This is a genomic window from Rathayibacter sp. VKM Ac-2804 (genome assembly GCF_009866655.1).
Classification (GTDB): domain Bacteria; phylum Actinomycetota; class Actinomycetes; order Actinomycetales; family Microbacteriaceae; genus Rathayibacter.
Genome location: NZ_CP047420.1, coordinates 2,362,458 through 2,473,196 on the forward strand (window position 1 = coordinate 2,362,458; position 110,739 = coordinate 2,473,196).

Here is a 110,739-nt window from a genome sequence, read left to right on the forward strand (position 1 = left end):
CGCCAGGGTCCGTCCGGTCCGGTGATCTCCGCCGCGACTCCCACGCCGATCTGAGCGGCCTGGGCCGCTGTCGCCGTGACGGAGAACGTCGGCGTCTTCGGCAGCGTCCTCGCGACGACCTCGCCGCCCGAGACCACTGCTCCTCGAGTGATGAGGGTCTCGTCGACGACCAGCCGGGTCGGCACCTCGGGCACGAAGACCAGGTCGCCCCGTCGGACGACGCCGTCCACCGGAAAGCCTGCAGCCTTCTGCCACTCCTTGATCGCCGCCGCGGTGCGCGGTCCGGGCGCACCGTCGACAGCGCCGCGGTAGTAGCCGAGGTCGCCCAGCAGCTCCTGCAGCTGCTCCACATCCTCGCCCTCGCTCGTCCCGTCGATGTCCCGGAACGCGGGGATCACGCCGCGCGCGAGAACCACGGGTCGAAGGTCCACGGTGTAGAGCTCCTCGCCCTGGTCGGCGACGTCGCCGGGGGTGTGACTCACCGTCGTCACCGTGCCCTGCGCCGAATTGGTCCCCGCGGGGGACTGGGTCCAGTGGGCGGTCGCCACCAGGTTCACCGCCGCGCCGACAGCACCGGCGCGAGCGACAGCGGTCGTGTAGTCGGTCCCCGCCACGACCTCCTCCGCGGGCGCGAAGATCACCGCTCCGGCCCAGACACCCGCCGCGGCGGCCAGCACCACCAGGCAGAAGGCGAGAGCCGCGACGGGGGAGAGAAGACCTCTCCGAGGCGATCGATCGGCTTTCACCAGCACAGTCCTTTCACCAGCACGGTCCTTTCACCAGCAGAGGCCTTTCGCACGGAGATCGGTCGGAGGACGACTGTCACCCTCCGACCGACCACGCCTGATCAGCGATTGCTGATCGAGGGCGAGAGCTCTCTTACTGGTAGCAACTCGCGCCCGAGCTGTTCAGGGTCGCCGTGCCGTTCGTTCCCACACTCCAGCTCGAAACGCCGCGGAACGCCGACTGGGAGAACGTGCTGTGCGTGCCCGGCGAGTTCTCGGACGAACTGAAGTCCTGGCCGTAGGTTCGGCCATCGGTTGACGTGTACCCGTGAAGAATTCCGCCGTCCCCGTCGTTCGACGTCGAATAGACCGCCGTGATTCCTACCGTCCGGATGCCGCCGCACGAGTAGGACGCAGCGCTGGCCGCCGTTGGGACCACCAGTGTCGCCGCGATTCCGCCTACCAGAGCCAGTGCCGCTGCAGGAAGCAGTCTTTTCATTGTGTTCTCCATTCTGTTGGTGTCACGACATGCGTGACGGTGGTGGAGGCGGTCGCAGTGTTCAAGCGTGTGGAGCAGCGAGGCGCTCATCACTCCCCGAAGTAGCCCGGAGGCGTTTGCGGGCAGTCCCTATTGACGGTCAGCCACTGCGTCTTGCCGGTCGGCTCGTAGCTGAGGTAGGGACTCCATGCGTCTCGCGAGTTGATGGTGTCGCGGAAGGTCTCATAGGTGGGCGCCTCCGGCACGTCGATGTCGTGACTCTTCAAGCACTCGATGAGGTCGTGTGCGTAGTAGTGGTAGAGGTACTCGTACTGCGCTTCGGTCGGTGGCGTGTCGAATCTCGGATCCATCGGGTACTGCGCTCTGCACGCGAACAGGGCGATGTCGTGAGTCTGCGTCTGCTCCGTGGGGAAGGAGCCGTAATCGAGGCCGCCGTCCGGACCAGCCTTGGTCTCCGGAAAGCCGACTGAGACCATGCAGTCCGCGATCGCCGACGTCGACTCCACGGGGTTCACGGTGCGGATCACGTCGACCTCGGGTCGGACCGCGTCCGGATACTTGACTACCAGCTCAGCCCAGTCTTGATCCTGCTTCTCGGCCAGTGCGCGCTCCACCTCAGCAGCCGGGAGCGGAGCGACAGTGGGCTTCGGCGGCGCGGCGTCTCCCGCTGTGCACCCGGAGAGCGAAGCGGCGATGGTGACGATCGAGACGACGGCGACAGCCCTCGTCGCCGATGATCGCAGCGAGTTCTCAGTACGGATCCTCATGTGTCTGCCTCCACTGAGGGACCATACTGGTCTGGTCGGCATCGCTGCCTGACTGGCGCGAGACGGAGCGACCTCGTCGCGGTCCGAACCCGATCGCGTCAGGAGACCGTTAGGTTTCCGAACAGGCCGCCGGGAATGCGGTAGAGATGCCCTGGGCTCGCGGCGACGCGGGGCGCCGACGGCGGAGACGCCGCAGCACGCTCGACGCTCCGAGACCCGTCCCCTAACGGAACCCTTGATGATCGGACCATCATGTCGACGACGACGACGATCCCCAGCAGCCTCCGCCGCTCCATCTCGAACACGTTGAAGGGCTCCGCGGGCAATCTCGTCGAGTGGTACGACGTCTACGTCTACTCCGTCTTCGCGTTCTACTTCGAATCGCAGTTCTTCGCTCCCGGCGAGAAGAACTCGACCCTCTACATCTGGGCCATCTTCGCGGTCACCTTCCTGATGCGGCCGATCGGCTCCTGGTTCTTCGGCCGGTTCGCCGACCGGCACGGGCGCCGCCTCGCGCTGACGATCTCGGTCTCCCTGATGGCCGCCTGCTCACTGATCGTCGCGTTCGCGCCGACGGCCGAGTCGATCGGCGGGGGAGCGGTGGTGATCCTGGTCCTGGCACGACTGCTGCAGGGCTTCGCCACCGGCGGAGAGTACGGGACGAGTGCCACCTACATGTCCGAGGCCGCCCTACCCGGTCGGCGCGGCTTCCTGTCGTCGTTCCACTACGTGACCCTCGTGGGCGGGCACGTCCTCGCCCAGCTGACCCTGCTGATCATGGTGGTCACCCTGCCGGACGACGCGATCTCCGCCTGGGGATGGCGGGTGGCCTTCGGCATCGGAGGCGTCGCAGCGGTCGTCGTGTTCTGGCTCCGGCGGACCATGGACGAGTCACTGGAGACCACGCAGATCGACGCGGTCAAGGCGGGCCGGTCCCGCCGGAACGGCTCGATGCGCGAGCTCCTGGTCCACCAGTGGCGGCCCCTCCTCCTGTGCTTCGCGGTGACGATGGGCGGCACGGTCGCGTTCTACACGTACTCGGTGACCGGTCCGAACATCATCAAGAGCGCGTTCGCCGGTGACGACGTCGTCACGGGCACCGTCATCAACCTGATCGCCCTGACGACACTGATGCTCCTCCAGCCGCTCGGCGGGTGGCTCTCGGACATCGTCGGACGCAAGACCCTCCTGGTGTTCTTCGGCATCGGGGGAGTGGCCTACACCTGGTTCCTCCTCACCGCTCTTCCGGAGCAGACCGACCCTCTCGCCGCCTTCGCGATCCTCGTGGTCGGCTTCGTGATCCTCACCGGCTACACCTCCATCAACGCCGTCGTGAAGGCGCAGCTGTTCCCGACGCACATCCGCGCCCTCGGGCTCGGCTTCGGCTACGCGCTCGCGAACTCGATCTTCGGCGGCACCGCGCCCTTGCTGTACGCGGGGGCGCTCAGCGCCGAGCAGGTGCCGGCCTTCATCGGCTACGTCACCGCCGTGATCGTCGTCTCGCTGGTGGTGTACGTGGTCTTCCTCAAGAACACCGGGGCGAACTGGCTCGACGACGAGGCCGGGATGCGCCTGCGGGAGGACGCGCGCCGAGCCTCCCGCTAGCTCGGGGTCGCACTCCGAGGGATGCGACGCCGCACACGGTGCACCCCTCAGTGGTCGACGACGGAGCCCGTCCCGCGGGCGATGGCGCGATCGCCGAGGGGCACCGTGTGGCCGGTGTCCTCGACCGCGCCAACCGGGCAGCGCGACGCGCCATCACCGCTCCCGCCGCGAAGGTGGTGGCCAGGGGGAACGAGCCGGGTGACCGCCGCACGCACCGGCTGCTCACGCAGGTCGTACTGCCGCAACGCTGACCACCCTCGCGGGCCGGCTCAGCCCAGCTGATGCACGTGGATGTCGCTGCTCATCGTCACGCCGTTGAACTCGACATACAGCTGCCCCTCGACGACCGACACGGTCAGCGTGTTGCGGCGCTCGAGTACCGCGACCGCGGCATCCAGGAACCCGTGGTCGAAGCTCTGCACGGTGATCTGCTCGAGCTGGTGGACTCGCTTGCCGGACCACGCCGCGATCACCTTCTCCGGGTTGCGATGCGTGTAGACCGTCGTGCGGTCGGCCAGCCTGCTCCCGAAGTGCAGTCGCTCGGCATCCGGCGCGCCCACCTCGATCCACGTGGTCAGCCTGCCGGTGAGATCGCGGACCAGCACCGCCGGCTCGGTCGCCGTCGACGAGATCCCCTCGCTGAAGGTGATCCCCTCCACGTATTCGAGGCAGTACGCGAGCACGCGCGTCATCATGTACGCGTCGGTCTCGGAAGGGTGCCGAGCGGCCCGCAGCGTGATGTCCTCGTAGACGCCGCGGTCCACATCAGCCAGCTGTATCGCGAAGTTGTACATCACTGCGCCGGCTGCCATGTGTGCGAGCTTATGTCCTGCCGCTCATCGAGGAGCGCGACGCTTCTCCGGCGCCGATGGGGGCGTCGTGTTCGCGCGTCTGCACGCAGGAACGGCCCGGCAGGAGGCATCCACTCCGTCGAGAGCGTCTCGGTCGCCGACTCGTCGCAGGGGAGCCCGTTCGTGCATCTTGCGCTCCCCACCGACTTGCGCTCACCGTACTGACATAATGTGCATTATCGGATATCGAGCCCGGCAGTCGCCGCGGGTGCTCGACGGGGTCCTCCAGCTCCCGGTGGACGATCCCGACGGAGAACGATCTCGACAGAAGTAGGAAGATCCCCGCCCGCCCTCTGCGGAGCGGACCGCCGCCGTTATCGTGAAACCACTCCGCCGCCCCTCCCGGGACAGCGGAACACTTCGGAGCCGATCCGGGATGAGCCCGCGAACGGCCTGACCAGGAGGGTGAATCATGCCGTTTGTGACCACGGACGATGGTGTGGAGATCTACTACAAGGACTGGGGCAGCACCGACGCGCAGCCCCTCGTCTTCCACCACGGCTGGCCGCTCTCCTCGGACGACTGGGACGCGCAGATGCTGTTCTTCCACGCCCGCGGCTACCGCGTGATCGCGAGCGACCGCCGCGGCCACGGACGCTCGACCCAGGTCGGCACCGGTCACGACATGGACCACTACGCCAGCGACGTCAGCGCGGTGGTCGAGCACCTCGACCTGCGCGACGCGGTGCACATCGGCCACTCCACGGGCGGCGGCCAGGTCGCCCGCTACGTCGCGAAGCACGGCCAGCCGCAGGGACGCGTCGCCAAGGCGGTCCTCGTCTCGGCCGTCCCCCCGCTGATGGTCCAGACGGAGGCGAACCCCGACGGAACGCCGATCTCCGTCTTCGACGGCTTCCGCGAGGCGCTCGCGGCCAACCGGGCCGAGTTCTTCCAGGCCGTCGCCTCAGGCCCGTTCTACGGCTTCAACCGTCCCGGCGCGACCGTCTCGCAGCCGGTGATCGACAACTGGTGGCGCCAGGGCATGACCGGCAGTGCGCTCGCGCACTACGAGGGCATCGCGGCGTTCTCCGAGACCGACCAGACCGAGGACCTCCGGGCGATCACCGTCCCGGTGCTCGTCCTGCAGGGGGACGACGATCAGGTCGTGCCCTACCGGGACGCCGCGCTCAAGCAGCACGAGCTGCTGCAGAACTCCACCCTGAAGATCTACGAGGGCTACCCGCACGGCATGCTGACGACCCACGCCGACGTCATCAACCCCGACCTGCTCGCGTTCATCCAGGAGTAGATCCGAAGGACGACATCGCCGGCCTCACCCCGGCGCTCGGATGCACCCCGGTCGATCCGGGGTGCATCTCCGCGTCACGCGCTCCCCCGCTCGATCCCGCTCGATCCGGCGCGACCGAGCCGTACTGGTCGTGACCCGGCGCCGTCCTCCTGCCGGTCGACGCTCGAGCGGAGAGCGCGATCACGGAGCCGTCGCCTCGGGCCGCCCCCGACCGACCGCCGCGGTCGACCACTTCGCCTCGCTGCGTCCCGCCGCCCGACCGGCGGAGGCCGACGTCGCAGAGGGCCGGGCCGGCAGCTGCGCTCTGCTCGGAGAGTCCTCCGACGCGGGCTCGGACGTCCTCGTCCGTGATGGACTGATCCCATGACTGATTCCCTGCACGAGACGCGTTCCGGCCACGCCACGAAGGTCGGCGTCTGATGGCCGAGGAGCGCGCGATCCTCGCGGGCGGCTGCTTCTGGGGGCTCCAGGAGCTCCTCCGCGACATGCCCGGTGTCTTCGGCACCCGGGCCGGCTACGCCGGCGGCAGCACCCCGAACGCCACCTACCGCCACCACGGCGATCACGCGGAGGCCGTCGAGATCGAGTTCGATCCCGAGCAGACCTCCTACCGCGATCTGCTGGAGTTCTTCTTCCAGGTGCACGACCCCACGACGAAGAACCGCCAGGGCAACGACATCGGCACCGCCTACCGCTCCGTGATCCTCTTCCTCTCCCCCGAGCAGGAGCGGGTCGCGCGCGAGACGATCGGCGAGATCGACGCGTCCGGCCGCTGGCCCGGACCGGTCGTGACCGAGGTCGAGCCCGCCGGCGAGTTCTGGGACGCCGAGGAGGAGCACCAGGACTACCTGCGCAAGCACCCCGGCGGCTACACCTGCCACTGGGTCCGCCCGCGGTGGTCGCTGGACGCCTGATCCGCTGATCCGGGCGGGGCGTCATGCTCCGCCCGGTCCCGGTCACCGCGCGGGACTCCCCCGGGCCCGCTCCGGCGCCGCCGTGCCTCCACCGTCGCCGGACGGGAGGTCGTCATCGACCGGACCGGTCTGCATGCGGCCTGAGGCGTGCGCGATCCTGCACATCCATCGCACCACGCTCTACTACCGGCTGGAGAACCTGCCGCCGGCGGTCCGGGCCGCCCTCGACGACGGCCTCCAGCGCTGCACCTCTGCCTGAAGCTGGTGCGGTTCCGCGGCGGCGTCGAGGGGCGGCGGGCCTCGTGATCGCGCCGGCGCCGGACCGGCCGACGCGCGGTCCCGGCGTCGCGCCCGCGCCCCGCAGCCCGGCCCGACGCCGCGCGGCGCGGCTCAGCGCTCGGTGAGGAGGGCCTGCCAGTCGCGGGGCACGCGGTCCGCCGGTCCGGGCGTCGTCTGATCCGCCGGGTGGCTCTGCGGGTCCGCGAGGCGCGGACCGTCGGTGTAGTCGTCGGTGCCGAAGTCCCAGAACCAGTCCTCGCCGGGCTCGAAGCTCTGCATCACCGTGTGGCCCGTCGCCCGCCAGTGCGCGGTCCCGTGCCTGTCGAGCGAGTCGTCGCAGCAGCCGATGTGGCCGCAGCGCGCGCAGCGGCGAAGATGCAGCCACCACGAGCCCGACTGCTCGCACTCGACGCAGCCGGGGCCGCTCGGAGGGACGGAGGGATCGATCATCGGCGAGGTCATGGGTCCAGAGTGCCGCGGGACGCCGTGCCTGCACCAGGTCCGACGACCGCGAGGTCACCGGACAGCCGACGACCCCGACCGGAGCGGCGCGTCCCTACCAGGCTGTTCGCGCTCGGAGCGGCGTGGGGCGCGGGGCGAGCGGGGAACGCGACGCAGCCCGGAAGCTGAGCAGTCCCGGAAGCGGTCCCGCGTCCTAGTGGGACGGCGGTACGGGCTGTCGCCCCGCCCGGACGCCCTGCTCCCGCAGGTACGTGCTCACCACCGCGTCCGCCACGCGCCCGGCCGCGCTCGTCCCGCCCGGCGGACCGCCGCGCAGACGCATGGCGAGCTCGCCGGTCACGACGAGCAGGAGCTCCTCCGCGAGCCGCGGCGCCTCCTCCCCCACCAGCGGCTCGGCGAGCTCGGTCAGCCGTCCGCGCAGGGACTCCGTGTCGGCGCGGACCGCGTCGGCGAGCTCGGCCGGCGGGTCGAGGTACTCGGCCGACGACGCCAGGAACGCGCACCAGCGGGCGCCGTGCGGCCGCTCCCGGAAGCGCTCGAGCGCGGGGAGCACGGCCAGCAGGCGCTCCCGGTCCGAGTCCGCCCGCGCGATCTCGGCCTCCCAGGCCTCGAGCCAGGCCGCCTGCCGACGGTCGAGGGCAGCGGCGACCAGCGCCTCCTTGCTGGAGTAGCCCCGGTACAGGGTGGCGGCCGAGACGCCGGCCAGTGCCAGCACCGCGTCGATCGGAGTCGCGGCGATCCCGCGGCTGAAGAAGAGCTCCTCGGCCGCGTCGAGCAGCTTGGCCTCGGTGCGGGGCCTGATCGAGGCGGCTCGGAGCGGCGTGGACATGGCCCCAGCCTAGACTCTCGATATGAAACGCACGTTTTCGTTCTCCCCGCCGGTCCCCCTCGTCGTCGCCGCCACCGGGCTCATCGCGGCGACCTACGGTCTCGTGCGCTTCGCCTACGGTCTCCTGCTGCCGGAGATGCGCGCCGAGCTGGGCTTCGACGCGGCCACGGCGGGCGGTGTCTCGGCCGGCGCCTCCCTCGCCTACTGCCTCGGCGCGGTCGCGGGCTTCCTGCTCGCCTCCCGCGCGGCCCGCGTCCTCGTGCTGGCCGCCGGGGCGACGGCGGGCGCCGGCGCGCTCGGGATGGCGCTCAGCTACGAGTTCGTCCCCTTCGCGATCGCCGCCGTCGTGAGCTCCGTCGGCGCGGGACTCGCCTCCCCCGCGCTGGTCGATGTGCTCCGACGGGGCGTAAGCCCGGGACTGCAGGCGCGGGCGCAGACGATCGTGAACTCCGGGACGGGCCCCGGACTGGTCGGAGCGGGTGTCCTCGCCCTGACGCTGCTCCCGGGCTGGCGCACGGTGTGGGTCGTCGCGGCGGTCGTCGTGGTCACGGCCGCCCTCGCGGTCGCCGTCCTCGACGGCGCCGCCCCCCGCCGCGAGACCCCGACCGCGCTCTCCGCGGCCTGGCTGGGCGCGCATCGCGGGCCTGTCCTGGCGGCGGCGCTGCTGGGCGCCGGATCCGCGGGAGTCTGGAACTTCGGCAGGACCCTGCTGGTCGAGGTCGGGAGCAGCACCACGGAGTCGGTCGTCGCGTGGATCGTCCTCGGGATCGGCGGCACCGTCGCGATCGCCACCGCCCGCTGGACCAGCGCCCTGCCGCCGCGCACGGCCTGGACGATCACCACGGCGACGGCCGCCGCAGGGACACTCGGCCTGGCGCTCACGGCCGCCTCGCCGTTCGCCCTCCTCGCGTGCCTCCTCTTCGGCTGGGGCTACACGGCCGGCACCGGAGCGCTCATCGCCTGGACCACCGCCCTCGACCCGGACCGCGCGGCGACCGGCACGGCCCTGCTCTTCGTGGTGCTCATCGCGGGCCAGGCCATGGGCGCCGTGGGCCTCGGAGCGCTTCTCGACGGGCCGGGCGCCACGGTCGCCTTCGCCGTCGCCGCGGTCGCGACGGCAGCCGCGGGAGTCGGCCGCCGAGCACCGGCGCGGAGGATCGAGGCGGTGAGCGGAGGCGGCGGCACCGGTAGCCTCGCGGCATGACCTTCGTGAACGTCGGCACCCTGGGGGCCGCACCCGGCAGACGCGACGAGCTCGTCGCCCTCCTCACGGAGCACAACGCCGCCCTCGTCGGCGCCGGCTGCCTGGCCTACGAGGTCGGCGTCGACGACGAGCAGCCGGACACCGTCTTCGTCGTCGAGCTCTGGGAGAGCGCCGAGGCGCACCGGTCCTCGCTGGCCCTCCCGCAGGTCCAGGCCGCGATCGCGCGGGCCCGTCCGCTGCTCAGCGGCGCCTTCGGCGGCCACCGCTTCGACGTCGTGGGCTCTCCTCTCCGCAGCTGACCTCCGGGGCCGGCCTCCGCCGAGCGCTCGATGCGGGCTGCGCGGACTGCTCCACCCTGCGTCGACGCCGTCGGTGATCGCGCATCCGTCCCTGCGCCCGCTGATTCCGATCCCGCCACCCCGCCACCCGAGAGCAGAGCGCCATGATCAGCACCTTCCTCGTCGAGCACGCCGCGCTCGTGCCGATCGGCTTCTGGACCGCGGTCGCGCTGGTCACGGCGCTCGCCTGGCTGCTGCACCGGCGCGGCGCGAGGAGGACCCTCCTCGTCCTCGCCCCACTGGCCTTCCTCGCGGGCATCGCGCTGACGATGTACCCGCCGGACGGCACGCCGCCGGTCTTCTGCACCGTGCAGTTCTCGGTGCCGTTCGAAGGCATCGACACCCTCGCGAACATCGCGCTCCTGCTCCCCGGGGCCCTGCTGCTCGCGGTCGCGGTCGGCCGCTCCGTGCTCGTCGCCGCCGCCGTCTCCGGCCTGTCCGCCGTGATCGAGCTGGTCCAGGCGAGCGTCCCGGCGATCGGCCGCTCCTGCGACACGAACGACTGGTTCATGAACACCATCGGCGCCGTCCTCGGCGCGCTCCTCGCCGCCGTGATCCTCGCGGTCGAGAACCGGCGGGCCGGTCGCCGCGTGTCGCGCTGACGCCGCCTCCTGTCGCGTCGCGCTCGACGTCTCGACGCCGGGTCAGTGCGGGGGGCGCAGCGACTCGGCCGGGCTCAGAGCCGTGTCGGCGGTGCAGCCGAGCTCGCCCGGCTGGAGCAGCACCGGCGCCACGACGACGGGGTGACGGCGCCCGCCTCGCGCTCGACGAGGACGCAGTCCTCGGCGTGCCCCATCGCCACTCCGACGTCCGTTCCCCGAAGCGCGACCGTCGGCTGCGCGGCCACCTCCCGAGGTTCCGTCGGAGTCGCCAGACGCTCGGTCTAGTGCGCTCGCGGCGGGAGCGCGACCGGGAGGGTCAACTCGCCCCGCTCGACGAGGCTCTCCAGGGCCTCGAGGACGGCGGCCTCCGGCTCGTACCGCGGTGCGTAGCCGAGGAGCGTCGTCGCCTTCTCGATCGAGAAGTACTGGCTGCGGTGCAGGTGGCCCCAGCTCGCGCCGGCGAGGTCCTCGCCCGCGCTCCGGCGGAACTCCTCCCAGCCGATGCTCTCCAGCGTCGCCTCCTGACCGAACCAGCCCGCGGCGATCTGCGCGAATCCGCGGACGGTCAGCGCCGAGGGGGCGACGATGTGGAAGTCCTCCCCCGCGGCCGCCTCGGGCCGGGCCACCGCCAGCTCGAACGCCTGGGCGACGTCGTCGGCGTGCACGTGGTGCAGGGACTCCGCACCCGAGCCCGGGATGCGCAGCGTGCCGCCGGTGGCCAGGGTGTCCCAGACGGAGGGGTCGAGGTTGCCCAGCGGCCCGATCGGCGCCCAGCCGGGCCCGCTGATGTGACCCGGATGCAGCGACGTGGTGCGCAGGCCGCCCGCCGCGGTCTCGGCCTGGAGGAGGAGGGCGATCGCCTCCTTCTGCCTGCCGTACTCGTCGATGGCGGGCGTCCCCTCGCCCTCGCGGATCGGGAGCTTCAGGGTGGGTCCGTAGCGCCAGACCGAACCGCAGCTGATCAGGTGGCCGACGTGCCCGCGGAGGCCCTCGACGAGCGCCCGCGCCGAGTCGAGGGTGAAGCAGACCAGATCGATCACCACGTCCGGACGCAGATCGCGGACCCGCGCGGCGAAGACGCCGTCCTCGTCCTCCTGCTGCCGATCGGCGACGACGCTCCGCACCTGCTCCCACTCGGGGCCGGCGGTGTAGGGGGTGCTGGTGCCGCGGGTGATGTTCGTGACCTCGTGCCCGGCGCGGACGAGCCGCGGGACGAGGAAGGAGCCGATGTGGCCGCTCCCGCCGATGACGACGACATGCATGGTGGCTCCTCGGGGTCGGGACGGGGGTGCGCTCCACTCCACCACACCCGGGACCGACAGCGGCGATCTCTATCCGGCGTCGGAGTCCGCTCCCCCGCGCGCGGCGGCGTCGAAGGCGCGCCGGTTGCCGAGGATGGTGCGCTGGTGCTCGCCGACCCAGTCCCCGAGGGTGAGCGCCACGGTCTTCAGCGACTCGCCGAGAGCGGTGAGCTCGTACTCCACCCGGGGCGGGACCTCGGCGTGGACGGTCCGGGCGACGAGGCCGTCCCGCTCGAGCGCGCGCAGGGTCACCGTGAGCATGCGACGCGAGATGCCGGGGATGATCTGCGAGAGCTCGGTGAACCTCCGCCGCTCGTCCCCGAGGACCCCGATCACCAGCAGTGTCCACTTGTCGCCGATGCGGGAGAGGAGCGACCGGAACAGGTCCGGGTCGTCGCTCGTGCAGAGCTCGGCCATCGTCGGCATCGACGCGCTGAGCCGCTCGTGCAGCGCGACATCGGTCTCGTGCCGGGGCATCCGTCCTCCTCCGGTTACCGCCGGGTAACGGGAGCTCGTTTGCGGTAACGGAGACCCGGCGAGCAGAGTTACCGATCGTAACCATAGCCCGGCCGCAGCGGTCGGACCGATCGAAGGAGCGCCATGACCCTCTTCCGCCTGGATGCCAGCATCCGCACCGAAGGCTCCACGAGCCGCGCCCTGGGCGACCTCGTCGAGGCCGAGTGGAGCGCCGCCCACCCCGACTCCGCCGTCGTCCGGCGGCACATCGGCGTCGAGCCGATGCCGGCCACCGCCTGGTCCGACGCCGTGACGGCGTCGATGACGCCCGAGTCCGAGCGCACGCCCGGCCAGCGGTCCGCCGTCGCGCTGGCCGCCGAGCTGACCGACGAGCTCGCCGGTGCCGATGCACTGCTGTTCGCCGTGCCGCTGTACAACTTCGGGGTCTCGCAGCACTTCAAGTCCTACGTCGATCTCGTGGTGACGGACCCGAGAATGGCGCCCGGTGCGGAGCCGGTGACCCGCGGCATCCCCGCCGTCCTGGTGACGGTGCAGGGCGGAAACTACGCCGCCGGCACCCCGCGGGAGGGCTGGGACCACGCGACCGCGTGGATGCGGCGCATCCTCGAGGACGTCTGGCAGCTCGACCTCGAGGTCGTGACCCGCGAGTTCACGCTCGTCGGCGTGAATCCGGCGCTCGACCGGTTCACCGAGATCGCCGACGACCTGAGGCGGCTCGCCGAGAGCCGCGCGACCGAGCACGGGCGCGCGCTCGCGGGGCTGCGGCGCGCGGCCTGAGCGAGGAGGGGCGGGGGCCGGGCGTTCGCGCTCGTCGCCCTCCCGCTCTCGCCGGACGGGCGGCTGGCGCGATCGTCCGCCCGCTGGCGGCGGTGGAGAGGAGCGCGACGACCACCGCCCGTTCGAGACGCCGCGGCTCGATGGATCCGGGTCGTGAGTGGAAGGCTCATGTCGCGCATCGCCGCTACCGTGGATCCATGGCCGTGAACGAGAATTCCACCGCGCCGCTCGCGGTCTGGTACTTCGTGGGGGCGACTTTCGTCGCCACGGCGTCTGGCCTCAATGGTGTGTCGATGGCGTCGAGACCGATCGCGTGAACGGCCGAGCACTATCGACTCGGTTCACCAGCGGAGGAGAACGCTCTGACTGACGACGCGGTGATCCTCGTTCCCGCTCACTACGACGTCGTCTGGGCCGTCTTCCCGATCCTCAGCGTCGCTCTGCTCATCGTCTCGATCGTGACCCTGGTCAGAACGAAGACCCTCACGGATGCTGCTCGGGTCGGCTGGACCGTCGTCGTCGTGCTGCTGCCGGTTCTGGGCTCGGCGGCCTGGCTCGTCACCCTCTGGGCGGGCCGCCGAAGTCGGCCGGCTGAGTAGCGGATACCTCGTCGGCGTCCACTCAACAATCTGCGTGTGCGATGCGGGCGGCCGTTCGGACGCCGATCGTCAGAGTGAGGACCGAGGACCGCGCAGCAGGCCCCATCCGAACGAGCTCTCCGCGATGAAGTCCTGCAGGTCGCTCTGCACCGCGCGTGCGAAGTCGGCGAGGTCGGTACCGGGCTGCAGAGCGCGTGCCGATCCGCTCTCGCCGAGGATCTGCCAGTGGACGCGGACGTCGCCGTCGTCCAGGCGTTCGTCCGCGCGAAGAGGACGCTCCGACCCGTCGATGAAGAGGCGCGTGAAGGAGACGCGCAACGAGGCGCATTCGCGCTCGGTCAGCATCTCCTCGAAGACAGGACTCAACGCCTGACGGAGGGCTGCGTCGGTGATCACTGGTTCCCTCCCGAGCCGGCCTCAGTCTGGCACCACAGCGAAAGGGTCGGGATGCGAGAGAGATCTCCTCCGCTGTCGAGGAGACCGGTCTGCGATCCCCGCAGGGGCTGAGAGCGACGACCGCGATCAAGAGGGGCATGATCACCTCATGGGACGGATCCGGTTCAGCAGTCCAGGCTGGGACGACGAGGCTGACGTGGACGCACCTGTCGATCCGGATCGGGCTCGGTACGCCCGTGACGACGGTGCACGGTTCACGGCCGTCACTCTCACCTGCCTGTCCGTCATTCCGGCGACCCTTCTCACCGCGGCGTTCTTCCTCACGCGGCTCCCGCCTCTGGATCGCGACGATCACCCCGGGTGGACAGCGCCGAGTGCTGCGGTTCTGGCGCCGTGGCTGCTGTTGTTCCTGCTCCCGCCCCTGGTCACGGGGGTCTTCAGCCGTCTCGTCGGTGGCCGGGGCTCCTTCTCCGGGTTCCGGCACTACGCCGCCATCTGCTTCCTGGTGATGGTTCCGTTCATCGGCCTGTCGGCGCTGTCCCTGCTCGGGTAGGCGCTACCCGCCGCACCGACGGCGATGCGAGCAGCGCCCCCGAAAGGGCGGATCGAGGCCGGGGAACTCACCGGCACAGCCTAGAAGGCAGAGCACTTCCTGAGGGGAGCGCGATCCGGCCTCAACCGATGACCAGAGCGGTCCTCAGCGCCAGCACCCAGCTCGTGATGGAGCCCACGAGAGCCGCGGCTGTCAGGATCCACGCCCACCGAGAACCCGAAAGTGCGCTCAGTCGCATCGTGACGAACACGAGAAGGAGGGTCGCCAGGGCGACGGGGAGAAGAGCCGGCCACACGACGTGGAACCCCGTGCACTGCGGCGGTGCGGACTCGTTGCACCTGACATCGAACCCGTCGAGAGCGAGGCCGGCGACGAGAGCGAGGAGAGTGCCGGCACCCGCGATCACCGCTGCGGTCCTGAGCGAGTTCGTCTGCACGCCGTCACTCTCGGGCCTGCGAGTGAACGGACGGGGCACCACCATCACTCTTGTCGACATCGCCGTTCACACGCGCCGCCGGAAAGCTCCGCCGGATGCGGGAAGGCGGCCCGAGGACTGACGGCACGGTCGCCGCTCTCGGAGTCGTCGCGCTCCGTTCCCTCACCGGAACGCCGATATCCGCGCTACGACGCTTCTCCGGCGTGACGGCCGGCGCCGCTGTCGGGGACCGTCAGCGGGTCCGAGGCGAGCTCGACGGCCTCGCAGGAGCGGGACTCGGCCCCGCGACGGCTCCGCCTCTCCCCGCTCGGTACGGTGGAGGCGTGCCCGCCCGCCGTCCTCTCAGCCCGCTGTTCTGGGCCCTCGCGAACGCAGGGTCGCGCGTTCGCGTCGGATCTCCGCGCGGACTCCCGGACCCGAGCACGCCGCTGCCCGCCCCGACGGACCTGCGGATCCCGACGCGGCACGGCTCGGTCCGCGCGGTGGTGCAGCGCCCCGCCGTCGACGACCCGGACGCTCCGGTCGTGCTGCAGCTGCACGGCGGCGGTTTCGTCAACCGGTACCCCGAGCAGGACCTGCACATCGCCCGAGCGCTGGCGGATCGGCTCGGCGCCGTCGTGGTGCTGCCGGACTACGACACCGGCCCGCGCGTGCAGTATCCGGTCGCCGAGGAGGAGGCCTACGACATCGCCCGGTGGCTGCAGGCGGAGACCGGAGCGGGGTGGTCCGGGGATCGTCTCCTGCTCAGTGGCGTCAGCGCCGGGGCGAAGCTGGCGATCAACGTCTGCCAGCAGCTGCACACCGCAGCGCTGCCGGCTCCCCTGGCCGTCGCGCTCGTCGTCCCGGTGACGGACGTGATCCGCACGGACCGGACATCGGGCGTCCGCCGCCCGGCCATCAGTCCCTTCGTGCAGCGCTTCGTCGGGTGGGCCTACTTCCCCGACACCGAGCGCCAGCGGGAACCGCTCGCGTCTCCGTCCCGTGACAGCGCGCTGGCCGCGGCCATGCCGCCGACGCTCGTGCTGACCGGAGGGGACGACACCCTCGCCCCCGAGGGCGCCGAGCTCGCCGCGCGGCTCCGGAGCGGGGGCGTGCCCACGGAGCACCACGTGTTCGTCGGGTCGGACCACGACTTCGTCGCCGGACGCGATCGCACGGTGATCCTCGAGACGCTCGAGCGGATCACCGACTTCTTCGCCGTGCACCTCACGCCTCCTCCTCCCGAGGGAAGAAGCGCCCGGTAGTCGACCGGCCCTCGGGCACGTCCTGTCGCAGCTCCGGGCGGCCCGCCCGCTGACGTCGCGGCGCGTCACGCGGTCCTGTCGGGGATCCCCTCCTCGGTGCCGGGAGTGACATCGGCGACCCGGGCTGCTCGGTCTCCTCCGCGGTCGTCGGCGCCGCACCGATCGCGACGCTCCCCAGCGGGCCGCACCGCTGTGGAACGTGATGGCCGCCGCCGCGCAGGACGACCCGGCCCTCGGCGAGGACCTCGCCCGGCAGAGCGCCGGACGCCTCGCCGATCAGCAGGCGTTCGCGCGACTCGTCCGCGGGCCGCTGCGGGACGGCATGGCCGCGGAGGAGGCGGGCGACATCCTCTACGCCCTCGCCAGCCCGCAGCTGTGGAACCTGCTCGCCCTCGACCGCGGCTGGAGCCCCGAGCAGCTCGAGCGGTTCCTCGGGAACGCCCTCACCCGCCTGCTCCTCCCGGAGGCACACTCCGGATCTCCCGAGAACCCCCCGCACTCCCCCGAGCACCACCCCGAACCGACCTGACCGAGGAGCCGACGTGGCCCCCCCCGTCCTCCACCGCGGTCGGGCGGCTGCGGAACCGCGCCCTGAACCTCCTCGTGGCCCGCCTGCTCTTCGCGAAGACCCAGAGGCTCGCGGCGCGGCTGGTCGAGGAGGCGGCGGGCGTGCCGCTGCGCACCTTCGTGCTCGACCTCACCGCGGCGTTCGACCGCTTCGTGCAGCTGGGCCCGGTGGAGTTCGAGTACCCGCGCACGGACCTCAGCCCGAACGTGGTCTTCGCCGGACCGATCCCGCAGGCTCCGGGGGCGACCGCTCTGCCCGACTGGTGGGCGGACCTGCACGACGGTCGCCCCGTCGTGCACGTCACCCAGGGGACCCTCGACAACCACGACCTCACGAAGGTCGTGCGCCCCACCCTCGAGGCGCTCGCGCACGAGGACGTGCTCGTCGTGGTGAGCACCGGCCGTGCACCGCTCTCCTCCCTCGGCCCGCTCCCGGCGAACGCTCGCGCCGCCGAGTTCCTGCCCTACGAGCAGCTGCTGCCCCTGACCTCCGTGATGGTGACCAACGGCGGCTTCGGCGGCACCCTCCTGGCCCTCAGCCACGGCGTGCCCCTCGTGGTCGCCGGCGCCGCGGAGGACAAGCCCGAGGTCGCCGCCCGGGTCGCGCACTTCGGCGTCGGCGTCGACCTGAAGACCGGGCGGCCGTCCGTCCCCGCGCTGCACACCGCGATCACCGCCGTCCTGCGCGACGCCTCGTACCGCGAGCGAGCGGTCGGGATGGCGGCGTCGATCTCCCGGTACTCCGCGCTGGACACGATCGTCGACGAGGTGGGCCGCCTCCTCCGCCCGGAGCGGAACGGCTGAGACGGGTCCGCGCGGACGTCCGGAGCGGGAGTCCGCCCGGCACCGGCCGCGACGGCCGGCCGTCCCGAGCCGGCGGAGGATCTCGCGCCGACGGGCCTCCTGTCAACCGACGTCCCTTCCGAGAACTGCGGTCGTAGCGTCGGGGCCGGAAGCTCCACCGGTCGCCCGTCCCGATCCCCCCGCGACTCGACCGGAGCTCCCGTCTCCGCACTCCGCTTCGGAAGAGAAGGACTCCCCCCATGATCGACAGCACTGACACCGACCGCCTCACCGGATCCACCGTCTACGACTCGGACGGCGACAAGATCGGCTCGGTCGAGCAGGTCTACGTCGCCGACGACTCCGGCACTCCCGTCTGGGCGACCGTGCGCACCGGCCTCTTCGGCACCTCCGAGTCGTTCGTCCCGCTCGAGGGCGCCTCGTTCGACACCGACCGCCTGACGGTCGCCTACGACAAGTCCTTCGTCAAGGACGCCCCGCGCATCGACGCGGACGGCTCTCTGAACGCCGACGAGGAGGCCGAGCTCTACCGCTACTACAACCTCAGCGGCGCGGCCGCGGCCCCCGAGACCGACAACGTGGACAGCGCCGCCGGCTTCGACGCAGCGGCCGCCGGCACCGGCACCACCACCGGCGTCGACACCTCGGTCGGGCACGACACCTCCGGCCCCACCACGGACGACGCGATGACCCGCTCGGAAGAGCAGCTGCGCGTCGGCACGGAGCGCGTCGAGGCGGGCCGGGCGCGCCTGCGCAAGCACATCGTCACCGAGCAGCAGAGCGTCACCGTTCCCGTCAGCCACGACGAGGTCCGCGTCGTCCGCGAGCCGATCACCGACGCGAACGTCGGCGCCGCGACCGCGGGCCCCGAGCTCAGCGAGGAGGAGCACGAGGTCGTGCTCGGCGAGGACCGGGTCGTCGCCGCCAAGGAGACCGTCCCCGTCGAGCGCGTGTCGCTCGGCACCGAGACGGTCACCGAGCAGCAGCAGGTCACCGAGGACGTCCGGCACGAGGAGATCGAGGTCGAGGACGACGGCGTCACCCCGCGCCGCGACCGCGACGGCCTCTGATCCACCCCGCCGGCAGCGGGAGGCTCAGCGCCCCCTGCTGCCGGCACCCCCTTTCCTTTCCCCCAGCGCTTCCCGCGTGAGCAGATCGAGGACGACCGTGGCCCAGACCAGCACCGAGCGCGACCGCACCGCACCGGACCCTGACGACACCCGCAAGCCCGACGACCCGACGGACGTCACCCAGCGCTCCTGGGGCTACGTCCTGAAGAAGACGCTGCGCGAGTTCGGCGCCGACCAGTGCACGGACATCGCCGCGGGACTCACCTACTACGCCGTCCTCGCCCTGTTCCCGGGCCTGCTCGCGATCGTGTCGATCCTCGGCCTGTTCGGCCAGGCCGAGACGACCACGGACACCGTGCTCGAGATCGCCGGCGGCTTCGTCTCGGCCGACGTGCTCGACACGATCCGCGGACCCCTGCAGGAGCTCACCTCCACCCCCGCCGCCGGTCTCGCGTTCGTCACCGGTGTCCTCGGTGCGCTGTGGTCCGCCTCCGGCTACGTCGGCGCGTTCGGCCGCGGGATGAACCGCGTCTACGAGATCGACGAGGGCCGCCCGATCTGGAAGCTGCGCCCCACGATGCTCGGCGTCACCCTGGTGACCGTCGTCCTCCTCGTGGTCGCCGGCCTGATCCTCGTGCTCAGCGGTCCGATCGCGCAGACCATCGGCGACGCGATCGGCCTGGGCGACGTCGCCCTGACCGTGTGGAGCATCGTCAAGTGGCCCGTGCTGATCGCGATCATGGTCGTCATCGTCGCCGTCCTCTACCACTGGTCGCCGAACGTGCGGCAGCCGAAGTTCCGCTGGACCAGCCTCGGCTCGATCCTCGCCCTCGTCGTCTGGGCCCTCGCCTCCGTCGGCTTCGCGTTCTACGTCGCCAACTTCAGCAACTACAACAAGACCTACGGCGCGCTCGGCGGCGTCATCGTCTTCCTCCTCTGGCTCTGGATCACCAACCTCGCCCTGCTCTTCGGAGCGGAGTTCGACGCCGAGCTCGAGCGCGGCCGCCAGCTCCAGGCCGGCATCGAGGCGGAGGAGCACATCCAGCTCCCGCCACGCGACACCCGCCAGAGCGAGAAGAAGGCGAAGAAGCACGCCGAGGACGTCCAGGACGGTCGCGAGCTCCGCGAGACCGCCGGACATCCCGACCGATGAGCGACGCCGGACCCCGGACCTCCGGAGAGGACCCGATCACCGTCGTCCGCTCCGAGGAGCGCCTCGACGTCACGACCGTCTGGACCCCGACGGAGCGCCTGCGCGTCCGCAAGGTCGTCGTCACCGAGGAGCGGACGATCACCGTCACGCTCCGCCGCGAGGAGCTCGTGATCGAGCGGGAGCCCCTCGACGGCGAGCCGCTCGACGGCGCTCGCGAGGTCGAGCCCTCGCGGGACGGCCCCGAGCCGATCACCCTCGTCCTGCACGCCGAGGAGCCGGTCCTCAGCACCCGGGTCGTCCCCGTCGAGCGCGTGCACGTCGTGATCGACCGCATCCTCGCCCTGCAGACGGTGACCGAGCCGGTCCGCGCGGAGCGCGTCGACGTCGAGACGGTGCCGCCGCTCCCCGGCGACGACGCCGGATAGCTGCGTCGGGATCCGCACCCGGCGGTGCTCGCGCTCGTCCGTGCTCGCGCTCGCCCTGGCCGAGCAGGCCGACGAGGGCGGACGCGAGGGCGCGGTCGATCTGCTCGAGCACCGGGCCCGCTCAGCGCCACGGGACCTCGCGCCGGGAGATCGCGGCGAGGCTGTGCGCCTGGAGGGAGAGCTCGCGTCCGACCTGCTCGCGGCGGCCGCCTGTGCTCGCCTCAGGCGCGCCGGTCCACCCCGGAGTTGCGGCTGCCCCACGGCGCCGTCGTCGTCCCGGACTCCGGAGGCGTCTCGGGCACGTGGGCGAGCAGCCGGGACCTCAGCCGTTCGACGCTCCGAGTCCCCGCGGCCCGCAGCCCGAGCAGGCCCGGCTCCTCGACGGGACGCAGCAGGACCGACCGCAGCCGCTTGCCGCGCGTGAACGAGAGCACGAGCTCCCGCCGGCCGCGCGGACCGGCCGTCCGCCACTCCACGCGGCGGATCTCGTCCCACAGCACCTCGGCCTCGTCCGGGCCGGCGAGCAGGGTCAGGACGTCTGCGGAGGGAACCAGGACCACGTACGGGCGGAGCCCCGGATGAGCCAGCGTCGGATCGGCGAACACGAGCAGTCGGGCGAAGTCAGGCCCTCCGCGCACGACGACGCCGCCGGTCGCGCTCGCGGCGATCAGCGCCCGCGGCGCCGCCAGCTGGCGGGAGACGACCACGACGACCCCGAGCGCGACGGCCCCGATGAGCACGATCGGCACCGCGAGCAGCAGGGGGAAGTCGAACCCCGCCTCGAGGAAGCGGTCGAATCCGGACGGCGCTGGCACGCGATCACGCTACCGGCTCGGTGCCGGACGCTCGCGCCGCGGAGGGGAGCACAGCGGAGGGGGGCACCGCGGAGGGGGGCACCGCGGTCGGCCTCCCCTCCGGGGTCCCTCACTTCCTCCGCCGGCGCTCGCGCGGAGTGGTCCGGATCCCGGTCGTCCCGGTGACCGTGTTGACGCCCTCGGTGTCGATGTCCGTCGGACGCTCGCCGGGACGGTACGCGGTGTCGACGGCCGACTGCAGCGACTCGTCGACGACGGTCGCGGCGGCGATCGCGCGCTCCATCCGGTTCTGCCGAGAGCGCAGGAACAGCCCCAGTCCGATGATGACGATCAGCGCGAGGTAGCAGACGGCCGCGAACGGCCGGGTGACCAGCGCCGTCAGGTCGCCCTGCGACAGCTGCAGTGCCCGGCGCAGCTGCGCCTCCGCCATCGGGCCGAGGATCAGCCCGATGACCAGCGGCGCGACGGGGTAGCCGAAGCGGCGGAGGAAGTAGCCGACGACGCCGATGACGAGCAGGATCACGATGTCCACGGTCGAGAAGTTCACGGCGTACGCGCCGAGGACCGCGAAGGTCAGGATCCCCGCGTAGAGGTACGGACGCGGGATCTGCAGAAGCTTCACCCACATCCCCACCAGCGGCAGGTTCAGCACCAGCAGCATCACGTTGCCGATGTAGAGGCTCGCGATCAGCGCCCAGACCAGGCCGGGCTGGTTCGTGAACAGCTGCGGTCCCGGCTGGATGCCGTAGCTCTGGAAGGCCGAGAGGATGATCGCCGCGGTCGCCGTCGTCGGCAGGCCGAGCGTCAGCAGCGGGACGAGGACACCGGCGGCCGCCGCGTTGTTCGCCGACTCCGGACCCGCGACGCCCTCGATCGCCCCGCGACCGAACTCGTGCTTGTGCTTCGAGAGCTTGCGCTCGGTCGCGTAGGACAGGAACGTCGCCACATCCGCGCCGCCGGCGGGGATCGTGCCGATCGGGAAGCCGATCGCGGTCCCGCGCAGCCACGGCTTCCACGAGCGCTTCCAGTCCTCGCGGGTCATCCAGCTGCGCCAGCCCCGGGTGACGGGGATGACCTGGACACCGCCGTGCCGCATCCGGGACGCGACGTAGAGCGTCTCGCCCACGGCGAAGAGCCCGACGGCGACCAGGACGACATCGATGCCGTCCGCGAGCGGCAGCAGGCCGAAGGTGTAGCGCTGCTGGCCGGAGAGGATCTCGGTCCCGACGAGCCCGACGAACAGGCCCAGTCCGAGCGAGCTCAGTCCCCGCCAGACCGAGGAGCCGAGGAGCGCGCCGACGGTGATGAAGGCGATCACCATCAGGGCGACGTAGTCGGCCGGGGCCAGGTTGACCGCCCAGGCGGCGATGGTCGGCGCGAGGAGGGTGAGCAGCACGGTGGCGACGGTGCCGGCGACGAAGGAGCCGAGCGCCGCGGTCGCGAGCGCCGCGGCTCCGCGGCCGACCTTGGCCATCTTGTTGCCCTCGAGCGCGGTGACGATCGACGCCGACTCACCGGGGGTGTTCAGGAGGATGCTGGTGGTGGATCCGCCGTACATGCCGCCGTAGTAGATGCCCGCGAAGGTGATCAGCGCCGCGGTGGGATCGAGCGTGTAGGTGAGCGGGAGCAGCAGGGCGACGGTCATCGCCGGCCCGATGCCGGGGAGCACGCCGACGGCGGTCCCGACGAGGACGCCGAGGAAGGCGAAGACCAGGTACTGCGGCTGGGCGGCGGTCGCGAAGCCCTCGAGGAGGGCGCCGATGTTGTCCATGTCAGCGTCCGATCAGGTCGAGGAGGGGCTGCAGCCAGCCGAGCAGGGGGCCCAGGGGCAGGGAGAGGCCGAGCAGTCCGCCGAAGAGGATCTGCACGGTGAGCCCGAGCGCGAGTCCGACGAGCAGTGCGACCCACCACTTCTTCGCGCCGAGGGACCAGGCGACGCCGCCGAACAGCAGCGCCGCGGACAGGGCCCAGCCGATGACGTCGATCAGGGCGATGTGGGCGACGACGAAGGCGACGAGCTTGCCGAGGGTCACCCAGTCGGTCGGGGCGTGGGCGTCGATGTCCTCGCCCTCCTCCTGCGGCCCGAGGCGGCCTCGGAGGACGTCGACGAGGACCATGACGGCGGAGAGGGTGAGGATCCCGCTGACGAGGAAGGGGAACACCCGCGGGCCGACCTGGGTGCCGGCCCCGGGGACCCGGATGGAGAACGCTCCGACGAAGACGAACACGCCGAGGGCGACGGCGAGCACGACGAAGATCAGCTCGCCGATCCTCCGTGCCCGCTCGCCGTCCGCAGGAGGGGCGGCGACCGCCCCTGCCTGCGAGACGGGAGGTGCGGACCGGGACATCAGTCGACCAGGCCGATGTTCTTCAGCGTCGCGCCGACCTCCGTGATGTCGGTCTCGAGGAAGTCGCCGAACTCGTCGCCGGTGAGGAAGGCGTCGGTCCAGCCGCGCGTGTCGAGCTCGCTCGTCCACTGCTCGCTGGCGTGCAGCTCCGCGACGAGGTCGGTCAGCGCGGCGGTCTCCTCCTCGGACAGGCCGGACGGCGCGAGCACGCCGCGCCAGTTGGTGAGGGTCACGTCGTAGCCCGCGTCAGTCATCGTCTCGACGTCGGGAAGCGACTCGACCGGCTCGGCCGACGAGACCGCGAGGGCGCGCATGGTGCCCGCGTCGATGTGCTCGAGGAACTCGCCGACGCCGGAGATGCCCGCGCCGACGTTGTTCCCCAGGATCAGGGACACGGCCTCGCCGCCGCCGGAGTTCGGGATGTAGTTGAGCTTCTCCGAGATCTCGGTGCCGGAGAGGCCGGCGGCCTCGAGCAGGAGACCGGCGAGGATGTGGTCCGCGCCGCCGGCGGAGCCGCCGGTCACGGTGACGTCCTGGCCGTTCTCGACGATCGCCTCCGTGAGGTCCTGGAGTGTCTCGTACTCGGACTCGGCCGGGACCACGACGACGAGCGCCTCCTCGGTGAGGCGGGCGATCGGGGTCGTGTCCTCCATGCGCACGTCGGCGGCGTTGGTCTCCACGGCGCCGACCATCACCAGACCGGTGACCATCAGCGTGTTCGGGTCCTGCTCGTTGGCGAGCGCCGCGAGGCCGACGGTCCCGCCGGCTCCGCCGATGTTGGTGACGGGCGCGGATCCGACGAGGTCCTGCGCGGTGAGCAGCTGCGACATCGATCGTCCGGTCTGGTCCCAGCCTCCGCCGGGGTCGGCGGGGACGATGATCTGCAGCGACTCGACGGCGCCGCCCGAGCCGCCGCCGGAGCCGGCGGCGGGTGCTCCGGCGTCTCCGCCGGAGGAGCAGGCGGTGAGGGCGAGGGTCGATGCGGCGAGCACGACGAGGAGGGGCTTGGTTCGCATGGCGGTTTCTCTCCTTTGAGAAGGGCCCGGGTGCGGGATCGGGCGGGTTCGCGGCGACCGCGGACGGCGCGGTGCGCACGACAGAAGCTAGTGAGCGCCCGGCGGACGGCAGGGGTTACGGAACTAAGACGCCGGTTCCGTAACTATTGGTCTGCGCTCGAACGCTCTCGTTTCGATCTCGACGGGCACGGCGGCGGGTGGGCGGGGGTCATGATGGGCGGGTGGGTCGAGCACCGTCGCTTCGAGTGCAGCTCCTGGTTCTCCAGGCGCTGATCGTCGCCGTCGCCGTCATCGCGACCGGACTCGTCGCTGGCTCACTCCAGGAGCGCTCCCTGCGGGCGTCCTACCTCGACCGCATCACCGGGGTCGCCCGGTCGGTGGCGAACCTGCCGGCGATCACCGCGGCCTTCGACGACGAGGACCCCTCGGTCGTGATCCAGCCGATCGCCGAGGTGATCCGGGAGGCCTCCGACGTCACCTACGTGGTGGTCACGAACCGCGAGGGTCTGCGCTACTCCCACCCCGACACGGAGCGGATCGGGCAGCGCGTCTCGACCGATCCGTCGGTGCCGCTCGCCGGCGACACGTTCGTCGGCACGCAGACGGGAACGCTCGGCGAGTCCTGGCGCGTGAAGGTGCCCGTCTTCGACGCCCAGGGCGCCGTGATCGGGACCGCGTCGGTCGGGATCCTCGAGTCCGCCCTGCGCGAGGATCTGCTCGGTCACCTGGGCTGGCTGCTCTGGGCGATGGGCGGCGCCGCCGTTCTCGGCATCTTCGGCGCGGCCGGGGTGACCGCCATCATCCGGCGCCGGATCTTCCGGCTCGAGCCGAGCGAGATCGCCTCCCTCGTCACCCAGCAGGAGACGATGCTCCACCGGCTCTCCGAGGGCGTGATCACCGTCGACGACACGGGCCGCATCGTCGTGTTCAACGACGCCGCACGCGCCCTGCTCGGCCACTCCCCCGATCCCGCGCAGGCACCGCCGCGGGCGGAGGACGTGCTCGACGCGCCGCTGCTCGAGGTGCTCGAGTCCGGAGAGCGGGAGGGACGGCTCGTGCTCGCGGGCGAGCGGATCCTGATCGCCCGCGGCACGGGCACCCGCAGGGGCGACCGGACGGTCGGAGGGACGCTCCTGCTGCGCGACCACACCGAGCTGCACCAGCTGCTGCAGGACATGGACGGCGCGCAGTCCCTGACCGCGGGCCTGCGGGCCCAGGCCCACGAGTTCGCGAACACCATGCACGTCGTCTCCGGCCTGCTCGAGCTCGACTGCGTCGATGACGCGAGGGCGTTCCTCTCCCGCCTGGGCACGAGCGGGCCGCTCGGCGTCGGCGGGGCGATCGCTCCGGAGATGGTGATGGAGGATCCCGAGCTCACCGCGCTGCTGATGGTCAAGAGCGCGCTCGCGCGGGAGCTCCGGATCGATCTCGCGGTGTCCTCCACTCCGGACGCCGAGCTGCTCGCCGGACGCCTGCCCTCCGTCCTGCGCGACGACGTCGTCACGATCGTCGGGAATCTGGTCGACAACGCCCTGGAGGCCTGCGGCGCCGGTCACCGGGTGCAGGTGACGTTCTCCGTCGAGCGCGGAGAGCTGCTGATCGAGGTCGACGACGACGGCGAGGGGATCGCCCCCGACCGCTACGAGCACGTCTTCGAGGAGGGCGTCTCGTCCAAGCGGGGAAGCGCCGGCGCCGAGCACCGCCTCCACGGCCGCGGCATCGGGCTGACGCTCGTGCGCCGCGTCGCCGAGCGCAACCACGGCGCCGTCGCCGTGAGCGGATCGGCCTGGGGCGGCGCGCGCTTCACCGCCCGCCTCGGCCTCCCCTCGGCGACCGCGGCCCGAGGTGCCTCGTGAGCGCCCCGCTGTCCGTCGTCATCGTCGACGACGACACCTCGATCGCCACGCTGCACGAGCGCTTCGTCGCCGCCCACCCCGGCTTCCGCGTCGAGGAGGTCGCGTTCGACGGGCCCTCCGCCGTCGCCGCGATCCTCGCGCGGCGCCCGGACGTGGTCCTGCTCGACTTCCACCTGCCGGGACACTCGGGGCTCGAGGTCCTGCGGGCGGTCCGCGCCGCGGCCGGCCCGCAACCCGACTTCATCGCCGTCACCGCCGTGCGCGACGTGGAGAGCGTCCGAGCGGCCCGTGCGGCGGGAGTGCACCACTACCTCGTCAAGCCCTTCACCGCCTCGGCGCTGCGCAACCGGCTCGACGAGGTCGCTCACGACCGCCGGCTGTTCCAGGGTGCCTCGGGGCTCCAGCAGAGCGAGATCGACGCGCTCTTCACGCCGGGCCCTCGCGGGGCGAGCACCCCGAAGGGCCTCAGCGTCGAGACGCTCGAGTCGATCGTCGGCGCCCTCCGCGTCGACGTGGACGTCTCGGCGACGGAGGTCGGGGCGGCCGTCGGGATCTCCCGCGTCAGTGCCCGCCGCTACCTCGAGTACCTCGTCGGCTCCGGCCGGGCCACCCGCACGCTCCGGTACACGACCGGCCGGCCCTCCAGCGTCTACACCCTCTCGGGCTGACCCGCCCTCTCGGTCCGACCCGCCCTCTCGGACCGACCGTCCCCGCGGATCCCGGCCGGCCCGACTAGACCGGGGTCGACTTCAGCAGCCGCGTCACCGCGATCATCGCGCCGCCCACCACCGCCGGGATCCCGCCGCCGGGGTGCACCGAGGCGCCGACCCGCCACAGCCAGGGCCGCCAGGGGTCGCTGTAGGAGGGGCGGTGGAAGGGCCCGCTCTGCCAGGAGGGACGCGCCGCGCCGTAGAGGGCGCCGTGTGGCTCGCCGCCCTCGCCGTAGTACTGCGGATCGAGCACCGTCTGCTCGGCGAGGTAGTCGGTGAGAGGCCTCTCGAGCCCCATCGCCTCCGAGACGCGGTCGACCTCGCGCCGCACGAAGGGGTGCTCGACCGTGTAGCGACCGCCGTCGGCGGGCGCGGTGAGCAGGACGCCGAGGGTGCTGTGCGGATTCGGGTACACCTCGCCCGCGCGGTACTGGTTGACGAACACCATGGTGTCCGCCGGCTCGTCGCCCGCCTCGAGGCTGCGGTGGAGAGCCGCCGGCTTCGTCGGCAGCACCACGCTGTGCGTCGCGATCTCCGCCGGCAGCTCCTCCCGCAGCACGCCGTACACCGCGATCGCCGAGCAGGAGAGGGTGCGGGGGCGCAGACGGGGAAGCGCCGGGATCAGCGACGGACCCGTCAGCGCGGCGAGCCGGTCGGCGTCGACGGCACTGACGACGAGGTCGGCGGAATACCGCCCGGCGTCCGTGGTGACCGACCCGCGCTCGATGCGGACGACACTCTCCCCGGTGCGCAGCTCGACCCCGGCCGCCTCGGCCAGCCGGCCCAGCGCGAGCACGATCTCGTACACGCCCCCGCGCGGCACCCAGGCCCCGGTCTCCGCCATGATCGCCGGCATGCTCGCGTAGAGCGCGGGGGTGCGCGAGGGCGAGACACCCGCGTTGAGGGTGTGGATCGCGATGATCTCGCGCAGCCCCTCCGGCAGCCACGGCAGGCTGTCGAGGTAGGCGCGCGTGGTGAGGCGCGAGCCGTAGACGGCCAGCAGCCGTCGCAGGGCGGGGAGGGCGGCGCGGTCGAGGGGGTCGGCGAGCAGCAGCTCGGTCACGTCGTCGGCGAGGGGCGCGTGCAGCTCGGAGAAGCGGCGCCAGGCCGGGTACCAGGGGTGCTCCGGCGCCACCGGCAGCGAGGTCTCCTCCCCGTCGAAGTAGTAGCGGCCCACCTCGGGCATCCGCACCAGGTCGAGCCGGCCGGCGTCCCCGACGCGGTCGGTCGTGCGGCCGTCGTCGCCGAGGCGCCGCAGCAGCTCGTCCCACACCGCGGGGAATGTCACCAGGGACGGCCCGGTGTCGATGCGGTCCTCGCCCAGCCGGAGGCGACGGCTCTTCCCGCCGAGCTCGGCGGAGGCCTCGAGCAGGGTGACGCGGTGGCCCGCGTGCGCGAGCAGCGCGGCGGCGGTGAGTCCGCCCATCCCGCCGCCGACCACGACGACGCGGCTCACGACTCGCCCCCGAGCACGATCGAGACGAGGAGCAGCACTCCGGCGAACGACCCCGCGATGTACGGGAAGGCGACCGAGAGCCGGTACAGGCGGTGACCGGTCTCCGGCGTCGGGGCGCGCAGCAGGCTCGCCACGAGGACGCCGGCGATCAGGAGGTTGGCGGCGGCCACCGGCACGCTGACCACGGCGAACAGTGCCGTGGAGACGATCCACCAGGCCCCGCTCCACAGGGCGGTCCCCCGCGGGCCGAGCCGCACCGCGGTGGTGGTGATGCCCGCGTCGCGGTCCTCCACGATGTCCTGGACCGCATCGAAGGCGTGCTTGGCCACACTCCAGGCGATCAGGCCGAGGGCCGCGGGCCAGACCGGTGACACCTCGAAGGCCGCGGGCACGATGACCAGGGGCAGCGCGTACGCCGCGTTGCTCAGCGAGTCGAGGAACGGCCGCGCCTTGAAGCGCAGCGGCGGGGCGGAGTAGAAGACGAAGACGCCCGCGTAGAGCAGGATCGCGGCGTTCGCGAGCGGCGGCAGCGCGAGGAGGAAGTAGACGAGGAACGGCAGGTTCACCGCGGCGACGGCCCAGGCGATGAGCCGCACCTCGGACTGCCGGATCCTCGCGCCCTCGATCGAGCCCTTGCGGGGATTCGCCGCGTCCGTGTCCTGGTCGTAGATGTCGTTCACGCCGTAGATCAGCAGATTGAACGGCAGCGTGAGCCACAGGATGATCGGCAGGGCGCGCAGGTCGAACAGAGCGCCGGTGAGCCACACGGCGACGAGGCCGGAGCCGATGGTGTTGATCCAGAGCACCGGTCGCGAGATGTGCACGAGGCGGCGCACGGCGGCACCGATTCCGAGCGGCGCGGTGCTCGCCGTCCGCTCACTGCCATCAGTCACTCGCCCGAGGCTACCCGGCCTCGGAACGCAGGGTGATGACTTGCGGGCCACACTGGGGGGATGCGTATGATGCTCGCCACCGCCGGCACCCGGGGCGATGTGGAGCCGTTCGCGGCCCTCGCCCGGCACGCCGTCGCCCGCGGTCACGAGGTTCTGCTGGCCCTGCCGGACGACGCGGACGCCCCCGAGGGGGTGGACACCGTGGCCCTCGGTCTGGACGCTCGGCGGGTGCTCTCCTCCGCCGGTCGCACCCCGTGGGCTCTCGCGCACCACCTGCGCCGGGAGGTGCGGCCCGCGATGCGGCGGATGCTCGCCACCGCCGTGCGGGAGACGATCGCCTTCGAGCCCGACGTGGTCGTCCACCACCCGCTGATCCTCAGCGCGCCGATGGCGGCGGACGCGCTCGGCGTGCCCCGCGTGCTGGTGGAGTTCGCGCCGGTGGCCACCCCGAGCGAGCGCTTCCCCGCCGCCGGCGGTCCCACGGCCACCCGCGACCTCGGCGCCTACAACCGGCACACCTACGCCGTGCCGCGCAGTGCCGCGCGGCTCTTCGAGGCCGACGTCGCCCGCGCCGCCGCCGAGCTGCCGGGCGGTCGTCGTCCGGCCGGGCGGTCGCCGTCGCGCGCGACGCTCATGGCGGTGAGCCCCGCGCTGCTGCCGCGGCCCGACGACTGGCCGGAGCGGGTGCACCAGACGGGGGCGTGGTTCTCGGAGTCGTCGGCATCTCCCGATCCCGCCGTCGCCGAGTTCCTGGCCGGCGGACCCTTCCTCGTCGCATCGTTCGGCTCGATGGCGACCGGAGACGCCTCGGCTCGCGGCGACGCGATCGTCTCGGCCGCCCGCGCCCACGGCCTGCGGGTCCTGCTCGTCACCGGCTGGGGCGGCCTGGCGCTGCCGGCGGAGTCCCGCGGCTCCGACGTGCTGGCGGTGCGGGCGGCGCCCTTCGACGCGGTCCTGCCGGGCGCGGCGCTCGCCGTGCACCACGGCGGGGCCGGCACCTCCCACGCCGTCGCCCGGGCCGGCGTGCCGGCCGTCGTCGTGCCCGTCACCGCCGACCAGCCGTTCTGGGCCGCCCAGCTGCACCGGCAGGGACTGGCCGCAGCACCGGTCGCCCTGCGCCGCCTCTCGGGCGGCATCCTCGTGCCCGCGATGACCGACGCCCTGTCGCGGCGCGAGCGGGCCGCGGAGGTGGGCCGTCTCATGCGGACCGAGCACGGGGTCCAGCGGGCGCTGGACGCGCTCGAAGCCCTCTGAGACGAGGCGACCCGACGATCATCGGACGGGTTACGACGGGCGCGATCGGAACCGCGCCGTCGCCCGGCTCGGGCCGTCCGGTGTCCGCCTCCCCCGCCCGGGCCGCGACGATCCCGCGGAGAGGGACCTCTCTCCCGTCGCGTCGCCCCCGGCGGGGTATCGACACCAGGATGCTCCCCTCGGAGTCAACTAAGTTGACTTCATCGCTCGACGACAGATTGCTCGACCACAGAAGGAGAACTCATGTCCACGACTCCCGCACTCACCGCCCAGAGCTCGATCGGGGAATGGCTGAACCACCCCGAGGGCTCCGCTCTGATCCGCGACGTGCTCGGCGGCGCCGCCGGCGGCTTCGACGAGGCGAAGCTGGCGCCGGTGCGATCACTGCCGCTGCAGCAGCTGGTCGCGCTCAGTCAGGGGCAGCTCCCGCAGAGCGTCGTCGACGATCTGGTGCTCCGGGCGAACGGCGGCGTCATGCCCGAGGCGGTGGAGAGCACGGGCTGGCGCGAGAGCGTCGTCGCCGGGCGCTTCACGAGCAGGACCGTGATCGTGACCGGCGCGGCGTCCGGCATCGGCCGCGCCACCGCCTCCCGCATCGCCCGCGAAGGAGGGCGCGTCGTCGCCGTCGACATCTCAGCCGAGCGGCTCCAGGAGTTCGCGGCCTCGCTGCCCGACGCCGAGATCGTGCCCGTCGCCGGCGACATCACGAAGCAGGACGACATCGACGCGATCGTCGCGGCGGCCGGCGAGCGGATCGACGGCCTCGCCAACATCGCCGGGATCAACGACGACTTCTCCCCCGCCCACGAGACCTCGGACGCGGTGTGGGACCGGGTGATCGCCATCAACCTCACCGGCGGCTTCAAGCTCTCCCGCGCCGTGCTCCCCGCGATGCTCGCGGCCGCGGCCGGATCGATCGTCAACGTCGCCTCCGAGGCGGGGCTGCGCGGCAACGCGTCCGGCAACGCCTACACGGTGTCCAAGCACGGCGTCGTCGGGCTCACGAAGAGCGCCGCCTTCATGTACGCGGGCAGCGGGATCCGCGTGAACGCGGTCGCGCCGGGCGGTGTCGCCACGGGGATCCCCTTCCCGCCGAGCGTCTCCGAGGTCGGCAGTGCTCGCCTCGCCCCGTTCCAGAGCGCCATCCCGTCCGTCGCCTCGGCGGAGCAGCTCGCGGCGTCGATCACCTTCCTGCTGAGCGACGACGGCGTGAACATCAACGGGGCGATCCTGCCGAGCGACGGCGGCTGGTCGGTGCAGTAGCCGCGGGCCCACCGGCCGACCGGATCAGGTCCCGGGCGTCAGAAGGCTCTGCAAGGCGTCGCCGTAGCGCTCGACGATCCGGTCGTGGTCGGTGGCGAGGAGCACCTCGTCGCCGACCACCCACATCGAGTGCAGCAGGCCCCCGACGAGCGCAGCGGCCAGCCGAGCGCGCAGGTCGGCGTCCGACCCCGCCATGCGAGCGCGCAGCGGGGCCACGAACGCCTCCTCGTGCACGGCGCGGAGCCTCGCGCCGATCGCGGGCTCGCTCCCGCCGCGCACCAGGGCGAGGAAGACCGCCTGCGTGTCGCGCTCGTCCTCGAGCATCGTCGCGAGGAACGTGCGGCCGAAGTCCTGCAGCGGCACGTCCAGCTCCGGGCGGTCCCGGATGCTCACCTGCATCACCTCGAGGAACAGCGCCTCCTTCGATCCGGACCTGCGGATCACGACGGCGGGATCCACCTGCGCCTCGGCGGCGATCTCGCGGATCGTGACCCGCGAGTACCCCCGCTCCCGGAACAGCCGTTCCGCCGCCTCGCGGATGCCCGCGCTGAGGTCGGCAGGGGAACGGCGAGGCACGGTGGTCGATCGTACCGGCGAGCAGCGGGGTCCGCGGCGATCGAGGCTCGCGCGGTCCTCCTGTCCGCAACCGGACGTGTCCGCTAGAGGGTCTTGCCGCGAGGCGTCCCCGCCGGAACACTGAACCCGATGAGCACACACGGCGTCCGCGCCCCCCGGCCCTCCGACCTCGCGCGACGCACACTGATCGGTGCCGCCTGGTCGACTCCGGTCGTCGCGGTCGCCGTGGGTGCGCCGATGGCGGCGGCCAGCACCGCCGGGCCCACCGCCCGGGTGGCGTGGGACGGCCCGACGGGCGTGCAGAAGGAGTCGTCCCTCCTGCTCCTCGTCCTGCAGCCCTCTCCTCGCGACGCCCCGGTCGTCCGCGGGACCGGAACCCTCACCCTGACCGTCCTCGAGGAGTACGCCTTCTCGCCGGCGCGATCGGTCGTCGCGCCGGCGGGATGGACGGTGATCGACGACCACGGCCGGACGATCACGATGATCGCCCCCGCCGGGGTGCGGGCGGGCACCAAGGGCTTCAACGTCGAGTGGGGTGAGCTGTCGGGCAACTGGACGACCACGGCGACGTGGACCGAGAGCGACGTCACCGGCTCCGTCTCGTCGGCCATCGAGGTCGGACCGCGGGGCTTCCCCTCGATGCAGTGGACGACCAACCCCGCGGTCCGCGGCGGGACGTCGACGCTCCGGCTGACGGTACCGGCGGACTGCTACGCGATCGGCTACCAGGGGCTCGTGGTGATCCCGGCGGACCTCTTCGACGAATCGATGATCACCCTGCCCGCGGGCTGGTCCGTCCTCGACGAGGGCGATCCCGCGAACGCCTACGTCGGCGGCCCGACCGTCGCCGGTGCGACCGACTTCGGCTTCGCCTTCGGCCCGGGCTCCGCTCCGATCAGCCCCGTTGTGCAGTGGATCGCACCGACGGCTCCCGGCACGACGCCGATCCAGGCGCGACCGCCCCTCCGGCTCGCCCCGGCCTGACGCGCGCCCCGGCCTGATGCGCGCCCCGGCCTGACGCGCGCCCGCAGTGCGTCGCCGTGCCGACACCGACAGCCACTGCTTTCGAGTTCGTCGGTCGAATCCCGGCGATTTCCGCACCCGGGACGAGTCATCTGTGGTCTGCTGAGCTGCGCGCGGATCGAGCCCTGTGCCGCCCAGCACGCCGCTCGGGCGCCGCGCTTCCCCTGAACAGAAAGAGATCCGTGGAGCAGTCCGCCCCTCAGCACCCGTCCACCTCTGCACCGCTGACGCGCCGAGCACTCACAGGCCTGGCATGGAGCGCTCCCGTCGTCGCTCTCGCAGTCGCAGCACCGGCAGCAGCCACGAGCCAGCCCACTGAGACCGTCGGGCTTCGAATCCTCGAGCCGACGATCGAGGCGAGACCCGGAGAGACCTTCCCCATCCGAGTCCAGTTCCTCGACGCGGCCGGCCAGGGCGTCATCGCGAACCTGGTGATCATCAATGGTGACGGCGCCCTGATGTTCTCCCACCCCGGATACCGCGGCGGCGAATTCGACTCCACCACCTACGCCACCACAGACCAGACCGGCTCGGCGACCTTCACCGCGGAGCTCGACTCCGGCACCTCCCCAGGCCAGAACTACGACTACAGCGTGCGCAGCATTGGCAGCACCAACACTGTCACCCTCGGGAAGGTAGTCGTCGTCTAGCGGCACTCACGTCCCGGGCGCCGGAATAGCCAGGTGCTCCTCGCGCGCTTCCGCAGGCGTCTCCGTCAGAAGGCCGTCGAGTCCGTGTCGACCACGACCTCTGCCGCGATCCTGGACAGCGTCCCCTCCGCTGGCAGCATCGCCGCGCATGTCCTAGACCTAGGTGGGCGACGATCACTGCACGGGCCTCACCCGGACGGGTGCCAGGAGTGGGGCTGATGCGAGCCGACCTGGAACCGGTACCGTGCGAGCGGATCGTCGCGCTTGTGCGGCGGCACGAGAGGGGAATCACATGCTCCGACAATCCAGCCGCCGAGTACGCATGACATCCATCGGCATCGCAGCCATGACTTTCGCCACCGCGCTGACAGTCGGTGCCGCCGTGCCGGCACAAGCCGACGTCGCGTACGGGACGCTGCAGGGTACGGTGGGCGGCGCCGGAGCCGGTCCGGTCGCTGGCATCGACGTGATCCCCGTGAGTGACCAGGGGTACCAGGTCGGGGACGGAGCAACGAGCGATGCGGAGGGCCACTACTCCCTTAGCGTCGAGACCGGCTCTTACCAAGTGGCGTTCCTCCCGCCGACGGGGAGCCCCTGGGCGGCGCAGATGTGGGACGGGGTCCTCACCATTGCGGAAGCGTCCGAAGTCGACATCGTCGCCGACTCCACTACGACGGCCGACTCGACCCTGATTCTCGGCTCGACCGTCTCCGGCCGGGTCACCTGCGACGGCGTCCCCACCGGAGGCATCTCTGTCGGAGCCGTGAATCGCATCAACCTCCTGTTGGGGCGTGGGGCAGTGACGAACCCCGATGGCACCTACGCGATCACCGGCGTCATCCCGGGCAACGTCGAGATCTCGTTCCAGCCCTTCCCCATCGACTGCATCCCCGAGTTCTGGAAGGACGTCCCCCTCGGAGGAACTCCGACGCCTCTCCTCGTGACCGCGGGCCAGGACCGCACAGGCATCAACGGTGAGCTTTCGAGGACCGAGGCACCCGAGCCCGCCATCCCGGCGAAGGTCGCCGCGGTCCTCAAGCGCCTGGGCATCGACGCGACCGACCCGCGCATCGCCGCAGCCTGCACGACAACGACCGACTCCGCCCTGCAGCGCAGGATCGAGCGCCTCGGCGCGAACGTGCCGCTGTCCACCATCCGCCAGGTTCGCGCAGCGCTCTGCTGACCCCGGCATCGGCCGACCATCTCGATGAGACGGATGACCAGCCGCTGAGAGAAGCGGTCGTCGGCGAACGCCGGCGGCCGCTTCTTTTCGTCTCGAGCCCGACCACACAGTGCAAGCGCAGCACCGGAGTCGTTCGGCCACGCGAACCGGTAGCTTCCGTGACGCACCGACCGACGATCGTTTCGCACTCAGCTGCGCCGACTTCAGACATGCCGCAACACCTCCACGTTGAGCGCCAGGCGTCGACGTCTTGGTGGCAGGACTACTCACCCAGTCCGAGGCACGACAGCGCGGGCATCTCGGCGTACAGCTGCTCCAGGCGCGCCAGAGCTCTCTCGTCCGCGATCCGGCGAGCGTCCGAGCTCACAGAGAGTCGTCCACCGGCGGGAGGGCCAGCGCGACCTCCACGGTCCGCGCGTCCTTCAACTGCGCACGCTGCACCGCCCGATACACGGTCGATCGAGCGACCTTGAACTCAGTCGCAAGCTCCGCGACGGTGTAGTTGCCGGCGTGATGCTCTGCGACCGGGTGTGCCTCGGTCTTCGGCGAGAGCTTCGGCGCCCGCCCGCGCAGCCGACCCTTCGCCTTCGCGATCTTCATGCCCTCCTTCGTGCGAGAGCGAATGAGGTCGCCTTCGAACTCGGCGACCGTCGCGAGGACGTCGAACAGGAGCCGGCCAATCGGGTCCTCCGGATCATGGACCGATCCCCCGATGCTGAGCTTCACCCCTCGGCCCGTGAGCTCGTCGACGACGTCCCGCGCGTCGGTGATCGAGCGCGCGAGCCGGTCGAGTTTCGTCACGAGCAACGTCGACCCGGTGTCGCACGCCGCCAGCGCCTCCCGCAACGCTGGACGATCGCGATTGCGACCCGTGAGACCGGAATCGACATAGATCCGATCCGACGGAACGCCGGCCGCCTCGAGCGCATCCCGCTGCGCGGTCGCGTCCTGCTTGTCGGTCGAGACGCGGGCGTATCCGACGAGAGCTGCCATCCGAACAATGTGTCATTTGACGCCCCGCCATCGGGCATTTCATCGGGCGGGTCTAACGGGACAATCGGAGCCGCGAAATCTCGGTGAGTTTCAGCGTTCTGTGGCGGCGTTCTGATGCCGCTCCGTGTCGCGTCTAGTTAAGGAGCTCGGCCTGAATTCGAGCGGCGACCGCCTCGCGGAGGGGGCGGACGCTCTCGGCGCTCCAGTCGGTCGGGTCGGGGAACTTCCACTCCAGGAACCGGCCGGTCGGAGTCGCAGGGAGGATAAGGCCGGGCTTCATGGCGATGACGATGTCCGCGTTCTCGAGGTCCTCGACCGTGACGGCGCGGGGGGTGCGGTCGCTGATGTCGAGGCCGAGCTCCGCGACGGTGGCAGCGATCGCGGGGTTCACCGTTTCGGCCGGGGAGAGGCCGGCGGAGGTGGCGGTGTAGTGGTCGCCGGCGAGGACTTCGAGCAGGCCTGCGCCGAGTTGGGAGCGGCCGGCGTTGTGCTGGCAGAGGAAGAGGACGGTGGGCTTCTGAGTCATGCGGGGATGCTGCTTCCGGTGGTGGTGCGGGTCCAGGTCTGGGTGGCGATCTGCACGGCGTCCCACGGTGAGCCGAGCGGGGGTGTGTAGGAGAGGTCGAGGTCGGAGACCTGCTCGACGGTGAGCCCGGCGAACAGGGCGGTCGCGTAGGTGTCGACGCGCTTGGCGGTCTCGGTGCCGAGGCGTCCGACGAGCTGCGCGCCGAGCAGGCGCCCGTCGCGGGTGTCACCGGTGATGCGGATCGTGATCGGCTGCGCGCCCGGGTAGTAGCGCTTGTGGTCGTCCGCAACCGCGGTCGTCGTCGCCGGCTCGTACCCGGCGGCGAAGGCTTCGTGCTCGCGCAGTCCGGTCCGGGAGGCGACCAGATCGAACACCTTCACGACCTGCGTGCCGACGGAGCCGGCGAACCGGGCATCGCCGCCGAGGGCGTTCTCGCCCGCGACGCGGCCCTGCTTGTGCGCGGTCGTGCCCAGCGGCAGGTAGGTACTGCCGAGCAGGCGGTGGTGGGTGGTCACTCCGTCGCCGGCGGCGAACACGTGCGGGAGGCCGGTGCGCATCGCCTCGTCCACGGCGACGGCACGGCCGGCGCCGAGGGAGGCTCCGGCGCGGGCGAGCAGGTCGGTGTTCGGCTTCACACCGACAACGAGGAGGACGACGTCGGCGGTGCGCGTCAGAGGCGTGCCGTTGTGGTCGGCGTGCACGGCGAGACCGGTCGCGGTCTTCTCGATCGAGGCGACGGTGGTCCGGGTGAGGACCTCGACGCCGCGCTCGGTCAGTTCGGTGTGGACGAGGGCGCCGAGTTCGGGGTCGAGGGTGGAGAGCACTTCCGGGCCGCGCTGCAGCTGAACGACGCGCAGGCCTCGGACGGTGAGGGCTTCGGCCATCTCGAGGCCGACGTAGCCGGCGCCGACGATGATCGCCGTCTGCGGGTCGCGATTGTCGAGGTAGCGCTCGAGCGCGAACGTGTCGCCCATCGAGTGCAGCACGTGCACTCCGTCCTCCGGCCCCAGCTCGTCCACGCCGGCGATCCCGGCGGAGGACGCGAGGGCGCCGGTCCCGACGATCAGCTCGTCGTACCCGATCCGGTCGAGCGTCCCGTCCGGGGTGCGGACGGTGAGCTGCTGCCCGGCGACGTCGATATCGGTCGCGAAGGTGTCCAGACGCAGGGTCATGCCGGTGGCTTCGAGGTCGGCGTGGGTGCGGTGCGCGAGCGACTGCCAGGGCTGGACCTCGCGGGAGAAGTAGTACGGGATCCCGCAGATGGAGAAGTTCGGGTACGAATCGGCGACGACGACGGTCACGTCGACGGACGGGTCGAGCTCGCGGGCGCGCAGCGCGGCGGAGATCCCCGCGTCGCTGCCGCCGATGGCGACGAGATGCATCCTGCTCCTTCGGTCCGAGAACAACGACCGAACACTGACGCCCGTCGATGAACGGGAAGTGACGCGCACGTGTCGCTACATCGACACGCGTCGATCTATTGGAGTGGCACGGTCCCGGCTTTTCAGCCGGCTCGGTCAGACGGTGGTGAGCAGATGCGCGAGGGAGTCGAGCGCGCCGGGCACCAGGCGGTAGTAGGCCCAGGTGCCGCGCTTGTCGCGGCTGAGGATCCCGGCATCGACGAGGACCTTCAGGTGGTGCGAGACGGTGGGCTGGGAGAGGCCGAGCGGCTCGGTCAGGTCGCAGACGCACGCCTCGGCGTCGGCGTGCGCGGCGACCATCGAGATCAGCCGCAGTCGCGCCGGGTCGGCGATTGCGCGAAGTGAGCGGGCGAGCTTCTCGGCGTTCTCGGCGTCCATCGCCTCGCGGGTGAGCGGTGCGCAGCACGCGGTCACGTCCGCCAGCGGGAGCATCTCGAGAACGGCCATGCCCTCAGTGTGCCACGCGGATCGACCGGCATCGATGGACGCCGGCACTCGTCCAGGCATCGATGAGGATCGATGTAGTGTCTTCATCGATCATCATCGATGCCTTTCCGAGGAGCTCTCCAGCATGACCGTGCTCGCCATCGCCATCTTCCTGATGACCCTGACGCTGGTCATCTGGCAGCCGAAGGGACTCGGGATCGGCTACAGCGCTCTCGGCGGTGCGGTGATCGCGCTGGTCACCACCGTCGTTCAGCTCTCCGACGTCCCGACCGTGGTCGGGATCGTCTGGAACGCCACCCTCGCGTTCGTGGCGATCGTGCTGATCTCGCTGATCCTGGACGAGTCCGGATTCTTCGAGTGGGCCGCGCTGCACGTCGCGCGCTGGGGCCGGGGACGTGGGCGGCTGCTGTTCGTGTTGATTGTGCTGCTAGGCGCGGTGATCGCGGCGGTGTTCGCGAACGACGGGGCGGCGCTGATCCTCACGCCGATCGTCATCCAGATGCTGCGCGCGCTGAATTTCTCCGCGAAGGCGTCCCTCGGTTTCATCCTCGCCACCGGCTTCATCGCCGATGCTGGCAGCCTGCCGCTGGTGGTGTCGAACCTGGTCAACATCGTCTCGGCCGACTTCTTCGACATCGACTTCGCCCGCTACGCCCTCGTCATGGTCCCCGTCGGCGCGGTCGCCGTCCTCGCGAGCCTCGGTGTGCTCTTCGCCTACTTCGGCCGCTCCATCCCGAAGCGCTACAACGTCGACGCGCTCGCCCGTCCGGCGTCCGCGATCAGCGACCCGCTCGTGTTCCGCACCGGCTGGATCGTCCTGGCCTTCCTGCTCGTCGGCTACTTCGCCGCCGACCCGCTGCACGTACCGCTCTCCGTCGTCGCCGGGATCGGCGCGATCGCCCTCGTCGCCGTCGCCGCCCGGCAGCCGGCGTTCCTCTTCGCCCGCGTGCGTGCCGAGGAGCGCGAGCTCGTCACCGCAGGCCCGCTCGGGTCCGGCGATTCCCTCGACGCTGGCGAGCAGCCCTCGCGCCGGCGCATCCCGGTCCTGAAGGTGATCCGCGACGCTCCCTGGCAGATCGTTCTGTTCAGCATCGGCATGTACCTGGTCGTCTACGGTCTGCGCAATCAGGGATTGACCGACGAGCTCGCCGGCGTCTTCTCGTTCTTCGGCGACCGCGGCACCGTCATCACCGCACTCGGCGTGGGTACCGTGATCGCGGTCCTCGCCTCCCTGATGAACAACATGCCCACCTTGCTCATCGCGGCCCTCGCGATCTCCGCCGCCGGAGCGACCGGACTGACACAGGAGACGATGATCTACGCCAACGTCATCGGCTCCGACCTCGGCCCCAAGATCACCCCGATCGGCAGCCTCGCCACGCTGCTCTGGCTGCACGTCCTGGACCGCAAGGGCATTCACATCGGCTGGGGCCGCTACTTCCGCACCGGCATCGTCCTGACCGTCCCCGTCCTCCTGATCACGCTGCTCGCCCACGCCGCCTGGCTCACGATCCTCGAGTGAACATCCGGTACGAACATTGACGCACGTCGATATCCACCGTCACACTGATATCGATCGGCGTCGATGCCGTCCCTCCTCCTCCTCCTCCTGCCCCTCGCCCCGACCAGAGAGCTCGCACCATGACCGAGAAGCCCACCGTCCTGTTCGTCTGCATCCACAACGCGGGACGCTCGCAGATGGCCGCCGGCTACATGCGCGCCCTCTCGAACGGCGCCGTCGAGGTGCTCTCCGGCGGGTCCGAGCCCGGCGACCAGATCAACCCGATGGCGATCGCGGCGATGGCGGAGGAGGGCATCGACATCTCGCAGGCCGTGCCCACGCTGATGACCACCGAGCAGGTGCGCGAGTCGGACGCCGTGATCACGATGGGCTGCGGCGACGTCTGCCCGATCTTCCCCGGCAAGCGCTACGAGGACTGGGCCCTGACCGACCCCAAGGGCAAGCCGCTCGAGGAGGTCCGCCCCATCCGCGACGACATCAAGGAACGCGTCCAGGCGCTGCTGGCCGAGCTGCTACCCGCGAAGGTCTGACGATGAGCGACTTCAGCACCCGCCGACCCATGCCGGGCCTCGTCTACCCGGAGGGCTACCTCGCCCGCCTCGCCGAGGAGCTCAGCGAGAAGTTCCGCGGCGTCTTCGCCGCCGAGACCGTTGAGCGGTACGTGCTCGAGTCGTACACCGGGCTGCTGCGCACCTCGAAGGTCAAGGCGCACCTGGCGAGCCAGACGGTGCGCTTCGCCACCGACCGCCTGACCGCTCTCGCCCAGGCCAAGGGCGCCATCGCCCGGGAGGTGCCGGAGGTGCTGTTCATCTGCGAGCAGAACGCCGGCCGCTCCCAGATGGCCGCGGTCCTCACCGACGCGCTCTCCGGCGGCCGCGTGCACGTGCGCTCCGCCGGCTCGATGCCTGCCGCCGCACTCAACCCCGCCGTCGTCGCGGCCATCGAGGAGATCGGCCTGGACGTGACCGACGCGTTCCCCAAGCCGCTCACCGACGACGTCGTCCAGGCGGCCGACGTGGTCGTCACGATGGGCTGCGGCGACGCGTGCCCGATCTACCCGGGCAAGACCTATCAGGACTGGGACCTCACCGACCCGGCCGGCCTCCCGATCGAGGAGGTTCGCGTCGTACGCGACCAGATCAAGGCCCGCGTCGAGGCCATGCTGATCACCCTCGGCGTCGAGACAACAGGAGTTCCCGCATGACCAGCACCGCGAGCGACACCATCGAGAACGTCGTCGTCGTCGGATCCGGCCCTGCCGGCTACACCGCCGCCATCTACCTCGCCCGCGCGGGCCTGGAACCGATCGTCCTGACGAGCGCGGTCGAGGCGGGCGGCGCCCTGGTGAACACCACCGAGGTCGAGAACTTCCCCGGCTTCCCGACCGGGATCATGGGCCCAGACCTGATGGAGAACATGCGCGCTCAGGCCGAGCGCTTCGGGGCCCGCATCGTCTACGACGACGCCACCGCGCTCGAGCTCACCGGTGACGTGAAGTCCATCACCACCGGCTACGGAAGCAGCTATCGGACACGGGCCGTCGTGCTCGCGATGGGCTCCGCCTACCGGAGGCTCGGTGTCCCCGGTGAGCAGCGACTGACCGGTCACGGAGTGTCCTGGTGCGCGACCTGCGATGGGTTCTTCTTCAAGGGCCAGGACATCGCCGTCGTCGGCGGCGGCGACTCCGCCCTCGAGGAGGCGATGTTCCTCACCCGCTTCGCCGCCTCCGTCACCCTCATCCACCGCCGCGACTTCCTCCGAGCGTCGAAGATCATGCAGGACCGCGCCCTGGCCGATCCGAAGATCCGCGTCCTGTGGAACACCGAAGTCACCGAGGCGCTCGGCGACGAGAAGCTCACGATGCTGCGCCTGCGCGACACCGTCACCGGCCAGGAGTCCGAACTCGCCGCGACGGGTCTGTTCATCGCCATCGGCCACGACCCCCGCTCCGAGCTCGTCCTCGGCCAGGTCGACGTCGACGACGACAACTACGTCCGCGTCACCTCACCCACCACCGAGACCAACCTTCCCGGCGTCTTCGCCGCCGGAGATCTCGTCGACCACCGCTACCGCCAGGCCATCACCGCCGCCGGCACCGGCTGCTCCGCGGCCGCCGACGCCGAGCACTATCTCGCCGCCCACGGCCTCGCCTCACTCGCCCAGGCCACGACGGCCGTCCTCGACGACGCCGTCACCGCCTGACCTGCACCACCGAAGGAGACCATCATGACGATGACCCTGACCGTCCCGCCCCGCACCGACGAGCGCCGCCTCACCGGACTGCCCGTCGCCGTCATCGGCGCCGGCCCCGTCGGCCTCGCCGCTGCCGCGCAGCTGCTCGAGCGCGGCCTCGACGTCATCGTCTACGAGGCCGGAGACAGCGCCGGCGCCGCCGTGCAGCAGTGGGGCCACACCCGCCTGTTCTCCCCGTGGGAGTACCTGGTCGATTCCGCCGCCGGGCGCCTGCTCGACGCCGCCGGCTGGGAGGCGCCCGCCGCGAAGAAGCTGCCCACCGGGCACGAGTTCGTCCGCGACTACCTCGCGCCCCTCGCCGCGACGCCGCAGCTCGCTCCGGTCATCCGCTACCGCTCCCGCGTGCTGGCCGTGACCCGCGAGGGCATGGACCGCACCCGCTCCACCGGACGCGCGGGCACCCCGTTCCTGCTGCGTCTGGACACGCCGGAGGGCGCTGTCGACGTCACCGCCCGCGCGGTCATCGACACCTCCGGCACCTACTCCACGCCCAACGCCCTCGCCTCCGCGGGCCTCGACCCGATCGGCGCCGCCGACGTCGCCGAGCACCTCAGCCACGCTCTGCCGGACGTGCTCGGCGCGGACCGCGCCCGCTTCGCCGGGAAGAGCGTCCTCGTCGTCGGCGCCGGCCACTCCGCCGCGAACACCCTGATCAAGCTCGCCCGACTCGCCCGCGAGGAGCCGGATACGCGGATCACCTGGGCGATCCGTGGCGCCAGTCCGCTGCGCGTCTTCGGCTCCGGCGACGACGAGCTGGAGGAGCGCGGCAAGCTCGGCGGCACCGTCCACCAGCTCGTTCGCGACGGCGCGATCACCCTCCTGGACCGCTTCGAGATCGACCGCCTCGAGAAGACCGCCACCGGCCGCGTCGCCGTCCTCGGGCGCCGCCGGAAGGATCGCGAGAGCGTCGAGGCCGACGTCGTCGTGCAGGCCACCGGGTTCCGGCCCGACCTCGGCATGCTGCGGGAGATCCGCGTCTCCCTGGACGAGATCGTGGAAGCGCCGCGCGCGCTCGCGACGCTGATCGACCCGAACCTGCACTCCTGCGGCACGGTCGACCCGCACGGCGTCGCCGAGCTCGCGCACCCCGAGCCGAACTTCTACATCGCCGGGATGAAGTCGTACGGCCGCGCCCCGACCTTCCTCCTGGTCACCGGCTATGAGCAGGTCCGCTCCATCGCGGACGAGCTCGCGGGCGACCACGCCGCCGCCCGGCGCGTCCAGCTCGTGCTCCCCGAGACCGGCGTCTGCTCCACCGACATCGGATCCGCCGGAGGGAGCTGCTGCTCATGACCAGCATTCGGCCGATGCTCGCCGAGGACTGGGCGGCGGTCGAGACGATCTACCGCGAGGGCATCGCGACCGGGCACGCCACCTTCGAGGCCGAACCGCCGACCTGGGAGACATTCGACGCGGGGAAGCTCGACGTCGGGCGCCTGGTCGCCGTCGACGGCGACCAGATCCTCGGCTGGGCCGCGCTCTCCCCCGTGTCGAGCCGGCCCGTCTACCGAGGGGTGGTCGAGCACTCCGTCTACGTCGCGTCGTCCGCCCGCGGCCGCGGCATCGGCGCCGAACTCCTGCAGGCGCTCATCGACGCCGCAGACGCCGCCGGCGCCTGGACCATCCAGTCGAGCATCTTCCCCGAGAACACCGCCAGCCTTGCCCTCCACGAGCGGGCAGGCTTCCGCCACGTCGGCACACGCGAGAGGATCGCGCTGATGAGCTACGGGTCTGCCGCGGGCACTTGGCGCGACACTGTCCTCATCGAACGGCGTCGACCGGACTGACTGGACCCGACGGGCGGCAGCGAACAGCCACGCCGGGTCCTTGACTTCCGATTAGAAATGAAATCTGTAGGCTCGCGCTAGGCCGCGACGTGGCTCCAGTCGGAGAGCAGACGTTGCCGCCAGCTACGTTTCAAGCCATACTGATCACGCATGGATACACGTGCGCCCGAAGCCAGCCGCCCGGCTGGCTTTTTGCGTTAACGGGCGGCTGCGCTTCGCGGAGGCGCCAGACGCGACTCAGTCGCGGTGCCACGCCGCGGCACTGCGATTTTCAGACGAACGATGTCACCCCCTACCTTGATGATGGGCATCGATCTACCGCCCGACCAGCCGGCCTCGAGCCGGCTTTTTTCATGCCCAGGATCTGAGCAGTTCGCGCTCTCCTGGCCCACTCCTCTCCTGCCGGCACCCGAATGGGTGCCAGTAAGGAGTAGAACCGAGTCGACCGGCTCGGTGCCATCTGAACGCGCTCGCACGTTCATCCCGCGGAGGTCACATTGCTGAACTCGCTGATCGAGATGCTGCTGAAGGAGGTGGACCCCAACGTCGCGCTCGTGTGCACCACGAGCTACTTCGGACTCCGATTCATGGTGAAGAAGATCGAGGACTTCCTCGTCATCTTCCTTCCCAGCAAGGAGCCCGCTCGACGCAAGGCCCTCCTCCAGCGAAGCCGACGCCCCAAGGCGTAACTCGAAAACGCCCCTCCTCCGTGGAGGGGAGAGCTCTGTCTTCTAGTGCCTCATAAACCAGTAGCTCTCTGAGACGCACCGTCTGTCGGTCGCTCCGCGCTCAGCATGTAAGTGGCAGCCCTTCATGGCGGTGTTCTGACAGCGCTCTATGTCACAACGGGGAGAGCGGCAGTGCCGCCAGAGGTACGCGTTGCCGAGCGACCCAAGCGCACCTTGTGCTTCTTTCACGTGCTCGACGGAGTCGAGAGCAAGTGGGGGTGCGGGGTGGCGGCCACGGTAGGCGGGCCGCCACCGATGTGCGGCTCATGCCAAATCGTCGGCGATCTGCTGTAGAGCATGCGCGTAGTCGGAGCGCCTACCGCGGCGCGCGTGCCTCGGGTTTGCCCTACGAACGAGGACGCTGACGGCTCGACTGGCACTCGGCGCCACACAGCGCGCCAGCTTTTTCTGCAACATTTTGTGCCAGGTTTTCAAATAATCAAACAGACCGTTCGATTTAACAGAACAGAAACGCGATGTTCTGCACAGTGTCTTCAATCCGCTCAGCCGTAGCGGTAGGCGGCCAGTGCCGTGCACCCTCACTAGGAGACACATGACGACCGAGATTGACCAACGATGGGTAGATGCGCTCGCCGCGCTCACACCCAACTTGATCTCGCTCCTCTGCGAGACAGTTCGGTGCCCAAGCGTGTCGGGCTCAGAGGAGAGCGCCGCCGGTGTTTTCGCGGCGTGGGCGCGTGGTCGGGGCTGGCAGATCGAACGCGAGCACCTCTCCTCGTCCACCCTCAGCGCCGATGAGACGAGTGTCCACGAGCGCGCGAATCTTCTGATTCACGTGGGTGCTGACACCGGCCGCACGGTAATACTCAACGGGCACCTCGACGTGGTTTCCGCAGAGGATCTTCACCGATGGTCCTTTCCGCCGTTCGCGGGCGATTTTGTCGAGGGCGCCGTGCGAGGTCGCGGGTCAGTCGATATGAAGGGTGGAATTGTCGCCGCCCTCGGCGCACTTGCCGCACTGGAGGACTGTGGCGTCGAGTTGCCGTTCCGGGTGATCGTGCAACTAGCTGTCGGTGAGGAGACCACGGGAATTGGCACGCAGGTCGCCGTGGACAACCTCCGGCGTCAGGGGAACCTTCGTGCCGTCGAGGCGGCGATCATCCTCGAGCCGACCGCGAATCAAGTGGCGCGAGTCAACACCGGACTCCAGTTCTTCACAATCGAACTCGACGGCATCTCTGCACACAGCTCCGCACCATGGAAGGGCGTAGACGCACTCGATGCGCTGATCGAGATCCGTGCCGCGCTCCGCGATCTCGCGTTGCAGCGAGGTCGCTCGTACCGGCATTCCTTGCTCGCGTCGCTTCCTTCTCCTGCACCGTTCTCGGTGGGCGTGCTCCAAGCGGGCAGACATCGTGCCGCTGTACCCGATTTCGCGACGATGTCGGGTCGATTCGGACTCCTGCCAGGAGAGGACCCGGAGGAGGTTCGCCATACTCTCCGAGTCCTCGTTGATCGCACCATCAGCAGCAACCCGTGGTATCTGGATCATCCAGCGCGCATCATCTGGGACAACCAAGGTCTCCCTGGATGGGAAACGGCAGAAGACGAGCCACTCGTACGCGCACTCCACCGAGCGGTGCGTAGCCGGTTGGGCGCTGTCGAGATCATTGGTTTCACTGCAGGCTCCGACGCAGCCTGGTTCGGTGCGGAGGGGATCCCGACTGTTGTCTTCGGCCCCGGAGACATCACACTTGCGCATTCCCCAGACGAACAAGTGCTCGTGGCTGACGTCGTCGACGCGGCGGCGATCCTCGCCTCGACTCTGGTAGCTCTCGCATGACCACAGACGATCTCCGCAGCACGACGCTTTCCACGCTTGAACGCGGGCTCGTCGTGCTCGAGTACCTCGCACTTGAGGGTGAGGCGCCCGCCAAACGCATCGCCGCCGACACACATCTGCGTCCCGGCGTCTGCTACCACATCCTCCGCACCCTCGTGGCGATGGACTTCGTGTCCCGCAATGAGGAGGGCCTGTACCAGCTCGCTTCCCGCTCTCACGCGCTCGGCCGCCAGCTCAACAACCATTCGGCCGTACCCGCCGAATTGAACCTGATCCTCACCCGCCTGCATGCACAGACGAAGGAGACCTCTTACGTCGCCCGTTGGGCGGACGGGAAGGTGTCCCTGCAGAACTACCTCGTTGGGCAACACCCGGTGACGGTCGACCGACTCGAGGTCGGGTACTCCGGCGACATGCACGCTCGCGCATCGGCGAAGGCCATCATCGCGCACCTCCCGGCCGAGCAGATCAGCGCACTCTTCGCGCGCCGTCGACTGACGCCGGTCACGCCGAACACCATCACCGATTTCGAGGAACTACGGATGGAGTTCGCGCAGATCCGGTCACAGGGCTGGGCCATCGACCGGGAGGAGTTCCGGGACGGTGTGAACTGCGTGGCAGCTGCATACTTCGATGCCCAGGGCCGGCCAGGCGGAGCATTCGCCGTCTCGGTGCCGCTGTCGCGATTCACGCCACATCGTTCCCGGTTGATCGAAGCAGTTGTCGAAGCAGCGAGCATCGCGACCCGTTTCCTCGAGACTGGGCAGTTGCGAATTGGCGACGGCGCCGACCGCTCCTCCTCGAGCACCTCCGGGCCGATCACGTGACGCTCCTTGAGGACCGGACGGTCCTGATCACCGGAGCCGCCCGCGGGCTTGGCCGAACCATGGCTCACCTTGCCGCCCAGAACGGGGCCCGCGTCGCCGTCGCCGACGTCGACCTGCACTCGTGGCGAAGCTTCGCCGCGGAAGCCGAGGATATGCGGGCAGACACGACGGCTGACGAAATCTTGAAGGACGGCGGGGACGCGCACGGGTTCGAGGCCGATCTCACGGACAGTGCGCGAACTGCCCGACTGCTGGACGCCGTCCTCGAGCGGTTCGGTCGTCTCGACGCGGTCCTTTGCTTCGCTGGAGGCGGCAGCGGCGCACTCTCTGGGAACTCCGCGGGCAATCTCGACCCGGCGTCACTCCAGTCGGCGCTGGATCGGAATCTCCTCACGACAGTGAACGTCTGCACAGCCGCCATTCCCGCCATGACGACGGGACGCGGTGGCGCAATCGTGACAATGTCCTCCCTTAACGGTCGCGCCCCCACCGATCGGGGCACCTACAGCCATTACGGCGTCGCGAAGGCGGCGGTGGCCATGTACACCCGCTACCTCGCCCGCGATGTGGGCCGTTATGGAATCCGGGCGAACTGCATCGCGCCAGGCACCGTCCCCACTGGCCGACTGCAGCAGGTCTGGGCGGAATCGGGTACGCCGCTGTCGTTCGAAAATACGGCGCTTAGACGAGCTCCGCGGCCGGAGGAGATCTGCGCGAGCGCGCTCTTCCTCGCCAGCGACCTCTCCTCCTACGTCACCGGGCAAATCCTTGCCGTGGACGGCGGAATCGAATGAACCACGCGATCGGCCGGCACGACCACGCCGCTCGGCCGCACCAGAAGGGAACCATGGATACCGCACTCACGTCTCCTAACCGGACTCTGCTGCTCGGCCTCTATCGACGGATGCGCACCATCCGCCGCTTCGAGGAACGCACCGCTGACCTCCGACGGGACGGCGACATCGTCGGCTCGGTGCACCTCTGCAACGGACAAGAGGCGATCTGCGTCGGCACCGCCGACGCCCTCGACCTCACAGTCGACGTCGTATTTCCCACTTACCGTGGCCACGGTTGGGGACTCGCATGCGGAGTGCCCCCGGCTGCGCTGTTCGCCGAGATGATGGGCCGCCGGACCGGTATGAATGGCGGCCGCGGCGGCTCGGCCTACAACTTCGCACCCGACCACGGCATGTACGGCGAGAACTCCATCGTCGGCGCCGGCACCGTCATCGCCACCGGGGCAGCCCTAGCCAGCACCTTCGACGGCTCAGGGCGCGTCTCGGTCGCGGTCATCGGTGACGGAGCCATGAACCAGGGAGCCGTCCACGAAGCGCTGAACTTCGCGGCCTCGCGCTCTCTCCCCGTGCTCTTCGTCGTCGAGAACAACCTGTGGTCGGAGATGACACCCATCTCAGCGACAACCCGAAAGGACCGACTGTTCACCCGCGGCAACGGCTACGGCATCCCCGCCATCCGGATCGACGGCAACGACGTGCTCTCCGTCACCCGAACCATGCGGGAGGTGATCAGCCGGATCCGCTCCGGCGGCGGCCCGATCCTCGTGGAAGCGATGACCGCGAGACTCGTCGGCCATTACATCGGAGACATCCAGCACTACCGCCAGGCCAAGGAGATCGAGGACGCCAAAGCGGCAGACCCCCTCATCCGCACACGCCAGCGCCTTCTTGAATTCGGTTGCACGCCCGCCGAGCTCGACGTGCTCGACGCGCAAATCGACGTCGAGATCGACGCCGCTGCAAGGGCTGCGCTCGCCGCCCCTTTCACCGACCCCTCCACAGTCACGGAGCACCTCTATGCCTGAGTTCGTTCAGCACACCTACGCCGAAGCGGTCAACGCCGCCCTGTCCGACGCGCTGGACCGTCACCCCGAAGCGCTTCTGTTCGGCGAGGACGTTGCCGTGCCCGGCGGAGTCTTCGGAGTGACGAAGGGCCTGAAGAAGCGGTTCGGCGACCGCGTCTTCGATACCCCCATCTCCGAGTCCGCAATCCTCGGCGGTGCCGTCGGAGCAGCCATGGTCGGCCGCCGCCCGATCGTCGAGATCATGTGGGTCGACTTCACGCTGGTCGCTCTCGACCAGCTCGTCAACCAGGCAGCGAACGTCCGGTACGTCACGGAGGGTCGGCTGACGGCACCGATCACCGTCCGCACCCAGCAGGGCAACACGCCCGGCGCATGCGCCCAGCACTCGCAGAACCTCGAAGCGATCTTCGCCCACGTCCCCGGGCTCCAGGTCTGCATCGCGACGACCGCGCAGGACGCCTACGACCTGCTCCGTGCCGCCGTGGCGACGGACGACCCCGCCATCGTCATCGAGAACCGTGCGCTGTACCACGGCGAGAAGACGACGGTCGATTTGCAGGCACCGCCGGCGGAACTCGGTGCGAGTGCAACGCGCCGTGGCGGCACCGACGTCACCGTCGTGACGTGGGGGACCATCCAGAACCGCGTCATGCGAGCGGCGGAGACGGCGTCGTCCGAGTACGGGATCGAGGCGGAGGTGATCGACCTGCGATGGCTCCGCCCCTGGGACACCGCCGCCGTCCTCGAGAGCGTCGAACGCACGGGCCGACTCGTCGTCGTCCACGAAGCACACACCGCAGGTGGCTTCGGTGCCGAGGTGGTCGCTTACGTCAGCGAGAACGCACAGCTCATGGCGGCTCCCATCCGCATCGGGACTCCTGACGCCCGCATCCCCTCCGCCGTGCATCTCGCCACGGCGCTCCTGCCGAGCGAGGAACGCATCCTCGAGGCCGTCGTGCGTTCGGTTGATTCGCCTACCTGGGCTCGGGCGTCTGCCTGAGCAACCTCACGGCGCCTGCCGCCAAGACCCGGCGTCCAGCGTCGCACCTAGAACCCCTCAACAACTTCTCCCCAGATGCGCCACTCCACCCCACGCACCACCGAATTGGAGACCCACTCATGAACTCACGATCACGACGTCGCGCCTACGCGACCGGCTCCATCGCCCTGATCGGCGCCTTGGCTCTCGCTGGCTGCTCGCAGGGAACCGCCGAGGCCGGTGATACTGCCAGCACGGAGTTCGTCTTCGTCGGCACCGGCGGAAGCTACCAGGACGCTCAACGGGCAGCGATGCTCGATCCCTTCATGGAGGAGAGCGGTATCTCCTACGTCGAAGACAGCCCGGCGACCTGGACCAAGATGACCGCACAAGTCGACGCTGGCAATGTCACCTGGGACGTCGTCGAGGCGCTGCCGTACTACGCGATCGACGCCTGCGGCGACTACCTCGAGAAGATCGACTACGACATCGTCGATGTTTCGGCGATCGACCCGGCCCTCGTCTCCGAGTGCGGCGTTCCGAACATGCGTACCGCCTTCCTCCTCGTATACAACACCGAGAAGTACGGCGACGCACCGCCCACCAGCTGGGCCGACTTCTACGACACCGAGAAGTTCCCCGGTACACGAGGAATGATGGGGAACGAGCACGACGGTTCCCTCGAAACCGCTCTGCTCGCCGACGGCGTCGCCACCGACGACCTGTACCCCCTCGACTACGACCGGGCATTCTCGGTGCTGGACGGCGTTGCGGATGACACAGTCTTCTTCGAGACCGGTGCGCAGATGCAGGAGTCGCTCGAGAGCGGCGCAGTCGACATGATCATCGCCTGGCCGGGTCGCGCCTACCAGGCGGCCGTGAACGGCGCTCCGCTGGGAACCGTGTGGAATCAGCCCATCTACTACTGGGACGTCTTCGCCGTGCCGAAGGGTGCACCGAACAAGGACGCCGCGATGGAGTTCATCAACTACGCCATTCAGCCCGAGCCTCAGGCAGCAATGACTGAGGGCATCGGCTACGCACCGATCAATCCCGAGGCCACGCCCGAGATCCCGGAGACGATGGCCCAGTTCATCCCGTCAGGCCAGGACGACGGAACAGGTGTCAACCGCGACATGCAGTGGTGGGCGGACAACCTCGCGGACGCCGCCGAACGCTGGACGGCGTGGATCTCACGCTGACCGCCTGGGCGGTCCCTTCGGGGACCGCCCTTCCCCTCGCCGCACCGACCCCGGGAGGACCGTACTGATGTCAGTACCCTCGATCCGATCTGCTCGCCCCGCCGGTTCCTCTCGGCTCCGCACACTCGCGGTTCTTCTGCCGCTCGCCTTCATTGGCGTCATCCTGATTTACCCTGTGGGTCGAATGCTGATCACCAGCTTCTCCACGCCCACCTGGGGTTTACAGAACTACGTTGAGATGGCGTCCGACGGGTACAGTCTGCGGGTCATTGGACGCACTTTCCAGAACGCTCTCGTCGTCACGGCCGTCACCCTCGTCATCGCGTACCCATTCGCTTACCTGATGACGATCGTCTCGGACCGCGTCCGCGCCGTGATGGTCGCAGTCGTGCTCCTCCCGTTCTGGACGAGCGCGGTCGTGCGCTCGTTCGCGTGGCTCGTCCTCTTCCAGGCGAACGGGCCGATCGACTCATTCGCCCGCTCCGTCGGCCTGGGGTCCGTCACGATCCTCGGCACCCCGCTCGCGGTCACGATCGCCATGACTCAGGTCCTCCTCCCCTTCATGGCGCTACCCCTGTTCAACACCCTCCGCGGAATCGACCGTTCACTGCTGAGCGCAGCGCGCAGTCTCGGGGCTCCCCCAGCCCGGGCGTTCCTGCGGGTCTATCTCCCCCTGTCGCGCCCCGGCGTCATCGCCGGCTGCATGATGGTGTTCATCCTCTCGCTCGGGTTCTACATCACCCCGGCGCTCCTCGGCTCGCCCCGTGAACAAATGGTTCCGCAACTCATCACGCAGCTCGTGCAGCAGAACCTCGATCTTCCGTCAGCGAGCGCGCTGGCAGTCACACTCCTGGTGCTCGCAACCCTCGTCCTGACAATCGCCTCCCTGTTCGGCGGACGATCCACGGCGGTCGCCGGCGTAAGCGGAGGAACCCGATGACGCGCCGCCCGCCCCTGTGGCTGAGCATCATCGGCGTCGTGGTAGCCGCATGGCTCATCGTCCCCACGCTCGTCGTGATCCCCATCGGGTTCTCGGACCGTGACAGCTTCCGGCTGCTCCCGGCTGGCTGGTCCCTCGACTACTACACCAAGTTCTTCACGGACCCGCGATGGACCGGTTCGCTGATGGACTCTTTGACCATCGCCGCGCTCGTAGCCGTGACCGCCACCATGATCGGGACTCTGGCCGCATTGTGTGTTCCTACCCTCGGTCCGCGCGCGCGATCGTTCGCTAGCGCTGTCATCGTCGCGCCGATGCTCGTTCCGCACGTGGTGATCGCAGTCGGCCTGTACTCCGTTTTCCTGTCCTGGCGGCTGGTCGGCACAGTGCAGGGCTTCGTGCTGGCCCACACCGTCATCGCCATCCCGTTCGTATTCATCACCGTCTCCGCGGCCCTCTCTGGCATCGACCGCCGCCTCGCTCAGGCCGCCGCGACGCTCGGCGCTCCAGCCTGGCGTGTCTTCCTCCGGGTCACCTTGCCGCTCCTCGCACCCGGAATCGTGTCCGGCGCACTGTTCGCGTTCGTCACCTCGCTCGACGAGGTCATCATCGCGATCTACCTGCAGTCGCCCACGCTCCGGACTCTGCCCGTGCAGCTGTACACGAGCGTCACCGCCAACATCGACCCCACCGTTGCCGCCGCATCCACGATCGTGATGATCGTGACGACCGCGGCCATCCTCGGTCCTCAACTCCTCCGAAGGAGAGCATCATGACCAGCCACACGACGAGCGCAGCGATCACCATCGACCACCTCAGCAAGCAGTACCCGGGAGCGCCAGGACCGGCGGTCGACGACATCTCCCTCGATGTCGCAGCGGGCGAGTTCATCACGCTCCTCGGCCCGAGTGGTTCCGGGAAGTCCACCACGCTGAGCATCGTCGCCGGTTTCGAGACGGCCACCGCAGGTCGGGTGGAGATCGGCGGGCAGGACGTTCTGTCGATCCCCTCGCACAAGCGCGGGCTCGGGATGGTGTTCCAGAACTACGCTCTCTTCCCGCACCTCACTGCTGCTGAGAATGTCGCGTTCCCCCTGCGTGAGCGCCGCTGGTCGAAGGAGGACACAACCCGCGAGGTCGGCCGCATGCTCGAAGTGGTCGGACTCGCGGGCCTGGGGCGGCGCTACCCCCGCGAACTGTCGGGGGGGCAGCAGCAGCGCGTCGCGCTGGCCCGGGCGCTGGTGTTCGGCCCACCGGCACTGCTCATGGACGAGCCGCTCGGAGCGCTCGATAAGAAACTTCGCGAGCAGCTCCAGGTCGAGATCGCGCGCATCCATCGGGAAACGGGGACGACGGTCCTCTTTGTCACCCACGATCAGGAGGAGGCCTTGGCGCTGTCCGACCGGATCGCCGTCTACGAGAACGGTCGGATCGCCCAGTGCGGGACGCCCGACGAACTCTACGAACGGCCAGCGACGATCTTCGTCGCCCGTTTCGTTGGAGACTCCAACATCCTGTTCCACGACGGCGCGCACCCCCGGTTGGAGCAGGGCCGTCGACCGCAAGCATCGGTTCTTGTCCGACCCGAGCGCATCCAGGTGACGGGACGGGACTCGGCACCCGTCAACACCAACGCACTGCATGCGAAGGTGACTGACGTCGTCTATCAGGGAGCTTTCCGCAAGGTCGGATTCCGGACCGACGACGGATTCACCGGGACCGCCCGTGAGGCGAGGGGTGCGTACAGCCCCTTCCACTCCGGCGACGCGGTAGCGGTGTGCTGGAGCGCCGAGGACCAGGTCGAGCTCGCGTCATGACCTCTCTCGCAGCGGTCGTTACCGGTTCGAGTAGTGGGATCGGAGCGGCCACAGTAGGCATCCTCCTCGATGCCGGCTACCGGGTCGTCGGTCTCGACCTGGACACCTCACCCCATAACCACCCGCGCTACCACTCCGTGACCTGCGACGTCTCTTCAGAAGCGAGCGTCCGAGCCGGCGTTGCCGAGGCCGTGTCCCGGCACGGTGCCCCTCATCTCCTCGTCAACAGCGCCGGTCTTTACCGAGCAGAGGACGTGTTAGGTGAGGGCATCGCCGACTTCGATCTGATGTGGTCGGTGAACGTCCGGGGGACCTTGCTGGCCTCCACCAGCATCGCCGACATCATGCAGTCGAATGGCGGCGGCGCGATCGTGAACGTCTCCTCCGTGGCCGCATTTGAATCAACGGCCGAGAACCTCGGCTACTCAGCGACGAAAGGTGCCGTCTCGTCCCTCACCCGGGGGCTGGCAGTGACTCTCGCTCCCCACGGAATCCGTGTCAACGCTGTCGCCCCCGGCCCGATCGCGACACCCATGGGACAGGCGGCGACGTCCGACCCCGCCTACCAGACACGCATGCTCGATCGGGTACTACTCAACCGATTCGGAACCCCCCACGAAGTCGCCGCCGCAATCCTCTTCCTCGGCGGCCCCTCGGCTGCGTTCATCACCGGCCAGGTCCTACCCGTCGACGGCGGCGTCCTCGCTCACCGTTGACCGCCCACCTCACAACCAGGGAGCTCCCATGACAGCCATACTCACCTCTTCCCCGGAGCGCATCGCCCCACCCATAGGGAAGTACTCGCATCTCGTACGCGTCCCATCCGACAGGGACCTCATCTTCATCTCCGGACAGGTCGGGGTCGATCGCAACGGAGTTCTCGCCGACGGAATCGAAGCTCAAACTCACGCTGTCTTCGACAACATCGCAGAGCTCCTCCTCGAACTCGACGCCACACCCGCGGATATCGTCCGACTGCTGACATTCGTCACGGGTGACGACGCCATGGCTGGCTTCGCCCGCGCCCGCGACGAGGTCTACTCCCTCTGGTACCCGAACGGCACCTACCCCGGCCACTCGCTCGCCATCGTCGCGGCCCTCGCCGCGCCGACCTTACGCATCGAGATGGAAGGCTGGGTAGCCGTGCCCAGGGCGCAGTGAGAGGCTCCCTCGATTCCGCACAGTTCCGCGAGCTGTTCCCAGCCCTCCGTAACCAGATCTGGCTCGACACCTCCGGATCCGCTCCGGGATGCGCGCCCGTTGTGGAGTCATTGCGCGGTGCGCTCGACGACTGGCTCACGGGGGATTTCACCTGGCTGGAGTGGGATGAAACACAGGAGCGAGCGCGCAGCGCCTTCGCCGCCTACGTTGGCGTCCCCGAGAGCACCGTCGCCGTACTGGGGTCCGTGACGGAAGCCGCCGCATCCATCAGCGCCTCGCTTCCACCCGGCGATGTCGTGGTCTCCAACGAGGAGTACCGATCGATGCTCTGGCCGTTCACCGATCTTGATCCAGACCGGAACCCACTCCGGCGCGTGGACGCGACCAATGGAGTAGTGACAACCGCCGATCTCGAACGGCACATCGACGCCGACACAGCCCTTCTTGCCGTCAGTGAGGTCCTCACCTCGAACGGCAACCGCCTCGACCTCAGCAGGCTGCGCGCAGCCACTGCCGCTCACGACGCGCGTCTTTTCGTCGACGTCACGCAGACGCTTGGCGTACTCGACACAGATGCCTTCCGTATCGATGCTGACTACGTTGCCGTGCACGGCTACAAATACATGCTCGCCCCACGCGGAGCGGCCTGGCTCCACATCCGCCCAGACCGCATCGCCTCACTCCAGCCCGTTCTGCGTGGCTGGAAATCATCAGAACCGCCACACGGATACTTCGGTGACAACCTCGACCTCCCCGCCTCGGCCCGTCGAGCAGACACGTCTCCCGCCTGGTTCTCCTGGATCGGCGCCATCTCCGCACTCGAGGTTCTTCAGAGAGTGAGCCCGAGCCGGAGCGAGGCGAGAGTCACCGGACTTGCCAGTCGGTTCGCACATGGCGCCGAGAACCTTGGCCTGTCTCTCCCCCCTGTTGAGCAGCAAAGCCACGTCGTCGTCGCCTACGACTCAGGTAGCGATTTCGAAGCGAAGTTTGCTCGCGAATACGTGCGCGCCGCTGCCTCGCCGGGTCGCCTCCGCGTGTCGTTCCACTACTTCAACACTGAGGGCGATGTGGACCGTGCTCTAGCCGTTCTAGAGGGCTGACGACAGATCCTACTCAGCGACGGCGCCGACCCGAGGAGCGAGGCAGGCTCGGCGAAGTCGTGCACGGCCTCGTCCGCAAGGGCGCAATCACTTTGGTCGACCGCTTCGAGATGGACCACCTCGGAAGGGGGAGCTCCTCCTTCCACCTCGAGAAACAGTAGCTTTTTGAGACGTGCCTTCCGGCGGTCGCGCCACGTTCAACGGATCTGAATTATCGGGACGTCGGCTGTCTCGGAAAGACGTCTTGTCGCGTTTCGTCTCAGGAGGGGACGCGGAGGGTGTTTCCGAGTCAGAATGAGGTCGTGAGGCTTCTGGGTTATACGCGTGTGAGTACGTCGAGTCAGGACGCGCAGCTGCAGCTCGACGCGCTCGTCGCCGCCGGCGTGCAGAATCGCGACGTCTTCGCGGACGTCACCTCGGGGAGCAAGACCGCGATCGAGCGGACCGGGATGAAGAAGCTCCTCGAGTACGCCGAGGACGGCGACACCGTCGTCGTCTGGCGAGTCGACCGGCTCGGCCGCTCCCTGATCGACGTGCTCAACACGGTGAACCTGTTGCGCGAGCGGGGTGTGCAGGTCCGCTCGATCTCGGACGGCATCGATCCGTCGACATCGACGGGCCGGCTGATGTTGAACATGCTCGCCACGCTCGCGGAGTACGAGCGAGAACTCATCGTGGAACGTGTCAACGCCGGCATCGCCGCCGCCCGCGCGAACGGCACCCGGTTCGGTCGGCCTCTGTCGGATCCGGTCGTGATCGCGGACAAGCTCGCGATCGCCGCGGACGCTCGCGCCCGTGGCCGCACCGCTGAGGACGCTGCTCGTCTCGTCGGGTGGAGTCGCGCGACGCTCTACCGCCACCAGCAGGCCCACGCCGCCCGCGAAGACGCAGCGGTCTAGCCCACAGCCCTCGCCACAGCGATGAACCCTTCGCCGGTTGTGCAGGCGACTTCGAGCATCTAAATGTTCACGGTCGTCTGCACGAGTGCCGAGGCGGCGCGAAGAGTTGTGCAGAGGACCTCGAGAACTGACAACGTCTCTCGACGCCTCGGAAGCGTCCGGTGAACCACCCCCTTCCGGAACGCTGCGCATCGGGTGGGGCGCCTCTTGACCAGCCATCGCGATCAGGAGGAGGCATGATCGCTTCATGGCACGGATTCGGTTCAGCAGCCCAGGCTGGGATGAGGACGCCGAAGCACCGATCGACTTAGACGACGGTCGATTTGCCCGCCGGGACGGTGCACGGTTTACGGCAGTCGCTCTCACCTGCCTGTCCGTCTTGCCAGCCATCGCCCTCACCGCCGCGTTCTTCTTCGCACGACTCCCGCCCCTCGATCGTGATGACTACCCGGACTGGACGCCGCCGAGCTCTCTGGTTCTGGCGCCGTGGCTGCTGCTGTTCCTACTCCCGCCGCTCATGACCGGGCTGTTCAGTCGCCTCGTCGGCGGGCGCGACTCGTTTTACGGCTTCTGGCATTACGCCGCCATCTGCTTTCTCGTGATGGTGCCGTTCATGGGCCTGTCGGCGCTGTCCTTCCTCGGGTAAGAGCACTCGCACTAGGGTGCAGGCGTGACCGACTACTTCCCCAAGGTGTGGATCTGCGTCGTGTACGCAGCTGTCTGCGCAGTTATGGGACTCGCATTCCTCGCCTCCGTCTTCCTCGGGCATCCGCTGTCTCTCGTCTGGGTCGCCCTCGCGATCTGGGGGCTCGTGTTCTTCGCGCGACGAGCGCAACGCTTACATCGGAGGGGCGAACAGCAGTGAGCAGCGACACGCAGGCACGGCGCAGTCACATGACGCTGCGGCAGCGACTTCTCCGGGCGTTGCCGTTCCTCGCGATTCTGGGTGTGCTGGCTGGCGCAGTCTTCTGGATCAGTGACCTGGCCTTCGGAGTCCACGGGCCTTCCCACTACGTCAGCGTCACCAACGACACCGAAGCCGCCATCGACTGGTCGTGCTCCTGGTCCGATTTGCGGCTGGCACCCGGAGCAACCGGCGAACTACGCATCCTCGACCAACCAGACCAGGACTACGGCTGCGTCCCGCAACCGACGACTCACCACCACGACATCTGCCCCAGCCTCCAAGCCATGACCGACGGCGCCCGCTTCACGGCCACCGAACTGATTAAGGGCTACCGCTGCCCCTGACCACTCGCTCAGATTCGCTCGCCCTCTCCCGACCGGGACATCCCGACGAGCAGCCCCGTCACTAATCCCCAAACGGGACCCACCTCCGCCCACGCACTGTGCGTCCACATGCGAGCGATGGCCGCCGGCTACTGACGGGTGGCGCGTCGGCGGAGCGCATCCGTCAGCGTTGGGATGCTCTCGGCTGCACCGAATGGCGAGCTCGTCCACGGTGGCACGAGCGCGTCGGCCGCGAAGCGCGGGATGACATGGAAGTGCAGGTGATCCACGTCCTGCCACGCTGCAGCTCCGTTGCTCTGCAGGATCGTCTGCCCCTCCGGCCGCAGCTCCTCGTTCAGTAGCGCGGCGACTGCGTGCACGCCCCGGGCGACTGAGGCGAAGCCGTCGGCGGAGATGCTGAGGACGTTAGCCGCGTGCTCCCTCGGCACGACGAGAGCGTGCCCAGGCGCAGCGGGGGCGATATCCAGGAAGGCGATCACATGCTCGTTCTCTTGGAAGACCTGCTCCCGAGAACCGCCGGCGACGATCGCGCAGAAGACGCAGGACTCGATCGAACTCGTCATGCCACCCCTCTCCGGTCAGTTCCCCGAGCTAAGCAGCTCTCACGGTCTCGAGCGAGAGATCGAAATCTCTCCTTGACGCTCGGCATCTCGCCTGGGACTCTGGCGGGCTTTGTCCACCGACACGGGAGCCGATGATGACCGACGAATTCGTGGAAGCGAACCGCGCGAACTGGGACGCGCGCGTCTCCGACCACCTACTCGCCTACGGCGCCGAAGCCTTCGCGGACGACCCGTCCGCGAACTGGGTCATGGGAGACCTGGCGCTCATGGCGCCGCATCTGCCCGGCGGGTCGGTCGAGGGCCCGGACCTCGTGCACCTGCAGTGCCACATCGGGACCGACTCGCTGAGCTGGGCCCGACTCGGCGCCAGCGTGACCGGGACCGATTTCTCCGGAGAGGCGATCACCGCCGCCCGCGAGCTCGCCGCGCGTGCCGGGCTCGACGCGGAGTTCGTGCAGACCCTCAACGACGATGCGCCGGCGGTGCTCGGTCGGGAGTTCGACGTCGTGTTCACGAGCGTGGGCGTTCTCGCCTGGCTCTCCGACCTCGACGCCTGGGCCCGCACGATCCACACTCTCCTGCGCCCGGGCGGCCTGTTCTTCATCCGCGAGGGGCACCCGATGATGAACGCTCTCGCCCACGAGCGCGACGACGACCTCCTCGTGGTCACTGAGCCCTACTTCTCCACCGGAGAGCCGCAGCGCTTCGATGACGGAGTGACCTACGCGAGCGACACCATCATCGAGGAGCACGTCACCACCTTCCAGTGGCCGCACTCCCTCTCCGAGATCCTCGGGGCACTGCTGCGCGCCGGACTCACGATCCTCTCCTTCGAGGAACACACCACGATCCCGTGGAAGTCACTCCCCACCCTGACGCCGACGCCCGAGGGCTTCGTGCTGCCCGACGGGCGTGAGCGGCTACCGCTGATGTTCTCGGTCGCTGCCCGCAAGACGACCTAGGAGCCGGCCGGATGGATGACAGGCCGGGCCTCCCGCTAGAGGAATTCGACGGACACGAGGAAGGAATGCTGCAACCCCGGCCACTCGTGGTCGAGGGCACATTCCCGCCGGCCGCCGTGGTCTGCTTCTTCGCGGAAGCAGCCCGAGAGCTCCAGGACGCCGGAGGGCTGGTCCGTATCGGCCAGTTCAGCGACGAGATGGGAGGACGGCCGATCTACGCCACACCGGATCGCGCCGTCGCGGTGTTCCACCCCGGTGTGGGCGGGCCGCTCAGCGCGCACTCACTGGAACAGGCGATCGCGAGCGGCGCACGACGGTTCATCGCCGTGGGCGGCGCCGGGTCACTGGTCGAGTCGTTCGGTCAAGGTGACGTGATGGTGGTCGAGACGGCAGTGCGCGATGAGGGCACCTCGTTCCACTACCTCCCGCCGAGTCGCGTCGTCCACTTCGATACGGCCGAGACGCAGCGCCTCACCGCCGGCCTGGCCGCGCTCGGCGTACCCTCCTCGCTCGGGACCACGTGGACGACGGACGCCGACTTCCGGGAGACACGGACGCGGATCGAGCGCAGACGCGCGGAGGGCTGCGTCGCCGTCGAGATGGAGGCCGCCTCCTTAGCCGCTGTGAGCCGCTTCCACGGAGTCCAGCACGGGCATCTGCTCTACAGCGGAGACTCCCTCCACGGTCCCGAGTGGACCGAGAGGTCCTGGACGACTTCCACCCGCCGCGCGCAGCTCCTCGAAGCCGGCATCACGCTCTCCCGCGCCTGAACCGACGAAATGGCCATCCCCATACGGGCCGCTCAGCGCGAGTCCCTTCGTGGCCAGGGGTGGGTGCGTAACACTCATACCGCTGACCCTCGATGGGGCTACGGTCTGGACAACTCGTTGACGACCGGAGCTCCACATGACCCGCCCCTTCATGACCGACCCCGAGCTGCTGAAGTCGCTACGCGGCCAGCAGTATCTCGTTCTCCGACCTGTCGCCGACGTCGCCACCTTCTACGACGAGGAGCAGGCGGCTCTCCAACAGCGGCTGCCCGATGGTCTCTCCTGGCCCAACACTGGCCACGTCACCCTGCGGGGTTTCTACGAGCCCGACCGCGTGACTCTCCTTTGTGACGCTCTCGCCGCGTGGGCGGAGAACCAGTCTCCGATCGACCTGCAAGTGGTCGCAGTCGACGGGTTCCCTCCGCCGTTCCAGGTCCTCCTCGCTCGACTCGAGCGCACCCCTTCACTCGTCACCGCCTACGCGAACCTGACCGGTGTCCTCGACCTGACCGACCTCTACCGGATCGGGGATCTTCCGCTCGAGGAATGGGTGTTCCACCTCTCACTGATCTACGCCCGCTCGCTGGACGAGCAGCAGTGGCAGACCGCCCACGCCCAGACCAGACGAGACCTCTCCCCCAGTCCGGCTGAGCTCATCACGTGCGCGGAGTTCGTCTGGTACGACGAGGACGGCGAGCACGCCAAGATCCTTCCCTTCGCTACTGCCACTTCCTGACGCGTCCGGTGAGCGATCCCCTGACGGGACACTCGAACGACCGGGAACGCACATTAACCACCTCACCGATGGCGAGCGCAGCCGCGTCCGCTCATCAGTGAGGTCACATCTCAGAGAACGGTGGGGCGCGCCGCATCGGACGGCGTCGTCCGGGACTCGCTGAGCACGTCCAGCGTCACCTGCACACGGTCGAGACCGTTGGCTGTCACGTCGACGGTGATGCGTCCTGCGCCGGTGGGGCGGATGACGGCGAGAAGGCGCCCGTCGAAGGTGGTGAACTCCCGGGCGTCGAACTTCTCCGTCGTGTCGGGACGCGCGCTGCCCAGACCCTGGAGAATTCCTGCCCCGCTGACGTTGACCGTGATGAGGCGGTCATCGCAGGTCACGAGGGTCCCCTTGTCGTCGTGCAGCTCGATGGTGATGAAGCTGAGGTCGGAGGAGTCGTCGACGAGCTGGTCGCGGTCCGCGTTCACCTTCATCCGCAGGTCCGAGGAGGCGGTGGGGAGGCTCGTGCGGCTGACTTCGGCGCCGCCGGTGACAGCGACCGCGGTGAGCTCGCCGGGTGCGTACTGCGTCTCGAAGGTGGCGCGGTAGCGATTGTCGCGTCCGGCGGGTGCGCGCCCGATGCTGTCGCCGTTGAGGAGCAGCTCGACTTCGTCGGCGTCGCTGTAGACCTCGACGGTGATGGGTGAGCCGACGGCGACGTCCCAGCTCCAGCTGGCGATGCTGTCAGACCAGGTCCACGGGCTCGAGTGCCGGGTGGCGCCGTGGTGCTCGGGGCGGTGGACAACGATGTAGGGCTCGTGGCGCAGACCGAAGACCGTCTCGCGGTAGTAGGAGGCAGGCCGGCGGTGTCCGGTGATGTCGAGGTCGCCGCACCAGGCTGCGAGCCAGGGGTAGGGGGCCGCGAACAGCGGCGCCTCGTCGTCCGAGAGGTGCTGCACTCGTCCGATGCCGGCTTCTCCGAGGTAGTCCCAGCCGGTCCAGGTGAAGTCTCCGATGACGTGCGGGTTCTCCTCGACGAGCCGCCAGTTGACGTCGATGTTCGTGGGGAACGTCTCGGTGCCGACGATGATGCGGTTGGGGAACGCTTCGCGGTCGCCGACGTAGCGGGAGTCGCCGTAGTTAAGGCCGGCGACGTCAACGGCGGCGAAGGACTCCGCGGTCTTCTCCGTGACGAGGTCTGAGGCGTTGATCATGCCCATGAAATCGCTTGCGGCGTTCACGCCGGCCGGCGCGCCGCCGTCGGCCTGGGCGCTCATGAGGGCGGCGACCTCCGGGAGGACGGAGACGAACCCGTTGATGCTGTTCGTGATGTAGCGGGTCTCGTCGAGCGAGCGGATCTTCTCGGCGATCCGCCGGCCCCAGTCGGTGCCCAGCGGGTTCCCGGTCTCGGGGATCTCGTTGCCGATGGAGTAGAAGATCACCGACGGGTGGTTGAAGTCCTTCGCGACGAGCGCTTCGACGTCGCGCTCCCACCACTCGGGGAAGGAGAGGGAGTAGTCGAAGGCGGACTTGCCGATCGTCCACATGTCGAACGTCTCGTCCATCACGAGCATCCCGTGGCGGTCGCAGGCGTCGAGCATCACTTGACTGAGCGGGTTGTGCGAGCTGCGGATCGCGTTGAACCCGGCGTCCTTGAGCAGCTGCACGCGGCGCTCCTCAGCACGCCCGATGGTGGCGGCTCCCAGAACGCCGTTGTCGTGGTGGATGCAGGCACCGCGCAGCTTGACGGTCGTCCCGTTGATGCGCAGGCCCTCCATCGGGTCGACCTGGAGGGTCCGGATGCCGAAGCGGGTCGTGCGCTCCTCCACCGCGGTGCCGGTGTCGCCGAGGGTGGTGACCGCCGTGTACAGGAAGGGGCTGTCGACGTCCCACAGCTGCGGAGCCTGCACGTAAAGCCGCTGACGGACGACGGACGTCGCGCCTGCGCGCAGGGTGATCGGTGCGGTGTCGGTCGCGACGGTCCGCCCGTCAGGGGCACGCAGCACGGTGGAGACCGAGCGCTGCGCGGTGCCGGTGCTCTGGTTCCGAACAGTGGTCGCGATCTCGACGACGGCCCGACGGGGGTCGATGTCCGGGGTCGTAATCCGTACGCCGGCCTCGGGAGCGACGTGGACGAGCTCGGTGACGTGCAGCAGGACGTCGCGGTGGATGCCGACGCCGGTGTACCAGCGGGAGTCCTCGTGTGTGCGGGCCTCGATGCGGATCGTGTTGGCGGCGCCGTAGTGCAGGAACGCGTCGAGCTCGACGTAGAACGTGGAGTACCCGAACGGGCGCTGCGCAGCGAACACCTCGTTCACGTAGACCATCGCGTCGCGGTGGACGCCCTGGAACTCGAGGGTGACGCGCTTGTCGCGGTACTCCTCCGGGACATCGAGCGTCGTCGAGTACTCGACGACCGCGCTGGGGAAGTAGCCTGTGTGCGACGTGCGTCCCGGGGCGTCGGTGCGGTCACGGTGGATCAGCGCGTCGTGCGGGAGTCGAACGGACACCGCGTCGGCGGTCGCGCTCTGAAGAGCCTCGAAGATGCTCTTCTTGTCGCGGACGCTCCAGCCGTCGTTGAACGATGTGGTCGTCATGGTCTCTCCTTCGTGCGGGGCGGTCGCCCGGGGTTGCGGTGGTGGGGGAAGCCCGCGGTGGCAGGCGGAGTCAGGCGGCGCGGGTCGCGTTCGCGGCGGATCGGATGCGGTCGAGGGCGACGAAGGTCCGGATCGACGCCTCCAGCGGGTGCAGTGGGTGCTCGGTGAGGCCTTGTCGGACGGCGTCGGTCACGGCACGCAGCATGGGCACGTACCCGTGGCCTTCTGGTTCGAGTGCGGTCGTCTTCGGCGAGCGGAATGCGTCTGCGATGGTCCCCGCGTGGACGGTGAAGCGGGTTGTCACCCAGAACGGGGCAGGGACGTCGATCCAGCCGAGGGATCCGCTGAGGGAGGCGCTGGGATCGATGTACTCGGTCATCGACGCTGCGAGGTCCGCACGTCGTCCGCCGGCGTATTCCAGGGTCGCGCGGCTGGCGAGGTCCACGCCGTCGTCGCGCAGCAGATGGTCTGCGTGGATCCGCCAGGGGGCTCCGAGCACGTCGAGGGCGAGGGTGACCGGGTAGATCCCTTGATCGAGCAGGGTGCTGCTGGATCGTGCTGCGGACCAGCGCTCGGAGTCCGCCGTGTCGAACGGGAGCCCGAACGAGGCTCGGATGCTGCGCACCTGCCCGATCGCTCCCGCTCGAACCGCGTTTAGGAGACTGCGGTAGGCGGGTGCGAACTTCATCCACATCGCCTCCATCGCGAACCGACCCGACCGGCGCGCCGTGTCCGCGATGATGCGTGCTTCGTCGGCGCTCACACCGAGGGGCTTCTCGATCAGGACGTGCTTGCCGGCACGCAGCGCCGCGAGCGCGATCGGCAGGTGTGTCGCGTGCGGGGTACCGATGTAGACGATGTCGAGATCGTCGTCGGCGAGCATCTCGTCGAGATGTCCGTGCACCCGTTCCGCTCCGGTCTCCGCAGCGAACTGCTCTGCGGTCGAGGTACGCCGCGAGCAGACCGAGAGTAGGCGCGCGGTATCGAGGTGTGCGAGGTCGGAGCAGATGGAGCGTGAGATGTCGCCGGTACCGACGACACCCCACGTCAGCCGGCTCTCCGAGGCCGTCACCGGTCCCTACTCGGCCACGGCCGCGGCGCTTCCGCGCCGCTCGGCGAGGTCGCGCTGCATCTGAGACATGTTCTTGTCGATGTCGAGGAAGTAGATGATCACGGCCATCAGGATCGCCACGATCATCGGCAGCCACAGGTAGAGGAAGATCTCCACGTCGAGCGCCGACTGCGGCTGTGAATCCGCGAGGCCGTCGTACATGCCGAAGGCGAGCAGCCAGCCGACGAGGGCCGTGCCCAGTCCGGCGCCGAAGTTCTGGCCGGCGGTCGCGGCCGCATAGGTCATCCCGTCCAGACGGACGCCGCTCTTCCACTCTCCGTAGTCGACGACGTCGGCGACGAGGGCGAAGAGGGCCGAGGCGGTCGGGATACCGCCGACCGCTCGGATCAGGCTTCCGACGATCAGGAGGGTGAGGTTCGACGGGTCGACGAGCGTGATGATCGCGCCGATGACCGTCAGGCTCGTGCCGAACAGGATGGGCTTGCGCTTGCCGAAGCGGCCGATGATCGCGGGCATGAACCACATGCCCAGCAGGAGGGGCGCGAGTCCGGCGATGCTGAGGAGGCCGAACAGGCTCGGGTCCTCGAGGACGTCGGAGGCGAAGTAGATTCCGACGCTGGCGGTGCCCTGGACCATGAACTGAAGGAGGAAGAAGCCGAAGACCAGGAAGAAGTACGGGTTGCGGAACAGGATCCGGATCATCTTGCCCAGCGGCATCTTCGGTCCGGCCGTCGTGGTGACAGTGCTCGTGACGCGCTCCTTCGTACCGACGAACACGATGAGCAGCGTGATCGCAGCGATGCCGCCGTAGATCAACGTCGTTGCCGTCCACCCGCCCTGACCGCCGCCGAACGCGGTCAGCAGAGGAACGGTCAAGGAGTTCACCAGGAGGGTCGTCAGGATCGCGCAGAAGGTCCGGATGACGGTCAGAGTCACGCGGGTTCGGGAGTCGGAGGTGATCACGGAGAGCAGCGTGTGATACGCGAGGTTCGAGCTGACGAACCCGACGCCGAGGCAGAGGAAGTAGAAGACGAAGGCGTAGATCTCTTTGCCCGTCTCGTTCAGTCCGGCGGGAACGTTGAACAGCAGGACGAAGGAGATCACCAGCACCGGCATGCTGAAGAGGATCCATGGCCGCGCCTTGCCCCAGCGGGTCGAGGTCTTGTCGACCAGAGTGCCGATGATGAGGTCGAGTGTGCCGTCGAGCACGCGTCCGAACAGGAGAAGCGTTCCGGCGATCGCGGCGCCGATGCCGACCGTATCGGTGAAGTAGAAGAGCAGGAAAGCGGACACCGGCGCGAAGACGAGATTTGCTCCGATGTCGCCGACTCCGTAGGAGAGCTTCTCCCGCAGCTTCAGCTTCTCACCTGAGCGGTCCTCGCGGATCGCCTGGCCGACAGCGTCCGCCGACAAGGCGGCGGTGACCGACTCCTCCGTGCTGAGAGCGACGGCGGCACGCATCTGCTCGCCCTGCACCCGTCGAGGATCTTTCGCCATGAATGACTCCTTCGTCATATCGAGCGCCCGTAGTACGCCGAGCGGCGACTGACGCGCGTTACTAACACGCGTCACTAACGCGCGTCACCACAGTAGGCCTGTCCGCTTCGGCCGTCAACAGGGCTGTGTCAGACTTCAGGAATGACCCCGACGACTCCCGCTCGCCGAGCGACGAGCTCGGACGTCGCCCGACGCGCCGGGCTGTCTCGGACGACGGTGAGTCAGATCCTCAACGGGAACGTGGCGAGCTTCCCGCAGGAGACGCGCGATCGCGTCTCGGCCGCCGCGGCGGAGCTGAACTACCGCCCCTCTCGGGCCGGCCGCGCTCTCGCGACCGGCGTGAGCGACATGATCGTTCTCGCGATTCCCAGCGCCACCTTCGGCCCGAATCTGCAGAACGCGGTCGATCAGATCACTGAAGCGTCGGCGACTCTGGGGATGAGCGTCGTCGTTCGGTTCGCCGGTCGCGACACGGCCGCGACTCTCACCTCGGTCCTGGACCTGCGACCGATGGTCATCATCGATTTCGGAGTGTTCACACCCGAGCAGGGGCGGACCCTGGAGTCCGCGGGCAGTCGGCTCTTCCCACCGATTCCCGAATCCGGGCAGGATGCGACGGACGAGCTCGACGTCTTCGTCGGACGCCTCCAGGTGCGTGAACTCGTCCTCCGCGGGAAGAGGCACGTGATCTACGCCCAGCTGCAGGACTCCCGAGCAGCCCCCTACGGGGATTTCCGGCTCCAGGGCGTCCGATCGGAGTGCTCCGCTCACGGGTTGGCGGACCCCGTCGTGATCAGGGTGGAACTCGATGAGGACTCCGCCACACAGGCGCTCAGCTCAGCGCTCGAGACGACGGGAGACGACGCCGTCGCCGTGTGCGCCTACAACGACGACGTCGCCATCGCCGTCATCGCTGCCGCACGCAGGCTGGAGCTCCCGGTGCCTTCCCGAGTCGGCGTGATCGGGGTCGACCACACGATGCTCGGTCAGCTCGTCGCACCGCGTCTGACGAGTGTGCACATCGACCTCCCTCGGATCATCGACTTGTTCCTCGGTCAACTGACCGTGATCCGCGGTGCCGGAGCTGCAACGGCGGATGAGGTCACGGCTCTCGAACCGAGCGACGTCGCGTGGGTGGTTGCGGGAGACAGCTGCTGACCGTACGCGCCACCTCGAAGTCGTCCCCTCTGCACAAAGCCCTGAAGGCGCCCATCAATCGGCCGGCTCGGCGCACTGACGTCAGCTCTCGCGGGTCGACGGCTCCAGGCCCGGAGCCGGGCGGATCGTGAGGGTCGCGGGACCGCCCGCCACGACGGTGGCGAACGGGCCCGCGGCGCCTCCGAGCTCAGCGGCGATGACGGTATCCGCGTCCCGACGAAGCGCCTCTTACAGCAGGTCGATCGTCGTCGTTGCGGCTGCCGCATCTCCGGAGAAGGCGGCGGCCTCGATGATCGCCGACGAAGCGGCGGGGACGAAACCGTCGTCGGTCCACCGGTGGGTGGGGCGAGTGGAGCCGTTGATCGTGATGGTTGCCGTTGCGCCGGCGTCGATCCACGCAGGGGCGAACCCGACGAGCACGCGATGCGGGAAGTCGTGAGCGTCGATGAGGGCGTAGAGCTGCACGACGTGGCGACCGGCTCGATCACCGGTGTTCGTGACGGTGACGGTGGCGTCGAAGTGCTCCTGTTCGACGGCGCTCACGGTGACGCGATCGATGCTGAACGTCGTGTACGACAGACCGAATCCCAAGGGGAACGCGGCGCGGTTTCCGTCGCGGTCGAGGAGCCGTTGTCCATGCCAGCGGTCGTAGGTGATCGCGGTGGCGTCGATGTCGAAGAAGGGCAGGTGAGCTTCATCGGCGGGGATGGAGTACGGCAGTCGGCCGGTGGCGTCGTGGTGGCCGAGGAGGACGTCCGTGAGGGCCGACCCTCCCTCTGTGCCGCTGTACCAGCCGATGAGGACGGCCGGAACCTCGTCCCGCCACTCCTCGGTGATGACGGCTCCTGCCGTCACGACGACCACGACGGTGCGCGGATTCGCCGTCGCAGTCGCGCGGATGATGTCCGCGTCGATGGGGCGCACGCGCAGGGATCGGCGATCGCCGCCCGTCGCCGATCCCATCACAGTGCCGCTGGCCTCGGTCATGAGGGCACTCATGTCGACGCCTTCCGGGGCGGGGGGGAAGAGGGCGAGGAGAGAGGGGTCGTTCATGAGGTCGCCGAGGTACTCGCCCTCATCGGCTGAGGTGTAGCCGACGACGACGATCGCGACATCGGCGTCGGCGGACGCGGCTGCGGCCGCCGCCGGATCATCGGCTTCCACGAAGTCGACTCTCGCACCTGGCACAGCGGCGCGGATCCCGTCCAGGGGCGTGACCACCTGCGGAGAACGGACGTTCGAGGAGCCCTCGTCGCCGGTGTTGGCCAGCCCCGCCAGCCGACCGATCACCGAGACGCGCCGCAGCGAAGCCGCGTCCAGGGGCAGCAGCGGGCGGCCGTCCACGTCATCGTTCTTGAGAAGAACTGCCGCAGTGGCGGCGGCTTCACGGGCCAGCGCTCGGTGCTCATCCGAGAAGACCACCTCGATCGACGGCTCTGCGTCGAGCTCGCGCGCGAAGAACGCGAGCTGTGTAGCGAGGATGCGCGTCCCGGCGCGCTCGACGTCGTCCCAGGACGCCCGCCCGGCATCGAGGTCGGCCGGCAGGGAGTGTGCCCGCTGCTGACGGAAGGGCTCTTCGACGTCCAGACCGGCGTGCAGGGACTTCGCGGCGTCGCGAAGCCCGAAGATGAAGTCCGAGACGGTGACCCCCTGAAAGCCCCACCTCTCCCGCAGAACGCCCTCCATCAGGGCCTCGTTCTCTCCCGCCCATTCGCCGTTGACGCTGTTGTAGGCGGTCATGATCCCATCGACGCCCTCCTCGACCGTGCGCCGGAAGTGCGGGAGGTAGACCTCGTGAAGGGCGGCGTCATCGGCGGTGACGTCCGCCACGAACCGAGCGTTCTCCATCGAGTTCAGCGCGAAGTGCTTCGACACGGCCATGGTGTGGTGTCGGACCCCGCGAGTGAGAGCTGCGCCGAATTCACCGAGCGCGTAGCTGTCCTCGCCGTACGTCTCCTGCGCGCGCCCCCACGCGGGGTGGCGAGGCAGATTGATGCAGACACCTCCGAAGAAGTTCCCGCCCTGGGCCCGGACTTCCGCGCCGATGGCGATCCCGATCCGCTCCTCGAGCGCGAGATCCCAGGTGGCTCCGCGAGCCATCGAGACCGGGAACGCGGTCGAGGCACCCATGACCGCGCCGCGGGGCCCATCGCTGAACCGGAGCCCCGGCACGCCGATTCGATCGATCCGGCCCATGACGATGGGGACGCTGTTGTATCGCTGCGCCATCTCCCCCATGCCCGGCCAGAAGTCGTCGTCGCCGTCGAGAAGACCCAGCTTCTCCTCCGCCGTCAGCTGAGCGAGGAGCGCAGCGGCCTCCGCTTGCGCGGCGTGACCCCCACGCACGCGCTCTACGGCGTCATCGAACAGGGTGTGAGTGGTCGTCATCGACTTTCCTCCGATCGACCTCCGTCGGCATTCGCCGCCGACTGAGGTGCTTCCAGGGTGGAACCGTTACCCGCATCAGTGCGGGTAAGGAGATGGTAGACATGAACCTGTGACTGCGCAAGAAGTGCCGGGTGGGGCTTCGGCCGGCACGCCTTCGCGCATACGCTTGGCTCCCGAGGTGCGGCGCGCGATGATCGTTGAGCGCGCCACGACGTTGATCTCCGAGCGCGGGTTCAACGCCTTCACCCTGCTGGGGCTCGCTGAAGCGTGCGGGATGACGCGGCGAGGGCTCGATCACTACTTCGGCTCCCGCGACGAGATCCTCATCGCCGTCCTGCGTCACCGCGACTCGGAGGACATCGCGCTTCTCGGTAACACCGGGGCGCCCAGGGATCGAGAAGCCACGTGGCGCGCCCTGGACGACGCCGTCCGTCGCAATGCGTCGCAGCGCGAGATCGTGCGGCTCTACACCGTGCTGGGTTCCGAATCCCTCGACCCGGCGCATCCGGCGCACGACTACTTCCAGGAGCGCGCCCGCTCCGCGCGGAAGACCTTTGTCGAATCTATCGAGTGCTGGCACCCCCGGCCCGAAGCGTTCGCAACAGTAGTGCTGGCACTGCTGGACGGAGTTCAGATCAGCTGGCTTCGAGACCCGGCTCTTGATCTCTTCGAGCTTTGGCGCGACGCGGGATCACTTCTTGATCGAGACTCCACTCCCTGAACCCCCGTCGCAACAGGCCGTCAGCATGATGGGCAGCCGTCTCTCTCGACGTCGACCTGACGCGCCGTCAGATTCCGCCAGCCCAGCCCTTCATCTGGATGCGACATGAAGCGGCGCTAGAACACCGTCACTTCACGCCGCGATCCACAACACTCGGGGCCGCGGATTTCTGCAACGCTCGGTGTCGCGTCCACGTGTACCGGTGAACGATCGGCTATCGGGACGGTGTGAAGATTCGTAGGGTCGGACGCGTGGAACCGTCTTCCCAGCTCCCCGCCCTCGGGGCTCCGGCCACTCGTGCACTCGATGACGCGGGCGTGCACGACCTCAACGACTTGCGGCGGGTGGGATTCGACCACCTCGCCAGCCTCCACGGAGTGGGGCCGAAGGCGCTCCGCCTCCTTCGACAGGCCCTCGACGCCGCCGACGGCACGGATCCCTCGACGACCACTCGAAGATAGTGATGTAACCGCTGTTACACTCTCGCCTGTGACTGATACCGCCTGGCTTCTCCTCGTCCCTCGTATCCCTGCTCAGCCCTCGCGCCACCGGGTCGCCGTCTGGCGGGAGCTGCGCCGCCTCGGAGCGGTGCCCGCCGCGGCGGGCATGTGGGCGGTCCCCGATCTGCCCGCGTTCTCCGAGGGCCTGACCTCGATCCGCGAGCTGGCCGCGCGCGGTGACGGTGGCCTGACCGTGTTCCGCGCGACGGGCCATAGCGACGGCGACGCGAACGATCTGCGCGACGTGTTCACGAGCGCCCGGGTGGACGAGTGGAACGAGTTCGTTGCGGACTGCGGGAAGTTCGACGCGGAGATCGATCGGGAGTTCGCGAAGGAGAAGTTCACCTTCGGGGAGCTCGAGGAGGAGGAGCAGAGCCTGGATCGGCTGCGCCGCTGGCACCGCGACCTGCTCCGCCGCGACGCCTTCGGCCAGCCCGAGGCACAGCAGGCGACCGGACGCCTCACCGCCAGCACCGAGAAGCTGGCGACGTACTCCGAGCGCGTCTACGCGGTGAATCTGCCGGCCGATCCCGTGATCCCGGAGTGACCCCCTCTTGGCTCGGACCACTCCTCGCCGTCGCCGGAGGGGTGGCACTCCTCTGGTGCGCCCTGGTCGCCGTGCTGTGGGCGCAGCAGCGTCGAGCAGGGCGCTCGGTCGACTGGCGCGCGGCGATGCGTCTCGTTCCCGACGTCGTCCGACTGCTCCGCGCGCTCATCGCGGATCGGACCGTTCCTCGCGTCGTGCGCTGGTCGCTGGTCGGCCTGCTCGCCTACCTCCTCCTCCCCGTCGATCTGATCCCCGACGTCATCCCTGTGCTCGGAGTCGCCGACGACGTCCTCCTCGTCGCCGTCGTCCTGCGCTTCGCCGTGCGGCGGGCAGGCGTCGCGACGATCAGTCGGCACTGGTCCGGCACCGACGAGGGGCTGCACAGCGTTCTGACGCTCACCGGCGCTGGAACCGGCTCCGAGACGGGACGATCGGAGCACCTTCCGCCCTCGTAGGTCTAGTATCTGCGTATGCACTTGGATACGGAGACAAGCAGACACGGCGTCGACTCGGAGTACGTCGAGCTGGCCGTGGAGGTGTTCGCGATGCTCGCCGACGCCACGCGCGTGCGCATCGTCCTGGCCCTGCACGACGCGGGCGAGCTGCCGGTGAACGCCCTGGCCGAGGCGGTGCAGAAGAGCCCAGCGGCCGTATCGCAGCACCTCGCGAAGCTGCGGCTCGGGCGAATGGTGCTGACGCGCCGGGAGGGCACGACGATCCACTACCGGCTCACCGACGAGCACGCCTCCGAGCTTGTCGTGGACGCGATCAAGCAGGCGGAGCACGTCGTCGGACACGCGCCGCACCATCAGGGGGACGGGGCGGCGGGATGACCGGTCGCGAGCACGAACGCACGAGCCCTCACGAGCACCACGACGATCACCCGCACGACCACGAGCACGAGCATTCGCACCCGCACGACCACGACCACGACCATGCGCACGACCACCCGCACGACCACGAGCACGGCCACCCGCACGGCGGCCTGCGGGGATTCCTCTACGACCTGTTCGTGCCCCACACCCACGATGCGGCCGACTCGATCGACGACGCGCTGGAGGCCTCGACGGCGGGCGTGCGCGCGCTGAAGATCAGCCTTCTCGTCCTCCTCGCGACCACCGTCCTGCAGGCGGCGCTCGTCGCGCTCACCGGCTCGGTCGCGCTGCTCGCGGACACGATCCACAACTTCGCCGACGCGCTGACCGCGGTGCCGCTCTGGATCGCGTTCGTCCTCGGCCGCCGCGCCGCCACCCGCCGCTACACCTTCGGCTTCGGGCGCGCGGAGGACCTCGCCGGCATGGTCATCGTGCTCGTCGTCGCACTGTCCGCTGTCGTCGCGGGCTGGGAGGCCGTGGCCCGACTTCTCGACCCGCGCCCGATCGAGAACCCGTGGCTGCTCGTCGCGGCCGGCCTGATCGGCTTCGCCGGCAACGAGCTGGTCGCCATCTACCGCATCCGCGTCGGCCGTCGGATCGGGTCCGCGGCCCTCGTCGCGGACGGTGTGCACGCGCGCCTCGACGGCTTCACCTCACTCTCCGTCGTCCTCGGCGCGATCGGCGTGATGCTCGGCTTCCCGCTCGCGGACCCGATCATCGGGCTCCTCATCGCTGCGTCGATCCTCGTTTTGCTCTGGGGGACCGTGCGATCCATCGGCGCCCGCCTGATGGACGCGATCGCTCCAGACCTGCTCGACCGCGCCGAGTACGCCCTCCAGAACGCCCCGGGCGTGACGGCGGTCGAGAGCCTCCGACTGCGCTGGATCGGGCACCGGCTCACCGGCTCGGCCACCGTGCGAGTCACCGCCACCAACTTCGCCGACGCCGCCAGCACAGGAGCCCTGGCCGAGAAGCAGCTTCGCCAGGAGCTCGGCAATCTCGACGTCTTCACTGTCGCGATCGCGCCCACGCTCACGCCCGCGACCCGGTAGACGATCCTCTAACGGGACAGCCCGCGCCCCCTCTTGCTATGCACGACGGGGTTCCATCGTCTCGATCGACGTCGAACGCTCACCCGCGACGTCGACGCGGACAGGAACAGCGCTATCGAGCCCCTCTGGTGGGTCCACTACGTAGGTCCAGAGAACAGCGTCGTCCTGGCACAAGCTCGACTTACCGACCCATCGTTGTGTCGTGATGCGTAGGTGATCGGAGGCGATCACCTCCAGCGCGACAGGCACGAGAGGACAGTTGCCGCTTCCGATGATGGTCACCTCTAGACCGGCTTCGTCATCCAGCCACCGCGCAGGGCTGGTCGCGAAACCTTCGACACCACCGCGGTAGAACGAGCGGTAAACAGCATCCTCTGGAGCGGGCACAGGAGAGTTCTCGACCAGCGGCAGCTCGGTTTCAGCGGGAGCGCAGCCGACCATCATCAGGCCGAGCAAGCAGGCTCCCGGCAGAATCAGACGACGACCCCTCATGCGCGTCAGCCTATGCTCCGACCTATCAAGATCGTCACGCTCGCCGGCGCGGACCACCTTCGCCGCGCGCACACCGGTCGATCGGTGAGAACGTCTAACGATCTGCCCGGTCAGCGATTCCCTAGCGGAACGGCCACTGCGCCTTCATGCTCGGTCTAGCGCCGGTTGCAGAACAGCGACGAACGCCAGCACTATCACCAGGGTCGCTATCGTCGCCGCAAAGAGCGCCTGGCGGGCGGGAGAGTCCAGCAGGCGTCGGGTCGTGCCGTTGACTTCAGCAGCACTTGCGATGGGTTCGTTCTTCAGAGGTCACGCCGGGTGGTGAGTGGCTCGGAGCCGAGAACCTCCAGCAGGGCGAGGTTCTCGGCGTCGCGTGAGCCTGCCGGTGCGGTGTAGAGCACGAGGTGCTGGTCGCGTTCAGTGATGGCGAGGGAGTCGCAGTCGACGGTGATCGCCCCCACCGGTGTACGGCGGAACGTCTTCCGCAGGGGTGGCGGCGTCTGAACGTCGTGCCGGCTCCAGAGCCGTGCGAACTCGGCGCTGCCGGTCTGGAGGTCGTCGATGAGTTCCGCGACGACGGGGTCTGAGGGGTACGTGGCGTGAGCGTTGCGGAGCTGCGTGACGACGCCCTCTTGGAACGCGATCTCGTCCGAGATTCCGTAGATCGCTTCCGTTGGCTGCTCGGCGGCGAGGAAGGTCTTCCTCGCGAGGTTGCGGTCGCGCGGCGGCAGCAACGAGAAGTCCTCCATGAGGGCTGCTGCGAGCTCGTTCCATGCGAGCACCTCGAAGGTGGCGGACAGGACGATGCCGGCGGTGTGCGGGAGTCGTTCGAGGAGCGCGAGAACGCTCGGTCGAACGTCGCGACGGTGCAAGCCCGACGGGGTCGGAGCGGTGCCGGCGAGCCGGTGCAGGTGGTCGGACTCCTCGGACGTGAGACGGAGAGCACCAGCGATACCACCGAGGACGACGTCCGAGGGTCGAGGAGCGCGGCCCTGTTCGAGACGGGCGTAGTACTCGGTGGAGATGTGCGCGAGAACGGCGATCTCCTCCCGGCGCAGTCCCGGTGTTCTGCGGCGTGGTCCCGACGGTAATCCGACGTCCTCCGGCCGAAGACGCTCGCGGCGACTTCGGAGGAACGCTGCAAGCTCACCCTTGTCCATGCTCCCCAGTGTGCGCCTGCGCCGGCGATGGATCCTCGTACCGTTTGTGCCTGGATGCGGATTCTGCGGGCGGCGACGGTGTTCGTATGACACACACCAACGAATCCACACCGGTCGGCCTGCTGACCGGCAAAGTCATCTTCATCACCGGAGCCAGCCGTGGCATCGGCGCCGCAGCGGCTCGCCTCTTCGCCGGCGAGGGTGCCGCTGTCGTGCTGGCGGCCCGCAACACGAAAGCGCTCGGCTCGATCGTCGACGAGATCCGCGGTCGGGGCGGCACGGCTGATGCCGTTGCCATGGACCTCGCTGACCGGGCGAGTATCCGCGCCGCCGTGGACTCCGTCGAGGAGCTCCACGGACGCCTCGACGGCGCCTTCAACAACGGCGGCGTGAACCAGCAGAACGTCGGTCCCCTCGACACCACTTCCGACGACGACATCGACGAGCAGTTCGCGGTGAACTTCCGTGCTCACTGGGTCGCGATGCTTGCCGAAGCAGCCCTCATGAGGAAGTCCGGAGGAGGTGCGATCGTCAACACCTCCAGCATCGGCAGCCGCCGCGCAGTTCCGCCCCTGCCCGCGTACGCGGCGATGAAGCGAGCACTGAACAGCATCACCGAGACCGCGGCGGTGACCTGGGCCGGGGAAGGCATCCGCGTCAACGGGATCACGCCAGGTGGAACCGCAACGGAAATGATGGACGAGTGGGAGAAGAAGACGCCGGGCATCATCGACGCGAGCAACTCAGCCAGCCCCATCGGCCGCATGGCGACCGCCCTCGAAGTCGCCGAAGTCGCCGGTTTCCTCCTGAGCGACCGCGCCTCAGCCGTGACGGGCGCCATCGTGCCCGTCGACGGCGGCGCCGGCGCCTGAGGCAGGGGGAACGCACATGACCGACACAACCACCGACAACGGCTCGACCCGCGGTAGCGGACCCTCTTGGACGGACCTCAGCAGCCGGGTGGCGGTCGTCACCGGGGCCAGCCGAGGGATCGGGCAAGCGATTGCAATCCGACTCGGCCTCCTCGGCGCCAGCGTCGTCGTGAACTACTCACGCGACGCAGCAGGAGCAGCAGACACCGTCGCCGCCATCACGGCAGCCGGCTCCAACGCCGTGGCCGTCCAGGCCGACGTGTCAGATCCGAGGCAGGTCGACTCGCTGTTCACCTCAGCGCTAGCTCAGTTCGGAGGTGTCGACCTCGTCGTGGCGAACGCCGGTATCGATGAAACCGGCGGACCGATCGTCGACGTCACCGAAGCGGATTACGACCGGATGTTCGGCGTCAACGCCAAGGGTGCGTTCTTCACGCTCCAGCAGGCAGCACGCACGGTGAACCGGGGCGGAACGATTCTCTACATCGGATCAGGTTCCGTACTGCGACCCGTGGCAGGGTTCGGGCTCTACGCGTCCAGCAAGCTGGTCGGCGGGTACCTCACCGGGGTGCTTGCTCAGGAGGTCGGGGGGCGTGGCGTGACCGTCAACACCATCATCGCCAGCGCGACGGACGGCGCCGGGTACTTCGCCGCCGCGTCCGATGACGACCCGCTCCGCACGCTGGTGCAGACCGCCAGCCCCCTCGGATCAAGGATGGGCTCGGTCGATGACGTAGCCGACGCGGTCGAGTTCTTCGTCGGCCCGCTCGCACGCTGGGTCAGCGGCGGCGAACTCCTCGTCAGCGGCGGACAGAACTGAAGGCGAGTATGCGGTGGGGGGACGTCGGTGCGAGCGCGACGGCGTGGCGAAAAAGGCCGCCATGCAGAGCGTCGAGCAATGTGAGTGCGGCCCGATGCGGATCCACATCGTGACGCAAGGGGGAGCGCTCGAGGAGTGCGGTGGAAGAGCGCGCTTGCTTGCTCCAGCCGTCCCGTAGGAGCGCAGCTGATGCCGGAGACCAGATGTCGCGCATCAGAGCACCGAGGCCCGACCGAGCCGCCTCGGACGATGAGGCTGCGAACTTCTCCTCGAGGTAGGCGCGGAGCTCGGCCACTTCGTCGCCTGGTCGCGTCGAAGGTCGACGTCCCGTCCCGGATCAGGTGGTCGTTGAGGTCGACGGAGCCGTCGAAGTAGTCCTGCGCCGGCGAGGGGAAGCTCGCGGCGACCGCGTCGGCGGCGACGAGGAAGGTGACGGCGACGGCCTCAGCGGCCGGAGTCGCGATGCGATCCACGACGGTCACGGACATAGTTTTCCCTTCACCGGATCGAACACACGTTCGAATCGGATCGAGTGCAAGCCGATGCCACTGACACTCCCCCTTCCGCTCCTCCGCCGCGGCCGAGAGCCGAGGTGGACAGGCGGGGTCGGTTCGCCGAGCTCGGTCCTCCCGTCAGCCCGCCGCCCTGACCGGCGGCACCTCCGACGAGATACGCAACCCGGTCCCGCCGTGCGAGTCGGCGATCAGCCGGCGCACCCACTCGGAGTTGATCGGTGGCGTCGCGCCGGTGAGGAACGTGAAGCGCAGCGGGATGGTCGGATGCATCCAGAGGGTCGTGCGGCCGTTGCCGACCTTCAGCGAGTCCTTCCAGGAGAAGAAGAAGCCCTCGTTGCGGCCGAGCTTGGCGCCGATCACGATCTTCAGGTGGGCGAGGAGGCGGTCCTCGAAGTCGACCTCGTACGAGGAGTTGTACACGAGCCTGCCCATGCGGGTCCTGCCGTCGGATGCACCTGACGCGGTGCCGAGACCCACCGGGAAGACGTCCGGGCGGTCGGGGCGAAGGCTACGCCCCTTCGGACCGCAGGAGGGCGATCCCTCGGGGGCCGACCCGGGTCCGTCCGGTGCCCGCGTTCGTCGGTGTTCCGCCGCGTCGCCTCTGGTGCGCACCGCCAAGGTGGCCTACGCTCGCTCCGACCTCGATTCGACCTGCGCCCGGACCCGCGCATCTCGTCACCGGCGCGGTGCCTTCACGGGCGGTGATCGTCCCCCCTGGATCCCTTCCTCGAAGAAGAGGTCATGTCCCCGGCAGGCACCGCAGTCGCACTCGCTCTCGAAGCACTGATCGCCTCCCTGGTGACTCCGGGGGCCATCCATCCCGGCCTGGCCCGGCAGGTCAGCGATCATGCGGCTCGAGCGCTCCGCCCGACTCTGCATCGCCGCGTCCCCGCCGACGGCTCTCCGCTCGCGGCGTTCACGGGGGTCGGCGCAGAGCCCGCCGGCTCCGCAGCCGCGCACCTCTGATGACGGACGGCACACCCCTGCACCGGTCGCCCTCGAAAGGCACTCCGTCAGGCGCGCCGCCGACTCTCGTCGAGGTCGCCGCCTCCCTCCCCGGCCCCGTCTACACCTTCGCGTCACCGCACCACCTCGAGCCGTTCACCGCCTCGGCCGCCCTCGCCAGCGGACGCACGGTCTCCGTCAGCGTGTCCTACACCTTCTACCGGCATCCCGCTCGGAGGGAGGACCCGCGCAACTTCGTCGACCTCTCCCCTGCGCAGCGCACCGCGATCGCCCGTGCCGACTCGTCGACCCTGCCCGCGTGGCTGCGCGATCAGATCCGCCGCATGCGCTACCCCACCCTGTTCGAGGCGGTGCGGACCTCGCTGCCCATCCCCGCCGAGCGCGCGCACCCGCTCGAGGCGCGCCTCGAAGCGCACCTCGTCGACTCCCTGCGCTCGCTCTTCCCCGGCCAGCCCGTCTCCGAGCGCCTCCGCACCGTCCGCGGCGCACCGCTGGCCGGCCACGAGGTCCGCCGGGGCGTGCCGCTGCCGATCGACGGCGAGCCGCACCGCAGCCACCGGGTCGAGATCGCCCCGCACTTCCTCGCGATCGGTGCCCGCCTCGACGACCGCTACGTCACCGCCGTGATCCCCTGGGAGCTGCGCACCCTGATCACGCCGGCCCTCGAGACGCTCTGAGTCCGGGGGACGGCACGGGCCCCGACTTTGCGGTGCACGGACCCGGAGTGTCGCATCGCCCAGCCCCTCCCCCGCTACTCGAGGACGATGGTGAAGAACGCGCCCTCGTCGTCCCGTGATGCGCTCGGCCGCGAGGGAGCCGCGCCCGGTCTCCTCCCCGCCGGAGGAGAGGAACTCGGAGACGCTCTCGCCGAGGATCCCCGCGGTACAGGTCTTCCGCATCACGACCGCGCCGACCCGGTCCCCGTCGCCGTCCAGGCCTGGCAGCGGCGCCGGGTCCCAGCCGCTCCTCGAGAAGCGGGCCGTGAGCGTCGTCGGGCGCGACGCGAGGTCGTCGGAGTCATCGGTCGTGCTGACGAGTGCAGGAAGCCCGCCGCGCCGACGCGCCGATCGACTGGTCAGCCGGTGCTGTATGGTCACCGCATGCTGACCAGTGCTTCGCGCCTCGACGTCATGAACCGCCTGGGCCGGGCGATGGCCGACCCGACCCGCTCGCGGATCCTGCTGTCCCTGATCGAGCAGCCCGGGTATCCCGGCGAGCTGGCGCGGTCGCTCGGGCTGACGCGCTCGAACGTGTCCAATCATCTGACCTGCCTGCGCGGCTGCGGGATCGTCGCGGCGGTCCCGGAGGGGCGCAGCACCCGGTACGAGCTCGCGGATCCGCACCTGGCGAGGGCGCTGACGACGCTGGTCGACGTGGTGCTCGCGGTCGACGACGGCGCGGAGTGCACGGACGAGGACTGCGACGTCCCGCTGTGCTGCGGGGTGCCGGAGTGAGCGCGGAGTGCTGCGGCAGCGACGAGCCGACCACCCCGCGCCGGACCCCGGTGTTGCGATCGCGGAGCACCGGAGACGTCTGCTGCGCGGCCGAGGGCGCACCGGTCACCGTGGCCCTCGGCTCGCGCCCCGCGTCGACCGAGCACGAGCGGAACGACCACGACGGTCCCTCCGGATCGGAGCACGGCCCTCGCGCTCACGACGACGACGAGCACGACCACGGCTCCGGCGAGGAGTCGGTCGTGTGGTGGCGCGACCCCGGCGTCCTGATCCCGCTCGCCGCCGGTGTGCTGCTGCTCGCCGGCTCCGTCCTGGAGTGGACGGGGCTGGAGCTCGCGGGCAAGGTCGTGCTCGGCGCGAGTCTCGTCGTCGGCGCGTCGACGTTCACGCCGGGAGCCGTGCGGCGGCTGCTGCGCGGCAGGCTCGGGGTGGGCCTGCTGATGACGATCGCGGCTGTCGGAGCCGTCCTGCTCGGACACGTCGGGGAGGCGGCGGCTCTGGCGTTCCTCTTCTCGATCGCGGAGGCGCTCGAGGACCGCGCGATGGACCGGGCCCGCGGCGGCCTCCGCGCCCTGCTGGATCTCCTCCCGGACACCGCGATCGTCTCCCGCCTGCACGGCGACGTGACGGTCCCCGCCCGCGAGCTGCGCGAGCTCGACCTGCTCGTCGTGCGCCCCGGCGACCGGATCGCGACGGACGGCGTCGTCGTCTCCGGCCGCAGCAGCATCGACACGTCCGCGGTCACGGGCGAGTCGATCCCCGTCGACGTCGTCCCGGGCGACGCCGTCTCCGCCGGGGCGATCAACGGCGGCGGAGCCCTGCAGATCGAGGCGACCGCCGCGGGCACGGACAACTCCATGACGACGATCGTGCGGCTGGTCGAGCAGGCCCACGCCCGCAAGGGCGAGCGGGCCCGGCTCGCGGACCGCATCGCGAAGCCCCTGATCCCCGCCGTGCTCCTGCTCGCCGCGGGCATCGCCCTGCTCGGCGTCCTCCTCGGCGACACCACCACCTGGACCGAGCGGGCCCTCGTCGTGCTCGTCGCCGCGTCTCCGTGCGCCCTCGCGATCGCCGTGCCGGTGACGGTCGTCTCCGCGATCGGCGCGGGCAGCCGCTTCGGCCTCATCATCACGTCCGGCGAGGCGTTCGAGCGTCTCGGCACGGTGCAGGTCGTCGCGTTCGACAAGACCGGCACCCTCACCGCCGGCCGCCCGAGCGTCACCGACGTCGCCACCGCTCCCGGCGTGTCCCGCGAGGACGTCCTGTCCCTCGCCGCCGCGCTCGAGGCGCAGAGCACCCATCCGCTCGCCGCGGCGATCCTCGCCGCCGCCCCGGCACCCGCGCCGGTCGACGGCGTCGTCGAGCATCCCGGCGACGGCATCACCGGGACCCTCGCCGGAGTCCCGGTGCGCATCGGCAGCCCGCGCTGGGTGCCCGCGGGAGGGCTGACGGCCCGGCTGGAGGCGATGGAGAGCGCCGGGATGACGGCCGTCGTCGTCGAACGCGGCGGCACGGTCCTCGGCGTGATCGGCATCCGAGACGAGCTCGAGCCCGGGGCGGTCGAGACGATCGCGGAGCTCGAGCGGCAGCACATCGGCGTCGTCATGCTCACGGGCGACAACACCCGCACCGCGCACGCCCTCGCGGCTCAGGCCGGCATCTCCGATGTCCGCGCCGAGCAGCGGCCCGCCGATAAGGCCGCCGCGATCGAGCAGCTCCGCCGGCACTGCCGGGTGGCGATGATCGGCGACGGCATCAACGACGCCCCTGCGCTCGCGAGCGCGGACGTCGGGATCGCGATGGGCGCGACAGGCTCCGCCGCCGCGATCGAATCCGCGGACGTCGCCTTCACCGGCACGGACCTCCGACTGATCCCCGCCGCGCTCCTGCACGCCCGGCGCGGCCGCCGCATCATGACCGCCAACCTGATCCTCGCGCTCGCCGTGATCGTCGTCCTCCTCCCCCTCGCACTCCTCGGCCTCCTGGGCCTCTCCGGCGTCGTCCTCGTCCACGAGCTCGCGGAGGTCGTCATCATCGCCAACGGCCTCCGCGCGGCCCGCCGCGCACCACCCGCCCTCCCGCCCGCCTGACCGCCTCACCGCACTCGCCCCCTCGCCTGACCGCGCCCGCCCCCGCTGCACCCCTCCCACCCCCGAGCGGACCGGCAACGGGCTCCAGCACCTCACCAGCCACCCTCCCGGGTCCCCTCGCGGCGCATCCGGAAGCAGCGCGCCACGATCAGCACCTTCCTCGTCGAGCACGCCGCGCTCGTGCCGATCGGCTTCTGGGCCGCCGTCGCCGTCGTGACGGCGCTCGCCGCGGTGCTGCACCACCGACGCGGAAGACGCTCCTCGTCCTCGCGGCGCTCGCCCTCCTCGCCGGGGTGGGGACGAGGCCGTCACCCGGACGGACCCTCCTCGCCTTTATGCTCGCAGGAGGAGGTGTCGACGATGATGCACCCGGCAGGAACACGAGTCTCTCCCGGCCCGGACGAGGCGGAGCGCCGCCGTCGCGAGGCCGCAGCCCGAGCGATGCGGGAGAGCGGTCGCCCGCTCACGGCCTTCGCCGTCCGCCACCGCCGAGGACTCGACGTCGCCTTCCTCGTCGACGGCACGGAGGGCGACTTCCAGATCGGCATGGGCGCCGCCTCGGAGGACTTCCGGAGCGTCCTCACCCTCGGCGTGGACCAGGAGGGCGGCCGGATGCACGCGGTGTCGGAGTGGATCGTCGACGGGAGGACCCGCCCCGTCCCGATCAGGATCCTGCACCGGTCGTCGACGGTGATCCTCGTCGAGGCCGCGCACCTCCCGCTCGAGCGCCGCCCCGCCTCGCTGAAGTGCTGGTCGTTCCTCCGCCGGCACGGCGTCGACCATCACGCGGAGGTCGTCGACCACGTCTCCCCGGAGCTGTCGGGACTGCCCCCGGTCGAGTTCGTGACCGACCCGAGGACGTCCCCGGCCCGCTGACCGCGGCGCACGGATCCGTCCCACGCTCCGACCAATCCGCCCGGGACGACCGCTGCGAAAAGGGTCAGGACGTCCTGGTCCGGACAGGGCGGTGCCTCACCCGATGGGGTGCCGCCCTGCGACCGGGGACGACGACGGGGGCCGCACGGAGCCGCAGCCCCGCGCCGGCCGTCAGGCGAAGTCGGCCGTGTCGCCGACGAGGCGCGTGTTCTCCGCCGGGATCGGCTCGACCGCGGCGAGGGCGACCTCGGCCGCGAACTCGCCCACGTTGTAGAGCTTGCCCGCCGACTCGCGACGGGAGCTGATCGCGCCGGGGTTCGAGCGCTCGAGCAGCGTCGCGGTGATGGTGCCCTCGATCATGTCGCCCGAGACGACGACGAACTCGACACCGCGCTCGGTCAGCGCCGGGATCCGCTCGCGCAGGGCGTCCTCGCCGGCGCGCTTGGACAGCGCGACCGGCTCGTACTCCGGCATGGTCGGGGTCGTCCGGATGAAGTGCGCCTGGTGGCTGGTGACGAAGACGATGCGCGAGCCCTCGCCGAGCAGCGGCAGCGCCGCCTCGAGCGTGGCGACCTGCGAGTCGCGGTTGAGGACCATCGCGTAGTCCTCCCCCATGTTGCTCTCCATGCCGCCGGAGGCGTTCAGCACGAGCACGTCCAGCCCGCCGAGCCTCTCCTGGATCTCGGCGAAGAGAGCGGCGCGCGAGGACGCGTCGGTGAGGTCGGCGCCCACCGCGAAGGCGGAGCCGCCCGCGGCGGTGATCTGGTCGACGAGCTTCGTCGCGCGCGGCGCCTTCGAGCGGTAGTTCACGACGACGCTCGCGCCGGCCTCGGCGAAGTAGCGGACGGTGTCGGCGCCGATGCCGCGGGAGGAGCCGGTGACGAGGACGCGCTTGCCGTCGAGCGAGCCGGGGGCGAGGGGGTTGGACACGAGGAGATCCTCCAGGACGCCGGCGCAGGAGCCGGATCGGGCACGGGTGACGGGCCCACGGCCCGACGCAGGAGCCTACCAAGGCGCCGCCGACCCCGTCGGTCCCGCGCCGCCCACCCCCCTCTCAGCCCGCCTTGCTACCGTGGACTCCCGTGCTCGTAAGGGGAAGGAGCACCGCATGGACGCAGTGACTCAGTACGCCTGGATCCTCTGGATCGCCCTCATCCTGATCTTCGTGATCGTCGAGATGATCACCTTCGAGTTCACCTTCCTGATGCTCGCGGTCGGCAGCATCGGCGGACTCGCGGCCGGCCTCCTCGGCGCCCCGTTCTGGGTGCAGGTCCCGGTCGCCGCGGTCCTCGCGGTGCTGCTGCTCTTCACGGTCAGACCCTCGCTGCTGCGGCTGCTGAAGCGCGGCGGCGATCCGACGCCGACCGGAGCCGACGCGCTGCTCGGCCTCGCCGGCAGCGTCGTGATCGCGGGGCCCGGCCCCGGTCAGGTGAAGCTCGTCAACGGCGAGACGTGGACGGTCAAGCTGTCCCCGCTCGTCGAGACCCGCCCGCTCGGTGTCGGCGAACGCGTCGTCGTCACCGCCATCGAGGGCGCGACAGCCGTCGTCGTCCCCGCCGAAAGGAGTTCGTCGTGAACACCGCAGCAATCGTGACGACGGTGATCATCGCGGTCATCGTCCTCTTCGCCCTGGTGGTGCTGTTCAAGGCCATCCGCATCGTCCCGCAGGCCACGGCCGGCGTGGTCGAGCGCCTGGGCAAGTACCACCGCACCCTCCTCCCCGGACTGAACCTGGTGATCCCGTTCATCGACCGGGTCCGCCCGTCCGTCGACCTGCGCGAGCAGGTCGTCTCCTTCCCGCCGCAGCCGGTGATCACCGAGGACAACCTGGTCGTGTCGATCGACACGGTCGTCTACTTCCAGGTGACCGACGCGCGCGCCGCCACCTACGAGATCGCCAACTACCTCGGCGCCGTGGAGCAGCTCACCACCACCACGCTCCGCAACGTGGTCGGCGGGCTGAACCTCGAGGAGGCGCTGACCTCCCGCGACAACATCAACGGCCAGCTGCGCATCGTCCTCGACGAGGCCACCGGCAAGTGGGGCATCCGCGTCGGACGCGTCGAGCTCAAGGCGATCGACCCGCCGATCTCCATCCAGGACTCGATGGAGAAGCAGATGCGCGCCGAGCGCGATCGCCGCGCCGTCATCCTCACCGCCGAGGGCACGAAGCAGTCGCAGATCCTGAACGCGGAGGGCCACCGCCAGGCGGCGATCCTCGCGGCCGAGGGCGACGCGAAGGCCGCGGTCCTCCGAGCCGAGGGCGAGGCGAAGGCGATCACCACCGTCTTCTCCGCCATCCACGAGGGCCGCCCCGACAACGAGCTCCTCGCCTACGAGTACCTGCAGATGCTGCCGAAGATCGCCGAGGGCAGCGCGAACAAGCTCTGGATCGTGCCGAGCGAGCTCACCGAGGCGCTCAAGGGCATGGGTCAGGCGTTCGGCAAGAACTCGCCGACCCGCCCGGAGCGCGAGCAGGACGGCTCGGGCATGACTCCCCCGGCCCCGTCCTTCTAGGGCTCCTCCGCCATGACGACTCCGCGGCCGCCGTTCCTCTCGGGGCGGCGGCCGTTCGTCATCGCCCACCGCGGCTTCGCGCCGGGCGCGGAGGGGAACACCCTCGAGTCGTTCCAGCGGGCCCTCGCCGCGGGGGCCGACCTGCTCGAGACCGACGTCCGCGCCTCCCTCGACGGCGTCGCGGTGCTCGTGCACGACGAGGAGGTCGTCGACGCGTCCGGGCTGCGCCACCGCGTCGACCGGACGCGCTGGGAGGAGCTCGCCGAGTGCGTCCTCCCGTCCGGTGAGCGTCTCGTCACCCTCGCCGAGGCCCTGCGGCGACTGCCGACCGCGCGCTTCAACATCGACGTCAAGGCGAGGACCGCCGTCCTCCCGGTGGTCGAAGCGGTCCGCGCCGCCGGGGCACGGGACCGCGTGCTGATCACCTCCTTCTCGGAGTCGCGCCGCCGCGCCGCCGTCCGTCACCTCCCCGGCGTCGCGACGTCCGCCTCGGCGCCCCGGTTCGCGGCGGCCCTCGTCGGCGCGCATCTGGGGCGGGCGGCACTCGTCCGACGGGCCCTCCGCGGCATCGACGCCCTGCAGGTCCCGGAGCGCGCGCTCGGCCTCGCGGTCGCCTCACCGCGGATCCTCGCCCGGTTGCGGGTCACGGGAGCCGAGATCCACCTCTGGACGATCAACGATCCCGAGCGGATGCGGGCTCTCCTCGAGCTCGGCGTCGACGGCCTCGTCACCGACCGCACCGATCTCGCCCGGGCCGCCGTGGACGACCGAGCGGACCGCGCCGACGACCGCGCCGGACGCGACGGGAAAGGCCCGGTCACCTGACGATCCTCTGGCAAACGGGGGCCTCTCCGGACCACCCCCAGGTCCGCGGTCGACACTTGTCGGAGCACAGCGAGAGGAGACCACACAATGGCAGATCGAAGCTTGCGCGGGATGAGGCTCGGCTCACAGAGCCTGCAGAGCGAAGAAGGCGTCGTCTTCTCACCGCGGTCGACGTTCACGTACCACTGCTCGGATTGCGGCCACGACACCGACATGGTGTTCTCGGCCGACGCCGAAGCGCCCGAGACCTGGGAGTGCCGCAACTGCGGCCACGAGGCCGTGCTGCTGGTGGATTCGAAGCCCGTCGTCGTCGACCGGGGCGAGCAGAAGGCACCGCGCACCCACTGGGACATGCTGCTCGAGCGCCGCACCCGTGCGGAACTCGAGGAGCTGCTCGAGGAGCGGCTCGCCTACCTCCGCGCCCGTCGCGGAGAGCACAAGATCGGCGCGTAGCGCCCCAGGGTCCTGCTCGGCCGGCGTCCTCGCCGGCCGGCGGACCCTTTTCCGTGCCCGGACGCGCTTGAGACCTAGCGCCGGCGTCGCGGCTCGCGCGTCCGCAGCACGAACGAGACCAGCCCGATGAGGCTCGCCGCGAGGAAGTACCAGCCGAGGTTCCGCGCCCACACCAGAGCCGGGGTCGTCGTGGACGCGAGCGGGACCTCGTCCACCATGGTGCCGGGCTCGAACCACTCCAGCGAGTCGATCGTCGATCCGTCGGGAGCGATGATCGCGCTCGTGCCCACTGTCGAGATGTTGACCACGCTGCGGCCGGTCTCGATCGCCCGCAGCCGCGCGATCGCCAGCTGCTGCACGCTCTCATCGGTCCGCCCGAAGTCGGCGTTGTTCGTCTGCGCGAGCACCAGCTGCGCACCGCCGTCGACCATCGCGTTCGTCAGCGAGTCGTCCGAGATGTCGAAGCAGATCGCGATGCCCGCGAGGATCCCGTCGATGTCGAAGACGTTCGAGCGCGTGCCGATCGAGTAGTCGCGGCTGACCAGGTCCACCAGGTCGGGCGCGAACATCCGCCAGAACGCACGGTCCGGCATGTACTCGGCGAACGGCACCGGGTGCACCTTGTCGTAGACCTGGGTCGCGCCCTCCCCCGCCTTCCAGAGCAGCGAGCTGTTGTAGAAGACGTCGTCGGAGGGGTTCGTGATCGTCCCGACGATGAAGGGCGCGTCCATGGTGCTGCTGAGGTAGTCGAGGACGGCGGCGGACTGCGCGTTCCGGGTCGGATCGATGTCGACGCCGTTCTCGGGCCAGACGACCATGTCGACGTCCTCGCCGATGATCGGCAGGGTCGCGGAGGTGTGGTCCTCGAGGATCTGGCCGCGGTAGCTCTGCGAGAAAAGGCCGGCGTCGGAGTCGCCCTGGACCGCCGCGATGCGCGTCGTCCCCTCGGTCGGAGCGGGCCAGGCCGGGAAGACCAGCGCGACGATCGAGAAGCCGGCGACGACGGCCGCGCGGCCCGAGGCCGGCACGGACGTCGTCCGCACGGCCTGCGCCAGCGTCGCCGCCAGGAACGCCACCACGAAGCTCAGTCCGGAGAAGCCGACCCAGGCCGCCAGATCGGCGAGCGGGCCCATCGACTGCGACAGCGCGAGCCGCCCCCAGGCGAAGCCGCCGTACGGCCACTGGATCGTGATCGTCTCGCGGCCCACCCAGAGCGCGGCGACCAGCGCGGGCAGCCCGATCATCCGACCGAGCGGGCCCGTCCAGACCCGCTGGCCCCTCGTCAGCAGCATCGCGGTGAGCCCGGAGGAGAGCGCGAAGAATATCGCCTGCAGTCCGGCCAGCGCCGCCCACGGGACGAGGCCGAGGTAGAGGGTCAGCCACTGGATGTGCACGCCCCAGAAGACCGCGCCGCCGACCAGGCCGACGAGTGCGCCGCTCCAGAAGCCGCGCCCGGCCAGGGCGAAGAGGATCGCGGCGGTGCCCACGATGGCGAGCGGCCAGACGTCGGAGTCGGGGAAGCCGCGGTCGAGAACCGCCCCGCCGAGGGCCGCGAGCGGGATCGCCAGCCACAGCGGTGCCGTGCGCCCGGTGGGCGCCGAGATCACCGCCCTCATGCGACCGTCGAGTACGCGACGATGCCGTGCCGGACGAGCTCGAGGGCCGCGCGCGCGGCGCGCCCGACCTTGCCCTCCGCCACCAGCGAGAGCTGGTCGAGCAGGTCGATCGTCTGCTTCGCCCAGCGGACGAAGTCGCCGGCGGCCATGTCGGACTCGCGGAGGACCGCGTCGAGCGGCATCCCGCGCGCCCACATGTTCATCGGCAGCGCCAGGGTGGTCGAGATCGGGTTGCTGCCCGGCAGCCGGTGGTCGCGCTCGACGTCGTCGAGCTTCGCCCACAGCAGCTGCGTCTTCTCCAGCGCCTCGGGGAAGGTGCCGCGCGGCAGGAACTTCTCGCCCAGCGTCCCCTCCTCGCGCCGGGGCTCGAAGACCAGGCAGCACGCCATGGCGGCGAGCCCGGCCGGGTCGAGCTCGGTCCAGGCCTGCTTGCGCAGGCACTCGGCCACGAGCAGGTCGCGGTCGCCGTAGATGCGCTTGAGGGTGCGGCCGTTCGGCGTGAGGGACAGCTCGCCCGCCTCGTCGCGCCGGAAGTAGCCGAGCTCCATCAGCACGTCCGTGATGCGGTCGAAGATGCGCGCGACGGCGCCGGTCCGCGAGCGGATCTGGCGCTCGATCTCGTCGGTCTCCTTGCGGAGCTTCCACCAGCGCTCGGCCCAGCGGGCGTGCTGCTCGCGGTCGGAGCAGGCGTGGCAGGGGTGCGCCTTCATCCGCCGGCGCAGGTCGCTCAGCTGGCCCTGGCGCTTCTCGCGCTCGCTGTGCGAGGCGGACTCGCCCCGGACGGCGCCGCGGCGCTCCAGCTCGCCGATCTCGCGGCGGATCGCGGCGTACTGCTCGAAGTCGCCGAGGTGGCACTGCATCGCCGTGACGTAGCCCTCGAGCGAGGTCTCCTGCTGCCGGACGCGGCGCGCCAGGTCGACGACGGAGCGGTCGGCCTGGAACTGCGCGAAGGACGACTCGAGGATCTCGCGCGTGCGGGTCCGGCCGAACTGGTCGATCAGGTTCGCCGCCATGTTGTAGCTGGGGCGGAAGCTCGAGTTGAGCGGATAGGTGCGGCGCGAGGCGAGCGAGGCGACGGCCTGCGGATTCATCCCGCCGCGCCACTGGATCACCGAGTGCCCCTCGACGTCGATGCCGCGGCGACCGGCGCGACCGGTGAGCTGGGTGTACTCCCCCGGCGTGATCGGCACGCGGGCCTCGCCGTTGAACTTCTCGAGCTTCTCGAGCACGACGGTGCGCGCGGGCATGTTGATGCCGAGCGCGAGCGTCTCGGTGGCGAAGACCACGCGGACCAGGCGGCGGAGGAACAGCTCCTCGACGACCTCCTTGAACGCGGGCAGCATGCCGGCGTGGTGGGCGGCGACCCCGCGCTGCAGCCCGTCGAGCCACTCCCAGTAGCCGAGGACGGCGAGGTCCTCGTCGCGGATGGTCCGACAGCGCTCCTCGACGATCGCGCGGATCTCGTCGCGCTCGTGCCGCTCGGTGAGCCGGACGCCCGAGCGCAGCACCTGGCGGACGGCCTGGTCGCAGCCGTTGCGGCTGAAGACGAAGAAGATGGCGGGCAGCAGGTTCTTGCCACGCAGGATCTCGACGACCTCGGAGCGCGGGACGAGGTCCTCGGTCCGCGTCTCGTGGAAGCGACCGCCGCCACCGCCGCGGCCCCGCCCGGAGCCGCGACCGCCGCGCTCGACGCGGGTGCCGCCCTGCGCGAGGCGCGCGAGCTCGGGATTGACGCGATTGGTCGCCGCGCGCCCGGACGAGTCGAACAGGTCGAGCAGCTTGCCGCCGACGAGGACGTGCTGATCGAGCGGCACGGGCCGCTCCTCCGAGACGATGACCTCGGTCTCGCCGCGGACGGTCTGCAGCCAGTCGCCGAACTCCTCCGCGTTGGAGACGGTGGCGCTGAGCGACACCAGCCGGACCGACTGCGGGAGGTGGATGATGACCTCCTCCCAGACGGCGCCGCGGAAGCGGTCGGCCAGGTAGTGCACCTCGTCCATCACGACGTATGCGAGGTCGCGGAGCAGATCGGAGTCCGCGTAGAGCATGTTCCGCAGCACCTCGGTCGTCATGACGACGATCCGGGCGCGCGCGTTGACGTTCGAGTCACCGGTGAGCAGGCCGACTTCGGACGCTCCGTAGTCCTCGACGAACTCCTGGAACTTCTGGTTGCTGAGCGCCTTCATCGGCGTCGTGTAGAAGACCTTGGCGTTCGGGTCCTGCATCGCGAGGTGGATGGCGAACTCGGCGACGGCGGTCTTGCCGGCGCCGGTCGGCGCGGCGACGAGGACGCTGCGGCCGTCGTCGAGCGCGCTGCAGGCCTCGTACTGGAAGGGGTCCAGGTCGAACGCGAGGGTCGAGCGGAACGCCTCGACCCTCGCGTGGCCCTGTCGTGTGCGGAACGCCGCGAAGCGCTCGGCGGGAGTGGCCCCGGTCACGCCGGCAGGTCGGAGGGGCTGCCGTCGAAGACGACCTGGCGCTTGGCGGCGCGGCGGTCGTGCAGGAGCGCGATCCCGCACGCGGCGAAGAACAGGATCGTGATCGGGATCGCGAGCATGAACATCGAGATCGGGTCGGCGGCGGGCGTCGCGATCGCGGTGAAGAGGACGATGACCATGATCGCGATGCGCCACGACTTGATCATCAGCGAGCCCGGGAGGATGCCGACGAAGTTCAGCAGCACCAGGAAGACCGGCAGGACGAAGGCGACGCCGACGACCAGGACGAGCTTGAGCACGAAGTCGTAGTAGACCTTCGCGTCCAGGAAGCTCGCCGCGTCACCGCCGGTGAAGCTCGTGAGGAGCTCGACGATGTGCGGGAAGACGAACCAGCCGGAGAGGCAGCCCGCGAGGAACAGCGGGATGGCCGTCAGGATGAAGCCGACGCCGTAGCGGACCTCCTTGCCCGTCAGCCCGGGCACCAGGAAGGCCCAGATCTGGTAGAGCCAGACCGGGCTCGCGATCACGATGCCGATGGTCATCGCGATCTGCAGGCGCAGGTCGAACGCTCCCGTGATCGTCGGGAAGTTGAGGACGGCCTCTTTGTTCTGGCTCGACGCCACGACGCTGATCGGCGCCTTGAGGGCCTCGAAGACCCAGTCGGAGAGGAACCAGCCGGCGACGCAGGCCACGGCGATCGCGATCGCCGCGATGAAGAGCCGGTTGCGAAGCTCGATCAGGTGAGACCCGAGGGACATGCGTCCCTCGGGGTTCTTCCCCGATCGCTTCGTCCGTGGCTTCTTCGCTGCCACGGAGGTCATTACTTGAGCGGGGACTCGGGCGGCAGCGTCGTGCCGGTGCCGGTGGTCGTGCCCGTCGAGCTCGCCGTGCCGGTCGAGCTCGTCGTGCCGGTGGCCGTGGTCGAGTCCGTTGCGTCGTTGCGCTCGGTCCCGTCCTCGTCCTTCATGGTCTTGACCTCGCTCTTGAAGATGCGCATCGACTGCCCGACGCTGCGCGCGAGCTGGGGAAGCTTGGGCGCACCGAAGAGGAGGAGGATGACGGCGAGGATGATGACGAGGTGCCACCCCTGGAGTCCAGCGAACATTGCAGTCTCACTTCACTTGTCGGTTGCGGTGTACCAGGAGCTTACCCCGTTCGATCCGGAGAGACCGGCGATCCTCGGTCCTCTCCCGGCGGGCGTCCCGGCGGGACTCGTGGCCGCGGCGGACCTCGTCGCGATCGGCGAAGAGCGAGGACGGCGGCCTCGTCGACGCCTCGGCCGGCTCCGGGACCTGGAGCGCGTCGAGCTTCGCCGTGACCTCCTCGAGCTGTCCGAGCAGGAGCCGGCCCTTCCGCCAGTAGGACAGCGCGAACAGCACGAGCACCGCGAGGGCGGCGATCGCGAGGCCGAGCCAGATCAGGATCCAGGACCACCAGGTCACGGCGTCTCCTCTCCGTTGGCCGCGAGAGCGGCGCGGGTCCACTCGGCGACGGCGGTCCTCGCCGCCTCGGGGGCGACGACGGTCACGAGGCCGGGCAGCGACGCGACGAGGCGGGTGAGCCCGGCGAGGTGCGCGACGCGGATCCTGACGAGGACCCCTGAACCCTCGTCTCCGGCGGGAACCGACGGGAACTCGGCGTCCGCGGCGTAGTCGCCCAGCAGCGGGACCGAGCCCGGCGCGACCCGCAGGTCGATCAGCAGGTCCGAGGCGGACGCCTCAAAGAGCCGGTCGGGCAGCGTGACCTCGTTGCGGCGGCGCACGATCGGCGTCCCGGTGTCGGTGAGGGCGCGCATGCGGTCGACGCGGAAGGTGCGGACTCCCTCGCGCAGGTGGTCCCAGCCGCGCAGGTACCAGTCGCGGTCGACCGACTCCAGCAGGAACGGGTCGACCAGCCGCGACTCCGTCTCGCCGCGCGCGCTGCGGTAGTCGAAGGCGAGCTGCGTCCCGGCGGCGAGCGAGGTGCGGATCGTGGCGAGCGAGGCGTCGGCGCCGACGCCCCGCGCCACCGCCACGGCGGTGGGGGCGGAGGAGGCGCCGCGGGCGAGCTTGCCCATCAGCGAGGCGATGCGGTCGTTGCCCTGGTTCTCGGGCAGGGCGGCCAGGTACTGCATCCCGGCGATCAGGGCGGCGGCCTCGCGCGCCGAGAAGCGCGGCGAGTCGTCGATCGCGACCTGCTGGGTGAGGACGATCTGGTCGTTCTCCTCGAAGTCGTCCCAGCTGATGTCGAAGAGGTCGTTCGACTGGTACTGCGCGGTCTCGCCGGGGATGCCGGAGACGGCGATCAGGCGGACGGCACGGCGGACCTCGTCCTGGGGGATCTCGAAGTGCGCGGCGACCTCGGCGACGCTGACGCGCCCGCGATCGAGGAGGTACGGGACGAGCGAGAGCAGCACGGCCAGGCGGTCGCGGGCCTGGAGCGAGCGGGGCCTAGCCACGGCCGGCGCCCCGGTGGTCGGCGACGGAGTGGTCGGCGAAGGAGCGGCGCAGACGGTCGACGACCTTGCGGCGCAGCTCCTCCGGTTCGAGGACGACGACCTCGGGGCCGTAGCCGGCGAGCTCGTCGGCCAGGACGTCGGCGTCGGTGAAGTGCAGGCGCAGCAGGTCCGCTCCCTCCCCCGCGGCCTCGGCCCGGACGCCGAGGCGGAGCGCGGCGTCCGAGTCGGGGGCGACGCGCAGCAGGGCGGTGCTGCGGGCGAGGATCTCGTCGAGCTGGGCGAGGGCCGTCGCGGCGTGGTCGCCCGGCTCCGGCGGGGCCGTGCGGCCGGTAGTCGCGACGGGGCCGACGATCCGGGAGAGGAGGAAGGTGCGGGTGCCCTCGGCGGTCTCGTCCCAGCCGTGCAGGTGCCAGCGGCCCTGGTGGTTCACGAGCGCGCGCGGCCGGACCGTGCGCGTCCGCGGCTCGTCGCCGCCGGGCTTGAGGTAGGGGAAGCGGACGACCTGGCCGCGGTCGAGCGCGGCGTTCAGCGGCTCGAAGGACGCCTCGCGCACCCGGATCGAGGGGCTGATGCCGATCACCGGGTCGACCGAGTCGACGCCGAGCGAGCGCAGCTTGATCAAGGCGCGGCGCGACTCCGCGGAGAGCGTGCCCTCGCGCCAGACGGCACCGGCGAGGCGCAGCAGGGCCATCTCCTCCTGATCGAAGGAGAGGTCGGCGGGGAGGTCGTAGCTGCGCTTCGCGATCCGGTAGCGGACCGTCTGGGTGTTGCCCGGGTCCCCCGGGGCGTCGACGGTCTCGATCGGGATGCCGAGCTCGCGCAGATCGTCCTTGTCGCGTTCGAACTGCCGCTCGAGCGAGGCGCGGTCACCGCGGTCGGAGCGCTGCCGGTAGCCCTGCACCGTGGAGAGCACGTCCGACTTCGTCAGCCCGTTCTCGGCGGCCACGAGGGCCAGCACCAGGTTGAACAGACGCTCCTCGGCCGGGATGCGGCTCGAGGTCGAAGCGTCGGCGGGCACGCCCTCCAGTCTAGGGCCGGGCCCACCCGCTCCCGACGAGCCTCGGAGGCCCGTGGACCGGCGCAGCCGCCCTGCACTCATGCTGGTCGAGCAGCCCCGCAGGGGCGTACCGAGACCCGCCGTTCCCAGCAGAGCGGGCCTGCAGTACCCACGTCCGACGCCGGTGGATCTCGATACGCCCGCTCTGCGGGCTACTCGATCAGCAGAAGAGAGGCACACCCCGAGCATGCTGGTCGAGCAGCCCGCAGGCGCGTATCGAGAGCCCGCTCGATCAGCGAGGACGGAGCAGCTCGCTCAGTCGACGGCGAGGACGTCGGCGACGAAGACGATGGTCGAGTCGGCGCTGATGCCGCTGCCCTCCGGCGGGGTGTCGCCGTAGCCGTCCTCGGGCGGGATGATCGCGATGACCTGGGAGCCGACCGGCTGGCCGATCAGTGCCTCGGCGAAGCCGGGGATCACGCCGCCCTGGCCCTGGGTCGCGACGAAGGTCGCCGGGGCGCCCTTCTGCCAGCTGGAGTCGAAGATCGTGCCGTCGGCCCAGAGCCAGCCGGTGTACTGGACGACGACCGTGTCGCCGTCCTCCACGACCGCGCCGTCGCCCTTCTTGAGCTGCGCGATCTCGAGCGTCGTCGGCGCGTCGCCCGACGGCTTGGCCAGACCGGGGACGCCGTCGGGGTCCAGCGTCACGGCGGGGAAGCCGTTCGGGACGGGCTGGGCGTCGCCGTTCGCGCGGGCGAGGGAGGCCTTCTCGATGTCCGCGACGAGCACCAGGGTGTCGTCGGGCGAGATGCCGAGCTGGGCGGAGGAGTCGCCGAAGCCGTCCTCCGGGGCGATCGCGATCGCGACGCGCGAGCCGACCTGGCTGCAGAGCAGGCCCTGGTTGAGCCCGACGAGTCCGGCGCCGCCGACCGTGAAGGTGGCGGTGCTCGCTCCGTCGTAGGGCGAGGCCTCGAGGACCGAGCCGTCGGCGCCGTTGAGGAGCGTGTAGTCGATCGTGACGAGCTGGCCCTTCTCGAGCGGGTCGCCCGAGCCCTCGATCAGCGTGCTGACCTGGGTGCCGTCCGCGTTCAACGGCGAGGGCACCGTCACGTCGGGCTGCTCGCCGAAGTCCCCGGTCGCCTCGACGGCCGACGACGAGGCGCCGGACGAGTAGGGGGCGTCGCAGTCGGCCGTCGACGAGGATGCGGAGCATCCGGTCAGGGCGGCGACGATGCCGATGCCGGCGATGAGCGCGGTGGTCCTGCGCACGGGTCCTCGTTTCACGAAGTGGGAGTGGTGGGGCCCGAGTGCGAGACCATCGGGACGGCGGCTCGGCCCGGGGACCGGAAAGCCGGGATCAGCTTAGACGATGCCCTCGTCGTCGCCCGGGCCCGGCGCAGCACCGCCGTCGCCGTCGCCGTCGGCCTCGCCGAAGCCCCGCGCCCGCGAGAGCTCGGCGCTGGTGGCCGACTCGCGCACGCGCTTGCGCAGGCTCTTCGGGCTGACCGCCCGCTCCCCCAGAGCGCCCGGGGTCCAGGCCTCCACGTCCTCGTCGCTGAAGTCGGTCTTGGACGGCCTGCGCTTGAGCTCGGGCAGGACGGCACCCGGAGCGAGCCGGCGCGCGGTGATGAGGAAGCCGGTGTGGCCGATCATCCGGTGATCCGGGCGGACGGCGAGGCCCTCGACGTGCCAGCCGCGGACCATCGTCTCGTTCGACGCCGGATTGGTGAACAGGCCCGAGGCGCGGATCGCCTCCGCGACCCGCGAGAGCTGGGTCACGGTGGCGACGTAGCAGAGCAGGACGCCACCGGGGGTGAGCGCGTCGGCGGCGACGTCGAGGCACTCCCAGGGCGCGAGCATGTCGAGCACGACGCGGTCGGCCTCGCCGGGGGCGATGGCGCCGGGCAGCTCCTCGACGAGGTCGCCGACGGTCACGCTCCAGTTGTCCGGGGTGTAGCCGAGGAACGTCTCGATGTTGGCGCGGGCGACGTCCGCGAACTCCTCGCGGCGCTCGAAGGAGGAGAGCCGGCCGCCCGGGCCGATCGCGCGCAGCAGCCAGAGCGAGAGCGCTCCGGAGCCGACACCGGCCTCGACGACGCGTGCGCCGGGGAAGACGTCGGCGAGGGCGAGGATCTGCGCGGCGTCCTTCGGGTAGACGATCGCCGCTCCGCGCGGCATCGACATCACGAAGTCGGCGAGCAGCGGGCGGAGGGCGAGGTGCTCGACGCCGACGGTGTTGACGACGACGGAGCCGTCGGGCAGGCCGATGACCGTGTCGTGCTCGATCCCGCCGCGATGGGTGTGGAAGACCTTGCCCGGGATCAGCGTGATGGTGTTCATCCGCCCCTTCGGCCCGGTCAGCTGCACGCGGTCGCCCGCGCGGAAGGGTCCGGAATGCTGCAGTGCCTCACCGGTCATCGGCGGGCCTCCGTCTCGGTCGTGAGCGCGCGACTGCGGTGCTCGGAGGACACCAGCGCGAGGTCCGCGACGGTTCGGCCCGCGAGGGTGGGCCAGAGGGAGTAGGGGGCGTCGGGGTCGAGCTCGAGCTGGTGCGGCACGCCGATCGCGGCGGCGCCCGAGGCGACCGCGGAGGCGAGGCCGGCGTGCGAGTCCTCGATGGCGACGCAGGCGAGCACCTCGACGCCGAGGGTGCGCGCGGCGAGGAGGTAGGCCTCCGGATGCGGCTTGCTCTGCTCGACCATGTCGCCGCTGACGACGGTCTCGAAGGCGGGGAACGGGAGGCGGTCGACGACGGCGTGCGCCATCCGGCCGATCGACATGGTGACGAGGGCCTGCGGCACACCCGCGTCGCGGACGGCGGAGAGCAGCTCGAGCGCACCGGGACGCCACGGGATGCTCTCGGCGAGCTGCGCGACGACCTCGTCGGTCATCCGGTCGATGATCGCCTCGACGGGCAGGTCGACGCCCTTGCCCTGGAGGATGCGGGCGGAGGCGGGGAGGCCGGAGCCGACCAGGCTCATCGCGTCCTCGTGGGTCCAGACGCCGCCGAAGGAGGCGACCAGCGCGTGCTCCGACGCCATCCAGTAGGGCTCCGTGTCGACGAGCGTGCCGTCCATGTCCCAGAGGACCGCCGCGGGAGCGCCCTCCGGGAGCGGGGGCTGCGGCCGGGACACGGGGAGGGAGGTGTCGGAAGTCACGAGCGACCATCGTACCGGCAGCCCCGACCGGGCCGACCGTACGCGGACAGCGGAAAGACGCGGGCCGGACGGAGGGGTCCGGGGCCGGGTCCTATCCTTGACGAACGGGTCCAGCGCACGCAGCGCTCCCCGGACATCGAGCCGAACACGGAGACCTCGCCTATGAACGTGATCAAGGGGAACGTCCTGGTCGTGGCCTTCGAGGGCTGGAACGACGCGGGTGACGCGGCCAGCGGCGCGGTCCGCCTGGTGAAGGACGCCGGCGAGTTCGTGCCCCTCTTCTCGGTCGACGCCGAGCAGTACTACGACTTCCAGTACACCCGCCCGATGCTCTCGATCGGCGAGGACGGGCGCCGCAGCCTCTCCTGGCCCGGCACGCAGATCTTCGGCCCGGCCGACACCTCCGTCGACGCGGAGAGCGCCCTCTACGTGATGATCGGCACGGAGCCCTCGCGCAGCTGGAAGAGCTTCGCCGCGGAGGTCGTCGACGCGATGCTCGCGATCGACATCTCCGCCGTGGTCTTCCTCGGCGCCATGCTCGCCGATGTGCCGCACACCCGGCCGATCTCGCTCTTCGCCTCGAGCGAGAATGCGGAGATGCGCGCGCAGTTCGAGCTCGAGCGCTCCACCTACGAGGGGCCGGTCGGCATCCTCAGCGTCATCGGCGAGGCGGCGCAGAAGGTCGGCATCCCCGCCGTCTCGCTGTGGGCGTCCGTGCCGCACTACGTGCACAACGCGCCGTCGCCCAAGGCCATGCTCGCGCTTCTCGAGAAGCTCGAGGAGGTCGTCGGGCTGGCGATCCCCCGCGGCGACCTCGTCGAGGAGGCCGGCGAGTGGGAGCGCGGCATCGACGCCCTCGCGCTCGACGACGAGGAGATGGCGGCGTACATCGCCCAGCTCGAGCAGGCGCGCGACACCGTCGACTCGCCCGAGGCGAGCGGCGAGGCCATCGCCCAGGAGTTCGAGCGCTACCTCCGCCGCCGCGGCGACGGCCGCTCGGGCGAGGAGCCCTGGCGCCCGTAGGCAGCGCGCCGGGTCTCGATACACCGCCTGCGGCGGCACTCGACCAGCATGGGTGGCGGTACATCCCGCGAAGCCAGTCCGCCCGGCTGCAGGCAGCCGCCTTCATGCTGATCGAGCAGCCCGCGGAGCGGGCGTATCGAGATCCACCCCGCCCGCGGGCCGAGCGCAGGCTCAGCCCAGGCGGACGCCGAGCAGCGCGTCGATCGCGTCGCGGAGGAGGGCGGGATCGTCGACGCCGCCGGCGATCGCATCGTCGAGCACCGCGAGCGCACCCGGGGTGTCCAGGTCCACCGCGAGCACGGCGCGCAGGCGCTCGAGCACGTCCGCGGCCGACGCCGCTCCGATCGAGGCGAGCGACGACTCCCACCGTGCGAGGCGGGCCTCGGCGGCGGGCAGGTCCTCGGGCAGCCACTCCCAGTCGGAGCGGTAGTGGTGCGCCAGCAGCGCCAGGCGGATCGCGCGCGGGTCCGTCCCCTGCGCGCGCAGCCGCGACACGAGGACGAGGTTGCCGAGCGACTTGCTCATCTTCTCGCCCTGGTACGCGACCATGCCGGCGTGCGCGTAGGCGCGGGCGAGCGGACGACCGGACAGCGAGGCGGCGTGCGCGGCGGAGAACTCGTGGTGCGGGAAGATCAGATCGCTCCCGCCGCCCTGCAGCGTGAACTCCGGTCCGAGGCGGTCGAGCGCGATCACCGAGCACTCGATGTGCCAGCCCGGGCGGCCCCGGCCGACGGCGGCGTCCCACGCGGGCTCGCCCGCGCGCTCGGCGCGCCACAGCAGCGGATCGAGCGGGTCGCGCTTGCCTGCGCGGTCGGGGTCTCCCCCGCGCTGCGCGAAGAGCTCGGCCATGGTCGCGGCGTCGAGGTCGCTCTCGCTCCCGAGGCGCCAGACGTCGCTCTCGCCGGCGGCGATGTCGTAGTAGAGGTCCTCGCCGCCGTCGACGGCGGCCTCGGGGGTGGCGACGCGGTACGCGACCCCGGTGCGCTCGAGGCGGGCGACCGCCTCCGCGATGGGCGCGATCGTCTCGGTGACACCGTCGTAGTGGTCGGGCGGCAGGATCCGCAGCGCGGTCATGTCGCCGCGGAACAGCTCGACCTGCTCCTCGGCGAGGTCGCGCCAGTCGACTCCGTCGCGAGTGGCCCGCTCCAGCAGCGGGTCGTCGACGTCGGTCACGTTCTGCGCGTAGAGCACCGAGTACCCCGCGTCGCGCCAGAGCCGCTGCACCGTGTCGAAGGCGAGGTAGGTCGAGGCATGGCCGAGGTGCGTCGCGTCGTACGGCGTGATGCCGCAGACGTAGAGGCGTGCGGTGCCGTCGTCCGCGACGAGCTCGACGGGCGCGCCCGTCGCGGTGTCGTGCACGGCGGGCACGGGTCCGCGGCCGGGCAGGGCCGGCACGGCCGGAGCGTTCCAGGTGCGCATCTAGGCGGCGAGGAGGCCCGTGCTCAGCGCGACCATGAGGACGACGCCGAGGACGATGCGGTAGATCACGAACGGCAGGAAGCTGCGGCGCGAGATGTAGCTCATGAAGAAGGCGATCACGACGAAGCCGACCACGAAGGCCACGATCGTCGCGACGAGCGTCTCGAGACCGCCGACCTGGATCTGGTTGGGCAGGATCTCCGGGTCGCTGATGCTCTTGTACAGCTGGTACAGACCGCTGCCGAAGACGGCGGGGATCGCGAGGAGGAAGGAGTAGCGGGCCGCGGCCTTCCGCTCGTAGCCCATGAAGAGGCCGGCCGTGATGGTGCCGCCGGAGCGCGAGACGCCGGGGACGAGGGCGAGCGCCTGCGCGCCACCGAAGATGAGGCCGTCGCGGACGTTCAGGTCGCGCAGGCGGCGCTTCTTCGCGCCCACCGCGTCGGCGATGCCGAGCAGGATGCCGAAGACGATCAGCGTGGTGGCGACGACCCAGAGCGAGCGGAGAGTGGTCTCGATCTGGTCCTGGAAGAGCAGGCCGAGCACGATGATCGGGAGGCTGCCGACGATGATCAGCCAGCCCATCCGGGCGTTCGCGTCGGTGCGCGGGACCTTGCCGACCAGCGACCGGCACCAGTTCGACACGATCTTCACGATGTCGCGCCAGAAGTAGATGATGACCGCGGTCTCGGTGCCCAGCTGCGTGATGGCGGTGAACGCCGCGCCGGTGTCCTTGCCGTCCAGTCCGGGGAGCAGCTCGCTCACGATCCGGAGGTGGGCGCTGGAGGAGATGGGGAGGAATTCCGTCAGACCCTGGACGAGTCCCAGGATCAGCGCTTCGAGCAGGCCCATGCGTCACTTTCGAGGAGGGCTGGGGCGTCGTCGGCCAGCAGGCGGTCGGTGGTGGTCGTCGATCTGACCATCAGGATCGCAGGAGGAGATCGGTCAGGACCTTCCTGCCAAACACTAGTGCGTCGAGTGGAACCCGCTCATCGACCCCGTGGAACAGCGCCGGGAAGTCGAGCGAGCCCGGCAGCTGGAGCGGCGCGAAGCCGTAGCCGGTGATGCCGATCGTCGAGAGAGCCTTGTTGTCGGTGCCCCCGGACAGGAGGTACGGCAGCACCTCGGCCTCGGGGTCGAAGCGGCGGAGCGAGGCCGCCATGCTCTCCACGAGCGGTCCGGCGAAGGGGACCTCGAGCCCGATGTCGCGGTGCTGCACCAGGATCTCGACGTGCTCGCCCGCGAGGACCTTCAGACGCTCGAGCACCGCGTCCTCCTCGCCGGGGAGCACGCGGACGTCGATGGTCGCCTCCGCGGTGTCCGGAATGACGTTGGCCTTGTAGCCGGCGGAGAGCATCGACGGGTTCGCGGTGGTGCGCAGCGTCGCCGCGATGAAGCGCGAGGCGGTGCCGGTCGCGAGCGCCAGCTCCTCCGGAGTGCTGCGCTGCGGGTCGTGGCCGAGGATGCGGGCGACCTCGCCGAGCAGCTCGCGGGTGGTGTCGGTGAGGCGGGTGGGCCACTCCTCGCTGCCGATGCGGGCGATCGCCTGGGCGAGGCGGGTGACGGCGTTCTCGCCGTTGATCTGCGAGCCGTGCCCGGCCGTGCCGCGGGCGCGCAGGGTGAGCCAGAGCAGCGCCTTCTCGCCGGTCTGCACGAGGTAGGCGCGCTTGCCGCCGAGCTCGATCGAGTAGCCGCCGACCTCGCTGATCGCCTCGGTCGCGCCGGCGAAGAGCTCGGGACGGGTCTTGACGAGGTGGCCGGAGCCGCGGACGCCGCCCGCCTCCTCGTCGGCGAAGAAGGCGATGACGAGGTCGCGCGAGGGCTTCCGGCCACCGCCGAGGATGTCGCCGAGGGACGCGAGGATCATCGCGTCCATGTTCTTCATGTCGACCGCGCCGCGGCCCCAGAGTATGCCGTCCTTGATGACGCCGCCGAACGGATCGACGCTCCAGTTGTCCGCGATCGCAGGGACGACGTCGAGGTGCCCGTGCACGACGAGGGCGCCGCGCTCGCGGTCCTCCCCCGCCACCCGGGCGACGACGCTGGTGCGGCCGGGATCGGAGTCGATCAGCTCGGGCTCGAGGCCGAGGTCGCGCAGGCGGGCGGCCACGTACTCGGCCGCCTCGCGCTCGGGCTCGGCCTTGCCGTCGCCGTAGTTGCTGGTGTCGAAGCGGATGAGGTCCCGCGCGATGATCGCGGTCTCGTCGAGATCCGACTCGGAGGGGGCGGCGGCGCTGTCGGAGGACGTCATGCCCCCACGCTAGCGGGCGGGCCCACGGCACCCCCCTCCGCCGGTGTCATCCGAGGCGCTCGAACCGTGCTAATGTCTTCTTCGGCCGCGGAAACGCAGGCCGGAAACAACACTCGTCCGGGTGGCGGAAATGGCAGACGCGCTAGCTTGAGGTGCTAGTGCCCGTATAGGGCGTGGGGGTTCAAGTCCCCCCTCGGACACACGCAGAACCCCTCGATCTCATGAAGATCGGGGGGTTCTTCTCGTTGGTGGCGGCGGTTCGTGCATCCGTGACCGCGAGCGATGCGGTCAGAGGTCGAGAAGACCTTGAGCCGTGCTCCAGACGGTGTCGCTCGTCGCATCGTCCAGGTCGGTGTCGACGAGCCTCTCCAGCAGGAGTTCCGGGTCGATGAGACCGTGCCGGACCAGGGCGGAGACGAAGGACCGGTCCTTGTCCCGGTTCGCGACAAGCTTCGCCACGCACAGGTCGTGCGGGTCGAGGCACCAGCCGATCCGCCCGCGGGTGTTGTCGTTCTGCACTCGAAGGAGTCGGCCCTCCCAGCCGCGAGGCAGGACCGCCGTCCTCCGGCCGACGCCGTCCAAGTGGAACCCGTGCGTGGCGTCGAACGAGGACAGCTCGCCGGCGACTCCGCTGAGTCTCGTCGCCAGCGTTTCACTGTCGGTGTCGTTCAGCGGGAGGACGTCGAGCTCGTTCGATGCCGTCGCCTCGACGGGCAGCTCCGACTCGCTCCAGGTGCCCAGCACCGACTGGGAGCCGATGACGATCACCTCGTCGGCCTGGATGATCTCCGTCGCTGCGCGGATCCCGTGCTCCAGCTCGGCCCGGTTCACGCGCTCGCCTCGAGCAGCGCCGATCGCTCCTCGTCGGGGATCAGCCCGGCGAGCGGTGACACGGAGCGCAGGTCGTGAGCGTGCTCCGTCTCCACGAGCAGGGCCTCGATCTGCGTGGAGAGAGGACTGCGGAGCAGCTCTGCCCACTCGTCCAGCCACTCGTGCGCATCCCCGCGGACCTTGCCTCGCAGTTGCTCGAGCCGTGCTTCCGCCCGAGGACGGAAGTCCGGAGAGCGGTCGAGGAGTTCCAGCGCGGCGCGGTGGAGCTGGACGGAGCGAGTGGTCTCGCGACGCAGTGACCGATCACGGTCGCGACGATCCGCCTCGACCTCGGCCAAGACAGCCGCATGGGAGGGGAGGGCGCGCCTCAGGAGACGACGCGCGGCGAGCGCCGTCGTCCGGTCGGTCCGTCGCGCGAGCGCGGCGATGCTCAGACCGATCGGCACCGGTCCCTCGCTGACGAACGGCCACCGCTCATCGGGGACGTGATGAAGGATCACGGAAGTCGATGACGGGCCCGCTGCGGCGACCTCTTCTCGCAGCTGAGCCTTCAGCCGGATGGAGACGAGCAGCTCGAGGCGGCTGACGTCGCGCGGGCCCGCTCGGGGGTCCGATGCTCCGACGGGGAGCAGCTCCCGCTCCCCCCGCAGCTGGTCGACGAGTTCCGTGGGAAGCTCCAGGGACTCCGGCGGCAGAAGCTCGGCGGTCCACGAGCGCGTCACCGCCACAGGATCCTCCGCGCTCTCGAGCCGCTGAATCATCCGGGTGATGCGACTCCGCTCGGACCTCGTCAGGGCCGGGTCCACAGCGCCCGAGAGCGCGGCGACGAGTCCCCACGCCATCCGGTCGCCGAGCGGGCGAGACACGCGCGGCGATGGGACGTCCTGATTACCCCTGATGACATGCACGCCTCCGACCTTCTCGGCCCGGATGCGCCCCTCAGCGATGAGCTGACGGATGCGCGCCGCACTGACGCCGCGCTCTCGCGCGACATCGGCGACGGACTTTAACTCTTGCTCGGTCATGGAACAAAGTCTACCGATACCGCAAGGGAAGTGCACCGCTCGTTCTCGGCGAACGCGAACACACCAGTGCGGAGTCGAGCACCGAGGGTCCGCTCCCTTGACCTTCGACAGCGTCGCTCCTAGGCTCTCGCCGGGTGAGAAACCGAATGAAACAGTTTCTATTTCTTTTGTGCGGGTCTCACCTCTCGCCCGGCGTCGTGCCGGATGCCTCGAACGAACGGACGCACCATGACGACCACCTCCTTCACCTCCGGCTGGACGGTCCGGGCGCCGCGCGGGCCGTTCGCCGCCGTGCAGGGCGGGGTCGACGACTCCGTCGCGGTGACGCTGCCGCACGACGCGCTCCGCGATGCCGAGCGCTCGCCGGGTGCGGTCTCCCAGGGCGGGACCGCCTACTACCCGGGCGGTGCCTACAGCTACGTCACGACGTTCGAGGTGCCGGCGGAGTGGGCGGGCAAGGTCGTACGGCTCGAGGTGCAGGGCGCGTACCGGCACGCGATGGTGTTCCTCAACGACGAGTTCGCCGGGAACCGCGCCGACGGCTTCGCGCGCTTCTTCGTGGAGCTGACGCCGTTCCTCCGCTTCGGCGAGACGAACACGCTGCGGATCGAGGTCCGCTCGGGCCAGGACTCTCGCTGGTACGCCGGCGCCGGTCTGCACCGGCCGGTGCTGCTGCACGTCGACGAGCCCGTGCACATCGAGCCGGACGGCGTGCGGATCACGACCGTGCGCGTCGAGGACGACCAGGCCGTCGTCGAGGTCGCGACGAGCATCGTCAACCGCGGGCTCACGACGTCGTCGCTCACAGTGTCGACCGAGCTCACCGGGCCGGCCGGCGACGTCGTGGAGAGCGCGACGACACCGGTCACCGTCGCCCCCGGCCGCACCGCCCTCGTGCGCCAGCGCCTCTACGTGCAGGAGCCCGCCCTCTGGAGCGTCGACTCCCCCGCCCTGCACAGCGCCCGCACGAGCATCGGCGTCGGCGACGACGTCGTCACCGTGCACGGCATCCGCACCGTCACCGTCGACCCGCGCAAGGGACTGCGGATCAACGGCGAGACCGTGCTGCTGCGTGGCGCCTGCATCCACAGCGACAACGGCGTCCTCGGCGCCGCCTCGATCGCCCGTGCGGAGGAGCGCCGGATCCAGCTGCTCAACGAGGCCGGCTTCAACGCGATCCGCATGGCGCACAACCCCGCCTCGCCGTCGATGCTCGACGCCTGCGACCGCCTCGGCATGCTCGTGATGGACGAGGCCTTCGACATGTGGGTCCGCGGCAAGACGCACCACGACCACTCGCTCGACTTCGCGCAGTGGTGGCGGGCCGATCTGGAGTCGCTGGTCGCGAAGGACTACAACCACCCCAGCGTGATCCTCTACTCGATCGGCAACGAGATCGTCGAGGTCGGCACCCCGCACGGCGCAGTGCTGGCCCGCGATCTCGCCGAGCACGTGCGCGCGCTCGACCCGACCCGCCCCGTCACCAACGGCGTGAACCCGACGCTGGCGGTGCTCGACGAGCTGGACAGCATCCTCGCCTCGGAGCAGGGGCTGAACGAGCTGATGGGCGAGGCCGGTGCCGGGATGATGGCGGCGATCGGCTCCTCCGACGCCGTCACCCGCCGCACCGCGGAGTCGAGCGCGGCGGTCGACGTGCTCGGACTGAACTACGCCGACGGCCGCTATGCGAGCGACGCGGAGCTGTTCCCGCAGCGTGTGATCGTCGGGTCCGAGACGTTCCCCTCGCAGATCGGCGAGCTGTGGCCGAAGGTGCTGGCGAACCCGAACGTGATCGGCGACTTCACCTGGACCGGCTGGGACTACCTCGGCGAGGTCGGCATCGGCGCCACCTCCTACGCGGAGGACCCGACGGCGAACGGCGCGCTGGAGCGCGAGTACCCGTACCTGACGGCGTGGTGCGGCGATCTCGACATCACCGGGTGGCGGCGACCCGCCTCCTACTACCGCGAGATCGTCTTCGGGCTGCGCTCGGAGCCGGCGATCGCGGTCGTCCGGCCGGAGCGGCACGGGCAGACGGTGACGATGCAGTCGCCCTGGGCGTGGAGCGACTCGGTCGACTCCTGGACATGGCCCGGCTTCGAGGGCTCCCCCGTGACCGTCGAGGTGGCGGCGGACGCGGACGAGGTGGCGCTGCTGCTCGACGGCATCGAGGTGGGGCGCTCGGCCGCCGGGGCGGTGCGGCCGATGCTGGCGTCGATCGAGACGGTCTACCGGCCGGGCACGCTGACCGCGATCGCGTACCGGTCCGGGAGCGAGACGGGGCGCAGCTCGCTCGTCTCGGCGTCCGGGTCTGCGGTGCTGACCGCGACGGCGGACCGGACGCAGCTGCGGGCGGACGACACCGACCTCGCGTACATCGCAATCGAGCTGCGCGATGCGGGCGGCGTGCTGGTCACCGGCGCTGACCGCGTCGTCTCGGTCACCGTCGAGGGCGCGGGCGTGCTCGCGGGCTTCGGGAGCGGGGCACCCGCCACCACCGAGCGCTTCGACGCCGCATCGCGGACGACGTTCGACGGCCGCGCACTCGCCGTGGTCCGTCCGACCGGCTCGGGGCCGATCACGGTGCTCGTCTCCTCCGACGGACTCGACGACGTCCGGATCGAGCTCTCCGCGAGCTGAAGATCGCCAGCGCAGGCTCTCCCCTTGCGCGGGCGGCGCGTCCCGTGCTGATCGAGTAGCCCGCAGAGCGGGCGTATCGAGATCCACCCTCACCAGAAGCGGAGTCTGCAGACCCGCCGTGCTGAGGACGGTGGGTCTCGATACGCCTCTGCGGGGCTCCTCGACCAGCAGGGGCGCGTCAGGCGGCGACGACTCCGGCGGGCGACCAGCCGAGGGCCGGGGCGATCGACTCGGCGACGGTCCGCAGCAGGCGCGCGTTGTACTCGACGCCGAGCTGGTTGGGGACCGTGAGCAGGAGGGTGTCGGCCTCCTGGACGGCGACGTCGGCGGCGAGCTCCTCGGCGAGGCGGTCGGGCTCGCCGGTGTAGCTGCGGCCGAAGCGGGCGCGGACTCCCTCGAGGGAGGCGACCTGGTCGCGCTCGCCGCGGCCGCCGAAGTAGAGGCGGTCGAGGTCGGTCGTGATCGGGAGGACGCTGCGCGACACCGAGACGCGCGGCGACCGCTCCCAGCCGGCCTCCGCCCAGGCCGAGCGGTACTCGCGGATCTGCCGCGCCTGGAGCTCGTCGAAGGGGATGCCCTCCTCCTCGAGCAGGAGCGTGGAGGACTGCAGGTTCATGCCCTGCTCGGCCGCCCAGCGCGCCGTGGCGAAGCTGCCGGCGCCCCACCAGATGCGGTCCTCGAGGCCCGGGGAGCGGGGCTCGATCGCGAGCGGGCTCGACATCCCGGTGCGCGCGGGATCGGTCTCGGCGACGGCGGCGCCGGACAGCGCCTCGCGGAAGAGCTGGACCTTGCGGCGCGCGAGGTCCGCGTCGGTCGTGCCCTCCGAGGGGACGTAGCCGAACGCCTCGGAGCCGCGCAGCGCGGTCTCGGGCGATCCCCGGCTCACGCCGAGCTCGAGCCGGCCGCCGGAGATGAGGTCGGTCGCGGCCGCCTCCTCCGCCATGTAGAGCGGGTTCTCGTAGCGCATGTCGATGACGCCGGTGCCGATCTCGATCCGGCGGGTGCGTGCGGCGATCGCGGCCAGGAGCGGGAACGGCGAGGCCAGCTGCGGAGCGAAGTGGTGGACGCGGACGTAGGCGCCGTCGATGCCGATCTCCTCGGCCGCCTCCGCGAGCTCGATGGTCTGCAGGAGGACGTCGCGCGCAGTGTGCGTCAGCGACCCCTCGACGGACTGGTAGTGGCCGAAGGAGAGGAAGCCGATGCGGGAGACCATGCCTGCTCCAGCGTCGGAGGCGCTCCGGCTATTCCCGGCGTCGGAGGACGCGGGGCGCGTCCGTCCGGCTCAGCTCGCCTCGAAGTCGGCGGAGACGGAGGCCGAGACCTCGATGTCCTCCGGCTTCAGCGTCAGCTCCTCCTGCCCCTTGAAGGCCATGGCGCGGCTCATCACGGCCGAGCCGCCCTCGATCCGGGTGTGCGGGCGCAGCCCCGGCTCGAAGAGCGTGAGCACGCGGGGCTCACCGAGGCCGAGGGCGGAGGCGTAGGCGGCGGCGCGCTCGCGGGCGTCGCGCACCGCGGCCACCCGCACCTCGCGCTCGGCGCTCGCGCGCCGGGCGGCGGTGACGTCCCAGTCGACCCCGGCGACGGTGATGCCGGGGGCCTCCGAGACGGAGGAGACCCAGCGCCCGAGGGCGTCGAAGTCCCGGTACTTGACCCGGACGCTCGCGGCGGCGACGTGGAACGGCTCGGTGACGTCGGAGTCCTTGAGGTACCGCTGGATCGTCGAGACCGAGACCTGATCGGCCGACCACCAGGTCGCCGCGCCGGACGCCTGCTCGGCGCGGGCCTCCTCGCGCACTCGCGCGTGCAGAGCCGTCACTTCGGCGAGCGCCTGGGAGCGCGAGCGCGACTCGCGGCGGATCTCGAGGCGGACGGTGCCGCGTTCGGCGGGGTGGAAGTGCTGGGCGATCCCGGCGACGGTGATGGTGACCATGGCCTCATGGTGCCCCATCGGGCTGCGTCGGAGGTGCGGACCGGAGCCCGGGGTCAGCGGTGCAGGCCGAGGGCGCCGCGGAGGCGGTCGGCGAGCGAGAGCTCGATCGCGAGGTTGCTGAGGAGCTGGTCGCGGTGGGCGCCGCGCGCGGGCGGGACGACGGCGCCGGTGCGCGGGTCGGTGGTGCCGCGCAGGGCGCGCTCGCAGTCGGCGATCGTCTTCTCGATCAGCTCGAGGCGGCGGGCCAGCCGGTCCGACTGGTAGTGCTCGCTCGAGATGGGTCCGTCGAAGGGGTGGCGGGTGGTGGGGGTCGTGAGGGTCGCGGTGGCGATTGCTGCTGCACTCATGCTGATCCGATCCGTCGGGGCGCGTGGTGGGCGCCGTTCGTGTGGGACACAGGACAGCACGGGCGTCCGCCACCGGCGAGATCGGTGACACGATGCGCGCAGTGCTGGCACGAATCGTGCAGATACCTGGCGCGATTCGTTTTCCATGGCGCGAATCGTCCTAGCGAGCGGCCGCCGCTCGTCGAGCTCTCAGTCGCGGAAGACGACCAGCTGCTCGTTGCCGACGATCGCGAGGGTCCGGACGAGGCGGGTGTAGCGCTCGACGAGCTCCTCGACGGCGGCGCCCTGGCCGACCAGCGCGGCGATGCTCTCGGCGGGGAAGAGCGAGACGATCTCCATCGCGACCGCCCGGCCGTGCTCGAAGGAGAGGGCACGGGCGTACTCCAGGGCACGGGTCAGCTGCGGGCGGTCTCCCTCGGAGGTGATCGCCGCGGGATCGGCGTCGGCGGCGTGCGCGAGGACGGCGACGAACACCCGCGCGATCTCGTCGACCCGCAGGGCCCTGACCAGCGTGAGGAGGCGCGAGGACACCCGCGACACCCCGCGTGCCAGAAGCTCGCCGCTGAGGGCGCGCACCTCGATCACGTCGCCGCCGACGAAGTCGCCGGAGACGCGCTTGATGCCGGACGCGAACAGGCTCGAGCCGGACGCGATGCTGCGCTCGGCCTCGAGGTTGATCTCGACCCGGCCGCGCGAGGTCGCGACGCCGGAGATCCAGCGCTGCTCGACCGCGGGGTGGGCGTGCACGGCGCGGACGAGGGTGCCCGGGCCGGGACCGTCGATGGCGCCGAGGATGACCTCGGTCGTGCGGGCACCGGCGATGCGGGTCGAGACGCCGTTGTGCGCGGCGAGCTCGGCGGCCTTGAGCTTGGAGCGGATGCCGCCGCGGCCCGTCCCGCCCTTCTGCACGCCGATGCCGCGCAGCTCCGTGATCCCGAGCTCGTCGAGGTGCACGCCCTCCGCGATGCTGCCGGCGAAGACGCCGGGGACGTCGGTGAGCAGCAGCAGCAGATCCGCGCCGAGGAGCATCGCGAGGCCGCCGGCGACGCCGTCGTTGTCGGAGCCGGCGGAGTCGATGGTGTCGTTGCCGTTGACGATCGGCACGACCCCCGCGTCCAGGGCGTGACGGATCGCCTCCGCGACGTGCGCCATCTGCCGGGGTGAGGCGAGATCGGACTCGCCGATCAGGATCTGCGCGACGAGCGAGCCGGAGAGCTCGGCCACCGAGCGGTAGAAGCCCATCAGCACGGTCTGGCCGACGGCGGCGGCGAGGCGCGGGCTGATCGGGGCGTCCTGCGAGCGGGCGAAGAGCGCGCGACCGGAGGAGACGGCGCCGGAGGAGACCAGGACGACGTCCCAGCCGAGGGCGCGGGCGCTGAACGCGCTCTCCAGGGCGCTGGCGAGGAGCACCGGGTCCGGCCCGGACTGCTTGGTGACCGAGCTCGAGCCCATCTTGACCACGAGGGTCCGCCGCGGCGCCGGGAGGGAGGCGGGGTTCTCGGCGGCGGCGTCGGGCAGGG

116 protein-coding genes, 1 tRNA gene and 1 pseudogene (2 of these 118 running past the window's edge) are annotated in these 110,739 nt (G+C 70.2%); 68 read left to right on the forward strand and 50 right to left on the reverse strand.

Going from position 1 to position 110,739, the window contains the following annotated elements:
* Both GTU73_RS11105 and GTU73_RS11110 read right to left on the reverse strand, forming a co-directional pair.
* A protein-coding gene (locus GTU73_RS11105; protein ID WP_160089455.1) for a peptidoglycan-binding domain-containing protein crosses the window boundary here: on the reverse strand, positions 1 to 746 show its 5' portion. It extends 343 nt beyond the left edge of the window; the window shows 746 of its 1,089 coding nt (coding positions 1-746); it begins with the start codon at positions 744 to 746; the stop codon falls past the left edge of the window.
* A gap of 567 nt (positions 747 to 1,313) precedes the next feature.
* Positions 1,314 to 1,991, reverse strand: coding sequence for a hypothetical protein (locus GTU73_RS11110; RefSeq protein ID WP_160089457.1), 678 nt, complete (start codon positions 1,989 to 1,991; stop codon positions 1,314 to 1,316).
* A gap of 252 nt (positions 1,992 to 2,243) precedes the next feature.
* Here GTU73_RS11110 and GTU73_RS11115 point away from each other — a divergent pair, with 252 nt between their 5' ends.
* On the forward strand, positions 2,244 to 3,596 hold the full coding sequence (locus GTU73_RS11115; protein ID WP_160089459.1) for an MFS transporter: 1,353 nt from the start codon (positions 2,244 to 2,246) through the stop codon (positions 3,594 to 3,596).
* A gap of 269 nt (positions 3,597 to 3,865) precedes the next feature.
* Here the strand turns inward: GTU73_RS11115 and GTU73_RS11120 are convergent, their stop codons facing one another.
* Positions 3,866 to 4,408 carry a YaeQ family protein gene (locus GTU73_RS11120; RefSeq protein ID WP_160089461.1) on the reverse strand — a complete coding sequence of 181 codons (543 nt, stop codon included), beginning with the start codon at positions 4,406 to 4,408 and terminating at the stop codon, positions 3,866 to 3,868.
* 451 nt (positions 4,409 to 4,859) lie between these two features.
* Between GTU73_RS11120 and GTU73_RS11125 the strand changes: the two genes are divergently transcribed.
* The 3 genes from GTU73_RS11125 (at position 4,860) to GTU73_RS11135 (ending at position 6,869) form a co-directional block, all read left to right on the forward strand.
* The gene (locus tag GTU73_RS11125) at positions 4,860 to 5,696 is read left to right on the forward strand and encodes an alpha/beta hydrolase (protein WP_160089463.1); all 837 of its coding nucleotides are present in this window, start codon (positions 4,860 to 4,862) and stop codon (positions 5,694 to 5,696) included.
* Positions 5,697 to 6,115: 419 nt separating this feature from the next.
* Positions 6,116 to 6,610 (forward strand): peptide-methionine (S)-S-oxide reductase MsrA, encoded by a 495-nt coding sequence (msrA, locus tag GTU73_RS11130; protein WP_160089465.1) that lies wholly within the window; start codon positions 6,116 to 6,118, stop codon positions 6,608 to 6,610.
* Positions 6,611 to 6,743: 133 nt separating this feature from the next.
* Positions 6,744 to 6,869 carry a helix-turn-helix domain-containing protein gene (locus GTU73_RS11135; protein WP_244231612.1) on the forward strand — a complete coding sequence of 42 codons (126 nt, stop codon included), beginning with the start codon at positions 6,744 to 6,746 and terminating at the stop codon, positions 6,867 to 6,869.
* Between the two features lie 131 nt (positions 6,870 to 7,000).
* Here GTU73_RS11135 and GTU73_RS11140 read toward each other — a convergent pair whose 3' ends face one another.
* Positions 7,001 to 7,351 (reverse strand): UBP-type zinc finger domain-containing protein, encoded by a 351-nt coding sequence (locus GTU73_RS11140; protein WP_160089467.1) that lies wholly within the window; start codon positions 7,349 to 7,351, stop codon positions 7,001 to 7,003.
* A gap of 193 nt (positions 7,352 to 7,544) precedes the next feature.
* Positions 7,545 to 8,180, reverse strand: a complete 636-nt coding sequence (locus GTU73_RS11145) for a TetR/AcrR family transcriptional regulator (protein WP_160089469.1) — start codon at positions 8,178 to 8,180, stop codon at positions 7,545 to 7,547.
* Positions 8,181 to 8,202: 22 nt separating this feature from the next.
* Here GTU73_RS11145 and GTU73_RS11150 point away from each other — a divergent pair, with 22 nt between their 5' ends.
* From GTU73_RS11150 to GTU73_RS11160, 3 genes are all read left to right on the forward strand, one after another.
* Complete coding sequence (locus tag GTU73_RS11150; protein ID WP_160089471.1) at positions 8,203 to 9,384, forward strand: MFS transporter; 1,182 nt, start codon at positions 8,203 to 8,205, stop codon at positions 9,382 to 9,384.
* Positions 9,381 to 9,683: a putative quinol monooxygenase gene (locus GTU73_RS11155; RefSeq protein ID WP_160089473.1), complete on the forward strand. Its 303-nt coding sequence runs from the start codon at positions 9,381 to 9,383 to the stop codon at positions 9,681 to 9,683. The genes GTU73_RS11150 and GTU73_RS11155 overlap by 4 nt, the downstream gene beginning before the upstream one ends.
* A gap of 143 nt (positions 9,684 to 9,826) precedes the next feature.
* Positions 9,827 to 10,324, forward strand: a complete 498-nt coding sequence (locus GTU73_RS11160) for a VanZ family protein (protein WP_160089475.1) — start codon at positions 9,827 to 9,829, stop codon at positions 10,322 to 10,324.
* A gap of 281 nt (positions 10,325 to 10,605) precedes the next feature.
* Here the strand turns inward: GTU73_RS11160 and GTU73_RS11165 are convergent, their stop codons facing one another.
* Both GTU73_RS11165 and GTU73_RS11170 read right to left on the reverse strand, forming a co-directional pair.
* Positions 10,606 to 11,586 (reverse strand): NAD-dependent epimerase/dehydratase family protein, encoded by a 981-nt coding sequence (locus GTU73_RS11165; RefSeq protein ID WP_160089477.1) that lies wholly within the window; start codon positions 11,584 to 11,586, stop codon positions 10,606 to 10,608.
* 69 nt (positions 11,587 to 11,655) lie between these two features.
* Positions 11,656 to 12,042, reverse strand: coding sequence for a helix-turn-helix domain-containing protein (locus GTU73_RS11170; RefSeq protein WP_244231843.1), 387 nt, complete (start codon positions 12,040 to 12,042; stop codon positions 11,656 to 11,658).
* A 183-nt stretch (positions 12,043 to 12,225) separates the two neighbouring features.
* Here GTU73_RS11170 and GTU73_RS11175 point away from each other — a divergent pair, with 183 nt between their 5' ends.
* A complete protein-coding gene (locus tag GTU73_RS11175) occupies positions 12,226 to 12,879 on the forward strand; it encodes an NAD(P)H-dependent oxidoreductase (RefSeq protein ID WP_160089479.1) in 654 nt (217 codons plus the stop codon).
* A 377-nt stretch (positions 12,880 to 13,256) separates the two neighbouring features.
* Positions 13,257 to 13,478, forward strand: a complete 222-nt coding sequence (locus GTU73_RS11180) for a PLDc N-terminal domain-containing protein (RefSeq protein WP_160089481.1) — start codon at positions 13,257 to 13,259, stop codon at positions 13,476 to 13,478.
* Between the two features lie 69 nt (positions 13,479 to 13,547).
* Here the strand turns inward: GTU73_RS11180 and GTU73_RS11185 are convergent, their stop codons facing one another.
* Positions 13,548 to 13,874, reverse strand: a complete 327-nt coding sequence (locus GTU73_RS11185) for a hypothetical protein (RefSeq protein WP_160089483.1) — start codon at positions 13,872 to 13,874, stop codon at positions 13,548 to 13,550.
* A gap of 196 nt (positions 13,875 to 14,070) precedes the next feature.
* Between GTU73_RS11185 and GTU73_RS11190 the strand changes: the two genes are divergently transcribed.
* A complete protein-coding gene (locus tag GTU73_RS11190; RefSeq protein ID WP_160089485.1) occupies positions 14,071 to 14,427 on the forward strand; it encodes a hypothetical protein in 357 nt (118 codons plus the stop codon).
* A gap of 121 nt (positions 14,428 to 14,548) precedes the next feature.
* On the opposite strand, the gene GTU73_RS11195 is transcribed toward GTU73_RS11190, so the two are convergent.
* Entirely contained in the window at positions 14,549 to 14,863 is a 315-nt protein-coding gene (locus GTU73_RS11195) for a hypothetical protein (RefSeq protein ID WP_160089487.1), read from the reverse strand.
* A gap of 323 nt (positions 14,864 to 15,186) precedes the next feature.
* Between GTU73_RS11195 and GTU73_RS11200 the strand changes: the two genes are divergently transcribed.
* The 6 genes from GTU73_RS11200 to GTU73_RS11220 all read left to right on the forward strand — a co-directional run bounded on the left by GTU73_RS11200 (position 15,187) and on the right by GTU73_RS11220 (position 20,126).
* Positions 15,187 to 16,107 carry an alpha/beta hydrolase gene (locus tag GTU73_RS11200; protein WP_160089489.1) on the forward strand — a complete coding sequence of 307 codons (921 nt, stop codon included), beginning with the start codon at positions 15,187 to 15,189 and terminating at the stop codon, positions 16,105 to 16,107.
* Between the two features lie 202 nt (positions 16,108 to 16,309).
* On the forward strand, positions 16,310 to 16,636 hold the full coding sequence (locus tag GTU73_RS19315; RefSeq protein WP_244231613.1) for a hypothetical protein: 327 nt from the start codon (positions 16,310 to 16,312) through the stop codon (positions 16,634 to 16,636).
* A complete protein-coding gene (locus GTU73_RS11205) occupies positions 16,633 to 17,478 on the forward strand; it encodes a nucleotide disphospho-sugar-binding domain-containing protein (RefSeq protein WP_279630810.1) in 846 nt (281 codons plus the stop codon). The genes GTU73_RS19315 and GTU73_RS11205 overlap by 4 nt, the downstream gene beginning before the upstream one ends.
* 239 nt (positions 17,479 to 17,717) lie before the next feature.
* Positions 17,718 to 18,548 (forward strand): PRC and DUF2382 domain-containing protein, encoded by an 831-nt coding sequence (locus GTU73_RS11210; RefSeq protein ID WP_160089493.1) that lies wholly within the window; start codon positions 17,718 to 17,720, stop codon positions 18,546 to 18,548.
* Positions 18,549 to 18,645: 97 nt separating this feature from the next.
* Positions 18,646 to 19,701 carry a YihY/virulence factor BrkB family protein gene (locus GTU73_RS11215; RefSeq protein WP_160089495.1) on the forward strand — a complete coding sequence of 352 codons (1,056 nt, stop codon included), beginning with the start codon at positions 18,646 to 18,648 and terminating at the stop codon, positions 19,699 to 19,701.
* Positions 19,698 to 20,126, forward strand: coding sequence for a YsnF/AvaK domain-containing protein (locus GTU73_RS11220; RefSeq protein ID WP_160089497.1), 429 nt, complete (start codon positions 19,698 to 19,700; stop codon positions 20,124 to 20,126). Before GTU73_RS11215 ends, GTU73_RS11220 begins: the two co-directional genes overlap by 4 nt.
* Positions 20,127 to 20,347: 221 nt before the next feature.
* On the opposite strand, the gene GTU73_RS11225 is transcribed toward GTU73_RS11220, so the two are convergent.
* From GTU73_RS11225 to GTU73_RS11240, 4 genes are all read right to left on the reverse strand, one after another.
* On the reverse strand, positions 20,348 to 20,941 hold the full coding sequence (locus tag GTU73_RS11225) for a hypothetical protein (RefSeq protein WP_160089499.1): 594 nt from the start codon (positions 20,939 to 20,941) through the stop codon (positions 20,348 to 20,350).
* A gap of 109 nt (positions 20,942 to 21,050) precedes the next feature.
* Entirely contained in the window at positions 21,051 to 22,712 is a 1,662-nt protein-coding gene (locus tag GTU73_RS11230; RefSeq protein ID WP_160089501.1) for a tripartite tricarboxylate transporter permease, read from the reverse strand.
* A gap of 1 nt (position 22,713) precedes the next feature.
* The gene (locus GTU73_RS11235) at positions 22,714 to 23,289 is read right to left on the reverse strand and encodes a tripartite tricarboxylate transporter TctB family protein (protein WP_160089503.1); all 576 of its coding nucleotides are present in this window, start codon (positions 23,287 to 23,289) and stop codon (positions 22,714 to 22,716) included.
* Positions 23,289 to 24,305 (reverse strand): tripartite tricarboxylate transporter substrate binding protein, encoded by a 1,017-nt coding sequence (locus tag GTU73_RS11240; RefSeq protein ID WP_160089505.1) that lies wholly within the window; start codon positions 24,303 to 24,305, stop codon positions 23,289 to 23,291. The genes GTU73_RS11235 and GTU73_RS11240 overlap by 1 nt, the downstream gene beginning before the upstream one ends.
* Positions 24,306 to 24,550: 245 nt before the next feature.
* Between GTU73_RS11240 and GTU73_RS11245 the strand changes: the two genes are divergently transcribed.
* Both GTU73_RS11245 and GTU73_RS11250 read left to right on the forward strand, forming a co-directional pair.
* A complete protein-coding gene (locus tag GTU73_RS11245; RefSeq protein ID WP_173252498.1) occupies positions 24,551 to 26,161 on the forward strand; it encodes a sensor histidine kinase in 1,611 nt (536 codons plus the stop codon).
* Positions 26,158 to 26,829, forward strand: a complete 672-nt coding sequence (locus tag GTU73_RS11250; RefSeq protein ID WP_160089509.1) for a response regulator — start codon at positions 26,158 to 26,160, stop codon at positions 26,827 to 26,829. Before GTU73_RS11245 ends, GTU73_RS11250 begins: the two co-directional genes overlap by 4 nt.
* Positions 26,830 to 26,893: 64 nt before the next feature.
* Here GTU73_RS11250 and GTU73_RS11255 read toward each other — a convergent pair whose 3' ends face one another.
* Together GTU73_RS11255 and GTU73_RS11260 are read right to left on the reverse strand one after the other, a co-directional pair.
* Positions 26,894 to 28,327: an FAD-dependent oxidoreductase gene (locus GTU73_RS11255; protein ID WP_160089511.1), complete on the reverse strand. Its 1,434-nt coding sequence runs from the start codon at positions 28,325 to 28,327 to the stop codon at positions 26,894 to 26,896.
* Positions 28,324 to 29,220, reverse strand: coding sequence for a UbiA family prenyltransferase (locus GTU73_RS11260; protein WP_160089513.1), 897 nt, complete (start codon positions 29,218 to 29,220; stop codon positions 28,324 to 28,326). Before GTU73_RS11260 ends, GTU73_RS11255 begins: the two co-directional genes overlap by 4 nt.
* 60 nt (positions 29,221 to 29,280) lie before the next feature.
* Between GTU73_RS11260 and GTU73_RS11265 the strand changes: the two genes are divergently transcribed.
* Both GTU73_RS11265 and GTU73_RS11270 read left to right on the forward strand, forming a co-directional pair.
* Positions 29,281 to 30,474, forward strand: a complete 1,194-nt coding sequence (locus GTU73_RS11265) for a glycosyltransferase (RefSeq protein WP_160089515.1) — start codon at positions 29,281 to 29,283, stop codon at positions 30,472 to 30,474.
* A gap of 243 nt (positions 30,475 to 30,717) precedes the next feature.
* Entirely contained in the window at positions 30,718 to 31,737 is a 1,020-nt protein-coding gene (locus tag GTU73_RS11270) for an SDR family NAD(P)-dependent oxidoreductase (protein ID WP_160089517.1), read from the forward strand.
* A 24-nt stretch (positions 31,738 to 31,761) separates the two neighbouring features.
* Here the strand turns inward: GTU73_RS11270 and GTU73_RS11275 are convergent, their stop codons facing one another.
* Positions 31,762 to 32,313 carry a TetR/AcrR family transcriptional regulator gene (locus GTU73_RS11275; RefSeq protein WP_160089519.1) on the reverse strand — a complete coding sequence of 184 codons (552 nt, stop codon included), beginning with the start codon at positions 32,311 to 32,313 and terminating at the stop codon, positions 31,762 to 31,764.
* 129 nt (positions 32,314 to 32,442) lie between these two features.
* Here GTU73_RS11275 and GTU73_RS11280 point away from each other — a divergent pair, with 129 nt between their 5' ends.
* From GTU73_RS11280 to GTU73_RS11290, 3 genes are all read left to right on the forward strand, one after another.
* Positions 32,443 to 33,297 carry a hypothetical protein gene (locus tag GTU73_RS11280; RefSeq protein WP_160089521.1) on the forward strand — a complete coding sequence of 285 codons (855 nt, stop codon included), beginning with the start codon at positions 32,443 to 32,445 and terminating at the stop codon, positions 33,295 to 33,297.
* Positions 33,298 to 33,518: 221 nt separating this feature from the next.
* The gene (locus tag GTU73_RS11285) at positions 33,519 to 33,986 is read left to right on the forward strand and encodes a hypothetical protein (protein WP_160089523.1); all 468 of its coding nucleotides are present in this window, start codon (positions 33,519 to 33,521) and stop codon (positions 33,984 to 33,986) included.
* 322 nt (positions 33,987 to 34,308) lie between these two features.
* On the forward strand, positions 34,309 to 35,169 hold the full coding sequence (locus tag GTU73_RS11290) for a hypothetical protein (RefSeq protein ID WP_160089525.1): 861 nt from the start codon (positions 34,309 to 34,311) through the stop codon (positions 35,167 to 35,169).
* Between the two features lie 363 nt (positions 35,170 to 35,532).
* Here GTU73_RS11290 and GTU73_RS11295 read toward each other — a convergent pair whose 3' ends face one another.
* The 4 genes from GTU73_RS11295 to GTU73_RS11310 form a co-directional block, all read right to left on the reverse strand.
* Positions 35,533 to 36,162: a recombinase family protein gene (locus GTU73_RS11295; protein WP_160089527.1), complete on the reverse strand. Its 630-nt coding sequence runs from the start codon at positions 36,160 to 36,162 to the stop codon at positions 35,533 to 35,535.
* A gap of 133 nt (positions 36,163 to 36,295) precedes the next feature.
* Positions 36,296 to 36,688 (reverse strand): low molecular weight phosphatase family protein, encoded by a 393-nt coding sequence (locus GTU73_RS11300; RefSeq protein WP_160089529.1) that lies wholly within the window; start codon positions 36,686 to 36,688, stop codon positions 36,296 to 36,298.
* Positions 36,685 to 38,070 carry an FAD-dependent oxidoreductase gene (locus tag GTU73_RS11305; RefSeq protein ID WP_160089531.1) on the reverse strand — a complete coding sequence of 462 codons (1,386 nt, stop codon included), beginning with the start codon at positions 38,068 to 38,070 and terminating at the stop codon, positions 36,685 to 36,687. Before GTU73_RS11305 ends, GTU73_RS11300 begins: the two co-directional genes overlap by 4 nt.
* A 135-nt stretch (positions 38,071 to 38,205) precedes the next feature.
* Complete coding sequence (locus GTU73_RS11310) at positions 38,206 to 38,556, reverse strand: metalloregulator ArsR/SmtB family transcription factor (protein WP_133963540.1); 351 nt, start codon at positions 38,554 to 38,556, stop codon at positions 38,206 to 38,208.
* A 124-nt stretch (positions 38,557 to 38,680) separates the two neighbouring features.
* On the opposite strand from GTU73_RS11310, the gene GTU73_RS11315 reads away from it, so the two are divergent.
* From GTU73_RS11315 to GTU73_RS11420, 23 genes are all read left to right on the forward strand, one after another.
* Positions 38,681 to 40,078, forward strand: a complete 1,398-nt coding sequence (locus GTU73_RS11315) for an arsenic transporter (protein WP_160089533.1) — start codon at positions 38,681 to 38,683, stop codon at positions 40,076 to 40,078.
* A 119-nt stretch (positions 40,079 to 40,197) separates the two neighbouring features.
* Entirely contained in the window at positions 40,198 to 40,608 is a 411-nt protein-coding gene (locus GTU73_RS11320; RefSeq protein WP_160089535.1) for an arsenate reductase ArsC, read from the forward strand.
* A 2-nt stretch (positions 40,609 to 40,610) separates the two neighbouring features.
* A complete protein-coding gene (locus GTU73_RS11325; RefSeq protein ID WP_160089537.1) occupies positions 40,611 to 41,282 on the forward strand; it encodes an arsenate reductase ArsC in 672 nt (223 codons plus the stop codon).
* A complete protein-coding gene (gene trxB / locus GTU73_RS11330; protein WP_160089539.1) occupies positions 41,279 to 42,280 on the forward strand; it encodes a thioredoxin-disulfide reductase in 1,002 nt (333 codons plus the stop codon). The genes GTU73_RS11325 and trxB overlap by 4 nt, the downstream gene beginning before the upstream one ends.
* 24 nt (positions 42,281 to 42,304) lie before the next feature.
* The gene (locus GTU73_RS11335) at positions 42,305 to 43,624 is read left to right on the forward strand and encodes an FAD-dependent oxidoreductase (protein WP_160089541.1); all 1,320 of its coding nucleotides are present in this window, start codon (positions 42,305 to 42,307) and stop codon (positions 43,622 to 43,624) included.
* A complete protein-coding gene (locus GTU73_RS11340) occupies positions 43,621 to 44,118 on the forward strand; it encodes a GNAT family N-acetyltransferase (RefSeq protein WP_160089543.1) in 498 nt (165 codons plus the stop codon). The genes GTU73_RS11335 and GTU73_RS11340 overlap by 4 nt, the downstream gene beginning before the upstream one ends.
* A gap of 497 nt (positions 44,119 to 44,615) precedes the next feature.
* Entirely contained in the window at positions 44,616 to 44,807 is a 192-nt protein-coding gene (locus tag GTU73_RS11345; RefSeq protein WP_160089545.1) for a hypothetical protein, read from the forward strand.
* Positions 44,808 to 45,399: 592 nt separating this feature from the next.
* Positions 45,400 to 46,650 carry an ArgE/DapE family deacylase gene (locus GTU73_RS11350; RefSeq protein WP_160089547.1) on the forward strand — a complete coding sequence of 417 codons (1,251 nt, stop codon included), beginning with the start codon at positions 45,400 to 45,402 and terminating at the stop codon, positions 46,648 to 46,650.
* Positions 46,647 to 47,477 carry an IclR family transcriptional regulator gene (locus tag GTU73_RS11355; RefSeq protein ID WP_160089549.1) on the forward strand — a complete coding sequence of 277 codons (831 nt, stop codon included), beginning with the start codon at positions 46,647 to 46,649 and terminating at the stop codon, positions 47,475 to 47,477. The genes GTU73_RS11350 and GTU73_RS11355 overlap by 4 nt, the downstream gene beginning before the upstream one ends.
* A complete protein-coding gene (locus tag GTU73_RS11360) occupies positions 47,474 to 48,271 on the forward strand; it encodes an SDR family NAD(P)-dependent oxidoreductase (RefSeq protein WP_160089551.1) in 798 nt (265 codons plus the stop codon). The genes GTU73_RS11355 and GTU73_RS11360 overlap by 4 nt, the downstream gene beginning before the upstream one ends.
* A gap of 53 nt (positions 48,272 to 48,324) precedes the next feature.
* Entirely contained in the window at positions 48,325 to 49,299 is a 975-nt protein-coding gene (locus tag GTU73_RS19320; protein ID WP_167306045.1) for a thiamine pyrophosphate-dependent dehydrogenase E1 component subunit alpha, read from the forward strand.
* Positions 49,292 to 50,299 (forward strand): transketolase C-terminal domain-containing protein, encoded by a 1,008-nt coding sequence (locus tag GTU73_RS19325; RefSeq protein ID WP_167306046.1) that lies wholly within the window; start codon positions 49,292 to 49,294, stop codon positions 50,297 to 50,299. Before GTU73_RS19320 ends, GTU73_RS19325 begins: the two co-directional genes overlap by 8 nt.
* Positions 50,300 to 50,418: 119 nt before the next feature.
* Positions 50,419 to 51,480: an ABC transporter substrate-binding protein gene (locus GTU73_RS11370; protein ID WP_160089553.1), complete on the forward strand. Its 1,062-nt coding sequence runs from the start codon at positions 50,419 to 50,421 to the stop codon at positions 51,478 to 51,480.
* Positions 51,481 to 51,664: 184 nt separating this feature from the next.
* Positions 51,665 to 52,420, forward strand: a complete 756-nt coding sequence (locus GTU73_RS11375) for an ABC transporter permease (RefSeq protein WP_208543659.1) — start codon at positions 51,665 to 51,667, stop codon at positions 52,418 to 52,420.
* The gene (locus GTU73_RS11380; protein WP_160089555.1) at positions 52,417 to 53,196 is read left to right on the forward strand and encodes an ABC transporter permease; all 780 of its coding nucleotides are present in this window, start codon (positions 52,417 to 52,419) and stop codon (positions 53,194 to 53,196) included. Before GTU73_RS11375 ends, GTU73_RS11380 begins: the two co-directional genes overlap by 4 nt.
* The gene (locus tag GTU73_RS11385; RefSeq protein WP_160089557.1) at positions 53,193 to 54,236 is read left to right on the forward strand and encodes an ABC transporter ATP-binding protein; all 1,044 of its coding nucleotides are present in this window, start codon (positions 53,193 to 53,195) and stop codon (positions 54,234 to 54,236) included. The genes GTU73_RS11380 and GTU73_RS11385 overlap by 4 nt, the downstream gene beginning before the upstream one ends.
* The gene (locus GTU73_RS11390; protein ID WP_160089559.1) at positions 54,233 to 54,952 is read left to right on the forward strand and encodes an SDR family oxidoreductase; all 720 of its coding nucleotides are present in this window, start codon (positions 54,233 to 54,235) and stop codon (positions 54,950 to 54,952) included. Before GTU73_RS11385 ends, GTU73_RS11390 begins: the two co-directional genes overlap by 4 nt.
* Positions 54,953 to 54,980: 28 nt before the next feature.
* Positions 54,981 to 55,397: a RidA family protein gene (locus GTU73_RS11395; protein ID WP_160089561.1), complete on the forward strand. Its 417-nt coding sequence runs from the start codon at positions 54,981 to 54,983 to the stop codon at positions 55,395 to 55,397.
* Entirely contained in the window at positions 55,394 to 56,497 is a 1,104-nt protein-coding gene (locus GTU73_RS11400; protein WP_160089563.1) for an aminotransferase class V-fold PLP-dependent enzyme, read from the forward strand. Before GTU73_RS11395 ends, GTU73_RS11400 begins: the two co-directional genes overlap by 4 nt.
* A gap of 302 nt (positions 56,498 to 56,799) precedes the next feature.
* Positions 56,800 to 57,396, forward strand: a complete 597-nt coding sequence (locus GTU73_RS11405) for a recombinase family protein (protein WP_160089565.1) — start codon at positions 56,800 to 56,802, stop codon at positions 57,394 to 57,396.
* 247 nt (positions 57,397 to 57,643) lie between these two features.
* Complete coding sequence (locus GTU73_RS11410) at positions 57,644 to 58,042, forward strand: hypothetical protein (RefSeq protein ID WP_160089567.1); 399 nt, start codon at positions 57,644 to 57,646, stop codon at positions 58,040 to 58,042.
* Positions 58,043 to 58,066: 24 nt separating this feature from the next.
* Positions 58,067 to 58,261, forward strand: coding sequence for a hypothetical protein (locus GTU73_RS11415; protein ID WP_160089569.1), 195 nt, complete (start codon positions 58,067 to 58,069; stop codon positions 58,259 to 58,261).
* On the forward strand, positions 58,258 to 58,647 hold the full coding sequence (locus GTU73_RS11420) for a hypothetical protein (RefSeq protein WP_160089571.1): 390 nt from the start codon (positions 58,258 to 58,260) through the stop codon (positions 58,645 to 58,647). The genes GTU73_RS11415 and GTU73_RS11420 overlap by 4 nt, the downstream gene beginning before the upstream one ends.
* A 128-nt stretch (positions 58,648 to 58,775) precedes the next feature.
* On the opposite strand, the gene GTU73_RS11425 is transcribed toward GTU73_RS11420, so the two are convergent.
* Positions 58,776 to 59,210, reverse strand: a complete 435-nt coding sequence (locus GTU73_RS11425; protein WP_160089573.1) for an HIT domain-containing protein — start codon at positions 59,208 to 59,210, stop codon at positions 58,776 to 58,778.
* 131 nt (positions 59,211 to 59,341) lie between these two features.
* Here GTU73_RS11425 and GTU73_RS11430 point away from each other — a divergent pair, with 131 nt between their 5' ends.
* The 3 genes from GTU73_RS11430 (at position 59,342) to GTU73_RS11440 (ending at position 61,678) form a co-directional block, all read left to right on the forward strand.
* The gene (locus GTU73_RS11430) at positions 59,342 to 60,172 is read left to right on the forward strand and encodes a class I SAM-dependent methyltransferase (RefSeq protein ID WP_160089575.1); all 831 of its coding nucleotides are present in this window, start codon (positions 59,342 to 59,344) and stop codon (positions 60,170 to 60,172) included.
* A gap of 11 nt (positions 60,173 to 60,183) precedes the next feature.
* Entirely contained in the window at positions 60,184 to 60,942 is a 759-nt protein-coding gene (locus GTU73_RS11435; RefSeq protein ID WP_160089577.1) for a nucleoside phosphorylase, read from the forward strand.
* Positions 60,943 to 61,078: 136 nt separating this feature from the next.
* Positions 61,079 to 61,678 carry a 2'-5' RNA ligase family protein gene (locus tag GTU73_RS11440; protein WP_244231615.1) on the forward strand — a complete coding sequence of 200 codons (600 nt, stop codon included), beginning with the start codon at positions 61,079 to 61,081 and terminating at the stop codon, positions 61,676 to 61,678.
* A 110-nt stretch (positions 61,679 to 61,788) separates the two neighbouring features.
* Here GTU73_RS11440 and GTU73_RS11445 read toward each other — a convergent pair whose 3' ends face one another.
* From GTU73_RS11445 to GTU73_RS11455, 3 genes are all read right to left on the reverse strand, one after another.
* Positions 61,789 to 64,260 (reverse strand): glycoside hydrolase family 2 TIM barrel-domain containing protein, encoded by a 2,472-nt coding sequence (locus tag GTU73_RS11445; protein WP_160089579.1) that lies wholly within the window; start codon positions 64,258 to 64,260, stop codon positions 61,789 to 61,791.
* A 70-nt stretch (positions 64,261 to 64,330) separates the two neighbouring features.
* A complete protein-coding gene (locus GTU73_RS11450; RefSeq protein ID WP_160089581.1) occupies positions 64,331 to 65,332 on the reverse strand; it encodes a Gfo/Idh/MocA family oxidoreductase in 1,002 nt (333 codons plus the stop codon).
* 6 nt (positions 65,333 to 65,338) lie between these two features.
* Entirely contained in the window at positions 65,339 to 66,829 is a 1,491-nt protein-coding gene (locus GTU73_RS11455; protein ID WP_160089583.1) for a glycoside-pentoside-hexuronide (GPH):cation symporter, read from the reverse strand.
* Positions 66,830 to 66,970: 141 nt separating this feature from the next.
* On the opposite strand from GTU73_RS11455, the gene GTU73_RS11460 reads away from it, so the two are divergent.
* A complete protein-coding gene (locus GTU73_RS11460; protein ID WP_160089585.1) occupies positions 66,971 to 67,987 on the forward strand; it encodes a LacI family DNA-binding transcriptional regulator in 1,017 nt (338 codons plus the stop codon).
* Positions 67,988 to 68,215: 228 nt separating this feature from the next.
* On the opposite strand, the gene GTU73_RS11465 is transcribed toward GTU73_RS11460, so the two are convergent.
* Positions 68,216 to 70,375: a glycoside hydrolase family 3 C-terminal domain-containing protein gene (locus tag GTU73_RS11465; protein WP_160089587.1), complete on the reverse strand. Its 2,160-nt coding sequence runs from the start codon at positions 70,373 to 70,375 to the stop codon at positions 68,216 to 68,218.
* 109 nt (positions 70,376 to 70,484) lie between these two features.
* On the opposite strand from GTU73_RS11465, the gene GTU73_RS11470 reads away from it, so the two are divergent.
* From GTU73_RS11470 to GTU73_RS11485, 4 genes are all read left to right on the forward strand, one after another.
* Positions 70,485 to 71,096, forward strand: coding sequence for a TetR/AcrR family transcriptional regulator (locus GTU73_RS11470; RefSeq protein WP_160089589.1), 612 nt, complete (start codon positions 70,485 to 70,487; stop codon positions 71,094 to 71,096).
* Positions 71,097 to 71,585: 489 nt separating this feature from the next.
* Positions 71,586 to 72,143: a Chromate resistance protein ChrB gene (locus tag GTU73_RS11475; RefSeq protein WP_160089591.1), complete on the forward strand. Its 558-nt coding sequence runs from the start codon at positions 71,586 to 71,588 to the stop codon at positions 72,141 to 72,143.
* Between the two features lie 41 nt (positions 72,144 to 72,184).
* A complete protein-coding gene (locus tag GTU73_RS11480) occupies positions 72,185 to 72,598 on the forward strand; it encodes a DUF1232 domain-containing protein (protein ID WP_244231616.1) in 414 nt (137 codons plus the stop codon).
* A 15-nt stretch (positions 72,599 to 72,613) separates the two neighbouring features.
* Positions 72,614 to 72,976, forward strand: a complete 363-nt coding sequence (locus GTU73_RS11485) for a metalloregulator ArsR/SmtB family transcription factor (RefSeq protein WP_160089593.1) — start codon at positions 72,614 to 72,616, stop codon at positions 72,974 to 72,976.
* On the opposite strand, the gene GTU73_RS19330 is transcribed toward GTU73_RS11485, so the two are convergent.
* Positions 72,952 to 73,164, reverse strand: a complete 213-nt coding sequence (locus GTU73_RS19330) for a hypothetical protein (protein WP_244231617.1) — start codon at positions 73,162 to 73,164, stop codon at positions 72,952 to 72,954. The genes GTU73_RS11485 and GTU73_RS19330 overlap by 25 nt on opposite strands.
* Between GTU73_RS19330 and GTU73_RS11490 the strand changes: the two genes are divergently transcribed.
* Positions 73,156 to 74,070, forward strand: a complete 915-nt coding sequence (locus tag GTU73_RS11490; protein ID WP_244231618.1) for a cation diffusion facilitator family transporter — start codon at positions 73,156 to 73,158, stop codon at positions 74,068 to 74,070. The two genes, GTU73_RS19330 and GTU73_RS11490, sit on opposite strands and share 9 nt — an antisense overlap.
* A gap of 36 nt (positions 74,071 to 74,106) precedes the next feature.
* On the opposite strand, the gene GTU73_RS11495 is transcribed toward GTU73_RS11490, so the two are convergent.
* Positions 74,107 to 74,562 (reverse strand): hypothetical protein, encoded by a 456-nt coding sequence (locus GTU73_RS11495; RefSeq protein WP_160089597.1) that lies wholly within the window; start codon positions 74,560 to 74,562, stop codon positions 74,107 to 74,109.
* 302 nt (positions 74,563 to 74,864) lie between these two features.
* Complete coding sequence (locus GTU73_RS11500; protein WP_160089599.1) at positions 74,865 to 75,722, reverse strand: helix-turn-helix transcriptional regulator; 858 nt, start codon at positions 75,720 to 75,722, stop codon at positions 74,865 to 74,867.
* 86 nt (positions 75,723 to 75,808) lie between these two features.
* Here GTU73_RS11500 and GTU73_RS11505 point away from each other — a divergent pair, with 86 nt between their 5' ends.
* Positions 75,809 to 76,594 (forward strand): SDR family oxidoreductase, encoded by a 786-nt coding sequence (locus GTU73_RS11505; protein WP_160089601.1) that lies wholly within the window; start codon positions 75,809 to 75,811, stop codon positions 76,592 to 76,594.
* Positions 76,595 to 76,610: 16 nt separating this feature from the next.
* Entirely contained in the window at positions 76,611 to 77,414 is an 804-nt protein-coding gene (locus GTU73_RS11510; RefSeq protein ID WP_160089603.1) for an SDR family oxidoreductase, read from the forward strand.
* Positions 77,415 to 77,728: 314 nt separating this feature from the next.
* On the opposite strand, the pseudogene GTU73_RS19335 reads toward GTU73_RS11510, so the two are convergent.
* Both GTU73_RS19335 and GTU73_RS11515 read right to left on the reverse strand, forming a co-directional pair.
* A pseudogene (locus GTU73_RS19335) lies at positions 77,729 to 77,902 on the reverse strand (LexA family transcriptional regulator); the annotation flags it as partial.
* A 144-nt stretch (positions 77,903 to 78,046) separates the two neighbouring features.
* A complete protein-coding gene (locus tag GTU73_RS11515; protein WP_160089605.1) occupies positions 78,047 to 78,361 on the reverse strand; it encodes an ATP-dependent DNA ligase in 315 nt (104 codons plus the stop codon).
* A 533-nt stretch (positions 78,362 to 78,894) separates the two neighbouring features.
* On the opposite strand from GTU73_RS11515, the gene GTU73_RS11520 reads away from it, so the two are divergent.
* The 4 genes from GTU73_RS11520 (at position 78,895) to GTU73_RS11535 (ending at position 83,315) form a co-directional block, all read left to right on the forward strand.
* Positions 78,895 to 79,572 (forward strand): hypothetical protein, encoded by a 678-nt coding sequence (locus GTU73_RS11520; protein ID WP_160089607.1) that lies wholly within the window; start codon positions 78,895 to 78,897, stop codon positions 79,570 to 79,572.
* A 423-nt stretch (positions 79,573 to 79,995) separates the two neighbouring features.
* On the forward strand, positions 79,996 to 80,349 hold the full coding sequence (locus GTU73_RS11525) for a metalloregulator ArsR/SmtB family transcription factor (protein WP_160089609.1): 354 nt from the start codon (positions 79,996 to 79,998) through the stop codon (positions 80,347 to 80,349).
* A gap of 242 nt (positions 80,350 to 80,591) precedes the next feature.
* Positions 80,592 to 82,439 (forward strand): cation-translocating P-type ATPase, encoded by a 1,848-nt coding sequence (locus tag GTU73_RS11530; RefSeq protein ID WP_244231844.1) that lies wholly within the window; start codon positions 80,592 to 80,594, stop codon positions 82,437 to 82,439.
* 441 nt (positions 82,440 to 82,880) lie between these two features.
* Entirely contained in the window at positions 82,881 to 83,315 is a 435-nt protein-coding gene (locus tag GTU73_RS11535) for a hypothetical protein (RefSeq protein ID WP_160089613.1), read from the forward strand.
* 171 nt (positions 83,316 to 83,486) lie between these two features.
* On the opposite strand, the gene GTU73_RS11540 is transcribed toward GTU73_RS11535, so the two are convergent.
* Positions 83,487 to 84,245, reverse strand: coding sequence for an SDR family oxidoreductase (locus GTU73_RS11540; protein ID WP_160089615.1), 759 nt, complete (start codon positions 84,243 to 84,245; stop codon positions 83,487 to 83,489).
* Positions 84,246 to 84,423: 178 nt separating this feature from the next.
* Between GTU73_RS11540 and GTU73_RS11545 the strand changes: the two genes are divergently transcribed.
* From GTU73_RS11545 to GTU73_RS11560, 4 genes are all read left to right on the forward strand, one after another.
* On the forward strand, positions 84,424 to 84,891 hold the full coding sequence (locus GTU73_RS11545; RefSeq protein ID WP_160089617.1) for an NfeD family protein: 468 nt from the start codon (positions 84,424 to 84,426) through the stop codon (positions 84,889 to 84,891).
* The gene (locus GTU73_RS11550; RefSeq protein WP_160089619.1) at positions 84,888 to 85,832 is read left to right on the forward strand and encodes an SPFH domain-containing protein; all 945 of its coding nucleotides are present in this window, start codon (positions 84,888 to 84,890) and stop codon (positions 85,830 to 85,832) included. The genes GTU73_RS11545 and GTU73_RS11550 overlap by 4 nt, the downstream gene beginning before the upstream one ends.
* Before the next feature lie 12 nt (positions 85,833 to 85,844).
* Positions 85,845 to 86,657, forward strand: a complete 813-nt coding sequence (locus GTU73_RS11555) for a glycerophosphodiester phosphodiesterase family protein (protein ID WP_160089621.1) — start codon at positions 85,845 to 85,847, stop codon at positions 86,655 to 86,657.
* An 87-nt stretch (positions 86,658 to 86,744) separates the two neighbouring features.
* Complete coding sequence (locus tag GTU73_RS11560) at positions 86,745 to 87,110, forward strand: RNA polymerase-binding protein RbpA (protein ID WP_123446336.1); 366 nt, start codon at positions 86,745 to 86,747, stop codon at positions 87,108 to 87,110.
* A gap of 74 nt (positions 87,111 to 87,184) precedes the next feature.
* On the opposite strand, the gene lnt is transcribed toward GTU73_RS11560, so the two are convergent.
* The 10 genes from lnt to GTU73_RS11610 form a co-directional block, all read right to left on the reverse strand.
* Positions 87,185 to 88,717, reverse strand: coding sequence for an apolipoprotein N-acyltransferase (gene lnt / locus GTU73_RS11565; RefSeq protein WP_160089623.1), 1,533 nt, complete (start codon positions 88,715 to 88,717; stop codon positions 87,185 to 87,187).
* 5 nt (positions 88,718 to 88,722) lie between these two features.
* A complete protein-coding gene (locus GTU73_RS11570) occupies positions 88,723 to 91,164 on the reverse strand; it encodes a DEAD/DEAH box helicase (protein WP_160089625.1) in 2,442 nt (813 codons plus the stop codon).
* Positions 91,161 to 91,922: a twin-arginine translocase subunit TatC gene (tatC, locus tag GTU73_RS11575; protein WP_160089627.1), complete on the reverse strand. Its 762-nt coding sequence runs from the start codon at positions 91,920 to 91,922 to the stop codon at positions 91,161 to 91,163. The genes GTU73_RS11570 and tatC overlap by 4 nt, the downstream gene beginning before the upstream one ends.
* A gap of 62 nt (positions 91,923 to 91,984) precedes the next feature.
* Positions 91,985 to 92,269, reverse strand: coding sequence for a Sec-independent protein translocase subunit TatA (tatA, locus tag GTU73_RS11580; protein WP_160089629.1), 285 nt, complete (start codon positions 92,267 to 92,269; stop codon positions 91,985 to 91,987).
* Between the two features lie 7 nt (positions 92,270 to 92,276).
* The gene (locus GTU73_RS11585) at positions 92,277 to 92,606 is read right to left on the reverse strand and encodes a hypothetical protein (protein WP_160089631.1); all 330 of its coding nucleotides are present in this window, start codon (positions 92,604 to 92,606) and stop codon (positions 92,277 to 92,279) included.
* The gene (locus tag GTU73_RS11590) at positions 92,603 to 93,601 is read right to left on the reverse strand and encodes a WYL domain-containing protein (protein ID WP_160089633.1); all 999 of its coding nucleotides are present in this window, start codon (positions 93,599 to 93,601) and stop codon (positions 92,603 to 92,605) included. Before GTU73_RS11590 ends, GTU73_RS11585 begins: the two co-directional genes overlap by 4 nt.
* Entirely contained in the window at positions 93,594 to 94,619 is a 1,026-nt protein-coding gene (locus tag GTU73_RS11595) for a WYL domain-containing protein (RefSeq protein WP_244231619.1), read from the reverse strand. Before GTU73_RS11595 ends, GTU73_RS11590 begins: the two co-directional genes overlap by 8 nt.
* Positions 94,620 to 94,913: 294 nt before the next feature.
* A complete protein-coding gene (locus GTU73_RS19065) occupies positions 94,914 to 95,867 on the reverse strand; it encodes an FKBP-type peptidyl-prolyl cis-trans isomerase (protein WP_160089637.1) in 954 nt (317 codons plus the stop codon).
* Between the two features lie 93 nt (positions 95,868 to 95,960).
* Positions 95,961 to 97,016, reverse strand: coding sequence for a tRNA (adenine-N1)-methyltransferase (locus GTU73_RS11605; protein ID WP_160089639.1), 1,056 nt, complete (start codon positions 97,014 to 97,016; stop codon positions 95,961 to 95,963).
* A complete protein-coding gene (locus GTU73_RS11610) occupies positions 97,013 to 97,756 on the reverse strand; it encodes an HAD family phosphatase (protein ID WP_279630794.1) in 744 nt (247 codons plus the stop codon). The genes GTU73_RS11605 and GTU73_RS11610 overlap by 4 nt, the downstream gene beginning before the upstream one ends.
* Positions 97,757 to 97,918: 162 nt before the next feature.
* On the opposite strand from GTU73_RS11610, the gene GTU73_RS11615 reads away from it, so the two are divergent.
* Positions 97,919 to 98,779 (forward strand): PAC2 family protein, encoded by an 861-nt coding sequence (locus GTU73_RS11615; RefSeq protein WP_160089641.1) that lies wholly within the window; start codon positions 97,919 to 97,921, stop codon positions 98,777 to 98,779.
* Between the two features lie 171 nt (positions 98,780 to 98,950).
* Here the strand turns inward: GTU73_RS11615 and mshC are convergent, their stop codons facing one another.
* From mshC to GTU73_RS11630, 3 genes are all read right to left on the reverse strand, one after another.
* Entirely contained in the window at positions 98,951 to 100,198 is a 1,248-nt protein-coding gene (mshC, locus tag GTU73_RS11620) for a cysteine--1-D-myo-inosityl 2-amino-2-deoxy-alpha-D-glucopyranoside ligase (RefSeq protein WP_160089643.1), read from the reverse strand.
* Positions 100,199 to 101,047 carry an undecaprenyl-diphosphate phosphatase gene (locus tag GTU73_RS11625; protein WP_160089645.1) on the reverse strand — a complete coding sequence of 283 codons (849 nt, stop codon included), beginning with the start codon at positions 101,045 to 101,047 and terminating at the stop codon, positions 100,199 to 100,201. It abuts the gene before it with no gap.
* Positions 101,048 to 101,117: 70 nt separating this feature from the next.
* Entirely contained in the window at positions 101,118 to 102,446 is a 1,329-nt protein-coding gene (locus tag GTU73_RS11630; RefSeq protein WP_160089647.1) for a M20/M25/M40 family metallo-hydrolase, read from the reverse strand.
* Between the two features lie 115 nt (positions 102,447 to 102,561).
* On the opposite strand from GTU73_RS11630, the gene GTU73_RS11635 reads away from it, so the two are divergent.
* A tRNA-Leu gene (locus tag GTU73_RS11635) sits at positions 102,562 to 102,646 on the forward strand.
* Positions 102,647 to 102,734: 88 nt separating this feature from the next.
* Here GTU73_RS11635 and GTU73_RS11640 read toward each other — a convergent pair.
* Together GTU73_RS11640 and GTU73_RS11645 are read right to left on the reverse strand one after the other, a co-directional pair.
* A complete protein-coding gene (locus tag GTU73_RS11640) occupies positions 102,735 to 103,277 on the reverse strand; it encodes a DUF6036 family nucleotidyltransferase (RefSeq protein WP_160089649.1) in 543 nt (180 codons plus the stop codon).
* Positions 103,274 to 104,302: a hypothetical protein gene (locus GTU73_RS11645; protein WP_160089651.1), complete on the reverse strand. Its 1,029-nt coding sequence runs from the start codon at positions 104,300 to 104,302 to the stop codon at positions 103,274 to 103,276. Before GTU73_RS11645 ends, GTU73_RS11640 begins: the two co-directional genes overlap by 4 nt.
* Before the next feature lie 228 nt (positions 104,303 to 104,530).
* Between GTU73_RS11645 and GTU73_RS11650 the strand changes: the two genes are divergently transcribed.
* Positions 104,531 to 106,942 (forward strand): glycoside hydrolase family 2 TIM barrel-domain containing protein, encoded by a 2,412-nt coding sequence (locus GTU73_RS11650; RefSeq protein WP_160089653.1) that lies wholly within the window; start codon positions 104,531 to 104,533, stop codon positions 106,940 to 106,942.
* A 178-nt stretch (positions 106,943 to 107,120) separates the two neighbouring features.
* Here the strand turns inward: GTU73_RS11650 and GTU73_RS11655 are convergent, their stop codons facing one another.
* The 4 genes from GTU73_RS11655 to proB form a co-directional block, all read right to left on the reverse strand.
* Positions 107,121 to 108,155, reverse strand: a complete 1,035-nt coding sequence (locus GTU73_RS11655) for an LLM class flavin-dependent oxidoreductase (protein ID WP_160089655.1) — start codon at positions 108,153 to 108,155, stop codon at positions 107,121 to 107,123.
* Between the two features lie 69 nt (positions 108,156 to 108,224).
* Positions 108,225 to 108,872 carry an SIMPL domain-containing protein gene (locus tag GTU73_RS11660; protein WP_160089657.1) on the reverse strand — a complete coding sequence of 216 codons (648 nt, stop codon included), beginning with the start codon at positions 108,870 to 108,872 and terminating at the stop codon, positions 108,225 to 108,227.
* Between the two features lie 53 nt (positions 108,873 to 108,925).
* Positions 108,926 to 109,219: a hypothetical protein gene (locus GTU73_RS11665; protein ID WP_160089659.1), complete on the reverse strand. Its 294-nt coding sequence runs from the start codon at positions 109,217 to 109,219 to the stop codon at positions 108,926 to 108,928.
* 189 nt (positions 109,220 to 109,408) lie between these two features.
* A protein-coding gene (proB, locus tag GTU73_RS11670; protein ID WP_160089661.1) for a glutamate 5-kinase crosses the window boundary here: on the reverse strand, positions 109,409 to 110,739 show its 3' portion. 10 nt of this gene lie beyond the right edge of the window; 1,331 of the gene's 1,341 nt are visible here — the last part of the coding sequence; its start codon lies beyond the right edge, outside the window; the stop codon is at positions 109,409 to 109,411.

Excerpts from the sequence above, each read along its gene's own strand:
- GTU73_RS11110 (WP_160089457.1), bottom strand. The coding sequence starts at position 1,991 with ATGAGGATCCGTACTGAGAACTCGCTGCGATCATCGGCGACGAGGGCT.
- GTU73_RS11115 (WP_160089459.1), top strand. The coding sequence starts at position 2,244 with ATGTCGACGACGACGACGATCCCCAGCAGCCTCCGCCGCTCCATCTCG.
- GTU73_RS11120 (WP_160089461.1), bottom strand. The coding sequence starts at position 4,408 with ATGGCAGCCGGCGCAGTGATGTACAACTTCGCGATACAGCTGGCTGAT.
- GTU73_RS11125 (WP_160089463.1), top strand. The coding sequence starts at position 4,860 with ATGCCGTTTGTGACCACGGACGATGGTGTGGAGATCTACTACAAGGAC.
- msrA (WP_160089465.1), top strand. The coding sequence starts at position 6,116 with ATGGCCGAGGAGCGCGCGATCCTCGCGGGCGGCTGCTTCTGGGGGCTC.
- GTU73_RS11135 (WP_244231612.1), top strand. The coding sequence starts at position 6,744 with ATGCGGCCTGAGGCGTGCGCGATCCTGCACATCCATCGCACCACGCTC.
- GTU73_RS11140 (WP_160089467.1), bottom strand. The coding sequence starts at position 7,351 with ATGACCTCGCCGATGATCGATCCCTCCGTCCCTCCGAGCGGCCCCGGC.
- GTU73_RS11145 (WP_160089469.1), bottom strand. The coding sequence starts at position 8,180 with ATGTCCACGCCGCTCCGAGCCGCCTCGATCAGGCCCCGCACCGAGGCC.
- GTU73_RS11150 (WP_160089471.1), top strand. The coding sequence starts at position 8,203 with ATGAAACGCACGTTTTCGTTCTCCCCGCCGGTCCCCCTCGTCGTCGCC.
- GTU73_RS11155 (WP_160089473.1), top strand. The coding sequence starts at position 9,381 with ATGACCTTCGTGAACGTCGGCACCCTGGGGGCCGCACCCGGCAGACGC.
- GTU73_RS11160 (WP_160089475.1), top strand. The coding sequence starts at position 9,827 with ATGATCAGCACCTTCCTCGTCGAGCACGCCGCGCTCGTGCCGATCGGC.
- GTU73_RS11165 (WP_160089477.1), bottom strand. The coding sequence starts at position 11,586 with ATGCATGTCGTCGTCATCGGCGGGAGCGGCCACATCGGCTCCTTCCTC.
- GTU73_RS11170 (WP_244231843.1), bottom strand. The coding sequence starts at position 12,042 with ATGGCCGAGCTCTGCACGAGCGACGACCCGGACCTGTTCCGGTCGCTC.
- GTU73_RS11175 (WP_160089479.1), top strand. The coding sequence starts at position 12,226 with ATGACCCTCTTCCGCCTGGATGCCAGCATCCGCACCGAAGGCTCCACG.
- GTU73_RS19315 (WP_244231613.1), top strand. The coding sequence starts at position 16,310 with ATGGCCGCCGCCGCGCAGGACGACCCGGCCCTCGGCGAGGACCTCGCC.
- GTU73_RS11210 (WP_160089493.1), top strand. The coding sequence starts at position 17,718 with ATGATCGACAGCACTGACACCGACCGCCTCACCGGATCCACCGTCTAC.
- GTU73_RS11220 (WP_160089497.1), top strand. The coding sequence starts at position 19,698 with ATGAGCGACGCCGGACCCCGGACCTCCGGAGAGGACCCGATCACCGTC.
- GTU73_RS11230 (WP_160089501.1), bottom strand. The coding sequence starts at position 22,712 with ATGGACAACATCGGCGCCCTCCTCGAGGGCTTCGCGACCGCCGCCCAG.
- GTU73_RS11235 (WP_160089503.1), bottom strand. The coding sequence starts at position 23,289 with ATGTCCCGGTCCGCACCTCCCGTCTCGCAGGCAGGGGCGGTCGCCGCC.
- GTU73_RS11240 (WP_160089505.1), bottom strand. The coding sequence starts at position 24,305 with ATGCGAACCAAGCCCCTCCTCGTCGTGCTCGCCGCATCGACCCTCGCC.
- GTU73_RS11265 (WP_160089515.1), top strand. The coding sequence starts at position 29,281 with ATGCGTATGATGCTCGCCACCGCCGGCACCCGGGGCGATGTGGAGCCG.
- GTU73_RS11270 (WP_160089517.1), top strand. The coding sequence starts at position 30,718 with ATGTCCACGACTCCCGCACTCACCGCCCAGAGCTCGATCGGGGAATGG.
- GTU73_RS11280 (WP_160089521.1), top strand. The coding sequence starts at position 32,443 with ATGAGCACACACGGCGTCCGCGCCCCCCGGCCCTCCGACCTCGCGCGA.
- GTU73_RS11290 (WP_160089525.1), top strand. The coding sequence starts at position 34,309 with ATGACATCCATCGGCATCGCAGCCATGACTTTCGCCACCGCGCTGACA.
- GTU73_RS11295 (WP_160089527.1), bottom strand. The coding sequence starts at position 36,162 with ATGGCAGCTCTCGTCGGATACGCCCGCGTCTCGACCGACAAGCAGGAC.
- GTU73_RS11300 (WP_160089529.1), bottom strand. The coding sequence starts at position 36,688 with ATGACTCAGAAGCCCACCGTCCTCTTCCTCTGCCAGCACAACGCCGGC.
- GTU73_RS11305 (WP_160089531.1), bottom strand. The coding sequence starts at position 38,070 with ATGCATCTCGTCGCCATCGGCGGCAGCGACGCGGGGATCTCCGCCGCG.
- GTU73_RS11310 (WP_133963540.1), bottom strand. The coding sequence starts at position 38,556 with ATGGCCGTTCTCGAGATGCTCCCGCTGGCGGACGTGACCGCGTGCTGC.
- GTU73_RS11315 (WP_160089533.1), top strand. The coding sequence starts at position 38,681 with ATGACCGTGCTCGCCATCGCCATCTTCCTGATGACCCTGACGCTGGTC.
- GTU73_RS11320 (WP_160089535.1), top strand. The coding sequence starts at position 40,198 with ATGACCGAGAAGCCCACCGTCCTGTTCGTCTGCATCCACAACGCGGGA.
- GTU73_RS11325 (WP_160089537.1), top strand. The coding sequence starts at position 40,611 with ATGAGCGACTTCAGCACCCGCCGACCCATGCCGGGCCTCGTCTACCCG.
- trxB (WP_160089539.1), top strand. The coding sequence starts at position 41,279 with ATGACCAGCACCGCGAGCGACACCATCGAGAACGTCGTCGTCGTCGGA.
- GTU73_RS11335 (WP_160089541.1), top strand. The coding sequence starts at position 42,305 with ATGACGATGACCCTGACCGTCCCGCCCCGCACCGACGAGCGCCGCCTC.
- GTU73_RS11340 (WP_160089543.1), top strand. The coding sequence starts at position 43,621 with ATGACCAGCATTCGGCCGATGCTCGCCGAGGACTGGGCGGCGGTCGAG.
- GTU73_RS11350 (WP_160089547.1), top strand. The coding sequence starts at position 45,400 with ATGACGACCGAGATTGACCAACGATGGGTAGATGCGCTCGCCGCGCTC.
- GTU73_RS11355 (WP_160089549.1), top strand. The coding sequence starts at position 46,647 with ATGACCACAGACGATCTCCGCAGCACGACGCTTTCCACGCTTGAACGC.
- GTU73_RS19320 (WP_167306045.1), top strand. The coding sequence starts at position 48,325 with ATGGATACCGCACTCACGTCTCCTAACCGGACTCTGCTGCTCGGCCTC.
- GTU73_RS19325 (WP_167306046.1), top strand. The coding sequence starts at position 49,292 with ATGCCTGAGTTCGTTCAGCACACCTACGCCGAAGCGGTCAACGCCGCC.
- GTU73_RS11370 (WP_160089553.1), top strand. The coding sequence starts at position 50,419 with ATGAACTCACGATCACGACGTCGCGCCTACGCGACCGGCTCCATCGCC.
- GTU73_RS11375 (WP_208543659.1), top strand. The coding sequence starts at position 51,665 with ATGCTGATCACCAGCTTCTCCACGCCCACCTGGGGTTTACAGAACTAC.
- GTU73_RS11380 (WP_160089555.1), top strand. The coding sequence starts at position 52,417 with ATGACGCGCCGCCCGCCCCTGTGGCTGAGCATCATCGGCGTCGTGGTA.
- GTU73_RS11385 (WP_160089557.1), top strand. The coding sequence starts at position 53,193 with ATGACCAGCCACACGACGAGCGCAGCGATCACCATCGACCACCTCAGC.
- GTU73_RS11390 (WP_160089559.1), top strand. The coding sequence starts at position 54,233 with ATGACCTCTCTCGCAGCGGTCGTTACCGGTTCGAGTAGTGGGATCGGA.
- GTU73_RS11395 (WP_160089561.1), top strand. The coding sequence starts at position 54,981 with ATGACAGCCATACTCACCTCTTCCCCGGAGCGCATCGCCCCACCCATA.
- GTU73_RS11410 (WP_160089567.1), top strand. The coding sequence starts at position 57,644 with ATGGCACGGATTCGGTTCAGCAGCCCAGGCTGGGATGAGGACGCCGAA.
- GTU73_RS11425 (WP_160089573.1), bottom strand. The coding sequence starts at position 59,210 with ATGACGAGTTCGATCGAGTCCTGCGTCTTCTGCGCGATCGTCGCCGGC.
- GTU73_RS11430 (WP_160089575.1), top strand. The coding sequence starts at position 59,342 with ATGATGACCGACGAATTCGTGGAAGCGAACCGCGCGAACTGGGACGCG.
- GTU73_RS11435 (WP_160089577.1), top strand. The coding sequence starts at position 60,184 with ATGGATGACAGGCCGGGCCTCCCGCTAGAGGAATTCGACGGACACGAG.
- GTU73_RS11440 (WP_244231615.1), top strand. The coding sequence starts at position 61,079 with ATGACCCGCCCCTTCATGACCGACCCCGAGCTGCTGAAGTCGCTACGC.
- GTU73_RS11445 (WP_160089579.1), bottom strand. The coding sequence starts at position 64,260 with ATGACGACCACATCGTTCAACGACGGCTGGAGCGTCCGCGACAAGAAG.
- GTU73_RS11455 (WP_160089583.1), bottom strand. The coding sequence starts at position 66,829 with ATGGCGAAAGATCCTCGACGGGTGCAGGGCGAGCAGATGCGTGCCGCC.
- GTU73_RS11460 (WP_160089585.1), top strand. The coding sequence starts at position 66,971 with ATGACCCCGACGACTCCCGCTCGCCGAGCGACGAGCTCGGACGTCGCC.
- GTU73_RS11465 (WP_160089587.1), bottom strand. The coding sequence starts at position 70,375 with ATGACGACCACTCACACCCTGTTCGATGACGCCGTAGAGCGCGTGCGT.
- GTU73_RS11485 (WP_160089593.1), top strand. The coding sequence starts at position 72,614 with ATGCACTTGGATACGGAGACAAGCAGACACGGCGTCGACTCGGAGTAC.
- GTU73_RS11495 (WP_160089597.1), bottom strand. The coding sequence starts at position 74,562 with ATGAGGGGTCGTCGTCTGATTCTGCCGGGAGCCTGCTTGCTCGGCCTG.
- GTU73_RS11500 (WP_160089599.1), bottom strand. The coding sequence starts at position 75,722 with ATGGACAAGGGTGAGCTTGCAGCGTTCCTCCGAAGTCGCCGCGAGCGT.
- GTU73_RS11505 (WP_160089601.1), top strand. The coding sequence starts at position 75,809 with ATGACACACACCAACGAATCCACACCGGTCGGCCTGCTGACCGGCAAA.
- GTU73_RS11510 (WP_160089603.1), top strand. The coding sequence starts at position 76,611 with ATGACCGACACAACCACCGACAACGGCTCGACCCGCGGTAGCGGACCC.
- GTU73_RS11515 (WP_160089605.1), bottom strand. The coding sequence starts at position 78,361 with ATGGGCAGGCTCGTGTACAACTCCTCGTACGAGGTCGACTTCGAGGAC.
- GTU73_RS11520 (WP_160089607.1), top strand. The coding sequence starts at position 78,895 with ATGACGGACGGCACACCCCTGCACCGGTCGCCCTCGAAAGGCACTCCG.
- GTU73_RS11525 (WP_160089609.1), top strand. The coding sequence starts at position 79,996 with ATGCTGACCAGTGCTTCGCGCCTCGACGTCATGAACCGCCTGGGCCGG.
- GTU73_RS11535 (WP_160089613.1), top strand. The coding sequence starts at position 82,881 with ATGCGGGAGAGCGGTCGCCCGCTCACGGCCTTCGCCGTCCGCCACCGC.
- GTU73_RS11545 (WP_160089617.1), top strand. The coding sequence starts at position 84,424 with ATGGACGCAGTGACTCAGTACGCCTGGATCCTCTGGATCGCCCTCATC.
- GTU73_RS11555 (WP_160089621.1), top strand. The coding sequence starts at position 85,845 with ATGACGACTCCGCGGCCGCCGTTCCTCTCGGGGCGGCGGCCGTTCGTC.
- GTU73_RS11560 (WP_123446336.1), top strand. The coding sequence starts at position 86,745 with ATGGCAGATCGAAGCTTGCGCGGGATGAGGCTCGGCTCACAGAGCCTG.
- tatC (WP_160089627.1), bottom strand. The coding sequence starts at position 91,922 with ATGTCCCTCGGGTCTCACCTGATCGAGCTTCGCAACCGGCTCTTCATC.
- tatA (WP_160089629.1), bottom strand. The coding sequence starts at position 92,269 with ATGTTCGCTGGACTCCAGGGGTGGCACCTCGTCATCATCCTCGCCGTC.
- GTU73_RS11605 (WP_160089639.1), bottom strand. The coding sequence starts at position 97,016 with ATGACCGGTGAGGCACTGCAGCATTCCGGACCCTTCCGCGCGGGCGAC.
- GTU73_RS11615 (WP_160089641.1), top strand. The coding sequence starts at position 97,919 with ATGAACGTGATCAAGGGGAACGTCCTGGTCGTGGCCTTCGAGGGCTGG.
- mshC (WP_160089643.1), bottom strand. The coding sequence starts at position 100,198 with ATGCGCACCTGGAACGCTCCGGCCGTGCCGGCCCTGCCCGGCCGCGGA.
- GTU73_RS11625 (WP_160089645.1), bottom strand. The coding sequence starts at position 101,047 with ATGGGCCTGCTCGAAGCGCTGATCCTGGGACTCGTCCAGGGTCTGACG.
- GTU73_RS11630 (WP_160089647.1), bottom strand. The coding sequence starts at position 102,446 with ATGACGTCCTCCGACAGCGCCGCCGCCCCCTCCGAGTCGGATCTCGAC.
- GTU73_RS11645 (WP_160089651.1), bottom strand. The coding sequence starts at position 104,302 with ATGACCGAGCAAGAGTTAAAGTCCGTCGCCGATGTCGCGCGAGAGCGC.
- GTU73_RS11650 (WP_160089653.1), top strand. The coding sequence starts at position 104,531 with ATGACGACCACCTCCTTCACCTCCGGCTGGACGGTCCGGGCGCCGCGC.
- GTU73_RS11655 (WP_160089655.1), bottom strand. The coding sequence starts at position 108,155 with ATGGTCTCCCGCATCGGCTTCCTCTCCTTCGGCCACTACCAGTCCGTC.
- GTU73_RS11660 (WP_160089657.1), bottom strand. The coding sequence starts at position 108,872 with ATGGTCACCATCACCGTCGCCGGGATCGCCCAGCACTTCCACCCCGCC.
- GTU73_RS11665 (WP_160089659.1), bottom strand. The coding sequence starts at position 109,219 with ATGAGTGCAGCAGCAATCGCCACCGCGACCCTCACGACCCCCACCACC.